Source organism: Pseudomonas frederiksbergensis (assembly GCF_003732275.1).
Taxonomy (GTDB): Bacteria; Pseudomonadota; Gammaproteobacteria; order Pseudomonadales; family Pseudomonadaceae; genus Aquipseudomonas; species Aquipseudomonas frederiksbergensis_H.
Genome location: NZ_MOBM01000004.1, coordinates 111111 through 197228 on the forward strand (window position 1 = coordinate 111111; position 86118 = coordinate 197228).

At 57.3% G+C, this 86118-nt stretch carries 75 protein-coding genes and 4 pseudogenes (1 of these 79 cut by a window edge); 40 read left to right on the forward strand and 39 right to left on the reverse strand.

Features of this window, described 5'->3' with window-relative positions; all coding sequences use genetic code 11:
* The 7 genes from BK662_RS02545 to BK662_RS02580 form a co-directional block, all read right to left on the reverse strand.
* A protein-coding gene (locus BK662_RS02545) for a 2-hydroxyacid dehydrogenase (protein ID WP_123356423.1) crosses the window boundary here: on the reverse strand, positions 1-178 show its 5' end (the start). The gene continues 800 nt to the left of window position 1, outside the view; the window shows 178 of its 978 coding nt (coding positions 1-178); its start codon is at positions 176-178; its stop codon lies off the left edge, out of view.
* Between the two features lie 21 nt (positions 179-199).
* Positions 200-1498 (reverse strand): MFS transporter, encoded by a 1299-nt coding sequence (locus BK662_RS02550; RefSeq protein ID WP_123356425.1) that lies wholly within the window; start codon positions 1496-1498, stop codon positions 200-202.
* A 99-nt stretch (positions 1499-1597) separates the two neighbouring features.
* Positions 1598-2584: a sugar kinase gene (locus tag BK662_RS02555; RefSeq protein WP_123356427.1), complete on the reverse strand. Its 987-nt coding sequence runs from the start codon at positions 2582-2584 to the stop codon at positions 1598-1600.
* Positions 2577-3359 (reverse strand): sugar phosphate isomerase/epimerase family protein, encoded by a 783-nt coding sequence (locus BK662_RS02560; RefSeq protein WP_123356567.1) that lies wholly within the window; start codon positions 3357-3359, stop codon positions 2577-2579. Before BK662_RS02560 ends, BK662_RS02555 begins: the two co-directional genes overlap by 8 nt.
* 83 nt (positions 3360-3442) lie before the next feature.
* Positions 3443-4468, reverse strand: a complete 1026-nt coding sequence (locus BK662_RS02565; RefSeq protein WP_123356430.1) for a LacI family DNA-binding transcriptional regulator — start codon at positions 4466-4468, stop codon at positions 3443-3445.
* Positions 4469-5116: 648 nt separating this feature from the next.
* Positions 5117-5572 (reverse strand): GNAT family N-acetyltransferase, encoded by a 456-nt coding sequence (locus BK662_RS02575; RefSeq protein ID WP_123356432.1) that lies wholly within the window; start codon positions 5570-5572, stop codon positions 5117-5119.
* Between the two features lie 317 nt (positions 5573-5889).
* Positions 5890-7422, reverse strand: coding sequence for a phospholipase effector Tle1 domain-containing protein (locus tag BK662_RS02580; RefSeq protein WP_185047067.1), 1533 nt, complete (start codon positions 7420-7422; stop codon positions 5890-5892).
* A gap of 354 nt (positions 7423-7776) precedes the next feature.
* Between BK662_RS02580 and BK662_RS02585 the strand changes: the two genes are divergently transcribed.
* Entirely contained in the window at positions 7777-8319 is a 543-nt protein-coding gene (locus BK662_RS02585) for an N-acetyltransferase (protein WP_123356436.1), read from the forward strand.
* A 209-nt stretch (positions 8320-8528) separates the two neighbouring features.
* Here the strand turns inward: BK662_RS02585 and BK662_RS02590 are convergent.
* Together BK662_RS02590 and BK662_RS02595 are read right to left on the reverse strand one after the other, a co-directional pair.
* A pseudogene (locus tag BK662_RS02590) lies at positions 8529-9220 on the reverse strand (SOS response-associated peptidase).
* Between the two features lie 24 nt (positions 9221-9244).
* The gene (locus tag BK662_RS02595; RefSeq protein WP_123356438.1) at positions 9245-9973 is read right to left on the reverse strand and encodes a hypothetical protein; all 729 of its coding nucleotides are present in this window, start codon (positions 9971-9973) and stop codon (positions 9245-9247) included.
* Between the two features lie 213 nt (positions 9974-10186).
* Here BK662_RS02595 and BK662_RS02600 point away from each other — a divergent pair, with 213 nt between their 5' ends.
* Together BK662_RS02600 and BK662_RS02605 are read left to right on the forward strand one after the other, a co-directional pair.
* Positions 10187-10456: a DUF1652 domain-containing protein gene (locus tag BK662_RS02600; RefSeq protein WP_123356440.1), complete on the forward strand. Its 270-nt coding sequence runs from the start codon at positions 10187-10189 to the stop codon at positions 10454-10456.
* A 62-nt stretch (positions 10457-10518) separates the two neighbouring features.
* Entirely contained in the window at positions 10519-10797 is a 279-nt protein-coding gene (locus BK662_RS02605) for a hypothetical protein (RefSeq protein WP_123356442.1), read from the forward strand.
* A 218-nt stretch (positions 10798-11015) separates the two neighbouring features.
* Here BK662_RS02605 and BK662_RS02610 read toward each other — a convergent pair whose 3' ends face one another.
* Entirely contained in the window at positions 11016-11312 is a 297-nt protein-coding gene (locus BK662_RS02610) for a DUF7660 family protein (RefSeq protein ID WP_123356444.1), read from the reverse strand.
* Between the two features lie 337 nt (positions 11313-11649).
* Between BK662_RS02610 and selD the strand changes: the two genes are divergently transcribed.
* The 4 genes from selD (at position 11650) to BK662_RS02630 (ending at position 15679) form a co-directional block, all read left to right on the forward strand.
* Positions 11650-12699 (forward strand): selenide, water dikinase SelD, encoded by a 1050-nt coding sequence (gene selD / locus BK662_RS02615; RefSeq protein WP_123356446.1) that lies wholly within the window; start codon positions 11650-11652, stop codon positions 12697-12699.
* Position 12700: 1 nt separating this feature from the next.
* A complete protein-coding gene (locus BK662_RS02620) occupies positions 12701-13471 on the forward strand; it encodes a sulfite exporter TauE/SafE family protein (RefSeq protein ID WP_123356449.1) in 771 nt (256 codons plus the stop codon).
* Between the two features lie 73 nt (positions 13472-13544).
* Positions 13545-14741, forward strand: a complete 1197-nt coding sequence (locus BK662_RS02625; protein WP_123356451.1) for a cysteine desulfurase family protein — start codon at positions 13545-13547, stop codon at positions 14739-14741.
* Entirely contained in the window at positions 14738-15679 is a 942-nt protein-coding gene (locus BK662_RS02630) for a DHH family phosphoesterase (RefSeq protein ID WP_123356453.1), read from the forward strand. Before BK662_RS02625 ends, BK662_RS02630 begins: the two co-directional genes overlap by 4 nt.
* A 463-nt stretch (positions 15680-16142) precedes the next feature.
* Here BK662_RS02630 and BK662_RS02640 read toward each other — a convergent pair whose 3' ends face one another.
* Both BK662_RS02640 and BK662_RS02645 read right to left on the reverse strand, forming a co-directional pair.
* Complete coding sequence (locus tag BK662_RS02640; RefSeq protein ID WP_123356457.1) at positions 16143-17276, reverse strand: aminotransferase class V-fold PLP-dependent enzyme; 1134 nt, start codon at positions 17274-17276, stop codon at positions 16143-16145.
* 505 nt (positions 17277-17781) lie between these two features.
* Positions 17782-18678: an NmrA family NAD(P)-binding protein gene (locus tag BK662_RS02645; RefSeq protein ID WP_123356459.1), complete on the reverse strand. Its 897-nt coding sequence runs from the start codon at positions 18676-18678 to the stop codon at positions 17782-17784.
* A 62-nt stretch (positions 18679-18740) separates the two neighbouring features.
* Here BK662_RS02645 and BK662_RS02650 point away from each other — a divergent pair, with 62 nt between their 5' ends.
* The gene (locus BK662_RS02650; protein ID WP_221179089.1) at positions 18741-19679 is read left to right on the forward strand and encodes a LysR family transcriptional regulator; all 939 of its coding nucleotides are present in this window, start codon (positions 18741-18743) and stop codon (positions 19677-19679) included.
* A gap of 801 nt (positions 19680-20480) precedes the next feature.
* Positions 20481-21050, forward strand: a pseudogene (locus tag BK662_RS35115) (AAA family ATPase); the annotation flags it as partial.
* 627 nt (positions 21051-21677) lie between these two features.
* Here BK662_RS35115 and BK662_RS35120 read toward each other — a convergent pair.
* From BK662_RS35120 to pdxR, 4 genes and pseudogenes are all read right to left on the reverse strand, one after another.
* A pseudogene (locus tag BK662_RS35120) lies at positions 21678-22295 on the reverse strand (integrating conjugative element protein); the annotation flags it as partial.
* 65 nt (positions 22296-22360) lie between these two features.
* Positions 22361-23620 (reverse strand): MFS transporter, encoded by a 1260-nt coding sequence (locus BK662_RS02665; protein ID WP_123356466.1) that lies wholly within the window; start codon positions 23618-23620, stop codon positions 22361-22363.
* Between the two features lie 51 nt (positions 23621-23671).
* A complete protein-coding gene (locus BK662_RS02670) occupies positions 23672-24742 on the reverse strand; it encodes a sugar phosphate isomerase/epimerase family protein (RefSeq protein ID WP_123356467.1) in 1071 nt (356 codons plus the stop codon).
* Positions 24743-24853: 111 nt separating this feature from the next.
* Positions 24854-26359 (reverse strand): MocR-like pyridoxine biosynthesis transcription factor PdxR, encoded by a 1506-nt coding sequence (gene pdxR, locus BK662_RS02675; RefSeq protein ID WP_123356469.1) that lies wholly within the window; start codon positions 26357-26359, stop codon positions 24854-24856.
* Between the two features lie 236 nt (positions 26360-26595).
* On the opposite strand from pdxR, the gene BK662_RS02680 reads away from it, so the two are divergent.
* The 7 genes from BK662_RS02680 (at position 26596) to BK662_RS02710 (ending at position 32995) form a co-directional block, all read left to right on the forward strand.
* On the forward strand, positions 26596-27576 hold the full coding sequence (locus BK662_RS02680; protein WP_123356471.1) for a quinone oxidoreductase family protein: 981 nt from the start codon (positions 26596-26598) through the stop codon (positions 27574-27576).
* Between the two features lie 14 nt (positions 27577-27590).
* The gene (locus tag BK662_RS02685; protein WP_123356473.1) at positions 27591-28439 is read left to right on the forward strand and encodes a TauD/TfdA dioxygenase family protein; all 849 of its coding nucleotides are present in this window, start codon (positions 27591-27593) and stop codon (positions 28437-28439) included.
* An 87-nt stretch (positions 28440-28526) separates the two neighbouring features.
* Positions 28527-29579, forward strand: a complete 1053-nt coding sequence (locus BK662_RS02690; protein WP_123356475.1) for a beta-keto acid cleavage family enzyme — start codon at positions 28527-28529, stop codon at positions 29577-29579.
* Between the two features lie 92 nt (positions 29580-29671).
* Positions 29672-31003, forward strand: a complete 1332-nt coding sequence (locus BK662_RS02695) for an MFS transporter (protein WP_123356477.1) — start codon at positions 29672-29674, stop codon at positions 31001-31003.
* On the forward strand, positions 31000-31665 hold the full coding sequence (locus tag BK662_RS02700; RefSeq protein WP_123356479.1) for a DsbA family oxidoreductase: 666 nt from the start codon (positions 31000-31002) through the stop codon (positions 31663-31665). Before BK662_RS02695 ends, BK662_RS02700 begins: the two co-directional genes overlap by 4 nt.
* Complete coding sequence (locus tag BK662_RS02705; protein ID WP_123356481.1) at positions 31662-31988, forward strand: Rieske (2Fe-2S) protein; 327 nt, start codon at positions 31662-31664, stop codon at positions 31986-31988. Before BK662_RS02700 ends, BK662_RS02705 begins: the two co-directional genes overlap by 4 nt.
* Positions 31985-32995 carry a YeiH family protein gene (locus BK662_RS02710; RefSeq protein WP_123356483.1) on the forward strand — a complete coding sequence of 337 codons (1011 nt, stop codon included), beginning with the start codon at positions 31985-31987 and terminating at the stop codon, positions 32993-32995. Before BK662_RS02705 ends, BK662_RS02710 begins: the two co-directional genes overlap by 4 nt.
* Before the next feature lie 240 nt (positions 32996-33235).
* On the opposite strand, the gene BK662_RS02720 is transcribed toward BK662_RS02710, so the two are convergent.
* The gene (locus BK662_RS02720; RefSeq protein WP_123356485.1) at positions 33236-34288 is read right to left on the reverse strand and encodes an AraC family transcriptional regulator; all 1053 of its coding nucleotides are present in this window, start codon (positions 34286-34288) and stop codon (positions 33236-33238) included.
* Between the two features lie 355 nt (positions 34289-34643).
* Here BK662_RS02720 and BK662_RS02725 point away from each other — a divergent pair, with 355 nt between their 5' ends.
* The 8 genes from BK662_RS02725 to BK662_RS02760 all read left to right on the forward strand — a co-directional run bounded on the left by BK662_RS02725 (position 34644) and on the right by BK662_RS02760 (position 47100).
* Entirely contained in the window at positions 34644-35210 is a 567-nt protein-coding gene (locus tag BK662_RS02725; RefSeq protein ID WP_123356487.1) for an RBBP9/YdeN family alpha/beta hydrolase, read from the forward strand.
* 127 nt (positions 35211-35337) lie between these two features.
* Entirely contained in the window at positions 35338-37350 is a 2013-nt protein-coding gene (locus tag BK662_RS02730; protein ID WP_123356489.1) for a DUF1302 domain-containing protein, read from the forward strand.
* A gap of 41 nt (positions 37351-37391) precedes the next feature.
* Positions 37392-38750: a DUF1329 domain-containing protein gene (locus BK662_RS02735; protein WP_123356491.1), complete on the forward strand. Its 1359-nt coding sequence runs from the start codon at positions 37392-37394 to the stop codon at positions 38748-38750.
* 150 nt (positions 38751-38900) lie between these two features.
* The gene (locus BK662_RS02740) at positions 38901-39974 is read left to right on the forward strand and encodes a WD40/YVTN/BNR-like repeat-containing protein (RefSeq protein ID WP_123356493.1); all 1074 of its coding nucleotides are present in this window, start codon (positions 38901-38903) and stop codon (positions 39972-39974) included.
* A 31-nt stretch (positions 39975-40005) separates the two neighbouring features.
* Positions 40006-42522 carry an efflux RND transporter permease subunit gene (locus BK662_RS02745; RefSeq protein ID WP_123356495.1) on the forward strand — a complete coding sequence of 839 codons (2517 nt, stop codon included), beginning with the start codon at positions 40006-40008 and terminating at the stop codon, positions 42520-42522.
* A gap of 7 nt (positions 42523-42529) precedes the next feature.
* A complete protein-coding gene (locus BK662_RS02750; RefSeq protein ID WP_123356497.1) occupies positions 42530-44308 on the forward strand; it encodes an acyl-CoA dehydrogenase C-terminal domain-containing protein in 1779 nt (592 codons plus the stop codon).
* Positions 44309-44331: 23 nt separating this feature from the next.
* Positions 44332-45975 (forward strand): fatty acid--CoA ligase, encoded by a 1644-nt coding sequence (locus tag BK662_RS02755; RefSeq protein WP_123356499.1) that lies wholly within the window; start codon positions 44332-44334, stop codon positions 45973-45975.
* A 117-nt stretch (positions 45976-46092) separates the two neighbouring features.
* Positions 46093-47100: an Ldh family oxidoreductase gene (locus BK662_RS02760; RefSeq protein ID WP_123356502.1), complete on the forward strand. Its 1008-nt coding sequence runs from the start codon at positions 46093-46095 to the stop codon at positions 47098-47100.
* Positions 47101-47223: 123 nt separating this feature from the next.
* Here the strand turns inward: BK662_RS02760 and BK662_RS02765 are convergent, their stop codons facing one another.
* The 16 genes from BK662_RS02765 to BK662_RS02845 all read right to left on the reverse strand — a co-directional run bounded on the left by BK662_RS02765 (position 47224) and on the right by BK662_RS02845 (position 63982).
* The gene (locus BK662_RS02765; protein WP_123356504.1) at positions 47224-48804 is read right to left on the reverse strand and encodes an aldehyde dehydrogenase (NADP(+)); all 1581 of its coding nucleotides are present in this window, start codon (positions 48802-48804) and stop codon (positions 47224-47226) included.
* Positions 48805-49016: 212 nt separating this feature from the next.
* Entirely contained in the window at positions 49017-50414 is a 1398-nt protein-coding gene (gene abaF / locus BK662_RS02770) for a fosfomycin efflux MFS transporter AbaF (RefSeq protein WP_123356506.1), read from the reverse strand.
* A 71-nt stretch (positions 50415-50485) separates the two neighbouring features.
* Positions 50486-51403 (reverse strand): dihydrodipicolinate synthase family protein, encoded by a 918-nt coding sequence (locus BK662_RS02775; protein WP_007903713.1) that lies wholly within the window; start codon positions 51401-51403, stop codon positions 50486-50488.
* A 319-nt stretch (positions 51404-51722) separates the two neighbouring features.
* Complete coding sequence (locus tag BK662_RS02780; RefSeq protein WP_123356508.1) at positions 51723-52751, reverse strand: trans-3-hydroxy-L-proline dehydratase; 1029 nt, start codon at positions 52749-52751, stop codon at positions 51723-51725.
* Positions 52752-52885: 134 nt separating this feature from the next.
* A complete protein-coding gene (locus BK662_RS02790) occupies positions 52886-53608 on the reverse strand; it encodes an amino acid ABC transporter ATP-binding protein (protein ID WP_123356512.1) in 723 nt (240 codons plus the stop codon).
* Complete coding sequence (locus BK662_RS02795; protein WP_123356514.1) at positions 53601-54251, reverse strand: amino acid ABC transporter permease; 651 nt, start codon at positions 54249-54251, stop codon at positions 53601-53603. The genes BK662_RS02790 and BK662_RS02795 overlap by 8 nt, the downstream gene beginning before the upstream one ends.
* Before the next feature lie 10 nt (positions 54252-54261).
* Positions 54262-54927, reverse strand: a complete 666-nt coding sequence (locus BK662_RS02800; RefSeq protein WP_008071739.1) for an amino acid ABC transporter permease — start codon at positions 54925-54927, stop codon at positions 54262-54264.
* Positions 54920-56698 (reverse strand): cis-3-hydroxy-L-proline dehydratase, encoded by a 1779-nt coding sequence (gene lhpI / locus BK662_RS02805; protein ID WP_123356569.1) that lies wholly within the window; start codon positions 56696-56698, stop codon positions 54920-54922. Before lhpI ends, BK662_RS02800 begins: the two co-directional genes overlap by 8 nt.
* Positions 56699-56708: 10 nt before the next feature.
* Positions 56709-57527: an ABC transporter substrate-binding protein gene (locus BK662_RS02810; protein ID WP_123356516.1), complete on the reverse strand. Its 819-nt coding sequence runs from the start codon at positions 57525-57527 to the stop codon at positions 56709-56711.
* A gap of 449 nt (positions 57528-57976) precedes the next feature.
* Positions 57977-58336: a DUF6124 family protein gene (locus BK662_RS02815; protein ID WP_123356518.1), complete on the reverse strand. Its 360-nt coding sequence runs from the start codon at positions 58334-58336 to the stop codon at positions 57977-57979.
* A gap of 513 nt (positions 58337-58849) precedes the next feature.
* On the reverse strand, positions 58850-59599 hold the full coding sequence (locus BK662_RS02820; RefSeq protein WP_123356520.1) for an AraC family transcriptional regulator: 750 nt from the start codon (positions 59597-59599) through the stop codon (positions 58850-58852).
* A gap of 71 nt (positions 59600-59670) precedes the next feature.
* Positions 59671-60927, reverse strand: a complete 1257-nt coding sequence (locus BK662_RS02825) for an NAD(P)/FAD-dependent oxidoreductase (protein WP_123356522.1) — start codon at positions 60925-60927, stop codon at positions 59671-59673.
* On the reverse strand, positions 60924-61160 hold the full coding sequence (locus tag BK662_RS02830; protein ID WP_052965270.1) for a (2Fe-2S)-binding protein: 237 nt from the start codon (positions 61158-61160) through the stop codon (positions 60924-60926). Before BK662_RS02830 ends, BK662_RS02825 begins: the two co-directional genes overlap by 4 nt.
* Positions 61153-62268: an NAD(P)/FAD-dependent oxidoreductase gene (locus BK662_RS02835; RefSeq protein WP_123356524.1), complete on the reverse strand. Its 1116-nt coding sequence runs from the start codon at positions 62266-62268 to the stop codon at positions 61153-61155. Before BK662_RS02835 ends, BK662_RS02830 begins: the two co-directional genes overlap by 8 nt.
* A complete protein-coding gene (locus BK662_RS02840; RefSeq protein WP_123356526.1) occupies positions 62265-63197 on the reverse strand; it encodes a 4-hydroxyproline epimerase in 933 nt (310 codons plus the stop codon). The genes BK662_RS02835 and BK662_RS02840 overlap by 4 nt, the downstream gene beginning before the upstream one ends.
* 113 nt (positions 63198-63310) lie before the next feature.
* Positions 63311-63982 carry a GntR family transcriptional regulator gene (locus BK662_RS02845; RefSeq protein WP_038980174.1) on the reverse strand — a complete coding sequence of 224 codons (672 nt, stop codon included), beginning with the start codon at positions 63980-63982 and terminating at the stop codon, positions 63311-63313.
* A gap of 362 nt (positions 63983-64344) precedes the next feature.
* On the opposite strand from BK662_RS02845, the gene BK662_RS02850 reads away from it, so the two are divergent.
* The gene (locus BK662_RS02850; RefSeq protein ID WP_123356529.1) at positions 64345-66021 is read left to right on the forward strand and encodes an MFS transporter; all 1677 of its coding nucleotides are present in this window, start codon (positions 64345-64347) and stop codon (positions 66019-66021) included.
* A 150-nt stretch (positions 66022-66171) separates the two neighbouring features.
* Here BK662_RS02850 and BK662_RS02855 read toward each other — a convergent pair.
* Together BK662_RS02855 and BK662_RS02860 are read right to left on the reverse strand one after the other, a co-directional pair.
* Positions 66172-66345 (reverse strand): annotated as a pseudogene (locus BK662_RS02855) (PepSY domain-containing protein); the annotation flags it as partial.
* A 237-nt stretch (positions 66346-66582) separates the two neighbouring features.
* Positions 66583-66813, reverse strand: a complete 231-nt coding sequence (locus tag BK662_RS02860; RefSeq protein ID WP_123356531.1) for a hypothetical protein — start codon at positions 66811-66813, stop codon at positions 66583-66585.
* Positions 66814-66894: 81 nt separating this feature from the next.
* Here BK662_RS02860 and BK662_RS02865 point away from each other — a divergent pair, with 81 nt between their 5' ends.
* The 6 genes from BK662_RS02865 (at position 66895) to BK662_RS02890 (ending at position 72291) form a co-directional block, all read left to right on the forward strand.
* Positions 66895-67260 (forward strand): metalloregulator ArsR/SmtB family transcription factor, encoded by a 366-nt coding sequence (locus tag BK662_RS02865; RefSeq protein ID WP_123356533.1) that lies wholly within the window; start codon positions 66895-66897, stop codon positions 67258-67260.
* Positions 67261-67292: 32 nt separating this feature from the next.
* The gene (gene arsH / locus BK662_RS02870) at positions 67293-68009 is read left to right on the forward strand and encodes an arsenical resistance protein ArsH (protein WP_123356534.1); all 717 of its coding nucleotides are present in this window, start codon (positions 67293-67295) and stop codon (positions 68007-68009) included.
* Positions 68010-68019: 10 nt separating this feature from the next.
* Positions 68020-69024: an ArsJ-associated glyceraldehyde-3-phosphate dehydrogenase gene (locus BK662_RS02875; protein WP_123356537.1), complete on the forward strand. Its 1005-nt coding sequence runs from the start codon at positions 68020-68022 to the stop codon at positions 69022-69024.
* 9 nt (positions 69025-69033) lie between these two features.
* The gene (gene arsJ, locus BK662_RS02880) at positions 69034-70254 is read left to right on the forward strand and encodes an organoarsenical effux MFS transporter ArsJ (protein ID WP_123356539.1); all 1221 of its coding nucleotides are present in this window, start codon (positions 69034-69036) and stop codon (positions 70252-70254) included.
* 333 nt (positions 70255-70587) lie between these two features.
* Positions 70588-71187 carry a serine protease family protein gene (locus BK662_RS02885; RefSeq protein ID WP_123356541.1) on the forward strand — a complete coding sequence of 200 codons (600 nt, stop codon included), beginning with the start codon at positions 70588-70590 and terminating at the stop codon, positions 71185-71187.
* A gap of 201 nt (positions 71188-71388) precedes the next feature.
* Positions 71389-72291 carry a universal stress protein gene (locus tag BK662_RS02890; protein WP_123356543.1) on the forward strand — a complete coding sequence of 301 codons (903 nt, stop codon included), beginning with the start codon at positions 71389-71391 and terminating at the stop codon, positions 72289-72291.
* Here the strand turns inward: BK662_RS02890 and BK662_RS02895 are convergent.
* The gene (locus BK662_RS02895; protein ID WP_123356545.1) at positions 72285-72701 is read right to left on the reverse strand and encodes a hypothetical protein; all 417 of its coding nucleotides are present in this window, start codon (positions 72699-72701) and stop codon (positions 72285-72287) included. The genes BK662_RS02890 and BK662_RS02895 overlap by 7 nt on opposite strands.
* Before the next feature lie 304 nt (positions 72702-73005).
* On the opposite strand from BK662_RS02895, the gene BK662_RS02900 reads away from it, so the two are divergent.
* On the forward strand, positions 73006-73842 hold the full coding sequence (locus BK662_RS02900; protein ID WP_123356547.1) for an undecaprenyl-diphosphate phosphatase: 837 nt from the start codon (positions 73006-73008) through the stop codon (positions 73840-73842).
* 155 nt (positions 73843-73997) lie between these two features.
* Here the strand turns inward: BK662_RS02900 and rfaH are convergent, their stop codons facing one another.
* From rfaH to galU, 3 genes are all read right to left on the reverse strand, one after another.
* Positions 73998-74504 carry a transcription/translation regulatory transformer protein RfaH gene (gene rfaH, locus BK662_RS02905; RefSeq protein ID WP_123356549.1) on the reverse strand — a complete coding sequence of 169 codons (507 nt, stop codon included), beginning with the start codon at positions 74502-74504 and terminating at the stop codon, positions 73998-74000.
* Positions 74501-74932, reverse strand: coding sequence for a phosphohexomutase domain-containing protein (locus BK662_RS02910; protein WP_123356551.1), 432 nt, complete (start codon positions 74930-74932; stop codon positions 74501-74503). Before BK662_RS02910 ends, rfaH begins: the two co-directional genes overlap by 4 nt.
* Positions 74933-75008: 76 nt before the next feature.
* Positions 75009-75842, reverse strand: coding sequence for a UTP--glucose-1-phosphate uridylyltransferase GalU (galU, locus tag BK662_RS02915; RefSeq protein ID WP_123356553.1), 834 nt, complete (start codon positions 75840-75842; stop codon positions 75009-75011).
* A gap of 604 nt (positions 75843-76446) precedes the next feature.
* Here galU and BK662_RS02920 point away from each other — a divergent pair.
* From BK662_RS02920 to BK662_RS02950, 8 genes are all read left to right on the forward strand, one after another.
* Complete coding sequence (locus BK662_RS02920) at positions 76447-76941, forward strand: low molecular weight protein-tyrosine-phosphatase (protein WP_123356555.1); 495 nt, start codon at positions 76447-76449, stop codon at positions 76939-76941.
* Positions 76942-76986: 45 nt separating this feature from the next.
* On the forward strand, positions 76987-79212 hold the full coding sequence (locus BK662_RS02925) for a polysaccharide biosynthesis tyrosine autokinase (protein WP_123356557.1): 2226 nt from the start codon (positions 76987-76989) through the stop codon (positions 79210-79212).
* A gap of 310 nt (positions 79213-79522) precedes the next feature.
* Positions 79523-80845 carry a UDP-glucose dehydrogenase family protein gene (locus tag BK662_RS02930; protein ID WP_123356571.1) on the forward strand — a complete coding sequence of 441 codons (1323 nt, stop codon included), beginning with the start codon at positions 79523-79525 and terminating at the stop codon, positions 80843-80845.
* Between the two features lie 83 nt (positions 80846-80928).
* Positions 80929-82227: an O-antigen ligase family protein gene (locus BK662_RS02935; protein ID WP_123356559.1), complete on the forward strand. Its 1299-nt coding sequence runs from the start codon at positions 80929-80931 to the stop codon at positions 82225-82227.
* A 36-nt stretch (positions 82228-82263) separates the two neighbouring features.
* On the forward strand, positions 82264-83559 hold the full coding sequence (locus tag BK662_RS34550; RefSeq protein ID WP_148057906.1) for a lipopolysaccharide biosynthesis protein: 1296 nt from the start codon (positions 82264-82266) through the stop codon (positions 83557-83559).
* Between the two features lie 25 nt (positions 83560-83584).
* A complete protein-coding gene (locus tag BK662_RS02940; protein WP_123356561.1) occupies positions 83585-84466 on the forward strand; it encodes a glycosyltransferase in 882 nt (293 codons plus the stop codon).
* A complete protein-coding gene (locus BK662_RS02945; RefSeq protein WP_123356563.1) occupies positions 84456-85559 on the forward strand; it encodes a glycosyltransferase family 4 protein in 1104 nt (367 codons plus the stop codon). Before BK662_RS02940 ends, BK662_RS02945 begins: the two co-directional genes overlap by 11 nt.
* Positions 85560-85590: 31 nt before the next feature.
* Positions 85591-86118: glycoside hydrolase family 99-like domain-containing protein (locus BK662_RS02950; RefSeq protein WP_259695870.1), on the forward strand; the 528-nt coding region annotated here is incomplete at its 3' end.

Sequence of the window (86118 nt, forward strand, 5' to 3'; positions counted from 1 at the left end):
ATTCGGCATCCAGCTTCAGGCTGGCACCCAGCAAACCATGGGCGCGGGGTAGGGCATCGCGCAGTTTGGCCAGACCCTGGGCATCAAGGTTTTCGATCAGCGTCACTTCGGTCTGCTCGTGCAGACGAGCCATCAGCAGCGGCGAGAGTTTCTTGTACAGGACGACCTGCTTTTTCATCTTTGAGATCTCAACTTCAATTCAGGAATGTGCCGTTGCGGTGCGCGTTACTGTGGCTGTGGGCCGCTCCCGATCGCTGGCGCCGGGCTTGAGGCAAATGGTCAGCAATACCGAAAACATCAGTGCGCCGCTCATCAACAGGTACGAGGCGCCGGGCGAGCCGGTGGAGCTGTTCAGGTAACCGACCAGATAGGAGCCGCCAAAGGAACCGAGGGCGCCCATGCTGTTGATCAGCGCCATGGCGCCACCCGCGACGTTGGCCGGGAGGATCTCCGGAATGATTGCGAAGAACGGTCCGTAAGGCGCGTACATGCAGGCGCCGGCAATCACCAGCAAGGTGTAGGACCACCAGAAGTGTTCGGCACCCAAGGCGTAGGAGCCATAGAAGGCAATCGAGGCAATCAGCAGTGGCGGCCAGACGAAACGTTTACGTTTTTGCAACTTGTCCGAACCCCAGGACACAAGCAGCATGCCGATCACCGCCGCCAGGTACGGCAGCGCCGACAGCCAGCCGGCCTGCACCATGTCCATCTGCGCGCCGGCCTTGAGGATCGACGGCAGCCACAACACGAAGCCGTACACGCCAATACTCCAGCAGAAAAACTGCAGTGCCAGGATGATCACTTTGGGTGAGCGGAACGCTTCGGCGTAGTTCTTCATGGCCTTGATGCCAACCTGTTCGGCGGCCAGTGCGCTTTCCAGGTCCTGTTTTTCCTGATCGTTGAGCCACTTGGCTTGTGACGGACGATCATCGGCCAGGCGCCACCAGATGAATGCCCACAACACCGCTGGCAAACCTTCGACGATAAACATCCAGCGCCAGCTGTAATGCTGCACCAGATAGCCCGAGACCACCGACATCCACAGCATGGTCACCGGGTTGCCGAGGATCAGGAAGGTGTTGGCCCGCGAGCGTTCGGCGCGGGTGAACCAGTGGCACAGGTAGATCAGCATCGCCGGCATCACTGCGGCTTCGACCACGCCGAGCATGAAGCGGATAACGATCAGCCAGTAGGCATTGGAGACAATCCCGGTCAACGTCGCCAGGCTGCCCCAGAGGATCAGGCTGACGAAAATCAGCTTCTTCACACTGTGTTTCTGCGCGTAGATCGCGCCGGGTACCTGGAAGAAAAAGTAGCCGAGGAAGAACAGCGCGCCGAGCATCGACGACAGGCCTGGCGTGATCAACAGGTCTGCCGCCATGCCGGACGCGGCGGCAAACCCATAGTTGGCGCGATCCAGATACGCCAGGCTGTAGGTGATGAACACGATGGGCATGATGTACCACCAGCGGCGGGTGGCGAGCGTTGCGGTTTTCATGGTGGTGCTCCTGAGCTTGTTGTTTTTGTCGCAGCAGGTAACGGTTTGAATCTTCGGTGCCTTTACTGGCCTCATCGCGAGCAGGCTCGCTCATTGGATCTACGTTCGACACATATCCCCTGTTGGAGCGAGCCTGCTCGCGATGGCGGCCTCAAATTCGCTGACCATTTCGGATCGGGTCGGCAACCCCTCCATATCCCCCCGGCTCTGCACCGCCCGGCTGCCAATCCAGTTGGCGCATTTCACGGCCTCGGCAACGCTTTGGTTTTCCAACAGCGCGCTGATCATGCCGACGGCAAAACCATCGCCAGCGCCCACCGTATCGACCACTGTTCGCACTGGTACGCCAGCCACGAAACCTTGATCAAGGTGTGTGCGGTAGAAAGCCCCGTGTGGGCCAAGCTTGATCGCCACGGCCTCGGCGCCCTGGTCAAGGTAGAAGGCGGCGATGTCGGCCGGGTCTTCGAACCCGGTCAACAAGCGACCTTCGCTCAACCCCGGCAGCACCCAATGGGCGAGGGCGGCGAGGCGGTTGATCTCGGTGATCATTTGTCGTTCGCTGGCCCAAAGGCTCGGGCGCAGGTTCGGGTCGAAGGACACACTGCGCCCGGCCTCGCGCATGCGGGTCATCAACTCGAACGACATTTGCCGCGCCGACTCCGACAGCGCCGGGGGAATGCCGGTGGCGTGCAGATGTCGGGCCTTGAGCAATTCGGGCACGATCGAGTGCGGCGACAGGTGACTGGCCGCCGAACCACGGCGGAAGTACTCGACCACCGGATCGCTTCCATCGTCGGTGCGGGATTTGAGTTGAAAACCGGTCGGGTGGGCGGCGTCGATGTCGACGTGGCGGCAATCCAGGCCTTCTTTTTCCAGGGTGTCGACCACGAACCGGCCCAACGAGTCGGCACCGACACGACTCAGCCATGCCACGTTGAAACCCAATCGGGAAAGGCCAATGGCGACATTGCTGTCAGCCCCGGCAATGCGTTTGTGGAAAGCGCCGACACAGGCCAGATCACCAGCCTGTTCAGCGACGAACATCGCCATGGTCTCGCCGAAGGACAGAATATCGATCTCAGACATGAGCACTCTCCGGTTGCGACTGGCCAAGGTGGGCGAGGGCGGCGACGTGCTCAGTGGTCAGATGTACCAGGTCATCGCCTTGCAGCGGATATTCCGCGGCCCGCATTACGCCATGGGCCATGTGCCGCAGCAGGTGTTCCCACTGTTGCAGGTCACTAATAGCGGGCGGGATAGCGACCAGTTTGCCGTCGGCACGGCGCGTGACCGCTTTGCAGTGCACATAACCGACGTGACGACCGAGCAACCGGGCAGCACTGTCGGCGGACTGGTCCTGCCAGTGCCAATTGCCGATATCGAAAGTCATTTTTATCGGCAATTTGTGCTGTTCGATCTCTGCGAAAAAACGCTGGAAGGGTTCAATGCGGCCGCCGTGCAGGGTCTGGTCGTTTTCCACCAGCAACTGCACGGCGCTTTCGCCCAGCACTCGGGTGAGGGTTTGCAGATCGCTGTTGTCAGTGAAATAGCCCAGTGACACCTTCAGCCATTTGGCGCCGAACGCCCGGGCGCGTTGCAGGGCCGTGACCAGCTCGGGATTGGGCCTGGATTGACCGGCCAGCCATAGCTCCATCGGCGATGAATACACGCTCTGCAGGCCTTGTGCTTGAGTGGCATCGGCCAGTTGAGCGGGGTCTTCGATGGTCAGTAATTCTTCGCGCCACTCAATGCCCGTGGCGCCGGCGGCGGCGAGAATCTCGATGAAACTGCCCTGGCCGCGTTGACGCACAAGATCGGCACCGTAGCTTGAAAGGCTGATGGAAACGGCTGGTTTGTTCATTGTTTTTCTACCTCTGAAACCGGTTTCATTTTTGTTCAAAAAAAATGGCTGTGAATTCGTGCTGCTCTTCAGGGCCATTCCAGTCACCTGAAAACACCAAGGGTCGACCCCCGCACAATCAGCCGCGCGGAAAAATCCAGCATCCGTACCGCCCCGTCATCCCCGCGCAGCCGCTTGAGCAGACACTCAAATGCACTGGCGCCCATCTCGGTGGTCGGCTGCGCGAGAGCGGTAATGCCGCTGCCCACCAACGGGTACCAGTCCAGGTCATCGAGGGCGATCAAGCCCACGTCATCGAACAGATTGCACTTGAGTTCACGCAACGCATGGGTGCTGGCCAGCGCCGCAATTCCGTTCGCGCAAAATAGCGCCTTCGGGCCGGGGCCAGGCGTGTCGAGGAAGGCTTTCAATTGTGCGCTCAGTTCGCTGCCGGTTTCGATGTGCGTGCCGCGAAGCGCCGGGCGTTGCTCGATTTGCGCCTTGAAGCTGCTGACCCGTTCGATCCGCGAACTGGTGCCATCAAGCGGCTCGGTCACCAGCAATACATCGCGGTAACCGCGTTCTTCAAGGTGGTTGAGGCCCATGTCGATGGCCTGCGGGTTGTTCAGCCCGACCATATCGCTTTCAAGGTGCTCCACCTTGCGATCCATCAGCACCAAGGGCATTTCCCGATGCAGGTCGTGCAACTCGTCACGGTGATGACCGAGGGTGTTCACGATCAAGCCTTCGATGTTGTACGAACGCAGCAGGGCCAGGTGCTGGCGCTCTTGCTCGTCATCGCGATCGGTGTTGCACACCACCAGGCTATAGCCGTGCTGACGGCACGCGGTTTCCACTCCGTGCATCACGGCAATGGAATAAGGGTTGCGGATATCGGCCACCAGCATGCCGATCAGGCGGGTACGCCCGCGTTTCAGGCCGCGGGCCATCTGGTTCGGGCGATAGCCGAGTTCGGCAATTGCCTGTTCGATGCGCTGAGCAATGGCATCGGAAAGCAGGCCACGATCATCGCCAATGAACCGCGAAACGCTGGCCTTGGAGACCTTGGCGTGTTTGGCCACGTCGAGCATGGTCACGCGGCTGCGCTGGGCGGCGGAAAAATCGTTCACGGTCTGAAACCTTCTTATTGGATTTATCAGGTCGGGTACATTTAATACATTGCTGAAACCGGTTTCAGGAAACAATAAAAAAAATGCGCCGTCAAGTGGAGTGTTCACGTACATACGGTTTAGATCGACGGGCGGCGATCAGATCAGCACCCTCAGCCAGGTTGAATCCAGCAACAACGCCCCGCGGTCTCCTGGACCAGGTCGATCCAGTATGCGTGGCCATGCTGCTCCTGCGCGGTGGCCTAGGGCGATGACTAGAACGGTTATGCAGCGTCAGTTGAACATCTGGGTTAGTTTTCAGTCGGCAGAATAGCCTTTACTGGATCAGCTTTCGGTCAGCGGCAACACACTAGGCCAGGAAGTTGTCCGAACCGGACATTCGCTCGTAGCCGCTTACGACTCATAGCGCTCATCACCTCATCCGCCACTGGTATGGATGAGCAAGGCTATGAGAGCCACGAAAGGTGCGAACAGCACCAAGCAGCCGACGGCGAGTGCCAAGCCCTAGGCAAAACCGCTTTCTCCCTTGAAACGACCGCCACTCAGCAGGCGTAGCACGTAAACGCCAATCCGATAAGCCAACAGGTTGATCAAGATTCAAAGATGAAATCCATTTTTGATCCTGGTGCCTCCTGGGACGCTGTAGCGCTACCGTTCCAATGTCTTCGCCATGATGATCGTACGCTCCGATTCGTGAAACTCGTCTCGGATTTTTTTAAAACCAAGCGAAGCATAAAAGCCCTCTGCGGTGATTGAAGAGGGAACGCATAGCAGGTTTAAACCTGCGTTTATGGCGATTGATTGAATCCTCTCCATCAGGTGTCTTCCGATACCCTTTCCTTGATAGCTCGGGTCGACAAACACGCTTCGGACAACGTCCTGATCAAGACTCGCTGTTGCGACGATATGACTGTCGACTGTAGCTACGAGTACCTGACGCTCAGTCAACAAATGAAGGATCGCTAAGGGAGAAAAGCTTTGAGCCACTTGATCAATGATTTCGGATGAGTAGTCCTGAGCATTGGACTCGCGGAGAGTGTTGATGATCGTTCGACTGATAGCCGGCGCATCTGCATTCATAGCGTTTCGAATCAGATAATCCATCAAGATAGCTCCTTCCGTGTCATTGCTTGATCGTAGAAGGATTTGGCCTCACTGACGAAAACGAAAAGCCAATGGCTGCTTTTGGCCCAGAGTGTGTAAAAACGCTTCGCCAAAATTGAAGTGTGCGCGTCTACGTTAAATCTGAAATTTATCGGCACGGCAGCAGATGTGGATCTCGCTGAAAAACGTTTTTACACAGCCTCGACCGATTGTTGCCTGTCGCCAAGGGCAGTAAACGACCCATAGCAGTCGGTTATTTGTGATGGAAAGGTCCTGGACTGATCTCCCGCTCGCGATCGTTTCTCGCATCATTGAGTTTATTTCTTCAGTATGAAGAGATTGGGGTTTTGCCTTGGAACGATCCAAATGTTTCCGCGTCCTGCTTCGGCGTCTAAAACGTTCTGCTCGGTTAGCCTAATGTAAGGCTGATCATTCAGCAAAAACCAGCGCGAACGACGATCGTATTTAACGTTATTTGGACAATTCGTGGACACCACTAACTCATTGTTTTGCGCCATAAGCCGCATGCTGAGGCCGTCGAAAACTGCGGGTTTGTCACGATATCGCTCTTGGACTCGTTCGAGTTCCGCCTTGCTGGCTGCAACTTCACGCATAGCATTTTCGAGTTGTGCGATAAAAGGCTCTTCGGCGGGGCCTTGCAAGGCGGTGCTTTTCGGTTCGATACGATGCCTGTTGGTAGCACCACCCAGTCCTCGAAGTGCATTCCCAATTGCCGTACCTGGCCAATCCGAGTTGTGCCAACCCATGTTCAACATGGCCTGATGCTCGACAGATTGTTCTGGCAACCTAAAACCCTGACGGACAAGTAACTCGCGCGCCATGGCAAGCGATAGCGCTTCGAGTCCTTCGCCATACCCTCCACCTAGGTCGCTGTGGGCTGCTGGGAGCTGCAGTTCCACAATCCGTTGCCCAGGGATTTTCTCTGAGGTGCTCGATACCAAAGGCACAATCGGAAAGGACAGTCGCCGTTCATGTGTGGCCACGAATTGGATCGCTGAGGATGTAGAGGGTGGAATGCTGAGTTGTAGCGAACCTATCTGCCCGGTGCCTACCGTGTCGAACAACAGCGCAAAGCTTCTAGCCCGGTTGTAGAAACTGTCTACCGAAGCTGTACGTAACATCGGCTCGGTTAGATTGAGGAAGTGCCGTGCTGAGGCTGCACCTCGGCTGAAACCGATGGCATAAACGTGTGGCATCTTCCCTTCATTGTGTGTGAATGCTTGCAAGTCTATAAGCGCTTGTTCTGCTCGCTCCCTTGTGCCAGCTCCTGTGGCTCCTTCCCACCAGCGGCGAAGCATGGATACCCGAGTGCCGACGCCGTTGTAATACTTCACCTGGAGCCCGGGTGTTTTGGCTTGACTACCTTCTAGCTCCCGCGACAGCACACCAGGTACCGTGATGGGGCTGTTGCTATCCTCTCGATCATTCCATGTTCCATCAAACACAACTACGAACACAGGCCTTACGTCCATCGAGTCGATTACCAATGGAACGGACTGGTTTTCGAGTGCCGAAAGGCTTGAACTCCACTGATTCATTTCGCGAATCGACAGTGGGATACGACCGCCATCGAAACTGATTCGAGTATCCGGAATCATGTGTCCCTGTTCGATCTCACGAATTAAAGTAATGTCGTTGTTTTGCAGGAGGCAGCTAGAGAAACCTACAACAGGGATCAGTTCGGCCTGTCCTGTCATTGATTCATTTACAGTCTTAGGGGGCGGCACTGATTTTGTCTGTGGAGGAGACGTGCATGAAGCTAGGGTAAGTATCACCGGCAATACGAACAAAGAGCGCATTGTCATAATGGGCGGGTTGACAATTGGCAAGGGAGAATTCCATTTCAAAGAAGAAACCAATGATGTCATATTGCCAAGTGTTTGCTTGCCTGTTTTTTACTTCGGTAAGGCGCGTGTGCGGAGGGTTGAGATGTCCCAGGCAACGTCAATGCCCTGTGTCCTGAGCATCATCGCGAAGCTGCCAAAAGTGATGTGATTCGGAGGAGGTTCCTGGAGATTCTTGCGGCAGGGCCGGTTCGTGAAGTCGAGGTTCGAATGGTCGCTTTTTTGGATTGGTTCGCTGCGACCAATGTCTGCAAAGCCAACACGGACGAGCGTGCTTTGATACGTGAAAGGTCAGTATTTCTTCGAACAGTTACCGTGATTTTCTAACGAGGATGCCAGATGGAATGGTTTGACCCGATGAAGGATTTCTTTGCCCGCCGACAATGGATGAGGAGGGTGCTAAGCGATCGTTTGCCCGAGGTTAGGCTTCGCCTAACGCGGACGGAACAAGCGTCAAAATCATTCCTTGATCCGAGTCCTACGTTTCACATGAGTATCGAATCTCATACCGGGTTAGAGGTAGGGAGTCTTCGCTACGGAGTGAATCCACTCAATGACAGGCTCTATGTGTTCTGGGTCGAGATCCTGGATGAGTATCGACGGCATGGTTACGGCCTAGCCGTACTATGGGCGCTATATCAACAGTATCGCCTGCCGATCGTGCCTAATCACATACGGGGTTCTGCCATAGGCTTTTGGGCAAAGGCGCGCAATGTTTTTCGCAGCGCAGGGGTGACTATTCTTGAAGATCTGCGAGTAAGTGAAATGGATGACGAGAAAGCTCGATGGGCGCACTTGATTCCAGAGCCAGAGCACCTGAGGTTGATTCGCGAGTGTGAAGCCTCACCTGAGTGGACTGCTCGGCACCAGCAGGTATCGTAGTATCTTTTTGATGGGCAACTTTCATCCAGAATCAGTCACTGGGCTGTCGTCCCTGAGTAAGTCGTATCCAACCGAAATCGTAAGCGGTACTGGAGCGGGACGGCAGGTATTGGAGTGGCATAAGATTCTCTGCAGCATCGCGTCTTCGCCTGCAAGGTCACGTGCCTACACCTTCCTTTATTGGCAAACCGTTGGGCATGGGGTAGTTGCTATGGCCCAGCAGATGAAATCGGAGTTATCAGTTCGGAGCCCTGATTGCGAGCATTCCCCACAGCGCGGTCGACCTTGAACCACTCGAAAGCCTCAGCGGGCTCGCCCTGCAACAGCACCATCTGCTCGGCGCGCTCGTTTGGCGTGGCCGGATCCAGCCATTCCCGAGCCAGTTCGGGGCTGAGCGTGACGGGCTGGCGATCGTGAATATCCACCATGCCGCCTTTGCTGTCGGCGGTGATGATTACGAAGCCGTCATATTCATTCGGGCCAAATTCGGCGTTTGGGTATTGGCAGATCGCGGCGCACAGGATTGGTGCCCGGTCTTTCCGGCGGATCAGGTAAGGCTGCTTTTTCGGTCCGCCTTCATCAACCCATTCGAACCAGTTGTTGATGGCGATGATTGCTCGGTGTGGCCAGATCGCTTTGAAGAACGGTCCATGGGCGACTTTTTCAACCCGGGCATTGATCGGCGCCGCGGGTCTTTGGCCCAGTGTGGCCGCCATCCCCAGCGCACCATGTCGGCACGGAGAAACTGACCTTCCTGGTGAAAGAGGGCGAGCTGAGTGGTTGGTGCGGCGTTGTAGAGTTCGAAAGGCTGGTCGCCTGCATAATTGATCAGGGCGTTGGGCATGCTCAGCGCCGCGACAAAGTCGTGAATGCCGCTGTATTGGGAAAGACGTCCGCACATGGGTCAGGTCCTCCAGCCGTGCTTTCAGCGTAGACCAGCCCTTGGCTGCTTGATGACGAAGCCTTGCCCAGAGCAGGTAGCGCAATCGTCTCTTCGGTCAAAGCGATCGAGACAAACGGGGCAGGTTCTGAACCTGGCCAGATCCATAAACGGCCGCATCTTTTCGTAGGCGGCTAGCTCGCGACCTTCCAGGGCTACCTGCGCCGCGTCGACCAAGGCGCGATACATGTCGGGATCGTCAATCGACGTGTAAATCACCCCAAGAATCATCCGGCCCGTCTCGATGAGGTCGAAACGTCGACCATCGGGCAGGGTCAGCGTCAGGTCTTCGATGCGTGCCGTGACACCCGAGGGGTTGAAAACGAGATTTGCTCCGCGGCTGTCGCTATAGATCTTGCCGTCGTAGGTAGTTCGAACTTCGTCCTTGTTGTCCCTACTTGCATGGAAAATGGTCTGCCTGATTTTCCCAAGTATCAGAGCACCATCGCAGGCCACGACATCATAGGATGATGCGCCACAATAGCGGGCAGGATGGCTCTGCAGTTCTTCCACGGCATGCCAGTACGCAGCGTTGGCCATTTCATCCATGTCGTATCGCTCGAGCGTATTGATCAGCCCCTCGGCGACCAAGGTAGAGGTCATGGCGTGAAGGTGCTGTCGGTGCGCCTCGGGGTTCCGCATTCGAAAGTCGTGGTCGTCAAGGGTCGAGCGCCACTGCTGAAGTCTCAGCGCTTTAGCCTGGTCGAAATTCATGAGGACGGGTTCGCTGTACAAGTGCTGGTTGTATGTACAGTAATTGAGGTTCGATGATGGTGGCGAGGATGATGCGACGAGCTGTAGGATTTTGGGTGGTGTACGGTCGGCAGGATCTCAGATAGGCGTCAATTGGTCGTTTCCTCCGCCAGCTGGTAAGGAGCTATCTATTCTTAATAGATGAGAAATCCGCTGACTCTAAGGACAAAATTGATGATCACCCGTCTTGAGCTACGCCACCTCATTGAGTGTGGTTTCCTGCCTCTTTCCTGCAGCTGTACCGTCAACCCGGATGGCTCACTGATGATCAAGATATTCGACCCAATAACCGGGTGCGTCGAATTACTGGTCACAGGAGTGTCGACCGCAAGCCTAGTGTCCAGTCAAGCGATTGCCAGTCTGATTGACGAACTGAGTAGCGAAATGGTCGCCAGGAAAATAGCCTTTCGCGTGATGCGGCAGTTCGAACCTGCCTCCTTATAAGGGAAGGGCGTATTACCTTCCACATTCAACACAGTGATGCGTCAGCGGTGTCGGAGGCGCATATGACCTACGACGTGAACATTGATCAATACTGCCTGCAATGCGAGGTGACTTCGTTGCTGGATGTGCCGCCCGATCCGTGGGCCACCACCAGCGATTGGGACGCCTATGGCTATCGGGAACTGGAGTTTCGAGTGGTATCGGGTCAGGTGTATGACGACAGCGGCATGGCCAGTGACGCCGGGCGCAACGCCTGCGCGGCACTGGCCGAACAATATGCCGAGTTCATTGAAGAAGAACTGTGGCGGCAAATTGAGGCCGAGCGACAGGATGTCGCTTAAATCCCGTTTGACCTCGGCGGGTAGTGAAAGGGCAAATTACGCACAATGTGGATATGGACTGTTGGTGAAATTGTGACCGGCTACTTTCGACCCAGGCTGTGTGAAAACACCCCCCGAGCAGTTCAAGACCTGCGGTTTAAAACAGTATGAATCGATAGTGAGCTTTCTAGGGCGGGAGCCCTCGCTCGTTGCGGTACTCCGAGCAGCAATGGCTGGGCTCACTCATAAAATTTACCAGCCAGCAAAATGGCCGCACAGCGTTGCCATACGTTTGATATACAGGCACTCACAGGGGAACTGCGTGAGCTGGCAGTCGCCCACGCTGCGGCAGCATCAAGAAAAGTATCAATAGAGTCGTTTTCCCATCTCAACGCCCCCGGTCCATAGGGAGACGACGGAGAGGTCTTCTCCAGCAAACGCTCCTCGGCGAAATCCATACCTAGAGCTTCAATGAAGCCGATGAATGATTGTTCGTCGTCTACGGTTTTCAATAGCTCATCAAGATTTATGGACATGGTGACCTTGGAAGTGCGTAATAGCGAAGGAGTAAACTCTCACTATGCTGCTATGCCACGAGATGAGGGGCAAGCTTACGTCCTCTTTGGGCCACCTAGCACCGTCAGCAGAGAGCAGTTTCATTTACCTTCGCTCGATTCAGCAATGTAGAGCAGTGAGGCAATGGTTCATACACCATTGCGCGCTGACATCCGCATGACTTCAAAATGCCTCCATTCCGTCATATTTTTGCAATGAAAACATGCGAGTTTTGTCGGCAGAAATAGGACGTAACAGTATGTTTCAGCACGCTAAAGCGCTGTTTTAATTATGGAAAATGGATTTTAAGGAAAGCCGATGTCGATGTTTTGTCAGATCATGGATAAATCTGAGAGTGGTGGGTGCGGGTGCAAGATCCCATCCAGTGTGTTAACGAGGATTCTGTCGCAAACTGCAGCAGCCAATACGGTTTCGGATGACAAGGTGGTATTGGGCTTTGAGTCTTCTGACGATTGCGCCGTCTATGACGCAGGTGAAAAATATCTTTTATTCACCACCGATTTTTTCTCCCCGATAGTCAACGATCCTTATGTCTTCGGCCAATTGGCAGCCAGCAATGCTGTAAGCGATATCTTTGCTTCAGGCGGGAGTCCGCTTATTGCCAACTCGATCATGGCGTTCGACCCGGAACTGGTTTCGGTCGAGCAAGCAACGCAGATGATCCTTGGCGCCCAGTCGGTGATGAACAAGTTCAATGTCAGCATCGTCGGTGGTCATACGATCAAGAACAGCCAGCCCTTGTACGGCTTCTCGATCATTGGTGAGGTGGAAAAACACCGTTTGAAGAAAAATAACACGGCCAGGGCCGGTGATTTGCTGGTCATGACGCGTCCGATCGGTGTCGGCATCCTCGCCAATGCCCTGAAGACCGGAGTGATTGAACAAGAGGATATTGCTGCGTCGACGCTTGCCCAGATTACCGGCGACAACGCGTTTGGCCGCACGCTGAGCGAAAGTCCTGAGGTTAGCAGTTTGACTGATATCACGGGGTTCGGTTTGATCGGCCATATCAGTGAGATGGTCGGGCTGGGGCAACTGGATGTTGACCTGGATACAAGCGGTCTGGTTTTTTATGACGGCACAGAGTCATTGGCGGTGGCGGTGACTTCGGCTGACAGCGGTATTTTCTCTAACATTAAAAAGTACGCGCAGAACGTGGAGTACCTGGCTGATCTTCCATTAGCTAGAAAGTTTCTGTTGCATGACCCGCAAACGAATGGCGGTTTGCTGTTCACTGTGAGTGCCGAAGGGTTTGAAAAGAACCGTCAGAAGTGGCAGGCGCTTTGCCCTGATCTGATTGTTATCGGTCGGATGACGGAAGGGACCGGCAAGATCAAGGTCTGCTGAGATGGTAGCCGTGACAATCTACCCGGTTATGGTCGGTGTGGGCGTGATGGCTGGTTTCATGTCAGGTCTGTTCGGTATCGGTGGGGGCATCATCGTGACGCCCCTGTTGGTGCTGATTTACCCGATATTGTCCGGTCAGAAACTGCCGATTGAAGTCGTGACGGGGCTGTCTTCCGCACAAGGCTTCTTTTCGTCCCTCGTGTCGTTCGCGCTGCACCGCATCAAGTTTCAGCCGGATTGGCGAGTGATCAGAAGCTTTGCCGTACCGATGGCTGTCGCCAACTTTTTTGCCTCGCTCCATGCTGATGCATTCAGCGAAAACTTCATTCTGTTCGTCTTCGGACTGCTGGGGTTGATGTCGTTGTTGGTGACGTACCTGTTCCATAAACCGGTGGCCCTGTTGTGCAACCATCAATCGCTGTCGTTGCCACTGATAGGGCTGGTGCTTGGCGTATTGTGCGGGCTGGTCGGGCAGGGCGGCGGGTTCATCTACCTGCCTGTACTGATCAGCTTGTTTGGTCTGCAGATAAAGCAGGCCATTTCGACCTCGGCGCTGATCGGTATCATCGGAGCAAGTGGGGCGTTATTCGGCAGAGTGGGTTCAACCATGGATTTTCTCGGCTACACCGGTGAATTGGTACTGGGGATATTGGTGGGTGGTTTCCTCGGAGCCATGCTTTCTCATCGGCTGGACTCGAGGCATCTGAAACAGGCGCTGAATGCTTTCGTTTTGCTGTGCTCGATCCAGCTCATGCTGCGCTTGCTTATTTGACCTGTGAGTCTCTGTTCGCATTTTGCGAGCAGCATCCTGAATGACATAAAACAGAAAACTGGAAGTGTTTGATATGGATATTGCTGTGGATGCAGTTTATGCCGACGTCTGTGGTTCGGCACCGGTTTCAATGGGTGTCAGCAACATGCTTCAGGCGTTGTTTTCGACCCGCCAATGCGCCAACCCCAATGCCAATCACGCCCTCGGCGTTCAGTTGCTCGAACGAGTCGAACGGGCGCGTGGCAGCATCGCCAGCCTTTTGAAAGTGGACGCCGACTGCCTGATTTTCAACAGCGGCTCCAGTGAGGGCTGTACCCAGGTGTTTCATAATTTTTTCGAACGCTACAAACATGAGCAACCCTTGGTGCTGTACTCAGCGATCGAACACTCCTGCACCCTGCAGAACATAAACCGCTACGGTCTGGAAGGCCTGCAAGTCATAGCGATCGGGCATCAAATGAACGGACTGCTCGACACTGAACAATTGGAGCAGTTGCTCCGTGCCCATGCAGGTCGCCCGACATTGGTTTGCGTTATGGCAGTGCATAACGAAACCGGCGTGATTCAACCGATCGAAGCAATCGCCCGACAAGTGAAGGCTGGGGGTGGTTTGCTGTTTTCGGACATGACCCAGGCCATCGGCAAAATCCCTGTGGATCTGCACGCATCCGGCGTTGATTTCGCCATTGCGTCAGGACACAAGTTCGGGGCGTTGCCCGGTGCCGGTTTTCTGTACGCCAGAAACCGCTACGGTTTGTCGCCATTAATTGTTGGCGGCGGCCAGGAAGGCGGGTTGCGCGGTGGTACTCAGAACTATCCGGGCATTCTTTCGATTGAAACCGCGTTGCAGGAGAAACAGCACAAGTACGGCAACGGTAAAGTCGCGGTACAACAGAGCCGGGAAACGTTTGAACGTACGCTGCAAGCGATGCTGGGCGAAGTGGTCGTGATCGGTCAGCAAGCACCGCGTGTACCTTGTGTGAGTTTTATTGCATTGCCGGGCGTCAATACAAAAAAACTGCAGCGGGCCTTGAACACGCAGTCGATCTACATAACCGGTGGGTCGGCATGCTCGGACAAGACACTCAGCCTGTCCAACACGGTTACACAACTGGGATATTCCGACCGGATCGCCGGGGCCACGGTGCGCATTTCCATCGACGAAGAACAGTGTCAATTCGCGTATGAGCGGATTCTGGAGGGTATCGCTCAAGCGCTGAAGCTGTCTTCGACTGTCTCGGCGGCTCACGCTGTGGCCCACGTGTTATGAGGGTGGTGACCTCAGGCTCGGCGTACCTGGACATCGACGCGTATGCCTGCTGCATTGCGTACGCCGAGCTGTTGAATCACCAAGGCGTTGATGCTCGGGCCGTCAGTAGCGCCCCGCGCAATGTCAGCATCTCCAGGACTGTGCTCGGATGGCAATCATCTCTGGACGATTATCTGCCGAGAGCGGGTGATGAGTTCGTGTTGGTGGATGTCTCCGACTACCACTATTTCGACCCGGTGGTGGTTCTTGAACAGGTGGTGGAAGTCATTGACCATCACCCAGGCTTTGAAAACTATTGGGCGCAGAAGCTCGGATCTGCGGCAGACATCCTGCCGATCGGCGCAGCGGCGACTCTGATTTTTCAGCGTTGGGAAGCGATAGAGCTGTTGCCGCTAATCAGCGAAAAAAGTGCTGCGTTGCTGGCCACGGCAATTCTGGACAATACCCTGAATTTCACAGGGCAGTTGACCACCCAATCGGATATCCGGGCTTATGAAGTCCTCGCACGGCGGGCGAAACTGGAAGCGGACTGGCCCGAGCGGTACTTCTCCGAGTGTCAAGCCACTATCGAGTCAGACCTGATTGGTGCGTTGGCGGTTGATATGAAGCGGCTGAAAGCCGATAGCAACCTGCCGCAGGTTTTCGCGCAGATGGCGGTGTGGGATGCCAGTGCGCTGATTCGAACGCATCGTTCAACGATCGGTCACTGGCTGGCGGCGCAGGGTGGAGACTGGCTGTTGAACGTCATCAGCATCCGCGAGTGCAAAAGCTACTTTCTGGCTGAGCCCTTGGTCAGCCAACAAAAGTTGAGCCATTTGCTGTCGATCGAATGGCAGGCCGGAATGGCTGTGCTTGAGCGCTCGCTGCTACGTAAGGAACTGTTGAAGTTGGGGTTGGCCCGCATCTCCGTTGTGAGTAAACCGCCTCTGGTTTTGTAGCCACATCGAAGGGCTGCTTTTGGCCGATTGTGTTGAAAAAGTCGGCTTCGGTTTCCACAGCAGAAAAGTACGCGTCTGAGATTGAAATCCGTGTTTTGCGCAGAAGGTTCAGGACTTGGATTTGACGTAGCAGCGTGCAAAAAAGGCGCTTTTACCGCTCAACGCATGGGTAGGCGGGTCGGGTCGACTTTTTCAACACAATCGGCCGATTTCTGCCTGTCGCCATCGTCAGCTTTGGGTCGTTCCAAGTCATACAGCCGCCAATCATCCGCCCCGTGAAAGGCTTCGTTGGAAACCTTTTCTGATAGCGCTGAAGGGCGCACGTGTCAGTAAGACGCATGCACGGGCTTTCCCTTATGGTTCTAACATCGTCGAAGATCAGCGCCATGGGCCGGCAGTGCCCAGGGCAGGATGCCTTCCTAGCATTCACAAGTTCGGTGTGTGCTGCGGGCAAGATGAGGGCTTAGTTAACCATCACCTCGTCCAGTGCCTGCTCGAGGGTGCTGACCGTGCGCTCGATATTGTGCAGCTTTTCGAGTCCGAACAGACCGATGCGGAAGGTCTGGAAGTCGGCCGGCTCGTCGCATTGCAATGGCACTCCGGCGGCGATCTGTAGGCCGCAGTTGGCAAATTTCTTACCGCTCTTAATGTCGGCATCATCGGTGTAGCTCACCACTACGCCAGGGGCCTGAAAGCCGGCTGCGGCCACGCTTTTGATGCCTTTGCCGGTCAACATTGCGCGCACCCGATCGCCTAGAGCCTGTTGTTCGCCGCGGACCTTGTCGAAACCGTAGGCTTGCGTCTCTTTCATCACTTCGTTAAATCGCGCGAGGGAATCGCTGGGCATGGTCGCATGGTAGGCATGTCCGCCCTGTTCGTAGGCCTGCATGATCTGAAGCCATTTTTTCAGGTCGCAGGCGAAGCTGCTGCTATGCGTCTGTTCGATGCGCTCGAGGGCCAAAGAACTGAGCATCACCAGGGCGCAGCAAGGGGAGGCGCTCCAGCCTTTCTGCGGTGCGCTGATCAGCAGGTCGACTGCGCATTTCTGCATATCAACCCAAAGCGTGCCTGAGGCGATGCAGTCCAGCACGAACAGGCCACCCACCGCATGCACGGCGTCGCCGACGGCCCGCAGGTACTCGTCGGGCAGGATAATCCCTGATGAGGTTTCAACGTGGGGGGCGAAGACAATCTGCGGCTTCTGCGCCTGAATGGCTGCCAGCACTTCGTCCAGAGGGGGTGGGGCGTAGGCAGCCTGGCGACCAGTGTCGACCGGTCGGGCTTTCAGCACCGTGGTGGCCGCCGGGATGTTGCCCATCTCAAGGATCTGGCTCCAGCGATAACTGAACCAGCCGTTGCGTATCACCAGGCATTGCTGGTCGGTGGCAAACTGTCGCGCCACCGCTTCCATGCCGAATGTGCCGCTGCCCGGGACCACCGCAAGAGCCTGGGCGTTGTAGACCTGTTTCAGGGTCCTGGAAATGTTCTTCATCACGCCTTGAAATGACTGCGACATGTGGTTGAGCGAGCGGTCGGTGTAGACCACTGAGTACTCGACCAGCCCCTCGGGATCGATACTGGGATATAGCTTTGACATGGGGTGACTCCTTTGGCAGAGATCTCAGTGGTATCGACCCTGCCCTAAGCCTTGGCAAATGACAAGATTGCTCGGGATTGAATTGCGACTTCTGTCGAACGGCTGGCATCATCAGGTCGATTACTGGACGTAGCAATGCTCGCAGGTGGGCTGCTGAGTTGTGGGAGGGTGGGCCTTAAAGGTTTTTACCTCCTTACGTTCGGTCGATAACGACCAGTTACGAAGGGCAGCAGCCGACCCATAGCTGCCTTACAGCTTTCCCAAAAGCGGACATTCATTCCTGGATTCCGGCTAGGGGCTGGCTAAGTAGGGAGAACTGAGGGTTACACGGAAGGGAACCGCACTTGGGCTGCAAGTATGCGTCCAGCCAGCACCGTCTAGACGCACGACAGTGTTAGACGCAAAGTAGTCCCCACCAAATTTTAGTGGGGGACTATCTTGGGGGAGAGTTGGCCTTGGCCGGTTCCTTAGCCGTTTGGCGAAGCCGAATATCCCCTGCTGGCCTTTAGCGCTGACGCTGTGCCAGTTCGGCGATGACTCGTTCCAGCGGAGTTGTTCCTGCCCATTCTATCGCGCCGGGATCGCTCTTGATGTCGATATGCGAGCAATTGAGGCCACGGGTCATTTCGGTGAAACCAGCAAGGGCGGCCGTTGAGAAATGGGCATCCGCCAGCGCTTTGTGCCACTCAGCTTCCAGAAGGACTACCAAGTCGACAGGCTTATCGAGCGTGGCGGAAACGATAGCGGCGATATCGTTCGGGGCATAGTCTTTGGGCCCCGAGAGTGTGACAACGGAGGTCCCCGTCCTTTCTTCCAGCAGCAAAGCAGCTGCGGTGCTGCCGACATCCACAGTCGCCACCATCGGGAGAGGGCGCTGTGGTGGTGCCAGAAACGTCGGCAGCGTGCCGCTGCGCACGGCCTGTCCGACCATCGGCATCCAGTTCTCCATGAAATAAGCCGCGCGCAGGAAGATGGTCGAAACACCGGTTTCACCCAAACGCTGCTCGAACATGCGGTTCATCCTGATCCATCCAGTTCCGCGTTCACGGTCGGCACCCACCGAGGAAAGAGCCACAAGCCTGGGTACGTCCGCCGCAACCGCAGCGCGCGCCGTGGTATCGGCAATCAAGTATGCCCTCTCGAACAGATCTTCACGGTTGTAGTGCTGAGGGCTGACGACATAGGCTCCCTGGACCTGACTGAGCGCCTTGGTCATAGAGGCTAGGTCTGTCAGATCGGCCACGGCAACCTCTGCGCCGCGTTGGGCCCACGGCCGACCCTTGACTGAGTCACGCACCACGACGCGCACTGGGTGGCCGGAACGCAAAAGCGCATCGGCAGCAGCGGCGCCAGTACGGCCGGTTACGCCGAACACAACGTAAGGGAGCGAGGAAGCAGTCATACAAAAATCTCCTATTCAGATGAACCAGAATGGTGCATGGTTGCTCGGTATGCATCAATGACATGAAAGTAATAGTGAAAATGCACCAAGTGGATTTATCTACAGTCGACCTCAACCTGTTAAAGCTGTTCGAAGCACTCGTTCGGGAGCGAAGTGTCACCCGGGCGGGCCTCCGATTGGGCTTGAGCCAACCGGCTGCCAGCCGCGCGCTGGGGCGACTGCGTACGATGTTGGGTGATCGCCTGGTGGTCCGCGGCAAGCTCGGGCTGGAACTGACGCCACGCGGTGAAACGCTGGCAGGTCCAGTGGCCAGGCTGCTGGACGATGCCCGAGGCATCGTCTCGCCTGCCGTCTTCGATCCCGCGTCTGCAACGGGTCGGATCACGATCGCCGCGCACGACCACCTGAGTCTGGTGGTCCTTGCCGGGTTGATCGCCCGCTTCGAGCGCCATGCCCCTGCGCTAAGTCTCCATATCGCGCAACCTGCTGGGGACAACGTGCGGCTTGTCGAGCAGGGGGGCGCAGATCTGGCACTGGGCATTTTCGAGGCACTGCCCGGCAGTCTCCATCGGCGCGGCCTTTACGCCGACAGCTTGGTGTGCGTGGTGAGGTCCGATCACCCCGGTGTGGCAGACGGACTCAGCTTGGAGCGTTATGTGACCTTGCGCCACGTTACCGTGACCATTTCCGGCGTGGGAGAGAGTGCGGTTGACGTCGCCCTCTCGACACTGGGGCTCACTCGCCACGTCGCGCTGCGAGTTCCCCACTTTCTTGCTGGTGCGATGTTGGTGGCGGATAGCGACATGATTCTCACGTTGCCAAGCCGTTTGGCGCGCCGACTTGCGGAAAGGCTCCCGCTCGTGCTCCTAGATCTGCCGCTACAAGTTGCTCCTTTGTCGCCAGCCATGATTTGGCACGAGCGCTTCCATGGCGACCCTGCCCATGTCTGGGTCAGGCAACAGCTTGTCGACGTCGTTGCGTCATTCAATACGGTCGGGTAAATACCGCCGACTTCATCCCACGTATACTCCGCGCTGCCGCCTAACCTCCTGAGACACCCCATGGTTACGCACCGTCGCGGCGATCTGCTGCCCAGCCGCTACTCGATCGCCGGCTTCCACGGCACCAGGCTGAACCGCACGCCGTCTTCGAGCATGGCATAACGTCAACCGGCAAGCATGATGCTGCGGCGCACACGCTGCCGTCAGCCACCGGCTGATTTTGTTGAAAAAGTCGGCTTCGGTTTCCACGGTAGAAAAGCACGCGCCTGAGATTGAAATCTGTGTTTTGCGCAGAAGGTTCAGGGCTCAGATTTGACGTAGCAGCGTGCGAAAAAGGCGTTTCACCGCTCAATGCATGGCTAGCCAAGCCGGGTCGACTTTTTCAACACAATCGGCCAAAAACGGCCAGTCGTCTAAAATCAAAGGTGGCACACATGCCTTCACTGCTTTGTAAGTACCAACCCTCAGCAATATCCGCATTTTCGCTTGCGCAAGCTGGTAGAAATCATCCTGAAACCTTACTTTGTGAACAAGCCTTCTCGAGTAACGAGCACGACCTTTTGATCTGTTCTAAGTGCGTCAGTCGACGAGGGAGTTCTTTCGTCTCCAAAGCGCTAGCCTTTCACTCGTTGATGCCAGGGATGCCCTTATGCAAGCTGCTCCTCCGACGCAAACCGAAAATTTGGATTTAGAGAACTGCACACTAGATCAAATCGTTGATGTGCTTTGTGCCGGCAACCCGATTAATCTCCCCAGGGCGCCGGCACATTTGCTCTAGACCTTGAAGACGCTCGCCTTGCAATGCAATTTTATGCACGTCGGCGCGATCTCTGGGCCCCGGCAAAATTAGTTTCAGCTAGTGAGGTCGATCAACTTCTCGATGCCATTGGCGAGCCGCAACCGCATGTAACGCGTAGCCATACAGCAAATGCTGGTGCTTCACGTCCTTGTTGGCGAATTCAGGAGTTTAGAGCCCATCGCTTTGCAGGGCTTCAGCGTCACTGCGACTCGGCCGGTAAAGCACCTGAGGTTTTGACCCTTCGACTTGACCGTGACGTTACCTGCATCTGGGGGTTCAACGGCGCCGGTAAATCTGCATTGCAGAGTGCAATCATGTGGTGCCTAACTGGTAAGGCACACCGTTCTCAACACAAGCCATCTGAAGTACACAATCCAATCACTGTCGACGTAATTTCAGTAAACGGCGAAAGTGGCAGCAATAGCAGTTTCACTCTACCCGTGATCGTCCCATTACCTTCGGCGTCAGATCTTTCGATTTTAGGCGATCGCCCCGCATGTGACACATGGGTGGAACTGGATCTGCGGGATCAAGATGGAAACAACGTGACCGTCCGGCGCGAGTTGAAGCGAACCCCCAAAGGGGCTGTTTCCGTGAGCGTAAGTGGCTTAGACGATCTGGGCCTGCCACAGTGGGCAGTCGAAGCCGGCACGTTAATGCCTGCCATCGCTGCAAATATGCGCTTCGATGAGAAAACAAGTTTTGCCGAAGCAATCGCTCAACTAACAGGTTTACGACCATTGCAGGATCTGGGCATGCGTTTGCCACGCCTCGTCCGACGTTTGGAAAAGGACGACACTGACACTGCCACGGATGCCAAAGATACTGCTCGTAATCATTTCATAGACAGCAAAGGTTCGTTTCTTGATGCTTGGCGTGTACAGAGTGAAACGCTTGGCCCTGAACCAGATTTACTGACCCCCGACAAGTCTAGCCCTGAACTAAATTGCAGAAGTTCGATCGCTGTCGTCCGTGAGAAGCTCGTCCAGCATCAAGCAAGTGGTCTGACGGATATTGAGACGATTCTTGGAAGCACTATCTCACTGTCAACGCCCGAGCGTAGTCAGGCCCTACTCAGCCAGCTCGCTTTGGCAAGAGAGCAATTGAGCGGCGCTGCTCTGAAAGGGCTTCCCTCTCTTCGTACCATTCAGCAGATCAAAGAAAACAGGGAATGCCACTCTCGTTCGGATTTTCTACGTGATGGAGGGTTGGCTTTTGCCTCCGGCCGAGTTGCCGCCGATCCAGGGCACACCGTTGTTACCTCGGTGCTTCTCAGCCTGTTCGACGGCCGCCACGGCATCGTGGTTTTTGACGGTATTACTGAGTGCCATGCCTTCAGCCAACTCGCCCCACGCAAGCTGACCGCCTGCGACATTCGCCATGCGTTCAGCAACAGCGCGGCAAGTAGATTTGGAGCGATCGAAATCGAGTCGGGCTTGCAAGATGCCGTTGGTGAGCAGGTTGTACAGGCCGGGGTCGGCTCGCTGGATGATCAGTGCGGGGAGGGAGGCCACGGCGCTGGTAGCGTTCTGGATCACGTTGCCCATGATCGACTTGAAGCCGCTAGTGGTGCCGTTCAGTTGGTTTTGTAGCGTAGTGTTCAGGCTCATGTCGCCGCAGATCAGATTGGTGTCCCAGCCAGCACCAACCGTAATGCTGTCCATGGCGGCAGCACCACTCATGGACACAGCGCGTCCTCCGCCGACGCTGTAGAGCACGTCATCGCCGATCACTGAACCATTGTGATTAATACCGTCCTTGTTCAGTTGGGTTTGTGCTGCATGTGCGGTGGTGGTCGTGAGAAGCAGAGCGGTCATTAGGAGTTCTCTTCCAGGAGAGGCATTACGCACACCCCTCCTGGTTGCCAAGGCAATATTCAGCTTTACGCCGCGCTAACCGCACCGGTTACCGTGGATTTATTCTGAACGGTCCTATACAGCAAACTGGACACCATGAATCCAAGAATGGCCAACAGGCTCATCAAGCTGAAGACGTAGTTGTAGCCTTGCTGACCCGGGAAATGGTCGAGGATTGCGCCGTAGATGACGTAAGCGAACATGCCCGGCGCGTAGCCGATCAGGCAGCCGATACCGAAGGCTGAACCGGTGATGTGCGAAGGGATGCCGACTTCACCCATGGGCGCCCAGAACACGCCGCGCATGGAAAACACAATCAGCGCGAAGGACAGTGTGGCTGCCATGCCCGCATAAATAAAACTCGGGCTTTTCGGGATCAGCAGGATGACGCCCATCAGCGGCAGCAAGGCCAGGAATGCCCACTTCAAATAGCGGCTGGTGCTCTTGAACTGTTTGTCGGCAATGAAACCACCGGCGGGGCCACCGAGGATCTTGAGGAAGTACTGATTGATGATGCCGTAGGCGCCCACCAATGCCACGGGCAGCCCGTACATTTCCTTGAGGTAGGGAATGAAATAGGTCAGGCCACAGTAGACGATGTAGACCATGAACACGTTGAGGCTGACCAGCCAGATCCCCGGTACCTTGATGGCCTCGAGCAGATTCGCCAAACCGTTCTTCGGCTTGGCAATCGTCTGCGCGCTACTGCCCTTGAGCAGGAACCAGGTCAGGGTTCCGGCAAGAATGTCGATGACCGAGTAGAAGAGGATTGCCGACTTCAGACCGGCCTCGCCGGAGCCCATGGCAACGAAGACGCCCAGCGCCGAAAAAGCCACAAGCGTATCAATGACGCCACGCCCGCCTTCCAACAGTCCAAACAACCGACCCTGTTCCTGATCGTCACCCAGATTGCGGATGGCTTTGAGCAGCGAGGGCCAGAAGATGCAATCGGCGCAGACGGCCAACAGGCTGAACACAATCAGCAGATTGCTGAACGGCGGAAAGGTCGCCAGATACAGCCCCAGGCCACCGGTACCGATCAGGCCGATGGGGATCAGCTTTCGCGTGTCGTAGCGGTCGGCGAGCATGCCGCCGACGACAAACAGTGCGGTGGCGATGATGGCGTTGGCGCTCAGCAGCATGCCGATTTCAGTGTGGCTCAAGCCCATGAATTCTTGCATGGGGATATAGAAGGCGTCTTTGAGGTTCGCCAGCTTGTAGATGGTGCCTCCACCGAGGATGAGAATCAGGAATCTGAGCCATTTGGCCTTGTCACGAGTTGTCATTATTGTTCTCCAGGCGTAATTGGATAAGCAGTGCCGGTTGTCACGTCAGGTTCAGGCGTTTTTGCGGTTGTTCAGGGTCAACTCGGCCAGGGTTCGGAACTCGGCCAGCAGGCCTCGTACATAGGCGACCTGGTTGTTTGCCCAACGGTGTTCGTCGGCGAGCATTCGTTCGAGCGAGTAGCCGTCCGGGAGTGGCGTGTCACTCATTTCCCGGTACGCAATAAACGGATCGTCAGCCTCAAAGGTCTGGCGGAACGCCGGGGCGACGTAGTGATTTTCCTGCTCAAGAATGAACGCGATCACTTGCGGGTTTGAGTCGCCGAGCATCAACAGTTCGAACAACATGCGGGCGCTTGGCAGGTCGTCATCGTCGCTGCCCTGCAGCACACCGTAATGGCCGAAGCCGTTGTGCTCGGGGACGATGCGCACACCCTTGAGGTGGGTCTGGCGTATGTGCGGCGCCAGGGTCCGCAGCGCCGGTAGTGGCTGTTCGCAGGCATTGATCATGTTGCCGAAGTCGAACAAGGCATGCAGCCGTGGGTGGTTTAGCCGGTTCAGCAGTTGCGCGATCTCGGCGCTCTTGAGTTCCTCATGCTGCTCGAAGTCGAAGAACAGGTCGTGCTCATCTGCCTGCTGCGCGAGGTAATGCAGGTCTGACTCGATCACGTCCATCACCCGGGACAGCGTCCCCTCATAACGTGAGTAAACGCGGATGTTGCGAACTCCAAGCGCTTTGGCAATGGCGATCACCTGATCGACATCTTTTTTCAGCGTGCTGCTGATTTCCAGATGCACATCCAGTGCGAGCGCATTGGCCTTGTCGGCAAACGCTTGCAACTGCGTGGGTGTCATTTGGCTCAGGCTGTTTTCCTCGCCGTCGAGCAAGTGCAGGCTCAGACCTTGCAACTCGTGGCGATAGGCGAAGTCCAGCAGGTCGGCAGGCGTGACACGGCCATGGGTGAGGTTGGTCAGCAAGGGATAGGCATGAGCAAACAAGCGCATCTGCCCAAGGCGGTCGAGCAGTTGGCGGGCCAGTGCTTCAGTCAGCAGGGGAGGTGTTCCGGCCTCGGCAGCCTTGTGGCTGAGCAAGGCATTGAATCGCTCTTGGATTTTATTGTTCATTCGAGTCGTTCCTGGTCAGACGCCGGGTCTACCGGCGCAGCCTTTATCGCGCCAGTCAGGAACTCTCGATAGATCCATTATCAGTTAAATCATAAGACCACTTGCCTTGCTTCAAGTGGCTGGCTGCAGGTACCCCATTTTGCTCAAGGCCCGGGCCAGCGCTTCAACGCGTTCCTGCGCCTGGCCCTCAGGCGTACCGGCGAAACCGATGAGCAGGGCAGGTGGCAGGACATGCTCAAGGCAATAATCGCTCAGGGCATAGGTGTGGATGTTGTGCCGGGCCAGTTCCCTGGCGATCACATCGTCATCAAGCGTGGGTGGCAGCCAGGCGATCAGGTGCATGCCGGCTTCCACCGGGGTGATGTTGAAGAAGCCGCCCAGCTGTTGCTGAAGCTGCTCGAGCAGTTCTTGCTGGCGAGCCTGGTACAGCGCACGCATGCGGCGAATATGGCCGAGGAAGTGGCCTTCACGCATGAAGTCCGCCGTCGTCGCCTGGAGAAGCGTGGGCGGGCTGCGATCCATCACCGCGCGCAAGGTACAGAAGGGGTCGATCAGGGCTTGCGGCAATATCACATAGCCCAGTCTGAGTGAGGGGAAAAGGACTTTGCTGAAGGTGCCGACGTAGATCACTCGAGCCATCTGGTCCATGGCATAGAGCGCGGGGAGGAGGCGGCCGCTGTAGCGCAACTCACTGTCGCAATCGTCCTCGATGATCCAGCTCTGATACTGCGCAGCCCAGTCGATGAGTGCCTGGCGCCGCGCATAACTCATGGTCACGCCCAAGGGATGCTGGCGAGAAGGCGTGGTAAACACCAGGCGGGCGTCAGGGCACTCGGCCAGGCCTTGCTGGATATCAATCCCCTGTTCATCGATCCGCAACGGCACCACTTGGGCCCCCTGGGCCTGCAACGCAATGCGCGCCGCGATGTGTCCTGGGTCTTCCATCCATACGCTGTCCTGCGGATTAAGCAGCAACATGCCCAGCAGGTTAAAGGCTTGCTGCGCGCCGGAAACGATCACCACCTGCTCGGCACTGCAATCGATGCCACGAGCATCGAAGACGTACTCGGCAATCGCCGCGCGCAAGGCCTGTAGCCCTTGCAGTTCGCCATAGCCAAGCATGGCCTTGGTCGGCTTGAGCAGGTGGCGGTTCATCAAGCGCCGCCACACCGCGAGCGGGAACGCGTCGTAGGTACTGTGGCTGGGCAGGAATGAGGTGGGGGTCGCAGGGTCCCAATCGGTATAGGAAACCCCGCGGAAGTGACTGCTGCGCAGCGACAGCATGGACTGGCTCAGGTCGGACAGGCGCGGTGGCTGGCGCTGCTCTTCATCGGCAATCCCTCGGCTCTCCCATTCATCGCCGACATAGGTACCGGCCCCGGTACGCGAGGCCAGGAAACCCTCGGCGATCAGTTGATCGAATGCATTGAGAATGGTGATCCGCGACAGCGCCAATTCTTTGCTCAGGGTCCGCGTCGACGGCAGGCGCACGCCCCCTTGCATTTTTCCGCTGAGAATCTGTTTGCGAATCTGCAAATAGAGTTGGCGGTACAGGGGGATGGCGCTGGCACGGTCCAGCTCAATAGCCGACAGCAGCAAACCTGCAGGGGATTTCATCACATGCTCGTCTGGAAGGGAGGTGGTTTGACCTGGAACACCATCATACCGAGGTGCGCAGGGTATCGAGAGGCACTGGATAAGTCATCCATAGCAGACGTTGATGCAATGCACACTGTCATGAAATGAAAAGCCATTGTCGTCTGATGAGAAGCGACTCGCCAGACGGCGTCCTACAGTCCAATCAGCGCAATTCGACGCAACACGCCCAACTTGAGACTGGAGAATAAGAAAAAATGGCCAAAGCCGTACGCTTCTACGAAACCGGTGGTCCCGAAGTCCTTCGTTATGAAGAGGTCGAAGTCGGCGATCCCGGTCCAGGCCAGGTTCGTCTTCGTCATGTGGCGGTGGGCCTGAACTATGCCGACACCTACTTTCGCAATGGCACTTACCCGATTCCGATGCCCAACGGCATGGGGGTTGAAGCCTCCGGTGTGGTCCAGGCCATCGGCGAAGGGGTGACCAACGTACACGTCGGTGATCGCGTCACCTACACCGGTTTTCTCAATACATTGGGTGCCTACAGCACCGAGCGTCTGATCCCGGCCGCGCCGCTGATCAAGCTGCCGGAAACCATCAGTTTCGAGACCGCCGCGGCCATGACCATGCGCGGCTTGACGTCCTCGTACCTGATGCGGCGCATTTACGACTTCAAGGCCGGCGACAGCATTCTGCTGCACGCCGCTGCCGGTGGTGTGGGGCTGATTGTTTCGCAGTGGGCCAAGCTGCTTGGTCTGAACGTCATTGGCACCGTGTCCACCGAGGCGAAGGGTGAAATCGCCTTGGCCCATGGCTGCGAGCATGTCATCAATTACAGCCATGAAGACGTCGCCCGGCGCGTTCGCGAGCTGACGGACGGCGTGGGGGTCAACGTGGTGTTCGACAGTGTCGGCAAAAACACCTTCATGGGCTCGCTGGACTCGCTCAAGCGTCGCGGTTTGATGGTTTGTGTCGGCACGGCATCCGGTCCGATCCCGGCCTTTGATCCGGTGATGCTGGCGATGAAAGGCTCGTTGTTCCTGACCCGTCCGGCCCTGGCCGATTACATCGCCGACCCGGCGGAAAAAGCCGCGTTGGCGGGCGAGTTGTTCGACCATGTCGGCAGCGGTCGGATCACGATCGAGATCAACCAGCACTATGCTTTGCAGGATGCCGTGCAGGCCCATCGCGATATGGAATCACGCAAGACCACGGGCTCATCGATTTTCGTTATTTAAGGGAGTCGTCTGCCATGAAAGTCGAACAATTGACCTGCAACATTGGCGCGGAACTGGTGGGCGTCAACCTCGCCGACGCGGTGCATGACGATGGTCTTTTTGCCGAGATTCGTGCTCAGCTGCTCAAGCATAGGGTGGTGTTCCTGCGTGATCAGGACATCACTCGCGACGAGCATGTGGCATTCGCCCGGCGCTTTGGCGAACTGGAGGATCATCCGGTGGCCGGCAGTGATCCGGATCATCCTGGGCTGGTGCGCATCTACAAGCGGCCGGACCAGCCGATGGACCGCTACGAAAACGCCTGGCACACCGACGCTACCTGGCGCGAGGCGCCGCCGATGGGCTGCGTGCTGCGCTGCGTAGAGTGCCCGCCGGTGGGCGGCGACACTATGTGGGCCAACATGGTCGAGGCCTATGCGCGCTTGCCGGAAGACGTGAAGGTGAAGATCGCCGACCTGCGTGCCCGTCACAGTATCGAAGCGAGTTTTGGTGCCGCCATGCCGATCGAAAAGCGTCTGGCGCTCAGGGCGATGTACCCGGATGCCGAGCACCCGGTGGTGCGCACCCACCCGGAAACCGGGGAAAAGGTGCTGTTCGTCAACGCCTTCACTACGCACTTGAGCAACTACCACACCCCCGAGCGGGTGCGCTTCGGCCAGGACGCCAACCCGGGCGCAAGTGAGCTGCTGCGCTACCTGATCAGCCAGGCCTACATCCCCGAGTATCAGGTGCGCTGGCGCTGGAAACCCAACAGCATCGCCATCTGGGACAACCGCAGTACCCAGCACTACGCCGTCATGGATTACCCGCCGTGCCATCGCAAGATGGAGCGCGCCGGGATCATCGGCGACAAGACTTACTGATCGACCGCCGCTGCATTCGCTCTCGTAGACACGCCTGCCCGGCACGATCCCGGGTGGGCGGAACAATCATAAGAACAGGAGTAACTCATGCAATTCTTCGACGATTCCCTGCACCCGGAAAACATGGAAAAGGTGGTCATCACCGTGGCCCCGTATGGCCCCGAGTGGATGCCGGAAGACTTCCCTGAAGACATCCCGCTGACCATGGACGAACAGGTGCAGAAGGCGGTTGATTGTTATGAGGCGGGTGCCACGGTATTGCACCTGCACGTGCGTGAATTGGACGGCAAGGGTTCCAAGCGTCTGTCCAAGTTCAACGAGTTGATCGCCGGTGTGCGTGAAGCCGTGCCGGACATGATCATCCAGGTCGGTGGTTCGATTTCCTTCGCCCCCGAAAGCGATGGCGAAGCCGCCAAGTGGCTGTCTGACGATACTCGTCACATGCTGGCGGAGCTGACGCCAAAGCCGGATCAGGTCACGGTGGCCATCAACACCACCCAGATGAACATCATGGAACTGTTGTATCCGGAGTATCTGGAAGGCACGTCCCTGGCCAATCCTGCCTATCAGGCGGCCTACAGCGAAATGACCGTGCCGGCAGGCCCGGCCTGGGTCGCCGAACACCTCAAGCGTCTGATGGATAACGGCATCCAGCCGCACTTCCAGCTGACCGGCATGCATGCCATGGAAACCCTTGAGCGCCTGGTGCGCAAGGGTGTCTACAAGGGCCCGTTGAACCTGACCTGGATCGGTATCGGCGGCGGTTTCGATGGCCCCAATCCGTTCAACTTCTTCAACTTCATCCACCGCGCGCCAGACGGTTGCACCCTGACCTCCGAGTCGCTGCTCAAGAACGTCATGCCGTTCAACACCATGTCGATGGCCATGGGTATGCACCCGCGTGTGGGCAATGAAGACACTATCATTGATCACAAGGGCGATCGTTTCGGCTCAGTTGCGCAGATCAAGCAAACCGTACGCATCGCCCATGAACTGGGTCGGGAAATCGCCACGGGTAAAGAAGCCCGTGAGATTTACCGCATCGGTGTGCAGTACCCAAGCATCGAAGAAACCCTGTTGGCCAATGGCATGGCCCCCAACCGCAAGGCCGGGCAGAAAGGTGTGCCGCAACGCGGCTGATCGGCAGACGACGCGGGAGGTCAATGACCTCCCGCTCGCTGCATTGCAACACGCTTGATAACAACAATAAAACGAAGCTTTGAGGAGGCTGCATGGCCTTTCACCCAATCGCCGCAGACGATGATGACTGCAGTGGCGTCGGCGTTGCGCGCAAGTATGCCTGGATCGTCTTTGCACTGACGTTCGGCCTGTTGATTTCCGATTACATGTCGCGTCAGGTACTGAACGCGGTATTCCCGATGCTCAAGGGCGAATGGGCCTTGAGCGACGGTCAGCTCGGCCTGCTCAGTGGCATTGTCGCCCTGATGGTGGGGCTGCTGACATTTCCCCTGTCATTGCTGGCGGATCGCTTCGGCCGGGTCAAGAGCCTGGCGCTGATGGCTTTGCTGTGGAGCCTGGCGACGCTGGGCTGTGCGTTGGCGCAGGACTATCAGCAGATGTTCGTTGCACGGTTCATGGTCGGCGTCGGCGAAGCGGCGTACGGCAGCGTCGGCATCGCGGTGGTGATTTCGGTGTTTCCCAAACACATGCGTGCAACCCTGGCCAGTGCCTTCATGGCGGGTGGCATGTTCGGTTCGGTATTAGGTATGGCGCTGGGCGGGGCAATCGCCGCCAAGCTCGGCTGGCGCTGGTCGTTTGCCGGCATGTCGCTGTTCGGCTTGTTACTGGCAGTGCTTTACCCGGTCATCGTCAAGGAAGCACGCATTGCACCGCAACGTGCCACTCAAGCGGCGAACAAGACGGCTGCCGCGGTCAAGCGTCCGTTGCGTACGCTGTTTTCCAGCCGCTCGGTGATCGCTGCCTACATCGGCAGTGGCTTGCAACTGTTCGTCGGCGGCACCGTCATTGTGTGGATGCCCAGTTACCTCAATCGTTATTACGACATGGCCACCGACAAGGCGGGCGGCGTCGCGGCGATCATCGTGCTGTGCAGCGGTGCGGGGATGATTCTGTGCGGCATGCTCAGCGATCGACTGTGTCGCCATTCGCCGGAGCGCAAAGTCGCTTTGGCCATCGCCTATTGCCTGGGCAGTTGTCTGCTGTTGTCGGCGGCGTTCGCCTTGCCGGCAGGGCCTGTGCAATTGGTGCTGATCTGCCTGGGCATGTTGATTGCCGCCGGCACAACTGGCCCTTGCGGAGCCATGGTTGCCAACCTGACCCATTACTCGGTGCATGGCACGGCCTTCGCCACGCTGACCCTGGCCAACAACATGCTGGGGTTGGCGCCTGGGCCGTTCATCACCGGCAGGGTGTCCGACCTCATCGGCCTGCATGCCGCTTTTCAAATGGTGCCACTGGTCAGCATCGCGGCAGCGGCCGTGTTCTTTTACGCCAAGTGTCACTACCACAAGGACATCGCCCGGCTTCGAGGCGAGCAAGTCCACGATTCGATTGGCAAAGCGGTGTTAGAGGTGAAGGTGTGAGTGGTCGTTTACGTATTGATGTGTTCTTCGATTTCATCTGCCCGTGGTGCCTGATCGGCAAGCGTCAACTGGAGCGCGCGCAAGACCTGCTGCGTGTCCAGCAACCCGGCGTGGAAATCACCACGGTGTGGCACGGCGTGCAATTGCTGCCGCAGCTGCCGGCACAGGGTGAACCCTTCGCCGAGTTTTATCGCAAGCGTCTGGGCAGTGCTGAAGCCGTGGCGATGCGTCAGGCTCAGGTGCAGCAGGCTGCGATGGCGGTGGGCGTGCCCATTGATTTGAGCCGCATCGCCAACATGCCCAATACCGCCGACGCCCACCGTTTGCTGGAGCGTGCGAGCGAGCTGGGCAATACCGCCCAACGCGATGTTTTGCTTGAGCGTTTGTTCGCTGCCTACTTTCAGTTTGGCGAGGATCTGGGCTGCCAAGAAACCTTGCTTGCCATCGCCCAATCGTGTGGCTTCGACGCTGATGCCATGGCCTCCGTCCTGCAAGGCGATGGCGATCCTTACGTCGGCAACGAGGCGGGAGCAGCCAGCGGCGTGCCCAGTTTTCAGTTCGACCGTCGCCTGACGGTGGTGGGCGCGCAGCCTGCCGAAGTGCTGCTTGATGCCATGTGCGAAGCCTTGCTCGAAAGTGCTCGCAAGCGGCAACCGGCATGAGTCTTCGTATCCCTGTGCCTGCCGGAAAACTCCCGCAGGCGGGTGGTCGTGCATTGTTCGAATTCGATGGCAAAAGCCTGGCGTTATTCAACGTCGAAGGTGACCTGTTCGCCATCGACGACAGTTGCCCGCACCAGGGCGCCTCGCTGTGTGGCGGGCGCCTTGAGGGGCGGGTGATTCAGTGCTGCGCCCATGGCCTGCGCTTCGATCTGCGCAGCGGTTACTTGCTCAATTCAACCCAGCTCAAAGTCGCCAACTACCCGGTCGAGATCATCGACGGCCAGGCATTCATCGTCATCGTCCCCGAGGAGTCCGTGCCATGAGCACTATCGCTCTCACCCGTATCCATAGCCGAACGCGCGAACTGGCGCCGGGTTTTGTCGTCAGTCTGATCGTGGCGGCGGCCGCGTCCTTTTTGTCCGAGCATTACGGTGCGCCGGTGATGCTGTTTGCCTTGCTGTTGGGCATGGCACTGAACTTTCTGGCCGGTGATGGCGCCTGCAAGGCTGGCATCGAATTTACGGCGCGCACTGTGTTGCGCATTGGCGTGGCGTTGCTGGGCATGCGCATCACGCTCGAACAGATTGCCGCGCTGGGCTGGAAGCCTGTGGCGCTGGTGGTGATTCTGGTGGTGGTGACGATCGGCGTCTCGGTGATCGCGGCCAAGGCGCTGGGATTCCAGCGTTTGTTCGGCATGCTTACCGGTGGGGCCACCGCGATTTGTGGTGCGTCGGCGGCGTTGGCGCTGGCGGCGGCATTGCCGAACCATCCGCAGAAAGAACGCGCAACGTTATTCACGGTGATCGGGGTGTCGGCGCTGTCGACCCTGGCGATGATCGTGTACCCGATGATTGCCAACTGGCTGTCGTTGTCGCCACAAATGGCGGGCGTGTTCTTGGGGGCGACCATCCATGATGTCGCCCAGGTCGTCGGTGCCGGTTACAGCATGTCGACCGAGACCGGCGATACGGCCACGGTGATCAAGCTGATGCGGGTTGCCATGCTGCTGCCGGTGATCGTCTGCGCCGCGATGATTACCCGCATGCAGGGCGCCGACCCGGCCGGCAAACGACCGCCGCTGCTGCCATGGTTCGCCGTCGGGTTTCTGATTCTGGCGTGTATCAACAGCACTGGCTGGATTGCTCCGGTGGTGCAGGGGTCGGTCAATGAATTGTCGCGTTGGTGCCTGGTGGTTTCCATCAGCGCCCTGGGCATGAAGACCCAGCTCAAAGAGCTGGCGGCGGTGGGCATCAAGCCGATCCTGCTGATGGTGGGGGAGACGGTGTTCCTTGTCGTGCTGGTGCTGTTGTTGCTGCGCTGGGGAATGTAGACACACAAAACAGTGGCGAGGGAGCTTGCTCCCGCTGGGGTGCGAAGCCGCCCCAAAACCGTCGCCGCGTACTTTCTGAAAAAATGCAGTGGCCTTGGAAGAGGGGCGCTTCGCACCCCAGGGAGCAAGCTCCCTCGCCACAGGACTCCTCGGCCGGTGTCACAGACACCGGTGCTTTTGCGGCGACTGTACCAGCAGTCGCCGCTTTTTTTTGCATGCCCTGCGTTGGTTTCGTTCAGTTCAGGGCTCGTTGGAGCCGGGCAGGGTGGTCAGGTCCGGCGGAGCTTTGACGGTGTGCTTTTGCGCGCTGCGCCATGCGGCGGGCGGCATGCCGAACTGGGTAATGAACCAGCGTGTGAAGGAACTCGCCATCGAATAGCCGAGCATGTCGGCAATGCGCCCTAACGAGTAATTCGGGTTGTCCAGGTAGCGCAACACCAGGTCGCGGCGCACGTCGTTGATCAGGTCGTTGAAGGCGCAGCCGTCGTCTTTCAGGCGACGTTGCAGGGTGCGTACGTTCATGCCCTGGGTCTGGGCGATCTGTTCGATGGTGGCGCGTCCCATCGGCAGCAGCAGGTAGATGGCTTTGCGCACCTCGAACAGCATCGAGGGACCTTCGTGGCTCAGCAGCGAGTCGAGGTAACTCTGGGCGTAGCGCGCCATGGCCGGGTCGGCGTTGGGGTTGGTCACGTCGAGGCTGGCGTCGGAACAGACAATGCCATTGAACTCGCTGCCGAATTCCAGCTTGCAACCAAACAGGCGGCGATGCAGTTGCAGGTTGTCGGGAGGCTGGTGCGTGAAGTTGACGCTGTAGGGGTGCCAGTGTGAGCCGAGCAGCGCGGCGCACAGGCGGAACATCACGCCGATGGCCAGTTCATTGGCTTGTCGGCAAGGCATCGGCGATTCAGTAACCACCTCTTCGCGAATGATCACCATCTTGCCGGCCTCTTCGATGAAGAGGGCCAGCGAGTCGTTCATCAGGTGACGGTAATGCACCAACACTTGCAACGCATCACGCAGCGTTCGCTGGTGGCTGAGCAGCAGGCTGACCACACCGAAGTCCGAGAGCTGGCGCGACTCGGCCATGCTCAGGCCGAAGCTCTGGCAGCCACTGGCGGCGGCCGAATCTTCCAGCAGGCGTACGGCGGCATCAATGGGGATGCGGTGTTCGGGCGCTTGCAGCAGCGCTTTGCTCAGGCCGACGCCGGCCAGCACATCGCGCGGATTGAACCCCAGGTACTGGGTGACCTCCAGGTAGTTGGTCAAGACGGCGGCGCGAACAAGCTTGGGCATGCGAAGGTCTTTCCTGGGCCGGTTGCGATTCAGATGAGCGTGGCGACTATATCCAGCACATCAGCAATTGAACAGTTGTGACGTTGTCGAGGGCGCTCGCCCGATTCTTTCCAGAATCACCTCCGCTGTCCTCAAGCAATCGACGCTCACCCATTGATTACAGTGACCCACAGCGAAGCTGCGGGGTTTTGCGACCAATGGTCGGGGCATGCCAACACCTGGAAATTTGTCATGAAAAGAAAAGTGCCTGACATCCAATGAAAAGCACCTCGGGTGGGCGCTCTTTAATGTCAGTCCTACAAAAAGCCCCTGGCGATAGAGCCAGTCGAGTCATCGAGAAAGCGAAGGTGTTGAAGTGGACAAACTGCAAACTGCCGCAACCGTTCTGATCGTACCGGGCCTGCGCGAGCACGTTGCCGAGCATTGGCAAACGCTGCTTGAGGCAAGGCTCTGCAAAGTGCGCAGTGTGCCGCCGCTGGAAACCGACAAGCTCGATTGCACCAAGCGGGTCGAAGCGATCCAGCACGCGCTGGAGCAGATCGACGGGCCGGTGATTCTGGTTGCTCACAGCGCCGGTGTGCTGATGGTCGCGCACTGGGCTGCGCAGCACAGTCGGCCGATCAAGGGTGCGCTGCTGGCCACGCCTCCGGATCTCGATGCTCATTGGCCGCAAGGCTACCCATCCGCTGAAACCCTGCGCACCCAGGGTTGGAATCCTCTACCAAAAGGGCCACTGCCGTTCCGCAGTCTGGTGGCCGCCAGTACCAACGACCACCTCGCCAGCCTGGACGCCGTCACTCGCCTGGCTGAAGGCTGGGGCAGCGAACTGCTCAATGTGGGCGAGGTGGGTCATCTCAATCCGGTTGCAGGGTTTGGCCACTGGCCGCAAGCCGAAGCACTCATCCTGACGCTGGATAGCTAGTTCAGGCGCCGGTTGGCCCCAGCCATCCGGCATTTGCCCTCACTCCTGAAAAACGCAAATCCCTGGAACAAGGGTTGCGCGAGGGCGGCTGCGCTTAAAACAAATACAAAAAGGCGGAGACAACGCAATGCACAACAATAAGAGTCACGGGTTCGCACCCTCGCGTTACACCTTGTTGGCCTCGGCCATTCTGGCCGCCGCCGTGCCGGTCGCGCAGGCGGTCGAACTCGACACAGGTAACCCGGACTGGACCGTGCGTTTTGATAACACCGTGAAGTACAACTATGGCGTACGCACCGAAAGCGCCGACAAGCGCATGTTGGCGACACCGAACAACAACGATGGCGACTACAACTTCCGCAAGGCCGGGACCAACATCACCAACCGTGTTGACCTGTTGACCGAAATGGATGTGGTGTACCAGAACCACATGGGCTTTCGCGTCAGTGCCGCCAGTTGGTACGACAAGGCGTACGAGAACACCGGCTCCAATTCCAACCCGTTCGTCAATGGCAATGACGCACGGTCGGGGCTGGTGGCCAACGATCCGCGCCTGGCCGGGGTCACCGGCGACAATGTCGGCAATGGCAGCCCGCACCTGAGCAACTACGCCCAGCGTTACTACACCGGTCCATCCGGCGAAATCCTCGATGCCTTCGTGTTCTACAGCACCGAAGTGGGCGAGGAGTCGCTGTTGAGCGTCAAGGCCGGTCAGCACAACGTGTTCTGGGGTGAAACCATCCTCAACCCCGTACACTCGATCAGCTACGGCCAGTCCGGCCTGGACCTGGCCAAACTGGCCGCCTCGCCGGGTACCGAAGCCAAGGAGCTGTTCGTTCCGCGTAACCAGTTGTCGATGTCGTTCACGGTCAATCCCGAGTTGACCGTGGGCGCTCAGTATTTCCTGGATTGGGATGCCGCCCGCCTGCCTGAGGCCGGTACTTACTATGGCGGTTCCGATCTGGTGGGCTTCGGTGCACAGTCGTTCCTGTTGGGCAACACCAATGGCGTGGTGCCGGGCAGCCCACTGGGGTGTGGTCTGGCGCCCTGCAACGGGCTGACCAATGTGCGTCGCGGTCACGACCTGACGCCGGACAAGCGCGGAGACTGGGGCGTGATGGCCAAGTGGTCGCCGGCCTGGCTGGATGGCACCCTCGGCGTCTACTACCGCAATACGTCGGAAATCCTGCCGCAAGCCTGGTTGAACGCCACCGGGCTGACCTCGGCCAATCCCAACGGCACCCCGCCTGCCGGCATGGTGCCGGCCGTGGTCAACACCCTCAATTCGTTGAGCACCAGCACCTATCAACTGGCCTATGCCGACAACATTCAGATCTTCGGCCTGAGCCTGTCCAAGGATGTGGGCGGTATCAGTGTCGGTTCGGACCTGAACATTCGGCACAACATGCCGCTGGCCAGTATTCCCGCCGTTGTCAGCTCGACAGGGCCGCGGGGATTGGGCGCCGGTCTTGGCCTGTTGCCGGCCCGCACGGCGGCCACCGGGGTGATCTACGACACCCCGCAAAAGGGCGACAGCATGAGTGCCACCGGTGACACGTTGCACTGGACGCTCAACGGCCTGATGACCTTCCCGAAAACACCGGTGTTCGATTCGGCCAGCCTGCTCGCCGAGTTGTACTACAGCAACTTGCTCAAGCTCGATAGCAAGAACGAAGCGCTCTACAAGGGCAATGACACCTATCGCGGCATCGACCAGCCGACCCGGGACAACTGGGGTATCGCGGTCAACTTCACGCCGACCTGGTACCAGGTGTTTCCCGGCGTCGACCTCAACGCACCGATGTCCATCAACGTCGGCCTGGACGGCGTGTCACCGGTGTCTGGCGGCGGTGCCAAAGACACCGGCAACTATGCCGTGGGCGTGGGTGCCGTTGTGTACAACAAATACTTCATCGACCTGAAGTACGTGGATTCCTTCGGCAAGACCGACAAGTGCGACGCCAGTGGTTTGAGCACCGGTGCAGCCAATGCCGGCAGCGGCGACGGCTCCACACCCAATGCCTTTAGCGGCAATGAAAACTACGCGTGCTACGGCGGTGGCTACTCGGCCTTCTCCGGTGGTGGGGCCACGACTGAGGACCGTGGCGCCGTTTACCTGACGATGAAAACCACTTTTTGATTCACCACTGATTTGCTCAATGCAAGCAGGAGAATAACAAGATGAAATTCGCAAAAACCGTGTTGGCCGCTTCGCTGGCCATGGTCCTTGCCGCCCAGGCACAGGCCGCTGTTTCAACTCAGGACGCTGCCCGATTGGGCAGCAGCCTGACCCTGGTGGGCGCCGAAAAGGCCGGGAACGCTGATGGTTCCATCCCCGCCTATGACGGTGGCCTGACCACGCCACCGGCCAGTTTCAAATCCGGTGACAGTATGCGTCCGGATCCCTTCGTCAACGAAAAGCCGTTGCTGGTGATCGATGGTAAAAACGTCGATCAGTACAAGGGCTTGCTCAGTGCAACCACGGCGGAACTGGCCAAACGTTTCCCAAGCTTCCACGTCAATGTCTACCCGACCCACCGTACCGTCTCTTTGCCCAAGGCTGTGCTGGACAATGGGGTGAAAAATGCCACCGGTGCCAAATCCCTTGAGGGTGGGTTGGCCGTCGATAACGTACTGCCCGGCGTTCCGTTCCCGATTCCGCAGACGGGTAACGAGGCGATGTGGAACTTCCTGTTGCGTTTTCAGGGAGTCAGCATCAACTCCAAGTACGACTCCTGGAACGTCGATTCCGCTGGCGTGCCGACCCTGGCGACCACCGGGCAGGCGTTCATTTCCTATCCGATCTACGAGAACCTCGCACAGCCGATCAGCAGCGCCGACGTGTACTACCAGATGAAGCTGTCTTACACCGGCCCAGCGCGCCGGGCCGGTGAAGCGGTGATGCTCAAGGACGCCGCCAACCCGCTGCAGCAACCGCGCCGTGCCTGGCAATACTTGCCTGGCCAGCGTCGGGTCAAGCTGGCACCGAACCTGGCTTATGACACGCCGAACCCCGGCACCGCCGGCGCGGGCACCTACGACGATGTTTTCGTGTTCAACGGTGCGCTGGACCGCTACGACTGGAAGCTGGTGGGCAAGCAGGAAATGATCGTGCCGTACAACACCTACAAGCTGACTTACGCCCAGGACCCCAAGTCGCTGACCACCGCCAATCACCTGGCACCGGATTATGTGCGTTGGGAAAAACACCGGGTCTGGGTGGTGGAAGGCAACCTCAAGTCCGGCGCCCGGCACATCTATCAGAAGCGTCGCTTCTACCTCGATGAAGACAGCTGGACCGCTCTGGCCTCTGACCAATATGACGCCCGTGGTCAGCTGTACCGTGGCTCCTTCGCGTTCCTCAGCCAGAGCTATGACAAGCAGACCCCGGATTCCACGCCGTTCATGATCTACGACCTGGTGGGTGGTTCCTACAACATCAATGGCGTGGTCGGGCCTTACGGCGGCATCAAGTACATCGACCCGCTTTCCAAGGCGCAGTGGTCGCCGGAGTCCCTGGCAGGTGCCGGGATTCGCTAAGCAAGCCGTGACAAAGCGTCCGTTCGGTCCGCTGCCTGCAAGGCAGGGGATCGCACGACGGTCGGCGCATGCCGATCGTTTCGGGCGCCAGGTTGGAACGTCAGGCACACGGACGTGTGTCCCGGCGCGGTTATCCGAAGAGGACGCGGTATGTGTTCGTACAAGAATTACCTGCAGCTGGCGCTCGGTGCCCTGCTTGCAATGTTGCAGGGCCTGAGCCAGGCGTCCGCTTATGTCGACGTGCTGGATCTGCCGGCCAGGGTCAGCGCCTTGGCCGTCAACAGCCCGTTATCCGGCATGGCCCGCGCCGGCGATCGTCTGGTCGCCGTCGGGCAGCGTGGCCACATTCTGTATTCCGATGATGCCGGCAAACACTGGCAGCAGGCCGCGGTGCCGGTCAGTGCCGACCTCAATGCCGTGAGTTTTCCTTCCGCCACCCAAGGCTGGGCGGTGGGCGGCGACGGCGTGGTGTTGCACAGCAGTGATGCGGGCGCGACCTGGCACAAGCAACTGGACGGTCGCCAGATCGGTGCCTTGCTGGTCAAGCATTACGGCGCGTTGGCCAGTGCAGAACCGGGCAACGAACAATGGCCACTGCTGGTCGCCGAAGGTGAACGCCTGGTGGCGCAGGGCGCCGACAAACCGTTGCTCGATGTCTGGTTCGCCAACGACCGCCTCGGCTATGTGGTCGGGGTGTTCAACCTGATCCTGCGCACCGAGGATGGCGGCCAGAGCTGGACGCCGTTTCAGGATCGCACCGACAACCCGCAGGGCTTCCACCTCAACGCCATCGCCTCCACTGGCGATGCGTTGTACATCGCCGGAGAGCAAGGCCTGTTGCTCAAGTGGGATGACACCCAACAACGGTTCGCCGCCATGCAGACACCCTATCAGGGCAGTTTTTTCGGTGTGCTCGGCAAACCCGGGGAAGCGCTCGTCTACGGGTTGCGCGGCAATGTGCTGCGCAGCACCGATGGCGGTTTCAGCTGGACCCCGCTGAAGAATGGCCTGCACGTCAGCATCACCGCCGGCATCGTCGATGCCCATGGCGATTACCGCTTGTTCACCCAGGGCGGGCAGATGCTGGTCAGCCAGGGCGCAGGCGCGCAATTGCATCTGGTTCAGCAACGGGCACCGACACCGGTGACCGGCGCCACTCAGTCCGCCGACGGTGCGCTGGTGGTGGTTGGCAGCCGTGGTGTACGGACGCTGTCCGTTGAATAAGCCCTCGAACCCTTAGAGCGAGAACCCAGACATGGGCCATACCAAACAAGAAACCATGCCGGTGATCCGCGATCTGCGGGATTTCGACCGCCGCTCCGGCAATCGGCTGGAGCGGCTGGTATTCAATTACCGTCCGCTGTTCATGCTGCTGATGGCGCTCGCCACCGTAGTGTTGGGCTACATGGCCGCAACTCGCCTGGAGCTGCGTCCAAGCTTTGAAAAGATGATTCCGCAGAGCCAGCCGTACATTCAGAATTTCCTGGAAAACCGTCAGTCGCTGCGCGGTTTGGGTAACTCGGTACGAGTGGTGGTGGAGAACACCCAGGGCGATATTTTCGACCCCGCTTATCTTGACGTGCTCAAGCAGGTCAACGATCAGTTGTTCGTCACCGAAGGCGTCGACCGTGCCTGGATGAAGTCGTTGTGGAGCCCGGCCGTGCGCTGGACTGAAGTCACCGAGGAAGGTTTCCAGGGTGGCCCGGTGATGCCCGATACCTACCAGGGCAAGCCGGAAGAAATAGAGCAGCTGCGCCAGAATATTTCCCGCGCTGGCATCGTCGGCAGTCTGGTGGCCAGCGACTACAAATCGAGCATGCTCATCGTGCCGCTGCTGGACAAGGCCACGGCCAGCGGTCAGCGCATCGACTATCACGCCTTTTCGCAAATGCTCGAAGAGCAGTTGCGCGACAAGATCGAATTCGCCGGTGACAGCGCTGCGCGCAAGGCCGGGGAGGAGGGCAAGGGCCAGTACAAAGTCCGGGTGATCGGTTTCGCCAAACTGATGGGCGACCTGATCGACGGGCTGATTCAGGTGATGATGTTCTTCGGTCTGGCCGTCGTCACTTCGCTGATCATCATTTACGCCTACACCCGTTGCGTTCGCAGCACCTTGCTGGTGGTCGGCTGCTCGCTGATCGCAGTGGTGTGGCAACTCGGCATTGTCGCCTGGCTCGGCTATGCCATCGACCCGTATTCGGTACTCGTGCCTTTCCTGATCTTCGCCATCGGTGTGTCTCACGCTGCGCAGAAAATGAACGGCATCATGCAAGACATCGCCCGTGGCACCCACAGACTGATCGCCGCACGCTACACCTTCCGCCGCCTGTTCATTGCCGGCGTCACCGCGCTGCTGGCCGACGCCGTCGGGTTCGCGGTGCTGATGCTGATCGACATTCCGGTGATCCGCGACCTGGCGATCACCGCCAGTATCGGTGTGGCGGTGCTGATCTTCACCTCGCTGTTGCTGATGCCGGTGGCGCTGTCTTATGTCGGCGTCGGCGCCAAGGCTGCCGCGCGTGCGCTGAAAATCGACACACGTGCAGAAGGGCACAAAGGCTTCGGCAAACTGTGGGACTTGCTCGACCGCTTCACCACGGCCAAATGGGCCACGGGGGCGGTATTGGTCGCGGTACTGATGGGCATCGACGGCTTCATGGTCAGTTTGCAGCTGAAGATCGGCGACCTGGAAAGTGGCGCACCGGAGCTGCGTGCCGACTCTCGCTATAACCGTGACAACGCCTACATCACCAGCCACTACGCGCTGTCCAGCGACCTGTTCGCGGTGATGATCAAGACCGCGCCCGAAGGCTGCTTGAACTACAAGACGCTGGTCCTCGCCGACCGTCTGGCCTGGGAGCTGCAGCAGTATCCGGGCGTACAGGCCACGGCTTCGTTGGTCAACGCGGTGCGCCAAATCACCGCCGGCACTTATGAAGGCAACCCCAAGCTCAACAGCATCCAGCGCAATCAGGACGTGCTGAACTACGCCGCGCAGCAAGCCTCGGTCAACTCCCCGGAGTTATTCAACACCGACTGTTCGCTGATGCCGGTGATCACCTTTCTCAAAGATCACAAGGCCGAGACCCTGGATGCCGTGGTGGGCATCGCCGAAAAATTCGCCCGGGAGAACAACAGCGAAGATCGCCAGTTCCTGCTGGCGGCCGGGTCGGCCGGGATTGAAGCAGCGACCAACATTGTGGTGCGCGAGGCCAATCGCACCATGTTGCTTTACGTCTATGCGGCGGTGACGCTGTTCTGCCTGATCACCTTCCGCAGCTGGCGCGCAACCCTGGTCGCCCTGTTGCCACTGGTACTGACCTCGATCCTTTGCGAGGCGTTGATGGTGGCCATGGGCATTGGCGTGAAGGTTGCGACCCTGCCGGTGATCGCATTGGGCGTGGGTATCGGCGTGGACTACGCCTTGTACCTGCTCAGCGTGCAGTTGCATTACCAGCGCCAGGGCCTGCCGCTGAGTCAGGCTTACCGCAACGCCGTGTCGTTTACCGGTCGGGTGGTGGGCCTGGTGGGCATCACTCTGGCGGCGGGTGTTGTGTGCTGGGTCTGGTCGCCGATCAAGTTCCAGGCCGACATGGGCATCCTGCTGACCTTCATGTTCCTGTGGAACATGCTCGGCGCGCTGATCCTGATTCCAGCCCTGTCGTATTTCTTGCTGCGTCACCCCGTTGTGCAAGCCGATGTGGCGCAAACCGGTGAAACCGGTACATCCCAACGTCAGGACATGTCGCATGCCCTGACCACTTCCGAGTAAGCCAACAATGTCTGATTACAAAGCTCCTTTGCGCGACATGCGCTTCGTACTCAACGAGGTCTTCGAGGTGTCCCGGCTATGGGCTCAATTGCCTGGCCTGGCCGAGGTGATCGATGAAGAAACGGCCGCCGCGATCCTTGAAGAGGCCGGCAAGATCAGCGCCGAAGTGATCGCGCCGCTGAACCGCAGCAGCGACGAGCAGGGCTGCACCTGGAGCAACGGCGCGGTCCAGGCTCCGGACGGTTTTGTCGCGGCCTACCAGGCATTCGCTGAAGGCGGTTGGGTGGGTGTTGGTGGCGATCCGCAGTTCGGTGGCATGGGCATGCCCAAGGCGATTTCGGCTCAGGTCGAGGAGATGGTCAACTCGGCAAGTCTGTCGTTCGGCCTGTACCCGATGCTGACCGCCGGTGCGTGCCTGTCGATCAATGCCCACGCCAGTCAGGAACTCAAGGAACGCTATCTGCCGAACATGTATGCCGGCACCTGGACCGGTTCAATGTGCCTGACCGAGGCGCATGCCGGCACTGACTTGGGCCTGATTCGCACTCGCGCCGAACCTCAGGCCGACGGCAGTTTCAAGATCAGCGGCAGCAAGATCTTCATCACCGGCGGCGAGCACGACCTGACCGAAAACATTATTCATTTGGTGCTGGCGCGGTTGCCGGATGCACCGGCCGGTCCCAAGGGAATTTCGCTGTTTCTGGTGCCCAAGGTGCTGGTCAATGACGATGGCTCGCTGGGCGAGCGCAACGCGCTGTCCTGCGGTTCCATCGAGCACAAGATGGGCATCAAGGCCTCCGCCACCTGTGTGATGAACTTTGACGGGGCGACTGGCTGGATTGTCGACGCGCCGAACAAAGGCCTGGCGGCAATGTTCACCATGATGAATTACGAACGCCTTGGCGTGGGTATCCAGGGCCTGGCGTTGGGTGAGCGCTCGTACCAGAACGCGGTCGAATACGCCCGTGACCGTCTGCAAAGCCGTTCACCGACGGGCGCGCAGAACAAGGACAAAGCCGCCGACCCGATCATCGTGCACCCGGATGTACGACGCATGCTGTTGACCATGAAAGCCTTGAACGAGGGCGGGCGTGCGTTCTCCAGCTATGTGGCGCTGCAACTGGATACCGCCAAGTACAGCGATGACGCGGCAACCCGCACCCGCGCCCAGGAACTGGTGTCGCTGCTGACCCCGGTGGCCAAGGCGTTCCTCACCGACATGGGGCTGGAAACCACGGTGCATGGCCAGCAGATCTTCGGCGGCCACGGCTACATCCGCGAGTGGGGCCAGGAGCAATTGATTCGCGATGTGCGCATCACCCAGATCTACGAAGGCACCAATGGCATCCAGTCGCTGGACCTGGCCGGGCGCAAAATCGTTGGAAGCGGCGGGGCGCTGTACCGGCTGTTCGCTTCGGAAATCCGCAAATTTACCGCCAATGCCTGCGCTGACCTTGGTGAGTTCACCAAACCGTTGAACGCCGCTGTCGACACCCTCGACGAACTGACCGCATGGCTGCTGGACCGAGCCCAGAGCAACCCGAATGAAATCGGCGCGGCTTCGGTCGAGTACCTGCACGTGTTTGGCTACACCGCGTACGCCTACATGTGGGCGCGAATGGCCAAGGCTGCCATGAGCACGCATTCCAAAGACGATTTCTACGTCAGCAAACTGGCTACCGCGCGCTTCTACTTCGCTCGCCTGCTGCCGCGCATCCACTCGTTGAGCGCTTCGGTCAAGGCTGGCAGCGAATGCCTCTACGAGCTGGAAGCAGCGCACTTCTGATCGAAAGGACAAGGAACCCAACCATGATGGCGACAAAAATAATTCCGCCCGCCGATGGCGCCTATGCCTACCCCTTGCTGATCAAGCAATTATTGCTGTCCGGCGTGCGCTACGAACCGGGCCGGGAAATCGTCTACGCCGATAAATTGCGCTACAGCTACCAGACCCTCAACCAGCGGATCCGCAGGCTGGCCAACGCCTTGACCGCTGCCGGCGTCAAGGCCGGAGATACGGTGGCCCTGCTCGACTGGGACAGCCATCGCTACCTGGAATGCTTCTTTGCGGTACCGATGATCGGCGCGGTGCTGCATACCGTGAACATTCGTCTTTCGCCGGATCAGGTGCTCTTCACCATGAACCATGCCGAGGACGACCTGGTGCTGGTGCATGATGATTTCCTGCCGCTGGTTGAACAGATTCAGGGGCGGCTTGAAACCGTCAAAGGTTACCTGCAGCTCACGGACGACACAGCAATCGATACGTGGTTACCGGTGCTGGGGGAATATGAAAACGTATTGTCCAGGGCCGCAGACCAGTACGACTTTCCCGACTTTGATGAAAACTCGGTGGCGACCCTTTTCTACACCACGGGCACCACTGGCGATCCTAAAGGCGTGTATTTCACCCACCGCCAATTGGTCCTGCACACCTTGAATGCCGTGGGCACTTTGGGCGTCTATCAAGGACTGCCGTTGCTGCGTTCCGATGATGTGTACATGCCGATCACCCCGATGTTTCACGTGCATGCCTGGGGTGTGCCTTATGTCGCCACCCTGATGGGGCTCAAGCAGGTGTATCCCGGCCGCTACGAACCCAACAGCCTGGTCAGGCTGTATCGTGAGAAAAAGGTCACTTTTTCCCATTGCGTGCCGACCATTCTGCAGATGATCCTGAACTGCGAGGAAGCGCAGCAGATCCGTTTCGATGGCTGGAAAATGCTCTTGGGTGGCAGCGCACTGACGCTGGGAATTGCCAGCGAAGCGAGTGCCAAGGGTATTCAGGTGCATAGCGGTTACGGCATGTCGGAAACCTGCCCATTGCTGTGCCTGACGTACCTGCGTGATGAAGACCTCGAACAATCCACGCAAGCCCAACTTGCCACCCGCATCAAGACTGGCACGCCGGTGCCGATGGTCGACCTGAAAATCATCGATGCCAATGGCAATGACGTTGCCCATGACGGCGAGTCTCTGGGCGAGATCGTGGTGCGCGCACCCTGGCTGACCCAAGGCTATTTGAAGGCGCCCGAAAAGGGTGCCGAGCTTTGGCACAACGGCTGGATGCACACCGGCGATCTGGCCTCCATCGATGCCTTGGGAGGGGTGGAAATCAAAGATCGAATCAAGGACGTCATCAAGACGGGAGGAGAGTGGATCAGCTCCCTGGAACTGGAAAGCCTGATCAGCGAACACGCGGCGGTGATGTCGGTCGCGGTCGTGGGCATTGCCGATGAGCAATGGGGCGAGCGGCCGATGGCGCTGGTGGTGTGCGAGCCCGGGCAGTATCTCGACCGCAAGATCCTGGAGGTGCATCTGCAAGGGTTTGTCGAGTGTGGCCGGATCAACAAATGGGCGATTCCCAAGCAGTTCAAATTCGTCGCCGAGATTCCTAAAACCAGCGTCGGGAAGATTGACAAGAAGCTGATCCGGCAAAGCGAATTGAGCTGAAAGGCGCGGCGCCCTCTCGCCAACCCTGTGCCAATTTCGTCATCCCTCGCGCCCAAACCCATCAAGCCACACCTCTGCGGATGGACCACCCTGACTGGTCTGTCCAAGGAGATGAGCATGATCCAACTGACCCTGATCGAAGCCCGTGAACTGGCCGAATCGATCCTGTTGCACAACGGTTTTAATCTGGCCCATGCGCAAGCGGTGGCGGCGACGGTGATTGCCGGCGAGCGCGATGGCTGTGCCTCCCACGGTTTGTACCGGATTCTGGGCTGCGTGAATTCCCTGCGGGCCGGCAAGGTGTCGGTCGATGCCGAGCCACAGGTGATCGACCAGGCGCCGTCGATCGTGCGGGTGGATGCCGCTGGTGGTTTCTCGCAATTGGCGTTTCAGGCGGGGCTTGGGTTGCTGACGGAGAAAACCCGGGCCAACGGGATTGCGGCGTTGGCGATCAATCGCTGTGTGCATTTCTCGGCGCTGTGGGTGGAGATCGAGCAGTTGACCGCCGCTGGTTTGGTGGCGCTGGCGTGTAATCCGAGCCATGCCTGGGTGGCACCGGCCGGGGGACGTGTGCCGGTGTTCGGCACCAATCCCATTGCCTTTGGCTGGCCGCGTGCGGGGCAGGATCCGTTTGTGTTCGACTTCGCCACCAGTGCGATTGCCCGTGGTGATATCGAGTTGCATCGACGTGCCGGCAAGGCGATTCCCGAGGGTTGGGGCGTGGACGCTGAGGGCCGGTCGAGTACCGATGCCAATGTGGTGCTCGACAGCGGCGCGATGCTGACGTTCGGTGGGCACAAGGGCTCGGCGCTGGCAGCGATGGTGGAGTTGATCGCCGGGCCTTTGATCGGTGATTTGACCAGTGCCGAATCGCTGGCCTATGACGCGGGCAGCAAGTCGTCGCCGTACCATGGCGAGTTGATCATTGCGCTGGATCCGCGACGTTTTCTGGGAGCAGCCACCGAGGAACATTTGGCCCGGGCCGAAATGTTGTTTCAGGGCATTGAAGGGCAGGGTGCACGCTTGCCGTCGCAACGGCGTTATGCGGCGCGGGCACGCAGTATGGTGGAGGGGGTGCAGATTCCCGAGGCGCTATACAACGATCTGAAAGCACTGTTGGCTTGAATGAAACGGGTGCCCACTCCTGTGGGAGCGAGCCTGCTCGCGATGAGGGCATCAGATTCAACATTTTCGTTGACTGACACGCCGCTATCGCGAGCAGGCTCGCTCCCACAGGAGGTCGTGTCGTTAAACCGGCTCGCGGTGGCTGTTGCCATCAACCAGTCGTGCAATGCCCAACGGGTTGGCGTTTTTCAGGGCGTCGGGCAGCAAGGCGTCCGGGCAGTTCTGGTAGCACACCGGGCGCAGGAAACGCTCGATGGCCAGGCTGCCGACCGAAGTGCCACGGGCATCGGAGGTCGCCGGGTAGGGGCCGCCATGCACCATGGCATCGCAGACTTCGACGCCAGTGGGGTAGCCGTTGAACAGCACGCGGCCGACCTTTTGTTCCAGCAGTATCAGCAGATCGGCGTGTTCCTTCAGGTCCTGTGCTTCGCCAATCAACGTGGCGGTGAGTTGGCCGTGCAAACTGTTCAGCGCTTGTCGCAACTCGGCCTTATCGGCTACTTCGACAACGATGGTGGTCGGGCCGAACACTTCTTCCTGCAACAGCGGATCTCCCTTGAACAGCAGGCTGACGTCAGCCTTGAACAGTTGCGGCTGCGCTTTTTTGCTGTGCTGATCCTGGCCTGCCAGGCGGATTATTCCCGGATGGTCGAGCAAGGCCTGCACGCCTTTTTCGTAGCTGCCGAAGGTGCCGGCGTTGAGCATGGTTTGCGCCGGTTGTTCGGCCATCAACGTACTGAGCCGCGCAGTGAAAGCGCTGAATTGGGGTGAGCGAATACCGATCACCAATCCCGGATTGGTACAGAACTGACCGCAACCCTGGACCACCGACGCCACCAGTTCACCGGCGATTTTCTCGCCACGGGCGAGCAGGGCTTCAGGCAATACGAGCACCGGGTTGATGCTGCTCATTTCGGCGAACACCGGGATCGGTTGTGGCCGTGCGGCGGCCATGTCACAGAGGGCGCGACCGCCCTTTAGCGAGCCGGTGAAACCGACGGCCTGGATCGCCGGATGCTTGACCAGCGCTTCACCGACGCCCGCGCCGTAGATCATGTTGAACACACCTTTGGGCATGTCGGTTTGCTCGGCGGCGCGGATGATTGCATCGGCCACGCGTTCGGCGGTTGCCATGTGTCCGCTGTGGGCCTTGAACACCACCGGGCAACCGGCCGCCAGGGCGGCAGCGGTGTCACCGCCGGCGGTGGAAAAGGCCAGCGGGAAATTACTGGCGCCGAACACGGCCACCGGACCGACGCCGATCCGGTATTGGCGCAGGTCGACCCGTGGCAGTGGCTGACGTTCGGGCAAGGCGCGATCGACGCGCGCACCATAGAAATCGCCCCGGCGCAGAACCTGAGCGAACAGGCGCATTTGGCCGCTGGTACGGTTGCGTTCACCTTGAATGCGCCCGGTCGGCAGTGCGGTTTCGCGGGTGACCAGAGCGACGAATTCATCATCCAGCGCATCCAGTTGCGCAGCAATGGCCTCAAGAAATTCTGCGCGGCGAGTCGCCGGTAGATTGCGGAAGGCCGGGTAGGCTGCCGCCGCAGCTTGGGCGGCGGCGTCCACTTCCTCAGCGGTGGCTTGCATGAACGAGTAGGGCAGCGCTTCGCCGGTACTGGCGTCGTGGCTGTGCAAGGTGATGCTGCCAGCGGCGCGGCGGGCGCCGCCGATGTAGTTGTGGCCGATGAGCTCGGGCATCAAAAAAACTCCTGTCGGGAAAGGTGAGGCAGGACCGTTGCAGGTCAATCAAGGTGCTGAGTCGTGTACTGTTTTGTGGCGAGCGAGCTTGCTCGCGTTGGGCTGCGTAGCGGCCCCAAAATATCGGCAACAATTGCCTATTTTGCGAGTGCTGCGCACTCGAGCGGGAGCAAGCTCCCTCGCCACAAAGTGGGGTGTGACAGGTATTGAGCTCAAACCAACGAATCACCCCGACGGGCCATGGCCGGCGCGGCGCCATCCAGCGCAGCAATGCGCGCAGCAGATTCCGCATCCACCTGATGCAACGACTTGCCACGGGTTTCCCGGGTCAGGCCGACGGCAACGATGGAGATCAGTGCGGCGCCCACCAGGTACCAGGCGATGGGTGTCGAGCTGTGATATTTGTTGAGCAGGGTGATGGCGATCAGCGGTGCCAGGGAACCGGCGAAAATCGGCGCCACCTGGTAGCACAGTGAAAGTGCGGTGTAGCGCACGTGGGTCGGGAACAGTTCGGCCATCAGCGCCGAGTAGGGCGCATAGGTCATCGACTCGATGCCCAGGCCCAGAATGATGGCGGCCATGATCAGCCAGTTGTTGCCGGTATCCATCATCGGGAAACCGATAAAGCCCCAGAACGCGGTGAGCACCGCGCCGGTCAGGTAGATCGGTTTGCGCCCGACGATATCCGACAGATACCCCATCAACGGAATCAAGAAGAAGTGCACCAGGTGCGCGCCGAACATCAGCAGCAGAATTTCCGAGGTGTCCTTGTGTACCACCAGTTTCAGGTAGGTGATCGAAAAGGTGACCACGGTGTAATAGAGGATGTTCTCGGCAAAGCGTGCGCCGATGCCGACCAGCACAGCGCGCCAGTGATGACGCAGCACTTCGACCACGCCCAGCTGTTGTTGCTTGGTCTGTGCCTGACGGGCCTGAGCTTCTTTGAAGATCGGCGCGTCGTCGACGCTGGTGCGAATCCAATAGCCGATCAGCACCACCACCGCCGAGAACCAGAACGCCACGCGCCAGCCCCAGGCGAGGAATTGTTCCTCCGACAGGTTTGACGACAACAGCAGCAGGGCGACGGTGGCCACCAGGTTGCCGGCCGGCACCCCGGCTTGTGGCCAACTGGCCCAGAAGCCGCGACGGTTGTCGGGGCAGTGTTCGGACACCAGCAGAATCGCGCCGCCCCATTCACCGCCAAAAGCAAAGCCCTGGATCAGCCGCAGCAACACCAATAACACCGGCGCGGCATAGCCGATGCTGTCGAAGCCCGGCAGGCATCCCATCAGAAAAGTGGTGATACCGACCACCACCAGGCTCAATTGCAGCAGGCGTTTGCGGCCGAACTTGTCACCGTAGTGACCGAACACCAGACCACCCAATGGGCGGGCGAGAAAGCCGACCGCGTACAGGGCGAAGGCGGCGATGATGCCGTCGATGGGGCTGTCGGTCTGGCGGAAGAACAACTGGCCGAAGACCAGTGCCGAGGCGGTGCCGTAGAGAAAGAATTCGTACCACTCGGCGACGGTGCCGGCCATGGCGGCGGCCACTACGCGTTTGAGTCCCGAGGGGGTGGTTGCGCTTTGCGTGTGTAGAGGATTGGACATGCTGGCGTTTCCTGTAGAGGCGCAAAAACAGGCAGCCGGGCCGGGTCCGCAAAGACCCGCCCGGCAATCACTCAGAGACCGACGTCTGGCAACTCCGGACGGTTGGCCAGGGCCTTGGCCATGATCTGCTCGACGAACACCCGATCGGCTTCCGGCAGTGCCAGGCGTGGCGGACGGGTCAGCGCGCTGCCGCGACCGGCAATGGCTTCGCAGAGCTTGATGCACTGCACAAGGTCGGCACGGGCATCGAGGTGCAAGATCGGCATCAGCCATTCGTAGATCGGCATGGCTTCGGCGAAGCGACCGGCCTTGGCCAGGCGGAAGATGGTTTCGCCTTCTTTCGGGAACACGTTGGACATGCCCGAGACCCAGCCCTCGGCACCCACCGCGATGCTTTCCAGCACCACGTCGTCGAGACCTGCGAACAGCACGAAACGGTCGCCGACTTCATTGCGCACGTCGATGAAACGACGGGTATCGCCGGACGAATCCTTGAAGCACACCACGTTGTCGCAGTCGGCCAAGGAAATCAGGATGTCCGGGGTGACGTCGTTTTTGTAGATCGGCGGGTTGTTGTAGACCATCAGCGGTACGTCGGCATTTTTCGCCACGTAGCGGTAGTGCTCGGCGGTCTCGAACGGCTTGGAACCGTAGACCAGCGCCGGCATCAGCATCACGCCGTCGACACCGACCCGGCGCACGGCATTGGCGACCTTGGCCGCTTGCACGCTGGTGAACTCGGCTACACCGCAGATCACTGGCACGCGGCCCCGGGAGGCGTCGACCGCGACTTCGGTCACGGCGATTTTTTCTTCGGCGGTCAATGAGGTGTTTTCCCCCACCGAACCGCACACCACCAACCCTGATACGCCGTCACGGATCACGTTGGAAATCACCTGATGGGTTTTTTCCAGGTTGATGGAGAAGTCGTCGTTGAATTGAGTGGTCACTGCGGGGAAGACGCCACTCCAGTTAATACGTTTGCTCATTGTTGCCTCCGGTTTGTTAATTGTATTTCGTATACGATATTTCAAGTGACAATATTCGGCTAGTGCTTTTTTCAATCAATCAGGGTTTTTTGCTGCTGGGTGAAATCCCTGTGGAGAGGGAGCTTTTTGTGGCGAGGGAGCTTGCTCCCGTTCGGCTGCGCAGCAGTCGTAAAAATCGTGATTACAGCATTGGGGCTGCTGCGCAACCCAGCGGGAGCAAGCTCCCTCGCCACAGAAGCTGCCTCACCACAAAAGCTGCTTCACCACAAAAACTGCCTAGCCATAAAAACTCCTTCTCCATACAAGCTCCGGTTCGGCGTCAGGCGCCGGGCCAGGTGTCTGACAGGCGATAGCCCTGTGGCCACGGATCGCTCGGATCGAGCAGCAATTGATGAGTGCCGGTAATCCAGGCCCGGCCGGAAATGCACGGGTAGATCGCTGGGCGTCCAGCCACTTCGGTCAGGGAATCGATGCGGCAGTGGAATTCGGAACCGATGATCGAACAGCCAATAAAGCGCTCGCCCACCTGCATCAGTCCCTTGGCCTGCAGCACCGCCATGCGCGCCGAGCAGCCGGTGCCGGTAGGCGAGCGGTCGATCTTGCCGGGTTGAATCACCACTGCATTGGCGCCAGTGGCGATGCCGTTTTCAACGACGATGGGCGCAGCAATCTGGCAGAAGGAAATATGTGACCATTCGGGGTTTAGCGGATGGACGAAGCCCAATTGTTCATTAGCCGCGCGAGTGATTTTCAGCCCGACCGCCACCAGGTCGGCAGCCTCATCAGGACGAATGGAAAAGCCCAGGCGTTCGGCGTCGGCGATCACAAAGCTGTCGCCGCCGTACGCGGTGTCGACCTGCAACGAGCCGAGGCCTTCGACTTCGATCCAGGCGTCGAGGCGGTCAGCGAAGGAGGGCACGTTCTTGATTTCTACCCGCTCGACCTTGCCATCACGGCAATCGGCCACGGCCTCGATCAGGCCGCCGGGCGCTTCGAGCACCAGTCGGGTTTGCGGTTCGGTCATCGGCAGGATGCCGCTGTCGAGCAGCACGGTGGCGACGCACAGCGAATTGGAGCCGGACATCGGTGGCGTGTCCGCCGGTTCCATGATGATCCAGGCCATTTGCGCCCGAGGATCCTTGGCCGGCACCAGCAGATTGACGTGACGGAACACACCGCCGCGAGGCTCGTTGAGCACGAAGTTGCGCAGTGTCTGATCCTTGGCGATCCAGCGCGATTGCTCCCACACAGTGGCGCCCGGTGGTGGGGCAACACCGCCGACGATTACATCGCCGACTTCGCCTTCGGCGTGACAGCTGACTACATGAATGACTTTCGATGAGCGCATTGCCTGCTCCTTGTTTTGTCTGTTAGGGCCCCTTCGCGAGCAGGCTCGCTCCCACAGGGTTTGGCGGTGTACACAAAATCGGTGATCGACGCAGGCCACTGTGGGAGCGAGCCTGCTCGCGATGGGGCCATCAGTTACTTCACCGATTTCAGAAAAGCCGCCGTTTCCGCATGCACCGGATTACCAATCACCTGATCCGGCGAGCCGATCTCATGCACCAAGCCATTGCGAAAGAACGCCACGCGGTCGGAGACATCGCGGGCAAAGCGGATTTCGTGAGTCACCAGCACCATGGTCATGCCGTCTTCGGCGAGCATGCGCATGGTGTCCAGCACCTCGCCGACCAATTGCGGATCGAGGGCCGACGTGGCTTCGTCGAACAGCATGTAGTCCGGCGACATGGCCAGGGCGCGGGCGATGGCCATGCGTTGCTGCTGGCCTCCGGACAACTTGCCGGGGAAGGTCTTGAGCTTGTCGGCAAGGCCCACGTGGGTCAGCTGCCGCACCGCCAGTTCCTCGGCTTCGGCCTTGCTTTTACCCAGCACTTTGCGCGGCGCGAGCATCACGTTTTCCAGCACGGTCAGGTGCGGGAAGGCATTCCACTGCTGGAACACGATGCCGATTTTCTGCCGCAGACGATTGAGGTCGGTGGCGCTGTCGTGGACCTCGACGCCGTCGACGCGGATGTTGCCTTTCTGGATCGGTTCCAGGCCGTTGATGCACATCAGCAGGGTCGATTTGCCGGAGCCCGAGCCGCCGATGATCGACACCACCTCGCCCTTGTTCACCGTCAGGCTGACACCCTTGACCACGGCGAGGTCGCCGAAGGATTTATGTACGTTATCGATCTCAATCATTTTCTTGCCACCTTCTTTCCAGACGAGCGCCCAGGCGTGCGACCACCAGGCTCATGACGTAGTAAATAAGGCCCGCGATGCACAGCACCAGCAACGGTTCCTGGATACGGGTGACGATGGTTTGCGAGGCGCGCAGCAGTTCGACGATGCCGATCCACATCACCAGCGCGGTGTCTTTCATCACGCCGAGTACCAGGTTCAGCCAGCCGGGAAAAGCCACTCGGGTGGCCATCGGCAGGACGATCCAGCGCAGGTCCTGCAGGAAACTCAGGCCCAGCGAGCGACTGGCCCGACGCAAAGTGAACGGCACCGACAACACACCAGCGCGCACGATCTCGGTGAAGTACGCGGCGGCGTAAACCCCCAGCACAATGCAGCCGACGCTGAAGGCGCTGATGTTCAAGCCGACGATGCTTTTGAGTGAGTTGAACAGCACGAACTGGATCAGCAACGGCACGCTGCGAAACACGTCCAGCACCCAGGCCAGGGGCAGACTGGCCCGCGGCAACAAGGCCCGCAGCAGGCCGAAGAACAAGCCGGCCAGGGAGCCGAGCATGATCGACCAGAACGTCAGTTGCAGCGTGACCCAGGCGCCATTGAGCAGGAACAACAGGTCATTGGAGGAAAAACCGGTGGAAAACATGCACAGCTCCTCAGTAACGGAACAACCGCCAGGCCATCAGCCGGGCTGCCGCGACGATCGCCTTGGCAATCAGGTAATACAGCACCGCTGCGATGGCGAAGAACTCGAAGGTGCGGAACGTTTTGACGTTGTAATCCTGGGTCACGCCGGTCAGGTCATTGTTCAGCCCGACGATCACCCCCAGCGACGTCATCAGCACCGCCCAGACCATCTGATTAGTCAGTGGGTAGAAGACGATCCGCAGCAGCTGCGGGACGATGATCATGCGGTAGGCCTGAAAGGCGCTCATGCCCAGCGAACGTGCGGCGCGCACTTGTGTGTCCGGTACGGCCTTGAGGCCACCGCGAAAGTTTTCCGCCAGATACCCGGCATTGTTAAAGGTGATTCCGGCCAGCAGGGCGAACCATGAACTGACGTGCATGCCCAGCGAGCCGAGGCCGAAGTAGAGGACGTAGATCTGGAACAGCGACGGGGTGTTGCGCGCGATCGATACCCAGCCGTTGCCGATGCCGCGCAGCAGCGGGTTTTTGCTTTCGCGCATCACGGTCAGGGCCAGGGCGATCAGCACGCCGAAGATCATCGACAGTGCCGCGGTCTCGAAGGTGACCAGGGCACCGGCGAGCATGTCCGGCAGGGCGCGCAGCGCTGAGCGCCATTGGAAGCTGTAGTCAAACATGCGCAGGGCTCTCCAGTAGGGCAGCAGGTTGTAACCACGCCGGCAGGCGCCCGCTGGCGGTGGCATTGCAGGCGGCATCGATGCACTCTTTGATGCTGGCGAAATGCACCTTGCGGCCCACCAGACCGGGTGCGTAATGGGCGTATTTGCCGGAGTTGGTCATCAAGGTTTTTGCGGCCGGCGGGATCACCGGTTCGCCGAGCATGCACCAGCAGGTATCGGTGACCAGGGTGGCGCCGAAAGCTTCGATCACGGCGATATGCCCGGCTTCGCGAGCCTGCTCCAGCACGGCACGGCCGCAGGTAATGGCGAGGACCACGTCAGGGTGTTTGTGCCGACCGAAGCACAGCTGCGCGAGGTGGGCGAACTCGCTGAGGGAGAAATGCGGATTGCCCAGCGACACCACATCCACCCGGTTGTCGCGGGCACTGTTGAGTTCGCGCCAGCTGAGCAGCAGATCCTTCAAGAGGATATGCTCCACTGGCACCGGGTTATCCGCGTCCAGCACTTGAGACGGGTCGATGGCCTCCGGGGTTATCCCGGCGATATGGAACAGTGGTGCGGCGGATGTGGTGGCAAATGCCGCGCCGAAAGCTTTGAGGTCGTCCAGGCTCGGCTTGCGTTGTTCCAACCCGCGTACCAATGGAATCCGGCTGCCCGCCAGCGCGCCGATGTGGTAACCGAGCAGCGGGTAGAAGGCGTCGTCCAGTTCACCCAAGACGGGCAACTCGATCTGCAGTCGGGCCTTGCGTTGCGCGTCCAGATGGCAGCCGATCAATGGGGCGCGGCCAGTCAGTGCGATGCAGATGTCCAGGTAGTCCGGGTATTTCAAGGTGCGTGCGCCGAGCACGCTGTTGGCGTAGACCACCGCGTTGGATTCGGCCCAGACGATCTGTTCGCCAGCCTTCGGCGCGCTGTCGAGCAGGTAGGGCGCGCAGGTGAAACTCAGCTGTGCCCCCATCGCCATATAGGCATCGCCCAAGGCACTGGCCGGTTCACCGAGAGCCGGGTCAATGCCCAGCTCGCGCCAGCGGCGCTGGTCTACGGAAATCGAATTGAGGGTGGTGGGCACCCGCACTGTTGCTCCCCATTGCACCAATTGTTGGGCAAAGCGCAGGCTCGCCGGTCCCGTGTAGATGCAGCCGTCGATATGCGCCTGAGTGACGTCCACCAGACTGTGCGCACCTTGCAGTTCGGCCATGCGCAGGACGATCTGCATGGCCACCTGCGCGGCCCTGCCATGCTGGCCGTCGAGCAGCGCCCGGTCGTGTTCGGTGAGTTCGATCGCGGTGACGATATCGGTGCTCGGCAAAGGGCTGTCGAGTGTCTGCCAGGCATCGCCCGGCAGGTGCTCGAACAGGCTCAGCGTTGTGTCCTCGACCCGAGCGAAGGCCTTGCCGCGCAGGGCGGCGAAGGCGTCCCGGCCGATGCACAGCACCGGCAGGGAACGCTCGAAAATGGTCTGTGCCACAAGCACGCCCAGGGTCAGGATCTCATCGGGCTCGGTCAGCACCAGTGCGGCCGGTGCGTGACCGTTGCTGATCAGTTCCATCAACACGCTACTGCCGGTGCACGAGCCGCGACCGCTGGGAATGGCCAGCACGCGGCCGGCCAGGTATTCGCCGCTGAGAGGGTGGTGACGGTCAATGATCTCGCCGCTATACGGATCGACCCCGCCCCAGAAACTCAACCCGATATCGGCGAACAGCAGGGCGCCCTCGGCGGCGCCCGCGACCAGGCTGCGACCGGTCAGAGAAGTGGGCCTAGGCATGCCGGACATCTCAGTAGTAGACCTGTGGCACGGTCAGGTTGGTCGGCGAGATTTCAGTGCCGACCCATTTGACGAACAGCTCCTTGTAACGACCGGTGCGCACCTGCTGGTTGACGAACAGGTTGAGGTAATTGAGCAGGCCATACTCGTTGCGCTTGGCGCCGAGGGAGACATAGTCGATCACGTACGGCGCGTTACCGGCGACTTTCAGGTTTTTGTATTTGCCGGATTTGAGGGTGGCGGCGGCCACAGTGTTGGTGACCACGGTGGCGTCGATATGGCCCTGGGCGACTGCCAGCAGGGTGTCGTTCTGCGACTGATAGGCGCGGAAGGTGCCGGTGCCCCAGTTCTTCACGTCTTTCTCCAGGGCGATGGCCTCATAGGTGCCGCTGGTGTTGCCCACGGGTTTGCCTTTGATGTCATCGAAGCTGTTGATGCCGGTGTCGTCGCGGGTCAGCACCACCATCTGGAAGGCAAAATAAGGCACGGTGAGGCCGACGGTCTTGGCCCGCTCGAGGGTGTCGGAGGTGGAGGCGACGATCACGTCGGCCCGGCCGGAGACCAGCGCCGGAATGCGGTCCGGGAACGGCGTCTCGACTACTTCCGCCTCAACGCCGAGGATTTTCGCCAGGTCATGGCAGTAGTCCACGTCGAAACCGGCCGGGTTGTTGCCCGCATCGCGAAAACCCATGGGCGGGAAGTCCAGGGTCACGGCGCAGCGCAGCTTGCCCGAACCGATGATGTCGTCAAGCTTGTCGGCCTGGGCGGTGGCGATAAAGGAGGTACTGAGGACAGCGCTGAGGGCTACGGCAAATGCGGGGTTTTTCATAGAGGCCTCGTTGATGTGAAGTGCTGTTGGATATCGTATTGGGGATTTCGTATACGATATTAACAATAGCAATCAACGTGCCCATTTCCAGACGCAAGCGCGAATTAATCGTCAGCCCTTGAAGTAGAGGTGTTGTGATGGCGCAACTGGAGGGGGAGTGACGCCGTGAAGGCTTGGGCCTGCAATGGCGGGTGTTACAGATGGGAGCAATGAATGTGCGGGGCGCCCCTTTAAGGAACACGCCCTGCGATCTTTTGATCGACCAACCCTTTACCCGGATGCACCCCATGTGGCGAGGGAGCTTGCTCCCGCTGGGCCGCGAAGCGGCCCCAAATCCCGGCGATCACGGTTTTTCAGACCTACCGCATGCTCAGGCTTTGCGACTGCTGCGCAGCCGAGCGGGAGCAAGCTCCCTCGCCACAAAAGGCCTGTGGCCTCAGATCCAATGGTCAGGACGGCGGATCGAGATTATCCAGCACCCGATTCACCGCCAGCTCCCCAAGCATCACCACCTGCTGAATCCCCAACATCATGTTGCGATGTGGCATGTCCATCAAGCCGGCGAACTCACTGAGCATCATGCTCGCTGACGCCAGGGATTCGCAGGCGTTGACCAGCAGGGTTTCGTTATCGACCTCGGTGCCGACATGGTAAATGGTGCTGGGTTTGCGCTTGGTGTCTTTGGGGATGGGCGGCTTGAGGTAGTGATCGAGGGCGCGGTCGGCGGCTTCGTTGAGCTTTTTGGAATCGAGGGATTCGTAGGGGGAGGTTGGATCGGTTTCCGGGGGATTGGGTGTTGGTTTGAACATGGTGAAGCTCCTTGATGACTGGAGCTACCGCCGTTCGCGGTCAAACGAACAAGGTGGCAGCTGTACGCGGGTTGACCGACCGGACATCAAGGAATCCGGCACACCCGAAGGTGTCCCACGCACAGCCACCGCGACACGATATTTCAGACATGCCTGAAATAGGTCTTGGACGCTGGCGCGCCTTGATTGATTCGGACGGTCAAATCCGATCGCTGATTCGTCAGCGACCCGGAAACGATAGAGCCCGGCCTCAAGGCGTACAAGCCGGCGGATTCTGGCGCAGTCGTAGGCAACGGCGCAAGGATGTGTAGCCTGGGTGAGTGTCTGGAAGTGTCATTTAAACAGTGCTTGTTTAGCAGTCTGACACCGCGCCTTGTGGTGGCTGTGCCGGCCTCTTCGCGAGCAGGCTCGCTCCCACATTGGATCTGCAGCGTTCGCAAAAAATGGATTCACTGCAAATCCCCTGTGGGAGCGAGCCTGCTCGCGATGAGGCCCGAAAGAACACCACATTCCTTAATGCTGATTATCCCGAAACTGGCTCGGTGACAGGCTGGTCAAGGCGCGGAACTGTCGGCTGAAGGCACTGTGGTCGGTGTAGCCGCAGCGCAGGGCGATTTCGGTGATCGGCAGGTCGGTGTGCAGTAACAGCCGCGAACCTTCTTCCAGGCGCGCCTTGTGAATCATCTGCCGTGGAGTGAGCTGGAATACCCGTTTGCAGTGACGTTCCAGTTGCGCCACGGAATAGCCGGCGATGGCGGTCAGTTCGGCGAGGCTGATGGCGCGGGCGAAGTGGCTGCGGATGTGCGCATCCACGGCGGCAAGTTTCTGGAACGCGGGGTGGTTGGATTGGGGGGATTGCAGGTCGCGGGAGATTCCGGCCAGGCCAACGATGTGCCCCTGTTCATCCTGCAAGGCGAGTTTGTGGGTCAGGCACCAGATCGGCTGATTGCCGTAATACAGATGCAGCTCCAGTTGGTCGGACAGTTCGCGTCCGCTGGACAGCAGCCGTCGATCCTGTTCGGTGTACAGCGGGCCGAAGCGTTCCGGGAAGACCCTGTCGGCGGTGAGCCCCAGCAGATCCTCGCGATGTTTGAAGCCGCAGCGCCGGGCCAGGGTCTGGTTGACGAAGGCGTAGCGGGCTTCGCGGTCCTTGATGAAAAACACCACGTCCGCCAGGGTATCGAGCAACGGCGCGATCGGCTGCAGACTGTTGAGCAGCGTTGGCAGGTCGCAGGGTTTGAAGGTGCTGAGCGAGGGATACATGGCGCTGGGGTCTGATGGCGACCCCGGGATCATAGAGGCTCGGCAGCGTGGCTGAAACCCCCGAGGGGGAATCAGGCCGGCGGGGTGTCGTCCAGGCACATCAAGGTCTCGATTCGCGCCGGGCTGAAGGGTGGGCGGGGCGCCGAAGGTTGCCAGCCGAATAGGTGCTGCACCGCACCACCACACACTCGACCCTGACAGGCACCCATGCCGCAGCGACTGGCCAGCTTGGCTTCGCGCCAGTCAGTGTGCCCGGCCAATGCGGCGTAAGGCACGTCTTCGCAGCGGCAGACCAGGGTGTCGGATCGGGCCAGGGACTTGAGTTGCGGGTCGAGGGCGAATGCCTGATTCAGTGCCTTGGCGAAACCCTGCCAGCGTGCCCGGCGTGGCCACAATTGGCGGGCCGCTTCAAGGTTACCGACCGCCGCGTGGCCAGCAATTTCACCTTCGACCAACGCCAGTTCACTGCCACCAAACCCGGTGCATTCGCCGGCCGCATAATGATCGGCACGGCTGCTGGCCTGCCAGGCATCCACCGCCAACGCCTGACCTTCGATGAGGTAACCCAGTGCCTGGCCCAATTGAATGTTCGGGATCAAGCCGAAACCACAGGCCAGCCGATCACATTCCAGTTCGACGATTTTGCCTTGCTGTTGCAGGCGCACGCCTTCCAGTCGGTCAGTGCCAAGGGCGGCCAGCACATGAGTCGAGGTGCGGTAATGGCGGTCGAACAAGCTGAACGATTGCAACCATTTGGCGGGCCAGCGGGGCAGTTGCGCGGCGAAACCGGCGACGGCGATGCGCGAGGCTTGCTCGGCGATGCGTTGTACCTGGGCGCCATGTTTTTTCGCGGTGGCGGCACTCGCCAGTAATAGCGGGCCGCTGCCGGCGATCACCACGCGCTCACCCTGCACCGGCACACCCGCCTTGATCAGCGCCTGCAAGCCACCGGCCCCGGTCACACCGGGCAACGTCCAGCCGGGGAAGGGCAGCAGCAACTCGCGGGCGCCAGTACACAGAATCAGTTTGTCGTAACTGATCAACCAGCCGTCGTCATCATCTTCGACCAACAGTTGTTTCGGACCGGGGCTGGCGATCACCCGGGTGCCGGCGTGATGGCGGATGTTGCTGCAAGACTGCAAACGCTCACGCAGACGACGGGCTTGATCGGGCACGTTGGCTTGAGGGCCGTCACGCCAGATTTGCCCGCCCGGTAGCGGATTGTCGTCGAGCATGACGATGCGTGCGCCGCTGGGCGCGGCGACAAGGGCGGCGGCCATGCCAGCGGGGCCGGCACCGATGATCAGCAGATCGGCGTATTCGTTCATGGGCGTGTCTCCACCTGCATGCCGTCTCGGCACAGGGTCTGGCAAGCGAGGCGTCGCCGACCGTCGATGGTCACCCGGCATTCCTGGCAGATGCCCATGCCGCACAGCGGTGCGCGGCGCTGACCACTGACCGACGTGCGTGTGCAGCCGTCGCTGCCCAACGCCAAGGCAGCGGCGACGCTGGTGCCCTCGGCCACCTTCAAGGCGCGGCCGTCCAGCAGCAATTCAGGCATAGGCAGGTTCTCCGAGAAAACGCTGGGGCAGATAGGGTTGTGCGGCCAATGGCGGGGTTTCGTTGAACAATTGCGCCACCAGCAAGTCGGCTGTGCCGGGGGCCGTGGTGACGCCCAACCCTTCGTGACCGACGGCCAGCCACAAGCCTTGGCGCTGCGGATGTTGGCCCACCAGCGGCAGGCCATCGGGGCTGGCGGCGCGAAAGCCGGTCCAGGCGCGGATGCCGTTGAGCCGGGCCAGCCCCGGCATGTACTCGGCGGCGCGCTTGAGCATTTTCGCCAGCATCCAGCCTTCGACCTGCGGGTCGGTGGTGCCGAATTGCCGCGAGGCACCGATGAACAATTGCCCGGTGGGACGCGGCTGAATATTGCAGGCGGTCGACGGTCCCGTTGCGTTGTGGGCGCTGGTGACGTAACCCAGTTCGACCAAGGTGTGGGTGACAGTGCGGGGGTAGCGGTCGGTAATCAGCAGGTGACCTTTTTTCGGCTCGATGGGCAACTCCGGGCACAGTTCGTTGGCCTGAATACCGTTGGCCAACACCACCGCTTCGGCACTCAACCAGTGACCGTCATCAAGGCATACGCGGTTGCCATCGACCGCGCTGACCCGCGCCCGCCGTTGACGAATGTTCGGCGTGTCGAGCATCCAGCTGGCCGTTGCCGGCGCATAAAGAATGCCGTCTCCATTGATCAGCAAACCGCCTTCCAGACCTTCGCGCAGTTCCGGTTCACGCTGGCGCAAGGCACTGGCGCTGACCAATTCGCACGCCACGCCCTGGGCTTTCAGGTTCAGGTATTTGCCATGGGCGACCGCCATTTCCTCGGCATTGGCCGCCAGCCACAGCGTGCCGTTGTTGCGGTAGGCGCAGCCGTCAGGCAAGTCCGGCGCCAGTTCGCGCCAGCGTTGCAGGGAATATTGACTCAGGGCCAGTTCGGCCGGGTTGTCGTCGAGCACCAGCAAGTGGCCCATGCCTGCCGCCGTCGCACCATGCAGGCCGGCGTCCAGCACCAGCACCTGCAAGCCACGACGGGCCAGCGCCTGGGCACAGGCGGCGCCGATAATGCCGGCGCCGATCACGATCACATCGGCCACCAGGCCCTCGTTCATGGGCAAATGCCCCAGGCGAACGGGTCATCCTGTTCGATGATCAAACTGGCTTCGGCGCTGATAAAGGCACGGCCGCGAATGGTCGGCACGACGCGCTCGCCTTGCCATTCATAAGAGCCTTCGAACTCGCTGCCGATGACACTGGCCTGGCGCCAGATCTGCCCCGGTTGCAGTTTGTCGTCCGCGGCCAGGCACGCCAGTTTGGCACTGGTGCCGGTGCCGCACGGTGAGCGGTCATAGGCCTTGCCGGGGCAGAGGACAAAGTTGCGGCTGTCGGCGTGATCATCATCGGCGAACAGCTCGACATGGTCGATCAGCCCACCGTCTTCGCCACGAATACCCTGGGCCTCCAGTGCCTGCTGCACGGCGTAGGTGTAAGCGATCAGCGCGTCGAGGTTGTCGCCGGCTATCCGCAGGCCATGCTCGGCGATCAGGAAAAACCAGTTGCCGCCCCAGGCAATATCGCCGACCACCTGACCGACATCTGGCACCTGCAACACCAGCGCCTTGCGGTAACGGTAGGCCGGCACATTGCGTACGCTCACTGAATGATCTTCGTGCAGGGTTGCCTGCACCGTACCCACCGGCGTCTCGATGCTGTGCATGCCGGGGCTGATCTTGCCCAGATGCGCCAACGACGCCACCAGGCCGATGGTGCCGTGGCCGCACATGCCCAGGTAACCGGTGTTGTTGAAGAAAATCACCCCGGCACAGGCGCTCGGGTCGACGGGCTCGCAGAGCAGGGCACCCACCAGCACGTCACTGCCACGGGGTTCCAGCACACAAGCGGCGCGCCATTGATCGTGATGTTCGGCGAGCAGCTTGCGACGTTCGGCCATGCTGCCGGTGCCCAGGTCAGGAAAGCCGGCGGTCACCAGACGGGTCGGTTCGCCGCCAGTGTGGGAGTCGATCACGGTGATGCGTTTCATGGGAGGGCCACGTCCGTTCAGATGAGTGAACGAAAGAGTGGCCTGTGCAGCGGGGTGTCGGCTTGATGGATTTATCCTGTGTCGATGACGAAATCAGCACAGCATTCTAGTGGTCAGTGCGCGTGAGGCAGGTGTTCGAACAGGGTCTTGCAGACCCCGGCAATGTGCTCGTCCAGCAGCTTCACTGCCAGATCCACATCCCCGGCACGACAGGCCGCGAGGATTTCACGGTGTTCGTGATCCGCCCGTTCCTTGCCGGCCGACAGGCTCATCTGCATGCGCAAGTAGCGCTCCAGCTTGTCGTTGACCGAACGAATCAGGCTGACCAGAAACGGTCGTTGCGCCGGCTCGTAGAGGCAGGCGTGAAGCTCCCAATTGAGTTCGGCCCAGCGGCCCACGTCGTCCTCGCCGATGAACTCCTGACAGATACGCTCGGCACGGGCGAAGGTTTCTTCGGTCATGTTGGGAATGGCCAGACGCAGTATTTTGTCCTCCAGCAACATCCGCACTTCGAACATCTGCGCCAGTTCCGCATCGGAAACCCGCGTGACCATCGCCCCGCGATTGCGCTGGAACATCACCAGCCCTTCGGCCTCCAGCCGCTTGAGGGCCTCGCGCACCGGAATCTTGCTGACGTTGAACTGACGGGCAATGTCGTCCTGGCGAATCGGCTCATCTTCGGCAAAATGCCCGGCGACAATCGCGTCCCGCAGATGACGGGTGATGATTTCCGAGGTCGAAGGGGTATTGCCAAGGTCGGGAGCGTTGAGTTTGGGTAGGTTCACGGCAGCGGTCGTTTGGAGTGAGATGGCGATAGGGTATACGAAATTCTTTCGCTGCGAAGTTCCAGGCGATGGTCGCCCCGAAGAATAGGCATCAGCGGGCGCCACCCAGACGCTTCGCGTAGGATTTCACGGGCCTGAATAGGCATTCGACAGCGCGTCGGCCCGGGTCTGAGCGGGATGGCCGAGTGGATATCTGCGCGAAGCCGATTATGCTTCAAGAAACCTTGCAGCGATGCGAGGCCGTCAGCCTGTTTGCATGCTTTGCGCAATCCGTAATCCGATGACATAGCCCTAGGGCCTGGGTGCGGTAAAAAGAGAGTGAGGTACTCCGGCCTACAACAAGAGCAAGACGGAGAAGACTCATGGCCGCAATCGACAACACATCCACGGGCAGCGCGCCCCACCACGGGATTACCAAGGAGGAGCGCAAGGTCATTTTCGCCTCGTCCCTGGGCACCGTGTTCGAGTGGTACGACTTCTACCTTTACGGCTCCCTCGCCGCGATCATCGCCAAGCACTTCTTCGCCGGCGTCAATGAGACAACGTCCTTCATCTTTGCGCTGCTCGCATTCGCCGCGGGCTTCGCTGTACGTCCCTTCGGCGCCATTGTGTTCGGCCGACTGGGCGACATGATCGGGCGCAAGCACACGTTCCTCATCACCATTGTCATCATGGGTATCTCCACTGCCGTAGTGGGCTTTCTGCCCGGCTATGCGACCATCGGCGTGGCGGCACCGGTTATCCTGATCACCCTGCGCCTGTTGCAAGGCCTGGCCCTGGGTGGTGAGTACGGCGGCGCGGCGACCTACGTGGCCGAACATGCGCCCAAAGGCAAGCGTGGCTACTTCACCTCGTGGATCCAGACTACCGCGACCCTCGGCCTGTTCCTTTCGCTGCTGGTGATCCTCGCCTGCCGAACCATTCTCGGCACCGAAGCATTCGAGGCCTGGGGCTGGCGGATTCCCTTCCTGCTGTCGATCCTGCTGCTGATCGTCTCGGTGTACATCCGCTTGCAACTCAGCGAGTCACCGGTGTTCTTGAAGATGAAGGAAGAAGGCAAGTCGTCCAAGGCGCCGCTGACCGAATCCTTCGCCCGCTGGGAAAACCTCAAGATAGTGATCATGGCCCTGCTCGGCGGTACTGCCGGCCAAGCCGTGGTCTGGTACACCGGACAGTTCTATGCGCTGTTTTTCCTGCTGCAGACGCTGAAGATTGACCCGCAGACGGCCAACTTTCTGATTGCCGGCTCGCTGCTGATCGGCACGCCGTTCTTCGTCATATTCGGCAGCCTGTCCGATCGCATCGGCCGCAAGGGAATCATCATGGCGGGCTGCATCCTCGCGGCGCTGACCTACTTTCCGATCTTCCATGCGTTGACCCAATACGGTAACCCCGACGTGTTCCTTGCGCAGGAGAAGAACCCGGTCACGGTGATCGCCGATCAGAGTAAGTGCTCGTTCCAGTTCGACCCGGTGGGCAAGGCCAAATTCACCAGCTCCTGCGACCTTGCCAAGACCGTGCTGGCGAAGAAGGCCATACCCTACAAGAACGAGAAGGCTGAGCCAGGTGCCGTCGCGCAGGTCCGCATTGGCAACAAGGTGATCCCGAGCTTCGAGGGCACCGGCATGCCGGCCGCCGACTTCAAGGCCCGTAACGATGCCTTCGTCGCTACCCTCGGCACCGGCCTCAAGGACGCCGGTTACCCCGAGAAGGCCGACCCGGCCAAGACCAACTATCCGATGGTGCTGCTGCTCCTGACCATCCTGGTGATCTACGTCACCATGGTCTACGGCCCGATCGCCGCCTGGCTGGTGGAGCTCTTCCCGGCGCGCATTCGCTACACCTCGATGTCGCTGCCATACCACATCGGCAATGGCTGGTTCGGCGGCTTTCTGCCCACGGTGGCATTCGCCATGGTCGCGGCCACGGGGGATATCTACTACGGGCTGTGGTACCCCATCGTCATCGCCGTGATGACGGCCATTCTTGGCACGTTCTTCCTGCCGGAAACCAAGGATCGGGAAATTCATCACACATAAGGTTGGCACTCGCCCTTTCCCGCGAGGGGAAGGGCAATGTGTGGTGTCAGGAATCTTTGAGAGCTAGCGCTTACGACGATGGCCAGGGACCAATGACAAACGCGTACGAGGGGGGCCCAGAGGCGCAGGGTTTTAGCTTTCACAGGGGGCCTATTCGATTTCTTCTTTCACGACCTTGCCGGTGACCGGATCAAAGTAGATCTCGACTTTGCGCTTGTCTTTGTCCCAGCCGTAGATCTCGTAGCAATTGCCGCTCGTGACTTTGAACTTCTTGATGTTGTAGCCCTTGGCCTTGAGATCCTCTTGAAACTTGGCCTGGTCCTTTGATCGCTGTCACGATGTTGCTGTCCACTGAAGAGAGTCTTGAGTCACAGAAACCTGTGGCGAGGGAGCTTGCTCCCGCTTGAGTGCGTAGCACTCACAAAAATCGACGATTGTTGTCAGATATTTGGGGCCGCTACGCAGCCCAGCGCGAGCAAGCTCGCTCGCCACAAAGGTTGGGCATGACTAAAGAGCAGTGCTTTAGTGATTAGCATTGCCTAGAAGGGAGGGCATTTGATTTCAGGTTCCACTCAGAACCGGTAGTGGGTGCTCAGCTCCAGAGTTCGTGGTGCTTCGGGGGTGATCGTTGATGCGGTAGTCGACGCCAGCCGTGAACGAAAACACTTCGCTGCGGGTGTAATCGTCATCCGGGTCGGCGGAACCGAAGCGCTTGTCCCGATCGACATCGACCGGGCGATCGCCCCGCGCGGGAATGCCGAAGTCGATCAAGCGTTTGTCGTTGACCCGCACATACGGGAAAACGTATATTCGAAAAAACGCATATGCCTGTATTCACCTTTGATGCGTGAACACCCAACGCTGAGAAACCCAATGGCTGACCATCTGACGCCGACCACTGTTTTCAAATGCCTGGCTGACGACAACCGGGTCCGCATGATGCTGCTCATCGCCCGTGAGGGAGAGCTGTGCGTCTGCGAGCTGACCTGTGCGTTGAATGAGAGCCAGCCCAAAGTCTCCAGGCACCTGGCGCAATTGCGTACGTGCGGATTGCTGTCGGACCGTCGGCAGGGCCAATGGGTTTACTACCGACTGCACCCGGATCTGCCGGGCTGGGTGCATCAGGTGCTGACCGTGGTGCTCGAATCCAACGGGCACTGGTTGAGCCCGGATGCCAAACGCCTTGAAGAAATGGGTGACCGTCCCGAACGGGCAGCGGCCTGCTGTCCGGTTCGATGATTCCAGAAGCGCTATTGCGCAGGACAATGACCATGCACGATGACCACATGCCCCAACTCGATACCGAACTGGTTGATCTCCCGTCGACCGACAAGCTCGGTATCGAAAAAACCTCCAGCCACAAGCCGCGCATTTTGCTGCTGTACGGATCGACCCGTGAGCGTTCCTTCAGTCGCTTGCTGGTCGAGGAGGCCGCCCGATTGCTACAGCACTTCGGCGCCGAGACGCGGGTTTTCAATCCGTCTGGTTTGCCGCTGCCTGATGACGCTGGCGACGATCACCCACGGGTGCAGGAACTGCGTGAGTTGATGATGTGGTCGGAAGGGCAGGTCTGGTGTTCACCAGAACGTCACGGTTCGATGAGCGCGGTCTTCAAGGCGCAGATCGACTGGGTGCCGCTCGCGATGGGCGCCGTACGCCCAACCCAGGGCAAGACCCTCGCTGTCATGCAAGTGTGCGGTGGCTCGCAGTCGTTCAACGTAGTCAATCAGCTGCGGGTGCTGGGGCGCTGGATGCGCATGTTCACCATTCCCAACCAATCCTCCGTACCGAAGGCCTACATGGAGTTCGACGATAACGGTCGGATGAAACCTTCGCCGTTCTACGACCGTGTCGTGGATGTGATGGAAGAGTTGGTGAAATTCACCTTGCTGCTGCGCGACCGTCAGGACTATCTGGTCGATCGTTATTCCGAGCGCAAGGAATCGGCGCAAGAACTCATGAAACGTGTCAATCAGCGCTCCATTTGAAGGGGGAAACATGACGATCAAAGTGGGCATCAATGGTTTTGGCCGCATCGGTCGCCTCGCTCTGCGCGCAGCCTGGGGCTGGCCAGAATTTGAGTTCGTACAGATCAACGATCCGGCAGGCGACGCGGCAACCCATGCGCACCTGCTGAACTTCGACTCGGTGCATGGCCGTTGGAATTACCAGGCCGACTCCGAAGGCGACAACATCGTCATCGACGGCAAACGAATCAAAGTCACTGCCAACAAGGCGATTGCCGACACCGATTGGTCAGGCTGCGATCTGGTGATTGAAGCCAGCGGCAAAATGAAGACCGTCGCGGTGCTTCAGGCTTACCTCGACCAAGGCGTGAAACGTGTGGTGGTCAGCGCTCCGGTGAAAGAGCAGGGCGCGCTAAACATCGTCATGGGCGTCAACCATCAGCTGTTCAACCCGGCGGAACATCGCATCGTCACCGCCGCATCGTGTACCACCAACTGTCTGGCGCCGGTGGTGAAGGTGATCCACGAAAAACTGGGCATTCGCCACGGCTCGATCACCACCATCCACGACCTGACCAACACTCAAAGCATCCTCGATCAGCCCCACAAGGATCTGCGCCGAGCGCGAGCGTCGGGCATGAGTTTGATCCCGACCAGCACCGGCTCCGCCACCGCCATTGCCGAAATCTTCCCGGAACTGCGCGGGCGTCTGAATGGCCACGCCGTGCGCGTACCGTTGGCCAACGCTTCGCTGACCGATTGTGTTTTTGAAGTCGAGCGCGTCACCACTGTCGAAGAAGTGAATCAGTTCCTCAAGGACGCGTCCGAGAACGAACTGAAAGACATCCTCGGTTTCGAGGAGCGTCCGCTGGTGTCCATCGACTACCGCACCGACCCGCGCTCATCGATCATCGATGCGCTGTCGACCATGGTCATCAACGGCACCCAGGTCAAACTCTATGCCTGGTACGACAATGAATGGGGTTACGCGAACCGCACTGTCGAACTGGCCAGAATGGTCGGCCTGGCCGTTTAAGGAGCGGTGATGAAAGCGTTGTCAGCCCTCGCTCCGCCAGTGCGGCAGTACCTGCTCGTGACGGGCAATTACTGGGCCTTCACCCTCACCGATGGTGCTTTGCGCATGTTGGTGGTGCTGCACTTTCACGCGTTGGGCTACAGCCCGCTGCAAATCGCGGCGTTGTTTCTGTTCTACGAACTCTTTGGTGTGATCACCAACCTGGTGGGCGGCTATCTCGGTGCCCGACTGGGTCTGAACCGGACCATGAACATCGGGCTGGGGATGCAGGTTGTGGCGCTGTTGATGCTGACGGTGCCAGTGGCCTGGCTGACGATCCCTTGGGTGATGGGCGCACAGGCGTTGTCGGGGATCGCCAAAGACCTGAACAAGATGAGCGCCAAAAGCTCGATCAAGCTGTTAGTGCCCGACGAGCAACAGGGCACGCTTTACCAATGGATAGCCATCCTCACCGGCTCGAAGAATGCACTCAAGGGTGTCGGTTTCTTTCTCGGCGGGGCATTGCTCGCCCTGATCGGGTTCAAAGGGGCATTGCTGTCCATGGCGGGCGTCCTGGCGCTGATCTGGGTCAGCAGCTTGATTCTGTTAAAAAAGGATCTGGGCAAGGCGAAAGCCAAGCCCAGGTTTCGCGACATCCTGTCCAAAAGCCGGGCCATCAACATTCTGTCAGCGGCGCGGATGTTTCTGTTCGGTGCTCGCGATGTCTGGTTTGTCGTGGCGTTGCCGGTGTACTTGAGCAGCGTCTTTGGCTGGGACTTCTGGAAGGTCGGTGGATTCCTCGCGGCCTGGGTGATCGGCTACGGCATCGTGCAATCGTTCGCGCCGCGAATCACCGGCAAGCAACGGGGGCATGTGCCTGATGGCCGCGCTGCGTTTCTTTGGGCGCTTGCTCTGGCAGGCCTGCCCGCGGCAATCGCTCTGGGACTGAACACCGGGTTGTCGCAACAGGTGGTATTGTTGGGCGGCTTAATGGTCTTTGGTGCGCTGTTCGCGGTGAACTCTTCGCTGCACAGCTACCTGATCGTGTCCTATGCCAAGGAAGACGGCGTGTCGCTGGACGTTGGGTTTTACTACATGTCCAACGCCATGGGACGGTTGCTCGGCACCGTGCTCTCGGGCTGGGTTTATCAGGCTTTCGGGCTGGGGGCGTGTTTATGGATATCCAGCGCATTTGTTATTTTCGCGGCATTGATTTCTGTGGCGTTACCGAGGCATGCCGAAGCGATTTAAACCACTAAAGTCGGCGAGTTTTACTCGGTTTTACTTGCAGTATTGGAACTTCCATGTGTATTGCTTACTTGGTGTCTGTCATTTTTCAGGCGCCAAATATTTGCGTTTTATTATATGTATCTAAAAGCAATTAGTCTTAGCGCAATTCATTCATACGCATTATCGCAAACTTCAGCCATAAATAACCAACCAGACCCCGAGGGAGCTACAGCAACCTGATAACTAAGATCCGCCCACAACAAAAAATTCAATCCTCCTTATAAGTCGGTGATCATCATGATTAAAATCATGACCTACTTTTTAATAGGAGCTGTTATTGCAGGATGCAACGGTATGGTAAAGCCCGACTTGTCGGGGCCTACCAACGATTCATACTTTTCTGTCTTCTCAGGCTTTCCTTTGCCTTACCTGTACACGGCCTCCGCCGTGCAATGGAACGAAGACTATGCCGTCACCACCCGCCACACCCCGCTCATATCCAATGTGAAATACAGCTGCAGTACCGGCTGTGATCTCGTCTTCATCCAGCACAAGGCCAACGGTCGCTATCCGTCATGGCGCGCCCCTCGCGTGGGTGAGCACATCACTGCCGTGGGAACGAGTCCCTACATGACGACCGTCACCGGGCAAGGCAAAGTGTACCCGGCGCCTTTCATCAATAGCGATGAAGGCAGCGGCGAACGCTATGCCATCCATGATGCCCCGATGATAAAGGGGATGTCGGGTGGGCCAGTCATCGGCAATGACGGTAGCATTGTCGGTATCAATGTCGGTTTTTTCTCCACCACACTCCACGATGTTAGTTTTCACCCCGGGTTAAAGGGGGCTGAGAGAGTCAGCATCTTTATCCCTTACTCGATCATTCAACGTGAATGGGAGTTGATGCAGGTGAAACTTAACGATCCGCACGGCGCGAAGTACGCGAAGAAGTAACTTTACGTCGTCAATCAATTGACCGTCGGGATATGTCTCATTGTATTGGCTGCAATGAGACACACCTTGAATGGTTAGTCGAATCCAGGCGTATATTGATTGTGTCGATCCAGCTCATTGAGGCGATAGCAGATCGCTGACGGTGTGACAGACGAGAGGCTGGGGGGCTGCCAGATATCCCAGAACGTTTGGAGGTGTGACATGAGCCAATATCAACGACTCCTTCTAATAGCCGGTCCCACCATGCGTCACACGCCGGCACTGCAGCGGGCCGTCGCCATTGCTGAAGCCACGGGCGCAGCGCTGCATATCACGGTGCTTATCGAAGACTTCAACATCTTGGGTTTGATCCACGCCAGTGCGCGGTTTCGTGAGGCTTGTCAGCAAGAGAACGAAAAATGGCTCAAGGATGAGGCCGATCTGATTCGCGGGCGCGGAATCAACTTGAGTACCGAGGTGCTTTTCACGCGCGACGCTCTGCAAGAGATCCTTCAGCACGTGGCAACAGCGCAGGCGGATCTGGTTATCAAGGACGTGCAGCATGAGTCGGCACTCAAACGCGTTTTCATCACGCCTCTGGATTGGCATCTACTGCGCGAATGTCCGGTGCCTGTCCATCTGGTCAGCGAAGTCAGTTGCCCACTTCCGCGCGTAATCGTGGCGGCAGTCGATCCGTCGCACCCAGAGACTCAGATCACTGGAATCAACGACCTGATCATCCAGGCTGCAAACGAACTGGCAACGCAATGCCATGCAGAAATGCATCTGCTGTATGCCTACGATCTATCGCTGACGCACATATCGGATGCGGGCGCGGGTGCAGTGACGATGCCTGGCTTCAACAGCGACGTGCGTAAGTCTTTGCACAAGTCATTCATCACATTGGCCGATCACTACGGCGTGCCCACCGAACGGCAACACTTCGTTGCAGGGCCGCCCGGTAAAGCGCTGGCTGACTTCGCTGCGCATCACCGGGCCGATGTGATCGTCATGGGAAATGCGCATCGCAAGGGGCTGGAGAAGTGGGTGGGCAGTACCACGGAGCATGTTTTGTATCGGGTACCCTGCAACATTCTCGCAGTCGCCGGGCAAGCGGATCAATGAATGGATCCGTTATTAAGCGAACTGGAAAGAGGGCCTCGGCGGCCGGCCCGGGATTTTTTCAGGGCGCGTGCCGAGATATCCCGGTAGGTGTCACTATCGGTCGCCGCGAGTAGCTTTCCACCGTCCTTCATTGTGGCCATAAAGGTCACCTCGGTGTTTTTCCCGGCGAGTAGATAACCGGCAATGGCCCCAACGGGACCGAGCAATATGGCACCCGCGAGCCCCAAGCCTATGGCGGACTTTATATTCTTGTTGGAATCAGTGTTCTGAATGCTCAGATCTTTAAATTCCGAGACCGGGAAGCTGGTTCCAAGCCGGGGTTTGAGGGACGTTTTGAGGGTGATGGTTCCAAGGTGATATTCCCCGTCGCACTGCGGGAAATCACCGGCGAGTACTGTGATCTTTGCCATATGGAGTTTTCTCTCGGGCGATCATTTTTGGGTAGGACATTGCGCGCGCCCAAAGTCAAAACGTCAACGATCCGACGATGAGTGGCATCCATAGATTCGTTACCCACAAGTACTGGTTCTGTAAAACAATTTCATTCTCAGGTCGGCCATGGCGCTCCGACATGGACGTTTTATAACGTTTGGCTCAAGCAGGCAGAGAGTGCGCTTTAATCCTCCGCTGGTCCGATAGGTTTAGTCGCGATCAGGATCAAGTGCTCGGCATCATCAACAGACCTTTCAGCCGAGAGGGTTTAACGGGGGATTAATGGATTTCTGGACCACCACACAGGTATCGATTCTAGGGTTGGTTGAAGGGCTCACAGAGTTCTTGCCTATCTCCAGTACGGGACACCAGATTATTGCCGCGGACTTGCTCGACTTCGGCGGTGAGCGAGCCATGGCATTCAATATCATTATTCAATTGGGCGCTATTCTGGCGGTCGTCTGGGAGTTTCGTCGCAAGATTCTGGAGATCACTACCGGTTTGCCGACCCAGCGTAATGCGCAACGTTTCACACTGAATTTATTGATCGGATTCTTGCCGGCGGTTGTGCTGGGTGTGATGTTCGCCGACAAAATCCATGAATATCTGTTCAACCCGATCACCGTGGCCGTGGCGCTGGTGATTGGTGGAGTCATCATGTTGTGGGCGGAACAACGTGAGCATGTGGTGGTTGTCGATCACGTTGACGAGATGCGCTGGACCGATGCCTTGAAAGTCGGTTGCGCACAGTGCCTGGCAATGATCCCCGGCACTTCGCGCTCGGGTTCGACGATTATCGGCGGGTTGCTGTTTGGCCTGTCACGCAAGACGGCTACCGAGTTTTCATTCTTCCTGGCGATGCCGACGATGGTGGGGGCCGCGGTGTACTCGGGCTATAAATACCGTGACCTGTTCCAGTCCGCAGACTTGCCGGTGTTTGCCTTGGGGTTTGTCGCCGCGTTCCTCTTTGCGATGATTGCCGTGCGCGGTTTGCTCAAGTTCATCGCCAACCATAGTTATGCGGTGTTTGCCTGGTACCGGATTGCGTTCGGTTTGCTGATTCTGGCGACGTGGTTCTTGGGTTGGATCGACTGGAATCATCTCTCGGAAGGGGCGTAGGTCTGTGGCGAGCGAGCTTGCTCCGGGCGGCGTTCCGACGTTGGGCTGCGTAGCGGCCCCAAAAATCTGACAACCGATTTTTGTGAGTGCTACGCACTCAAACGGGAGCAAGCTCCCTCGCCACAGGTTTCTTTGACTCAAGACTCCGGGCGGATCTAAATCTTGTTAACCCCCGCCAGTGGCAGGCTGATTTGCTGTTCGCGCTGCAGGAAACTCATCATCAACAGCACCCGTTCCTCGCCGTCCATGGCGAGGAACACCGCCTCAAGATCGGAGAACGGGCCTTCAGTGATGCGCACCGTATCTCCGTGCCTCAACAACGTTGTCACGATCGCCTGACTGTCTCGCTCCTGGAGCTCGTCGATCAGCGCATCGCGGATCGGCAGTGGCTGACCGCCGAACCCGACGACGCGCGAAACACCGCGGGTCGAGCGCAGCGGGCCCCAACTGTCCTGAAGGCTCAGTTGAATAAACAGATAGCCCGGAAACAACGACTCGCTGATCACTCGACGCTGCCCGCGCAAAACGCGTTCACGCCGGTAGGTCGAGCGAAAACAGGCATAGCCCTGGCGCTGTAAATGTTCTTCGGCGCGCTCATCCTGTTTGGGTTTGCACTGAAGTAGATACCAGGCTTTGTCGGCGTGTTCTGCAATCGCGTTCATTCGAATTCCCTCCCAGCATCGATTTGCCTCAGTAGTTCGGCGGTTTTGTCCTGCATGAGCGAGCTGTCGCCGCGACTTTCCACGGTCAGGCAAGTCACGCAACCATCGTCCAAAAGACGCAAGTTGAGACGCCAGTCGGTAAAGACCAGATTCAGCCCATCGCTCTCGTCGATGTCGAGGGCGTCTGCGGCATAACGCTGCCTGATGCTCGCCAGCAACGCCGGACCATCCTTGACGTGACGGCGGATCTCCCCGGAGGAGGGGAAGGCACCGATGCGCTCCACCAGCAGCACCGGCGGTTTCTGCACGCGGGGAAAGATCAGCTCCGACGCGTAGGCACGCACGATGAGGTACGCGAGGTTGTTTTTAAGGTCAGCGCCATACGGGCGGCGACTGTCATCTGCCTTGAAACCGCTCAATGTCTTCATAGAGGCTTCGTCCATAGGGTAATAAAGACCGAAAAATCGATTCGATAACGCACACGTTTGTCAGGGTTCAGCGCCGTCACAAGGTGTTCTGATGCAGGTTCTCGAAACAGAAGTTGGTGGCTTCGATGTAACCTTCGGCGCCGCCGCAATCGAAGCGCCGTCCCTTGAATTGATAAGCCAGCACGCAGCCGTTCTGGGCCTGCTTCATCAAGGCGTCGGTAATCTGGATTTCACCGCCCTTGCCAGGCTCGGTGTCAGCGATCAGGTCGAAGATATCGGGGGTCAGAATGTACCGACCGATAATGGCCAGGTTGGACGGGGCGTCTTCCGGGCGCGGCTTTTCGACCATGCTGTTGACCCGGTAAATACCCTCGCGAATCAGCTCGCCGGCAATCACGCCGTACTTCTGGGTTTGCTCACGGGGCACTTCCTGAATCGCCACGATTGAACAGCGGAACTGCTCGTAAAGCTTGAGCATCTGCGCCAACACCCCATCACCCTCAAGGTTCAAGCACAGGTCATCGGCGAGCACCACGGCGAATGGCTCATCACCAATCAACGAGCGACCGCTGAGAATGGCGTGCCCCAGGCCCTTCATCTCCACCTGGCGGGTATAGGAAAAAGTACAGGTATCGATCAGCTCACGAGTGCCGGCCAGGAACCGCTCCTTATCGGTGCCGCGAATTTGGTGCTCCAGTTCGAAGCTGACATCGAAATGATCCTCCAGCGCTCGTTTGCCTCGACCGGTGACGATGGCCATATGTTGCAGGCCAGCGTCGCGCGCTTCCTCGACGGCGTACTGGATCAGCGGCTTATTGACGATCGGCAGCATCTCCTTCGGCATGGCCTTGGTGGCGGGCAAAAAGCGGGTCCCATAGCCGGCAGCGGGGAATAGGCATTTACGAATCATGGAAGCGTCCTTGAAAGTAGACAGATGGAATGGCTAATGGCAGTAGGAAAGGTTCGACTCAGTTGTCGGAACCGGTAACGCTGGAGAGTGCGGGCTCTAAATGGCTCGATCACTCGAGAAAAATGTTGGCAACGCTGCATGAGCAACGAAAGACCTGTACGCCATGTTTCTCGCAAGGCGCAGGCAGAAAGAAATATCGTGTGGTCGGTTGGCCGGCGAGCATGCCTGGTTATTCCACGGCATGCTCCTGACGCAACCCGCTGTAAACAAAGTTATTGCCCAAGGCATCTCTTACCCAACTTCTAACCGAATGTCTGACGCCCTGGCAATGCACTAATGGAACAGCTATATATTAGCTACTCTCTATTTTGGTGTAATTTAGATTGAACGGTCGCGGGAAAACGACAATTGTTATAAATTGTCTGGATAAATTCTCGAGCTGTTATTTTCAGCGCCAAAGAGTGAAATGTTATTTTTTGTCTGAAAAAAAAGTTGGGGACTGTTCAAACGTCATGGTAATAAATACGCACTGATGGTTTGAAAATTTCAGCTGCAGTTACCCGGGCTTATAAATACCCGGATTCATTCGTAGTTTAAAGCTCTTATGTTCGGCAAGTGCTATGTCACCGCCAATGTTGACAAGACGGGGAATGTTATCTTGCTTAAAAGGGTTTTGATTGTCTGCGTCGGCAATATTTGCCGCAGTCCCACCGCGGAGCATCTGCTGCGCGGGGCACTCGTTCATTCCGATATCAAGGTCAGTTCGGCTGGCCTCGCTGCCTTGGCGGGCAAACCCATCGAGTCGACGGCACACGCCGTACTCACGGAGCACGGTCATCTGCCCCATGAGCACCAGGCCGTTCAGCTCACGTCTCAAGCCGTCAGCGAGGCGGATTTGATTCTGGTGATGGAGCGGCGACATGTCAGCGGGGTACTCAACATTGCCCCTGAAGCGCGAGGCAAAGTGCTGCTGCTGGGCAAATGGCAAGACGATCGCGAAATCAGCGACCCCTACCGTCAAGGCAAACCTGCTTTTATGCACGCTTATGCGTTGATCGAAGAAGCCGTACTCGCATGGGCACAGCGCCTGGCGCGCTGATGGCCACTCCTTTTTGAATCGTAATACAGGCAAAGAATACGACTTATGCAGCAAGCACCGGTAGTCAACGTGCGGGACGACGACAATGACGAGATTGATCTTCTCGGCTTGTTTGGGACACTTATCGACCATAAAGGGCTGATTGCCGCGGTTACCGGTGCCTTTATGGTGGCTGGTGTAGCGTTCGCGGTGCTGGCGACGCCGGTATTCCAGGCGAATGCGCTGTTGCAGGTCGAAGCGAAAAAGAACGATTTGTTGGGTTTCTCCGATGTCAGCAGCATGTTGGGAAAAGAGTCGCCTTCTGCGACTGAGATCGAACTGATCAAGTCTCGTGCGGTGATTGGCAAAACGGTCGATAACCTGAAACTTGATATCGTCATACAACCGATGTACTTCCCGGTAGTCGGTGAGTTCCTGGCTCGTCGATTCCAGAATAAAAATCCCGGTGAAATAGCCGACCCCTCGTTGGGGTTGAACAGTTTCGCCTGGGGAGGGGAGTCGCTGAAGATATTCAAACTGGATCTTCCCGACTCACAACTGGGCAAGAAGTTGACCTTGACCGCGGGTGAAAATGGTCATTACACCCTGGTGGACGAAGATGACAACGTATTGGCGGCCAGCCAGGCTGGACAACTTTTCGAACAAAATGGCATTGCGTTTCAGATAGAGGAAATGCACGCCAACCCTGGAACTCGCTTCAGAATCATCCGCAATTCTCGCCTGACCAGCATCCTCGACTACCAAGAGGATTTGGATGTATCCGAGCGAGGAAAAGAGTCGGGCATTATCGGGCTGGCGCTGGAAAGCACAGATCCGAATCAGGCCATTAAAACACTCAATGAAATCGCCGCTATTTATGTTCGGCAAAACGTAGAGCGCACTTCCGCTGAGGCAGCGCAGAGCCTGGCGTTTCTCAAAGAGCAACTTCCGGTGGTCAAGAAGGACCTGGAAAAAGCCGGGAATGCCTTGAATGCATACCAGACGCGCAGCAAGTCCGTGGACATCACGCTCGAAACCAAAGCCATTCTCGATCAGATTGTCGGGCTCGATACCAGCATCTCCGAGCTGAAGTTGCAGCAAGCCGAAATGGATCGCAAGTTCACCCGGCAACATCCCGCCTATCGCGCACTATTAACCCAGATCGGTGAGTTGAGCAGCAAGCAGAAAAGTTTGGCGAGCAAGGTGGAGGGCCTTCCCTCCACCCAGCAAGAATTGCTGAACCTTACCCGGGATGTAGAAGTCGGTACGGCCATTTATACCCAGCTGCTGAATAAATCTCAGGAACTGGATGTGATGCGCGCGGGCACCGTCGGTAACGTGCGTCTGATCGACACCGCGGACGTCAATTTCCTCAAGCCGGTCAAACCGAAAAAAGCCTTGATTGTATTGATCGCGACAATTCTTGGCGCCTTCCTGGCGGTAGCTCTGGTGCTGGTACGCAAGGCACTTAACCGGGGGCTGGAAAGTCCGGAAGCCATCGAGCAACTTGGGTTGCCGGTCTATGCATCGATTCCTTACAGCATTCTGCAGAAAAGTGAAGAGGACAAAGTCTCCCGCGGACGAGGGCGTTCCGCAGGTTCTACTTTGCTGGCTATCAGTCATCCTACCGATCTGGCAATTGAGGCATTGCGCAGTTTGCGTACCAGTCTGCACTTCGCCATGCATGAGGCCGACAATAACCGCCTGATGATTTCCGGGCCTAGCCCCCAAGTGGGTAAAACGTTCGTATCGGTCAACCTCGCGGTGGTGATAGCACAAACCGGGTTGCGGGTATTGTTGATCGACGTCGACATGCGCAAAGGCTATCTGCACAAAGTGTTAGGTGTTTCTTCAGACAATGGGCTCTCCGATATCCTGGCGCGACGCTGCGATGCGGCCACCGCTATCCATAAGACCGGAATCGACAACTTCGATTTTGTCAGTCGAGGCCAAATCCCGCCCAATCCTTCCGAGTTACTGATGCACGCCAATTTCAGCGCGCTATTGGAGCAGGCGAGCAAGCAATACGATCTGGTGATTCTTGATACGCCGCCACTACTGGCGGTGACAGACGCGGCGATCGTCGGGCGCCTGTCCGGGACCAATCTGATTGTGACGCGCTATGGCCTGAACCCGGCGAAAGAAATCGAGTTGACGGTCCGTCGGTTCTCCCAGAATGGCGTTGCCATTAAAGGTGCGATTTTCAACGGCGTGGAGAAAAAGGCCTCCAATAAATATGGCTACAGTGATTATGGTTATTACCACTATGACTACGCCTCCGACAAAAGTTGATGGGTATTAAACAGGTCGCGTCATAAGTTCGGATTTTTGACGGTATTGCTGTTGTTCTTGAGTTTTTATCGTTTATTGCTGCACCGGGTCATTAGCCAATAGGCATGATCAAACCGATATTTCATGGAAACACCACGTCCTGAGGAAGATGACGAAAAATCCTGGGGCGGTAGCGTGCCTAATGCTGCCCCCTTCCTCATCGGACATCCTTGCTGCCGAACTTGAAGGCTACCAAGGAGCTTGGGATCCCTTAGGTTTCCAAGTGGGCGGTGTGAGCCAAAAACCAACATTTGTATCACAGGTAATCATCATGAAAGTCACTATATTCGGAATTGGCTATGTAGGTCTTGTTCAAGGAGCGGTGCTAGCCGAGATTGGCCACGATGTAATATGTGTGGACGTAGATGAGCAAAAAGTAAAAAACCTGGAGCAGGGAATTATTCCAATCTATGAGCCGGGATTGGAAGTTTTAGTTAAAGAAAACTACACTGCTGGAAGATTGAAGTTCACTACTGACTCTGCATCTGCAGTGAAACATGGAGAGGTTCAATTCATTGCCGTGGGCACACCTCCTGATGAGGACGGATCTGCGGACCTGAAATATGTACTGGCCGTTGCCGAAACGATAGCAAGTAACATCGAAAGCAATTGTATTATCATTAACAAATCTACCGTTCCTGTTGGGACGGCCGATAAAGTGAGGGAGCGAGTTGCGAGCGTACTGTCTCAACGCGGTCGCACTGATCTTTCATTTGACGTTGCATCGAATCCAGAATTTTTAAAAGAAGGTTCTGCAGTGTCTGACTGCATGCGTCCGGACCGGATAATTGTCGGGACGGAGCAGGCCAGTACAGAAAAAGTCATACGTGACCTCTATGCTCCATTCAACCGGAATCACGAAAAAATAATTGTCATGGACGTTCGCAGCGCTGAGCTGACGAAATATGCAGCCAACTGCATGCTTGCAACAAAAATCAGCTTCATGAATGAGATTTCTAACTTGTCAGAAATGCTCGGGGCTGATATCGAAATGGTACGAAAAGGTATAGGTTCAGATCCAAGAATTGGCTACCACTTCATCTATGCAGGATCCGGCTATGGTGGATCTTGTTTTCCTAAGGATGTACAAGCCCTCATTAAAACTTCTGAGCAACTGGATTTTGACGCAGTAATTCTGAAATCCGTAGAAGCAAGAAATAATGAGCAGAAGAGTGTGATTTTCAGAAAAATATTTAACCACTACGATGGAAATATTGCAGGAAAAACATTCGCTCTTTGGGGCTTAAGTTTTAAACCGAATACGGATGATATGCGTGAAGCACCCAGTCGCGTACTGATGGAGGCTCTATGGAAAAACGGCGCCAAGGTGAGAGCGTATGATCCAGAGGCAATGGAAGAAACTCAGCGAATTTACAACAATCGTGAAGACTTGAGTCTGTGTGGAACCAAAGAAGAGACTTTAAAAGAAAGCGATGCCTTAATCATCATCACTGAATGGCAGGCCTTCAAAGCGCCCGACCTGGATCAGATTAAAAACCAACTTCGCGAGCCTATAATCTTTGACGGAAGAAACCTTTTCGATCCTCAAAAGCTTAAAGACAAGGGGATTAAGTATTATTCCATAGGCCGCTAGTAGCTTTACAAGTTGAAGTCGGGGCTTTAGCCTCGCTTCAAACAAACTCTCCTGACAACATTCTAGACATAGACCAGCAGCCAATGATTCAAGTCATCATATTTATATTAAGCACAACGGTTGCCGCTCTTGTATTTTCACGAAAATATAAAATAATACCAATTTTCGCTTTAATATTATTTTTATTTACGATCGACTACACAAACTACTACTTTAATATTGACTCATCAATATCCGGATATCTTGTAAAGATTTACATTGAGATTCTTTTTGTATTCGCATCGCTAAAATATGTAGCTCGTATCGCGAAAGGCAAAAAAACAAAAAAATATATACTTTCAATTTTGCTATTTGCAATTTCATTTTTAGTAATTGGGATGGCAAAAAACGGAGCGTTAAATGCTATTTTAGATTGGCGCACTTCGATTCTTCCGGTCGCCTTAGCTTTCTTACTTGTACATAGCAATATTCTAGATAGTCGAACCACCCGCAGGGCAATAGAGTTCTTCTGCGTACTGACAATCTTAAATTCCATATTGGCAATTTATCAGTACAACTCATTTGATGGAAACGCAGAATCATCTTGGCGATATAACTTCTTGGTAGAGGCTAGGCAAAATAACGAATCGAACACTGAAGAGCGTTTTGTAAATTATCAGATAGTTCGGGGTGATAAGCTTCGAGCCTCAGGCATCTTTGTGAGTGCCTTGCAATATTCTTACATTGCAGCAATGGCTGCTTTCTACTTATTACTAAAATTATTTCTAGAGCAAAGAAAAAAACTTCTAATACGTTTCGTATATACAGCTGCCTTCTTTGTTCTTTTCGCTGGAGTTATAGTAAGCCAAGTACGAGCTTCGCTCATAATACTAGCAATATGCATTGCTGCTTTTTTCTTCTTTGTTAAAAGGTCCAGGCACGCAATAATATTTTCCACTAAAAAGTCCGTTGCTTTAATAGTTTTCAGCTATGCTTTAATTTTGCTTGTTCTCTTCTTTTTCGGGGGAAATGCGCTGGACGATTCGGCGGCTGGCAGAGTTCCTCAGTATATAAAAGCAATTTCTGAATTCACTGTTCTTGGTGCCGGTCTTGGTAAGTATAAAGGTCAGTTTGACTCGTACTTCGTATATGGAACAATGACATTCGGGATCGCATTTTTTATAATTCCATTAATTTACGCGAGATTATTCAGTTCTGCATTCAGCCTTGCACCTAGGTTGCCAGAAAATGAAATAATCATAATATTTGCTTTCGGTATTTCTATCTCTGCCGCAATTATATCCCTATTTCAGCATCTATCCGGATCCATATACTACTATATGACTTGGATCTTGCTGGTCATCTCATCCTATTCGGTCAAACACAAAAGCGATCCTGCTTAAAGTCAACTATCTGAACAATTGGTCATCAAGATCATAATGAATATACTAAAATCGAAATCACTTCACTTGCTATGCGTTCGAATTACCGGCGCCATAGCAGTGCTGCTTGCAAATATTGTTATTCTGAAGATAGAAAGCAGTGATTTGGCGGGCCTGTTTCTTGTTGCTTACACTATATTTCAGATTTCCGCAGTTATAGCTCGTTTCGGATCGGACATCCATCTGGTAAGAAATTACTATAAGCAGTCACGCGAGGAAGTGCAGGACTGCTTCAATCAATCAATAGGGGTTAGCCTTCTGATTGGTTCAATGCTGATCCCTATTACATACTTTCTTGGAGATTTCTATATCCAACACTGGAGTAGCATATCAAGTGCTAGCAATGATCACTCGTCAATACTTCTTATATTTATATTAATTCCTCTGTTTTCCGCATCAAATACTGTTTTTTTTATATATCAAGCTAGGCATAAGACCATCATTCAAATCTTGGGTATAAATGTCATTCAGCCCTGGACTTTTTTGGCATTTTATCTAGCGATTAAACTCGCCACCCACCTGGATGTTTTATCTTTAGCTCCCGACACAATCATTGTAGCCTCCTTCTACGCCTCAATTTTAATTTATATAATTATCGCTGCCGTATTTGCAAAAAAAGCAAACTTGACTTGGGCTCCGATATCGGCGTTATCTAAAAAGCCACTGAATAAAACTCTAGCCTCACAACTAAAGTATGCTTCCGCTACAATAGGAACCCAGCTAGTCGGTTGGTTACCCTATCTGTTAGCCTCCTTGCTTTTAGGATCTTCATTTGCTTCAGTCTTTAACATACTCCAAAGACTGGCAATGCTTTCAACCTTTATATCGGTATCAATAAATTCTATATCCGCACCTCAGTTTTCAGAGCTTTCCAGCCGATCAGACTATCGGACCATAAAAAAAATATTTTGGTCCAATACAAAAAAATTAACTTCCTTCTCCTGCATTTATCTAGTTTTTCTTCTGGTCTTAGTAAGGTTTAGCGGACAAATACCAGAAAACTTTCACGTCGCATGCTACATCGTATTATTAGGCTATTTTGTAAATTGCTCTACTTCGGTATGCGGATATTATTACCAGAATGCTTCAAGCATTTACCATCTTAACGTAGCGCTGTATCTGACAGTTGCACTGTCTCCCTTCGTGACTTATTGGCTTTTAGGGGCCTGGGGTGTATTGGGTGCTGCAGTTGCCATTGGGAGTACCATTGCGTGCATTAATGCAATCTTATTCCCGCTAGCCACAATAGACCTTAATCGGCGTACATCGACAATGGCCATTAGTTCAATTTAATCGTAGCTAAACTATTAGGTTTGTCATGACGCACACACAGAACCAACGTGTACATGTTAACTTCCTCGTTGTGGTTTACTCTACCAGTCCAGGTTTAACCACTACACTCAAGTCACTAGCCAACCTGAATTTTCAGTCGGCAAGAATTCTTCCAAAATTTTCAATTTGGGATAATTCTGAGCAGGGATTTGGGGAGGCATCAGTCCCAACATTGCCTGGTGAAATAACGTATTACCACAGTGGAAAAAACGAGCGTCTTTCAACGGTATACAACACTCTGATCTCCAATAGTGCAGAGTCGGACTATTTTATAGTTTTGGACGACGACTCCAGTGTAACTAATGATTATGTATCCAGTTTGGATTTATTTTTCAGAAGCACTGTGCCGGTAGCGGTGCCTCAAATTTTGTTCAATCACAATCTTATATCGCCTGGAATCATAAAGGGTGTTCGCGGCAGAGCGTTGAACGTGCAAGATTTGGTGACAGGCCCCGTCCCATCAAAAAACATAGTAGCAATGATGAGCGGGACCGTCATATCTAAAGAAGCACTGTCGCGGGGTCTGAAATTTGATGAGCGCTTGAGTTTCTATGGAGTTGATACACGATTTTTCATCGATTACGCAAACTACTACAGCGAAATATTTATTCTCAACACATCAATTCCCCATAGCTCAGCACTCAGAGAGGGCGGGCAAGCTTATACCAAAAAGGTTCAGCGATTCCGGAATCTCATACTTTCAAGGCCACTGGTCTTTGATTACGTAAAATATCACAAATTTAAAATATCATTCTATGTGCTGTTGTTTAGCCTAAATACATGCCTTAAAGAAAAAAACATCAGATATTTATCCCTGATGCTACTTGCACTACACATACTGAGCCCAAGGAAATCATATGCGAGATGAAATACTTTGCCTTCATCAAAGCTCCGAACTGTACGGTTCGGATCGAAGTTTCCTTGCGGCAATTGAATCAATTTCTGCAAAAAAGAAAATCTACTGCATTCTACCTTTTCTAGGGGAGCTCTCTCCGCTAGTTAAGGACATGGGCGCCGAAATAGAGTATTACCCCTACGGAATACTGAGAAAGCAGAGGCTGAAAAGCCCGGTCAGCTATAGCATGGAACTGATTAAGGCGACCTTGTATTACGCAAAAAAATATAAGGCGTTTAATGCGATATACATCAACACGACCGTCATGTTGTCCGCTCTGCTCGCTGCTGGATTATATAGATTTTCCAAGAAGAGTTTCTTTTGCCATGTCAGAGAAATTCCAGACAAAAAGCTCATTGTAATATTTCGTTTGCTTCTACGGTTCTCAGGTGCAAAGCTAATATTCAATTCCGAGGCTACAAAAGCTGCTTTTAATCTTCCGGGGACTGTTATTTATAATGGTGTGGTCCCCCTTTACAGCGTCCCATCGATGCGTACCGGGAGAGACTGTAAGAACCTACTTTTGATCGGTCGGATAAATACATGGAAAGGGCAGGACTTTTTCATTGATGTCATTGGAAAGATAGCCAATAACGCAGGAGATGACCTTCACATAAGGATAGTGGGTAGCCCTTTTGAGGGATATGAATACCTGGAAAAAGATTTAATCGAAAAAGTAAACTCATATGGGATCTCCGACAACGTCGAGTTTTTCCCTTTTTGCTCGGATCCAACCGAGCATTTTCAATGGGCAAGCTATGTAGTTGTCCCCTCCACGAAGCCGGAGCCGTTCGGTCGAGTAGCGATCGAAGCGTACTCCGTCGGAAAACCAGTGATAGCTGCGGGTCATGGTGGCTTGGTAGAGATTGTTAACCATGAAAAAGACGGTTTCCTCTTCATCCCTGCCAATCAAAGCAGCCTTGAAGAAGTCCTGCTAAGACTTCCTCCGCCTGGCAGTCCACTGTACGAAAAGCTGAGCAAGTGCGCACTGGATACTTATTACAAGAAGTTCTCAATAAAAAGCTATAAAGAGCGCATAAATTCAACGTTAGAAAATATATATTAAAAACAGAGCAAACCACATCATCAGGAATACCATGAGACTTATCATACTATTCATGCTTTCCTTGTGCAGTCTAACTGCAAGTGCGGCCCCTTCATTTGATATAGGCGTTTACTACTATCCTGGTTGGACTCAGCCTAATGATCCTTGGCAGAAAATAAAGCCATTTAAGGATAGAGAGCCTCTACTTGGATGGTATAAAGAAGGATCTGTAGAAAGCGCAAAAATACAGATCGACTGGATGCAGCAGTATGGAATAAATTTCGTTATCTATGATTGGTATTGGGACAATGTTCACGGCGTTAATCGGACACACGCTATAGACTCTTTTTCCAAATTAGAAGACACACATGACATCAAATTCACCCTTCTCTGGGCCAACCATACCGAGACACCCTCAAGTCTTAAACAATTTGATGATGTAGTGCAATACTGGATAGACAATTATTTTAGAAGTTCTAAATATAAAAAAATAGATGGAAAACCCGTCGTTTTCATATTTTCATCTGAATTATTTGAAAAAGATGCCAGGAGTTTCGGCAGTAACACCAATGAACTCTTG

Excerpts from the sequence above, each read along its gene's own strand:
- BK662_RS02550 (WP_123356425.1), bottom strand. The coding sequence starts at position 1,498 with ATGAAAACCGCAACGCTCGCCACCCGCCGCTGGTGGTACATCATGCCC.
- BK662_RS02555 (WP_123356427.1), bottom strand. The coding sequence starts at position 2,584 with ATGTCTGAGATCGATATTCTGTCCTTCGGCGAGACCATGGCGATGTTC.
- BK662_RS02560 (WP_123356567.1), bottom strand. The coding sequence starts at position 3,359 with ATGAACAAACCAGCCGTTTCCATCAGCCTTTCAAGCTACGGTGCCGAT.
- BK662_RS02575 (WP_123356432.1), bottom strand. The coding sequence starts at position 5,572 with ATGGATTATCTGATTCGAAACGCTATGAATGCAGATGCGCCGGCTATC.
- BK662_RS02585 (WP_123356436.1), top strand. The coding sequence starts at position 7,777 with ATGGAATGGTTTGACCCGATGAAGGATTTCTTTGCCCGCCGACAATGG.
- BK662_RS02595 (WP_123356438.1), bottom strand. The coding sequence starts at position 9,973 with ATGAATTTCGACCAGGCTAAAGCGCTGAGACTTCAGCAGTGGCGCTCG.
- BK662_RS02600 (WP_123356440.1), top strand. The coding sequence starts at position 10,187 with ATGATCACCCGTCTTGAGCTACGCCACCTCATTGAGTGTGGTTTCCTG.
- BK662_RS02605 (WP_123356442.1), top strand. The coding sequence starts at position 10,519 with ATGACCTACGACGTGAACATTGATCAATACTGCCTGCAATGCGAGGTG.
- BK662_RS02610 (WP_123356444.1), bottom strand. The coding sequence starts at position 11,312 with ATGTCCATAAATCTTGATGAGCTATTGAAAACCGTAGACGACGAACAA.
- selD (WP_123356446.1), top strand. The coding sequence starts at position 11,650 with ATGTCGATGTTTTGTCAGATCATGGATAAATCTGAGAGTGGTGGGTGC.
- BK662_RS02620 (WP_123356449.1), top strand. The coding sequence starts at position 12,701 with ATGGTAGCCGTGACAATCTACCCGGTTATGGTCGGTGTGGGCGTGATG.
- BK662_RS02625 (WP_123356451.1), top strand. The coding sequence starts at position 13,545 with ATGGATATTGCTGTGGATGCAGTTTATGCCGACGTCTGTGGTTCGGCA.
- BK662_RS02630 (WP_123356453.1), top strand. The coding sequence starts at position 14,738 with ATGAGGGTGGTGACCTCAGGCTCGGCGTACCTGGACATCGACGCGTAT.
- BK662_RS02640 (WP_123356457.1), bottom strand. The coding sequence starts at position 17,276 with ATGTCAAAGCTATATCCCAGTATCGATCCCGAGGGGCTGGTCGAGTAC.
- BK662_RS02645 (WP_123356459.1), bottom strand. The coding sequence starts at position 18,678 with ATGACTGCTTCCTCGCTCCCTTACGTTGTGTTCGGCGTAACCGGCCGT.
- BK662_RS02650 (WP_221179089.1), top strand. The coding sequence starts at position 18,741 with ATGAAAGTAATAGTGAAAATGCACCAAGTGGATTTATCTACAGTCGAC.
- BK662_RS02665 (WP_123356466.1), bottom strand. The coding sequence starts at position 23,620 with ATGACAACTCGTGACAAGGCCAAATGGCTCAGATTCCTGATTCTCATC.
- BK662_RS02670 (WP_123356467.1), bottom strand. The coding sequence starts at position 24,742 with ATGAACAATAAAATCCAAGAGCGATTCAATGCCTTGCTCAGCCACAAG.
- pdxR (WP_123356469.1), bottom strand. The coding sequence starts at position 26,359 with ATGAAATCCCCTGCAGGTTTGCTGCTGTCGGCTATTGAGCTGGACCGT.
- BK662_RS02680 (WP_123356471.1), top strand. The coding sequence starts at position 26,596 with ATGGCCAAAGCCGTACGCTTCTACGAAACCGGTGGTCCCGAAGTCCTT.
- BK662_RS02685 (WP_123356473.1), top strand. The coding sequence starts at position 27,591 with ATGAAAGTCGAACAATTGACCTGCAACATTGGCGCGGAACTGGTGGGC.
- BK662_RS02690 (WP_123356475.1), top strand. The coding sequence starts at position 28,527 with ATGCAATTCTTCGACGATTCCCTGCACCCGGAAAACATGGAAAAGGTG.
- BK662_RS02695 (WP_123356477.1), top strand. The coding sequence starts at position 29,672 with ATGGCCTTTCACCCAATCGCCGCAGACGATGATGACTGCAGTGGCGTC.
- BK662_RS02705 (WP_123356481.1), top strand. The coding sequence starts at position 31,662 with ATGAGTCTTCGTATCCCTGTGCCTGCCGGAAAACTCCCGCAGGCGGGT.
- BK662_RS02710 (WP_123356483.1), top strand. The coding sequence starts at position 31,985 with ATGAGCACTATCGCTCTCACCCGTATCCATAGCCGAACGCGCGAACTG.
- BK662_RS02720 (WP_123356485.1), bottom strand. The coding sequence starts at position 34,288 with ATGCCCAAGCTTGTTCGCGCCGCCGTCTTGACCAACTACCTGGAGGTC.
- BK662_RS02730 (WP_123356489.1), top strand. The coding sequence starts at position 35,338 with ATGCACAACAATAAGAGTCACGGGTTCGCACCCTCGCGTTACACCTTG.
- BK662_RS02735 (WP_123356491.1), top strand. The coding sequence starts at position 37,392 with ATGAAATTCGCAAAAACCGTGTTGGCCGCTTCGCTGGCCATGGTCCTT.
- BK662_RS02740 (WP_123356493.1), top strand. The coding sequence starts at position 38,901 with ATGTGTTCGTACAAGAATTACCTGCAGCTGGCGCTCGGTGCCCTGCTT.
- BK662_RS02745 (WP_123356495.1), top strand. The coding sequence starts at position 40,006 with ATGGGCCATACCAAACAAGAAACCATGCCGGTGATCCGCGATCTGCGG.
- BK662_RS02750 (WP_123356497.1), top strand. The coding sequence starts at position 42,530 with ATGTCTGATTACAAAGCTCCTTTGCGCGACATGCGCTTCGTACTCAAC.
- BK662_RS02755 (WP_123356499.1), top strand. The coding sequence starts at position 44,332 with ATGATGGCGACAAAAATAATTCCGCCCGCCGATGGCGCCTATGCCTAC.
- BK662_RS02760 (WP_123356502.1), top strand. The coding sequence starts at position 46,093 with ATGATCCAACTGACCCTGATCGAAGCCCGTGAACTGGCCGAATCGATC.
- BK662_RS02765 (WP_123356504.1), bottom strand. The coding sequence starts at position 48,804 with ATGCCCGAGCTCATCGGCCACAACTACATCGGCGGCGCCCGCCGCGCC.
- abaF (WP_123356506.1), bottom strand. The coding sequence starts at position 50,414 with ATGTCCAATCCTCTACACACGCAAAGCGCAACCACCCCCTCGGGACTC.
- BK662_RS02775 (WP_007903713.1), bottom strand. The coding sequence starts at position 51,403 with ATGAGCAAACGTATTAACTGGAGTGGCGTCTTCCCCGCAGTGACCACT.
- BK662_RS02780 (WP_123356508.1), bottom strand. The coding sequence starts at position 52,751 with ATGCGCTCATCGAAAGTCATTCATGTAGTCAGCTGTCACGCCGAAGGC.
- BK662_RS02790 (WP_123356512.1), bottom strand. The coding sequence starts at position 53,608 with ATGATTGAGATCGATAACGTACATAAATCCTTCGGCGACCTCGCCGTG.
- BK662_RS02795 (WP_123356514.1), bottom strand. The coding sequence starts at position 54,251 with ATGTTTTCCACCGGTTTTTCCTCCAATGACCTGTTGTTCCTGCTCAAT.
- BK662_RS02800 (WP_008071739.1), bottom strand. The coding sequence starts at position 54,927 with ATGTTTGACTACAGCTTCCAATGGCGCTCAGCGCTGCGCGCCCTGCCG.
- lhpI (WP_123356569.1), bottom strand. The coding sequence starts at position 56,698 with ATGCCTAGGCCCACTTCTCTGACCGGTCGCAGCCTGGTCGCGGGCGCC.
- BK662_RS02810 (WP_123356516.1), bottom strand. The coding sequence starts at position 57,527 with ATGAAAAACCCCGCATTTGCCGTAGCCCTCAGCGCTGTCCTCAGTACC.
- BK662_RS02815 (WP_123356518.1), bottom strand. The coding sequence starts at position 58,336 with ATGTTCAAACCAACACCCAATCCCCCGGAAACCGATCCAACCTCCCCC.
- BK662_RS02820 (WP_123356520.1), bottom strand. The coding sequence starts at position 59,599 with ATGTATCCCTCGCTCAGCACCTTCAAACCCTGCGACCTGCCAACGCTG.
- BK662_RS02825 (WP_123356522.1), bottom strand. The coding sequence starts at position 60,927 with ATGAACGAATACGCCGATCTGCTGATCATCGGTGCCGGCCCCGCTGGC.
- BK662_RS02830 (WP_052965270.1), bottom strand. The coding sequence starts at position 61,160 with ATGCCTGAATTGCTGCTGGACGGCCGCGCCTTGAAGGTGGCCGAGGGC.
- BK662_RS02835 (WP_123356524.1), bottom strand. The coding sequence starts at position 62,268 with ATGAACGAGGGCCTGGTGGCCGATGTGATCGTGATCGGCGCCGGCATT.
- BK662_RS02840 (WP_123356526.1), bottom strand. The coding sequence starts at position 63,197 with ATGAAACGCATCACCGTGATCGACTCCCACACTGGCGGCGAACCGACC.
- BK662_RS02850 (WP_123356529.1), top strand. The coding sequence starts at position 64,345 with ATGGCCGCAATCGACAACACATCCACGGGCAGCGCGCCCCACCACGGG.
- BK662_RS02865 (WP_123356533.1), top strand. The coding sequence starts at position 66,895 with ATGGCTGACCATCTGACGCCGACCACTGTTTTCAAATGCCTGGCTGAC.
- arsH (WP_123356534.1), top strand. The coding sequence starts at position 67,293 with ATGCACGATGACCACATGCCCCAACTCGATACCGAACTGGTTGATCTC.
- BK662_RS02875 (WP_123356537.1), top strand. The coding sequence starts at position 68,020 with ATGACGATCAAAGTGGGCATCAATGGTTTTGGCCGCATCGGTCGCCTC.
- arsJ (WP_123356539.1), top strand. The coding sequence starts at position 69,034 with ATGAAAGCGTTGTCAGCCCTCGCTCCGCCAGTGCGGCAGTACCTGCTC.
- BK662_RS02885 (WP_123356541.1), top strand. The coding sequence starts at position 70,588 with ATGGTAAAGCCCGACTTGTCGGGGCCTACCAACGATTCATACTTTTCT.
- BK662_RS02890 (WP_123356543.1), top strand. The coding sequence starts at position 71,389 with ATGAGCCAATATCAACGACTCCTTCTAATAGCCGGTCCCACCATGCGT.
- BK662_RS02895 (WP_123356545.1), bottom strand. The coding sequence starts at position 72,701 with ATGGCAAAGATCACAGTACTCGCCGGTGATTTCCCGCAGTGCGACGGG.
- BK662_RS02900 (WP_123356547.1), top strand. The coding sequence starts at position 73,006 with ATGGATTTCTGGACCACCACACAGGTATCGATTCTAGGGTTGGTTGAA.
- rfaH (WP_123356549.1), bottom strand. The coding sequence starts at position 74,504 with ATGAACGCGATTGCAGAACACGCCGACAAAGCCTGGTATCTACTTCAG.
- BK662_RS02910 (WP_123356551.1), bottom strand. The coding sequence starts at position 74,932 with ATGAAGACATTGAGCGGTTTCAAGGCAGATGACAGTCGCCGCCCGTAT.
- galU (WP_123356553.1), bottom strand. The coding sequence starts at position 75,842 with ATGATTCGTAAATGCCTATTCCCCGCTGCCGGCTATGGGACCCGCTTT.
- BK662_RS02920 (WP_123356555.1), top strand. The coding sequence starts at position 76,447 with ATGTTCGGCAAGTGCTATGTCACCGCCAATGTTGACAAGACGGGGAAT.
- BK662_RS02925 (WP_123356557.1), top strand. The coding sequence starts at position 76,987 with ATGCAGCAAGCACCGGTAGTCAACGTGCGGGACGACGACAATGACGAG.
- BK662_RS02930 (WP_123356571.1), top strand. The coding sequence starts at position 79,523 with ATGAAAGTCACTATATTCGGAATTGGCTATGTAGGTCTTGTTCAAGGA.
- BK662_RS02935 (WP_123356559.1), top strand. The coding sequence starts at position 80,929 with ATGATTCAAGTCATCATATTTATATTAAGCACAACGGTTGCCGCTCTT.
- BK662_RS34550 (WP_148057906.1), top strand. The coding sequence starts at position 82,264 with ATGAATATACTAAAATCGAAATCACTTCACTTGCTATGCGTTCGAATT.
- BK662_RS02940 (WP_123356561.1), top strand. The coding sequence starts at position 83,585 with ATGACGCACACACAGAACCAACGTGTACATGTTAACTTCCTCGTTGTG.
- BK662_RS02945 (WP_123356563.1), top strand. The coding sequence starts at position 84,456 with ATGCGAGATGAAATACTTTGCCTTCATCAAAGCTCCGAACTGTACGGT.